This is a genomic window from Salibacter halophilus (assembly GCF_008806325.1).
In the GTDB taxonomy this organism is placed as follows: Bacteria; Bacteroidota; Bacteroidia; order Flavobacteriales_G; family Salibacteraceae; genus Salibacter; species Salibacter halophilus.
This window is the reverse complement of sequence record NZ_WACR01000002.1, coordinates 115,343-230,685: the sequence shown is the minus strand read 5'-3', so window position 1 is coordinate 230,685 and position 115,343 is coordinate 115,343. Positions and strand designations below refer to the sequence as shown.

Annotated in this window: 102 protein-coding genes (2 of these 102 running past the window's edge); 43 read left to right on the top strand and 59 right to left on the bottom strand. The window is 39.6% G+C overall.

All coding sequences use genetic code 11. The features are described from left to right. Positions 1-165 carry the end of a TonB-dependent receptor gene (locus tag F3059_RS03115; protein ID WP_151166484.1) on the top strand. The gene continues 2,169 nt to the left of window position 1, outside the view, so 165 of the gene's 2,334 nt are visible here — the last part of the coding sequence; its start codon lies beyond the left edge, outside the window; it ends in the stop codon at positions 163-165. Here F3059_RS03115 and F3059_RS03110 read toward each other — a convergent pair. Genes F3059_RS03110 through F3059_RS03095 form a run of 4 tightly spaced genes read right to left on the bottom strand, consistent with a single transcriptional unit; the run spans position 162 to position 6,454 of the window. Continuing rightward, complete coding sequence (locus tag F3059_RS03110; RefSeq protein ID WP_151166483.1) at positions 162-1,472, bottom strand: glycosyltransferase family 2 protein; 1,311 nt, start codon at positions 1,470-1,472, stop codon at positions 162-164. The two genes, F3059_RS03115 and F3059_RS03110, sit on opposite strands and share 4 nt — an antisense overlap. A 3-nt stretch (positions 1,473-1,475) precedes the next feature. Further along, on the bottom strand, positions 1,476-2,882 hold the full coding sequence (locus F3059_RS03105) for a TackOD1 domain-containing metal-binding protein (protein ID WP_151166482.1): 1,407 nt from the start codon (positions 2,880-2,882) through the stop codon (positions 1,476-1,478). Between the two features lie 3 nt (positions 2,883-2,885). Then, on the bottom strand, positions 2,886-3,977 hold the full coding sequence (locus F3059_RS03100; protein WP_151166481.1) for an HlyD family secretion protein: 1,092 nt from the start codon (positions 3,975-3,977) through the stop codon (positions 2,886-2,888). Further along, complete coding sequence (locus tag F3059_RS03095) at positions 3,974-6,454, bottom strand: hypothetical protein (protein WP_151166480.1); 2,481 nt, start codon at positions 6,452-6,454, stop codon at positions 3,974-3,976. Before F3059_RS03095 ends, F3059_RS03100 begins: the two co-directional genes overlap by 4 nt. Positions 6,455-6,705: 251 nt before the next feature. On the opposite strand from F3059_RS03095, the gene F3059_RS03090 reads away from it, so the two are divergent. The 4 genes from F3059_RS03090 (at position 6,706) to F3059_RS03075 (ending at position 10,003) form a co-directional block, all read left to right on the top strand. Next, entirely contained in the window at positions 6,706-7,416 is a 711-nt protein-coding gene (locus tag F3059_RS03090) for a Crp/Fnr family transcriptional regulator (protein ID WP_151166479.1), read from the top strand. A 105-nt stretch (positions 7,417-7,521) separates the two neighbouring features. After that, positions 7,522-8,331, top strand: a complete 810-nt coding sequence (locus tag F3059_RS03085; RefSeq protein WP_151166478.1) for a universal stress protein — start codon at positions 7,522-7,524, stop codon at positions 8,329-8,331. 9 nt (positions 8,332-8,340) lie between these two features. Continuing rightward, a complete protein-coding gene (locus F3059_RS03080; RefSeq protein WP_151166477.1) occupies positions 8,341-9,123 on the top strand; it encodes a hypothetical protein in 783 nt (260 codons plus the stop codon). Between the two features lie 55 nt (positions 9,124-9,178). Continuing rightward, positions 9,179-10,003 (top strand): universal stress protein, encoded by an 825-nt coding sequence (locus tag F3059_RS03075; RefSeq protein ID WP_151166476.1) that lies wholly within the window; start codon positions 9,179-9,181, stop codon positions 10,001-10,003. Here F3059_RS03075 and F3059_RS03070 read toward each other — a convergent pair. Together F3059_RS03070 and F3059_RS03065 are read right to left on the bottom strand one after the other, a co-directional pair. Next, positions 10,000-11,034 carry an AMP-binding protein gene (locus F3059_RS03070; protein ID WP_151166475.1) on the bottom strand — a complete coding sequence of 345 codons (1,035 nt, stop codon included), beginning with the start codon at positions 11,032-11,034 and terminating at the stop codon, positions 10,000-10,002. The two genes, F3059_RS03075 and F3059_RS03070, sit on opposite strands and share 4 nt — an antisense overlap. Then, the gene (locus F3059_RS03065) at positions 11,031-12,092 is read right to left on the bottom strand and encodes an o-succinylbenzoate synthase (protein WP_151166474.1); all 1,062 of its coding nucleotides are present in this window, start codon (positions 12,090-12,092) and stop codon (positions 11,031-11,033) included. The genes F3059_RS03070 and F3059_RS03065 overlap by 4 nt, the downstream gene beginning before the upstream one ends. A gap of 101 nt (positions 12,093-12,193) precedes the next feature. Here F3059_RS03065 and F3059_RS03060 point away from each other — a divergent pair, with 101 nt between their 5' ends. Both F3059_RS03060 and F3059_RS03055 read left to right on the top strand, forming a co-directional pair. After that, positions 12,194-12,739, top strand: coding sequence for a DinB family protein (locus F3059_RS03060; protein WP_170265013.1), 546 nt, complete (start codon positions 12,194-12,196; stop codon positions 12,737-12,739). Positions 12,740-12,858: 119 nt separating this feature from the next. After that, positions 12,859-19,707 (top strand): T9SS type A sorting domain-containing protein, encoded by a 6,849-nt coding sequence (locus F3059_RS03055; protein ID WP_151166472.1) that lies wholly within the window; start codon positions 12,859-12,861, stop codon positions 19,705-19,707. Between the two features lie 62 nt (positions 19,708-19,769). On the opposite strand, the gene F3059_RS03050 is transcribed toward F3059_RS03055, so the two are convergent. Both F3059_RS03050 and F3059_RS03045 read right to left on the bottom strand, forming a co-directional pair. Beyond that, complete coding sequence (locus tag F3059_RS03050) at positions 19,770-20,519, bottom strand: TerC family protein (protein WP_151166471.1); 750 nt, start codon at positions 20,517-20,519, stop codon at positions 19,770-19,772. Positions 20,520-20,539: 20 nt separating this feature from the next. After that, the gene (locus F3059_RS03045) at positions 20,540-21,133 is read right to left on the bottom strand and encodes a pseudouridine synthase (protein ID WP_151166470.1); all 594 of its coding nucleotides are present in this window, start codon (positions 21,131-21,133) and stop codon (positions 20,540-20,542) included. Between the two features lie 26 nt (positions 21,134-21,159). Between F3059_RS03045 and F3059_RS03040 the strand changes: the two genes are divergently transcribed. Both F3059_RS03040 and F3059_RS03035 read left to right on the top strand, forming a co-directional pair. Continuing rightward, complete coding sequence (locus tag F3059_RS03040; RefSeq protein ID WP_151166469.1) at positions 21,160-21,648, top strand: YkgJ family cysteine cluster protein; 489 nt, start codon at positions 21,160-21,162, stop codon at positions 21,646-21,648. Between the two features lie 72 nt (positions 21,649-21,720). Continuing rightward, entirely contained in the window at positions 21,721-22,308 is a 588-nt protein-coding gene (locus tag F3059_RS03035) for a DUF4294 domain-containing protein (protein ID WP_151166468.1), read from the top strand. Here F3059_RS03035 and F3059_RS03030 read toward each other — a convergent pair. Continuing rightward, positions 22,305-23,012, bottom strand: coding sequence for a uridine kinase family protein (locus F3059_RS03030; RefSeq protein WP_223274528.1), 708 nt, complete (start codon positions 23,010-23,012; stop codon positions 22,305-22,307). The two genes, F3059_RS03035 and F3059_RS03030, sit on opposite strands and share 4 nt — an antisense overlap. Before the next feature lie 60 nt (positions 23,013-23,072). Here F3059_RS03030 and F3059_RS03025 point away from each other — a divergent pair, with 60 nt between their 5' ends. After that, on the top strand, positions 23,073-23,957 hold the full coding sequence (locus tag F3059_RS03025) for a ChaN family lipoprotein (RefSeq protein WP_151166467.1): 885 nt from the start codon (positions 23,073-23,075) through the stop codon (positions 23,955-23,957). 54 nt (positions 23,958-24,011) lie between these two features. On the opposite strand, the gene F3059_RS03020 is transcribed toward F3059_RS03025, so the two are convergent. Continuing rightward, on the bottom strand, positions 24,012-24,569 hold the full coding sequence (locus F3059_RS03020) for a 5-formyltetrahydrofolate cyclo-ligase (RefSeq protein ID WP_170265009.1): 558 nt from the start codon (positions 24,567-24,569) through the stop codon (positions 24,012-24,014). Then, entirely contained in the window at positions 24,569-25,489 is a 921-nt protein-coding gene (locus tag F3059_RS03015; protein ID WP_151166465.1) for a tryptophan 2,3-dioxygenase family protein, read from the bottom strand. Before F3059_RS03015 ends, F3059_RS03020 begins: the two co-directional genes overlap by 1 nt. A 106-nt stretch (positions 25,490-25,595) precedes the next feature. Here F3059_RS03015 and F3059_RS03010 point away from each other — a divergent pair, with 106 nt between their 5' ends. Continuing rightward, positions 25,596-26,690, top strand: a complete 1,095-nt coding sequence (locus F3059_RS03010; protein ID WP_151166464.1) for an FAD:protein FMN transferase — start codon at positions 25,596-25,598, stop codon at positions 26,688-26,690. Here F3059_RS03010 and F3059_RS03005 read toward each other — a convergent pair. Then, positions 26,687-26,896 (bottom strand): membrane or secreted protein, encoded by a 210-nt coding sequence (locus F3059_RS03005; protein WP_151166463.1) that lies wholly within the window; start codon positions 26,894-26,896, stop codon positions 26,687-26,689. The genes F3059_RS03010 and F3059_RS03005 overlap by 4 nt on opposite strands. A gap of 143 nt (positions 26,897-27,039) precedes the next feature. On the opposite strand from F3059_RS03005, the gene mazG reads away from it, so the two are divergent. Next, the gene (gene mazG, locus F3059_RS03000) at positions 27,040-27,813 is read left to right on the top strand and encodes a nucleoside triphosphate pyrophosphohydrolase (protein ID WP_151166462.1); all 774 of its coding nucleotides are present in this window, start codon (positions 27,040-27,042) and stop codon (positions 27,811-27,813) included. A 75-nt stretch (positions 27,814-27,888) separates the two neighbouring features. Here mazG and F3059_RS02995 read toward each other — a convergent pair whose 3' ends face one another. From F3059_RS02995 to F3059_RS02975, 5 genes are all read right to left on the bottom strand, one after another. After that, positions 27,889-28,215: a type II toxin-antitoxin system RelE/ParE family toxin gene (locus F3059_RS02995; RefSeq protein WP_151166461.1), complete on the bottom strand. Its 327-nt coding sequence runs from the start codon at positions 28,213-28,215 to the stop codon at positions 27,889-27,891. Further along, positions 28,205-28,411, bottom strand: coding sequence for a hypothetical protein (locus F3059_RS02990; RefSeq protein ID WP_151166460.1), 207 nt, complete (start codon positions 28,409-28,411; stop codon positions 28,205-28,207). The genes F3059_RS02995 and F3059_RS02990 overlap by 11 nt, the downstream gene beginning before the upstream one ends. A gap of 264 nt (positions 28,412-28,675) precedes the next feature. Further along, complete coding sequence (locus tag F3059_RS02985) at positions 28,676-29,716, bottom strand: hypothetical protein (protein WP_151166459.1); 1,041 nt, start codon at positions 29,714-29,716, stop codon at positions 28,676-28,678. A 77-nt stretch (positions 29,717-29,793) separates the two neighbouring features. Further along, positions 29,794-30,585, bottom strand: coding sequence for a tryptophan-rich sensory protein (locus tag F3059_RS02980; protein ID WP_151166458.1), 792 nt, complete (start codon positions 30,583-30,585; stop codon positions 29,794-29,796). A 97-nt stretch (positions 30,586-30,682) separates the two neighbouring features. After that, the gene (locus F3059_RS02975; protein WP_151166457.1) at positions 30,683-31,354 is read right to left on the bottom strand and encodes a YceI family protein; all 672 of its coding nucleotides are present in this window, start codon (positions 31,352-31,354) and stop codon (positions 30,683-30,685) included. 247 nt (positions 31,355-31,601) lie between these two features. Between F3059_RS02975 and F3059_RS02970 the strand changes: the two genes are divergently transcribed. Together F3059_RS02970 and F3059_RS02965 are read left to right on the top strand one after the other, a co-directional pair. Further along, a complete protein-coding gene (locus F3059_RS02970) occupies positions 31,602-32,291 on the top strand; it encodes an outer membrane beta-barrel protein (RefSeq protein ID WP_151166456.1) in 690 nt (229 codons plus the stop codon). A gap of 58 nt (positions 32,292-32,349) precedes the next feature. Further along, positions 32,350-33,060: an outer membrane beta-barrel protein gene (locus tag F3059_RS02965; protein ID WP_151166455.1), complete on the top strand. Its 711-nt coding sequence runs from the start codon at positions 32,350-32,352 to the stop codon at positions 33,058-33,060. A gap of 67 nt (positions 33,061-33,127) precedes the next feature. On the opposite strand, the gene F3059_RS02960 is transcribed toward F3059_RS02965, so the two are convergent. Beyond that, complete coding sequence (locus F3059_RS02960; RefSeq protein ID WP_151166454.1) at positions 33,128-33,520, bottom strand: hypothetical protein; 393 nt, start codon at positions 33,518-33,520, stop codon at positions 33,128-33,130. Positions 33,521-33,614: 94 nt separating this feature from the next. On the opposite strand from F3059_RS02960, the gene F3059_RS02955 reads away from it, so the two are divergent. From F3059_RS02955 to F3059_RS02935, 5 genes are all read left to right on the top strand, one after another. Beyond that, a complete protein-coding gene (locus F3059_RS02955; protein WP_151166453.1) occupies positions 33,615-35,798 on the top strand; it encodes a WG repeat-containing protein in 2,184 nt (727 codons plus the stop codon). Beyond that, complete coding sequence (locus F3059_RS02950; protein WP_151166452.1) at positions 35,795-36,568, top strand: energy transducer TonB family protein; 774 nt, start codon at positions 35,795-35,797, stop codon at positions 36,566-36,568. The genes F3059_RS02955 and F3059_RS02950 overlap by 4 nt, the downstream gene beginning before the upstream one ends. A gap of 45 nt (positions 36,569-36,613) precedes the next feature. Then, positions 36,614-37,126 (top strand): GbsR/MarR family transcriptional regulator, encoded by a 513-nt coding sequence (locus tag F3059_RS02945; RefSeq protein ID WP_151166451.1) that lies wholly within the window; start codon positions 36,614-36,616, stop codon positions 37,124-37,126. Then, positions 37,123-37,506: a hypothetical protein gene (locus tag F3059_RS02940; protein ID WP_151166450.1), complete on the top strand. Its 384-nt coding sequence runs from the start codon at positions 37,123-37,125 to the stop codon at positions 37,504-37,506. The genes F3059_RS02945 and F3059_RS02940 overlap by 4 nt, the downstream gene beginning before the upstream one ends. Before the next feature lie 87 nt (positions 37,507-37,593). Next, complete coding sequence (locus tag F3059_RS02935) at positions 37,594-39,081, top strand: DUF4301 family protein (protein WP_151166449.1); 1,488 nt, start codon at positions 37,594-37,596, stop codon at positions 39,079-39,081. 50 nt (positions 39,082-39,131) lie between these two features. On the opposite strand, the gene F3059_RS02930 is transcribed toward F3059_RS02935, so the two are convergent. After that, complete coding sequence (locus tag F3059_RS02930) at positions 39,132-39,887, bottom strand: hypothetical protein (RefSeq protein ID WP_151166448.1); 756 nt, start codon at positions 39,885-39,887, stop codon at positions 39,132-39,134. Positions 39,888-40,012: 125 nt separating this feature from the next. Here F3059_RS02930 and F3059_RS02925 point away from each other — a divergent pair, with 125 nt between their 5' ends. Further along, the gene (locus tag F3059_RS02925) at positions 40,013-40,567 is read left to right on the top strand and encodes a hypothetical protein (protein WP_151166447.1); all 555 of its coding nucleotides are present in this window, start codon (positions 40,013-40,015) and stop codon (positions 40,565-40,567) included. On the opposite strand, the gene F3059_RS02920 is transcribed toward F3059_RS02925, so the two are convergent. From F3059_RS02920 to cls, 3 genes are read right to left on the bottom strand one after another with little or no spacing between them, the layout of a single operon-like run. Further along, positions 40,551-41,609 carry a CaiB/BaiF CoA transferase family protein gene (locus F3059_RS02920; RefSeq protein ID WP_223274527.1) on the bottom strand — a complete coding sequence of 353 codons (1,059 nt, stop codon included), beginning with the start codon at positions 41,607-41,609 and terminating at the stop codon, positions 40,551-40,553. The genes F3059_RS02925 and F3059_RS02920 overlap by 17 nt on opposite strands. Next, positions 41,599-42,420, bottom strand: a complete 822-nt coding sequence (locus tag F3059_RS02915) for a DUF2189 domain-containing protein (protein ID WP_151166445.1) — start codon at positions 42,418-42,420, stop codon at positions 41,599-41,601. Before F3059_RS02915 ends, F3059_RS02920 begins: the two co-directional genes overlap by 11 nt. Before the next feature lie 30 nt (positions 42,421-42,450). After that, positions 42,451-43,929, bottom strand: coding sequence for a cardiolipin synthase (gene cls, locus F3059_RS02910; RefSeq protein ID WP_170265007.1), 1,479 nt, complete (start codon positions 43,927-43,929; stop codon positions 42,451-42,453). Positions 43,930-44,083: 154 nt separating this feature from the next. Between cls and F3059_RS02905 the strand changes: the two genes are divergently transcribed. Continuing rightward, positions 44,084-44,611 carry a DUF4399 domain-containing protein gene (locus F3059_RS02905; RefSeq protein ID WP_223274526.1) on the top strand — a complete coding sequence of 176 codons (528 nt, stop codon included), beginning with the start codon at positions 44,084-44,086 and terminating at the stop codon, positions 44,609-44,611. 77 nt (positions 44,612-44,688) lie between these two features. On the opposite strand, the gene F3059_RS02900 is transcribed toward F3059_RS02905, so the two are convergent. After that, complete coding sequence (locus F3059_RS02900; RefSeq protein ID WP_151166443.1) at positions 44,689-45,297, bottom strand: hypothetical protein; 609 nt, start codon at positions 45,295-45,297, stop codon at positions 44,689-44,691. A 118-nt stretch (positions 45,298-45,415) separates the two neighbouring features. Between F3059_RS02900 and F3059_RS02895 the strand changes: the two genes are divergently transcribed. From F3059_RS02895 to F3059_RS02845, 11 genes are all read left to right on the top strand, one after another. Further along, complete coding sequence (locus F3059_RS02895) at positions 45,416-46,240, top strand: helix-turn-helix domain-containing protein (RefSeq protein WP_151166442.1); 825 nt, start codon at positions 45,416-45,418, stop codon at positions 46,238-46,240. Between the two features lie 99 nt (positions 46,241-46,339). Next, positions 46,340-48,757 (top strand): TonB-dependent receptor, encoded by a 2,418-nt coding sequence (locus tag F3059_RS02890; RefSeq protein WP_151166441.1) that lies wholly within the window; start codon positions 46,340-46,342, stop codon positions 48,755-48,757. A 27-nt stretch (positions 48,758-48,784) separates the two neighbouring features. Next, on the top strand, positions 48,785-49,693 hold the full coding sequence (locus F3059_RS02885) for a DUF2279 domain-containing protein (RefSeq protein ID WP_151166440.1): 909 nt from the start codon (positions 48,785-48,787) through the stop codon (positions 49,691-49,693). Between the two features lie 169 nt (positions 49,694-49,862). Next, positions 49,863-50,420, top strand: a complete 558-nt coding sequence (locus F3059_RS02880; protein WP_151166439.1) for a hypothetical protein — start codon at positions 49,863-49,865, stop codon at positions 50,418-50,420. A 13-nt stretch (positions 50,421-50,433) separates the two neighbouring features. After that, on the top strand, positions 50,434-50,901 hold the full coding sequence (locus F3059_RS02875) for a helix-turn-helix transcriptional regulator (RefSeq protein WP_170265006.1): 468 nt from the start codon (positions 50,434-50,436) through the stop codon (positions 50,899-50,901). Next, positions 50,898-51,344, top strand: coding sequence for a hypothetical protein (locus F3059_RS02870; RefSeq protein WP_151166437.1), 447 nt, complete (start codon positions 50,898-50,900; stop codon positions 51,342-51,344). Before F3059_RS02875 ends, F3059_RS02870 begins: the two co-directional genes overlap by 4 nt. A gap of 311 nt (positions 51,345-51,655) precedes the next feature. After that, positions 51,656-52,534, top strand: a complete 879-nt coding sequence (locus F3059_RS02865; protein WP_151166436.1) for a DUF4007 family protein — start codon at positions 51,656-51,658, stop codon at positions 52,532-52,534. Beyond that, positions 52,524-55,700: a hypothetical protein gene (locus F3059_RS02860; protein ID WP_151166435.1), complete on the top strand. Its 3,177-nt coding sequence runs from the start codon at positions 52,524-52,526 to the stop codon at positions 55,698-55,700. Before F3059_RS02865 ends, F3059_RS02860 begins: the two co-directional genes overlap by 11 nt. Next, a complete protein-coding gene (locus F3059_RS02855) occupies positions 55,687-56,826 on the top strand; it encodes a phosphoadenosine phosphosulfate reductase family protein (RefSeq protein ID WP_151166434.1) in 1,140 nt (379 codons plus the stop codon). Before F3059_RS02860 ends, F3059_RS02855 begins: the two co-directional genes overlap by 14 nt. Before the next feature lie 15 nt (positions 56,827-56,841). Next, on the top strand, positions 56,842-57,516 hold the full coding sequence (locus F3059_RS02850) for a hypothetical protein (RefSeq protein ID WP_151166433.1): 675 nt from the start codon (positions 56,842-56,844) through the stop codon (positions 57,514-57,516). Next, entirely contained in the window at positions 57,513-57,893 is a 381-nt protein-coding gene (locus tag F3059_RS02845; protein ID WP_151166432.1) for a nucleoside 2-deoxyribosyltransferase domain-containing protein, read from the top strand. The genes F3059_RS02850 and F3059_RS02845 overlap by 4 nt, the downstream gene beginning before the upstream one ends. Positions 57,894-57,912: 19 nt before the next feature. Here the strand turns inward: F3059_RS02845 and F3059_RS02840 are convergent, their stop codons facing one another. The 13 genes from F3059_RS02840 to F3059_RS02780 all read right to left on the bottom strand — a co-directional run bounded on the left by F3059_RS02840 (position 57,913) and on the right by F3059_RS02780 (position 76,670). Then, entirely contained in the window at positions 57,913-58,434 is a 522-nt protein-coding gene (locus F3059_RS02840) for a glycoside hydrolase family 15 (protein ID WP_151166431.1), read from the bottom strand. A gap of 1 nt (position 58,435) precedes the next feature. After that, entirely contained in the window at positions 58,436-60,553 is a 2,118-nt protein-coding gene (locus F3059_RS02835; RefSeq protein ID WP_223274530.1) for an AAA family ATPase, read from the bottom strand. 29 nt (positions 60,554-60,582) lie between these two features. Next, on the bottom strand, positions 60,583-60,813 hold the full coding sequence (locus tag F3059_RS02830; RefSeq protein WP_151166429.1) for a hypothetical protein: 231 nt from the start codon (positions 60,811-60,813) through the stop codon (positions 60,583-60,585). Further along, positions 60,814-63,033 (bottom strand): DEAD/DEAH box helicase family protein, encoded by a 2,220-nt coding sequence (locus F3059_RS02825; protein WP_151166428.1) that lies wholly within the window; start codon positions 63,031-63,033, stop codon positions 60,814-60,816. It lies immediately after the preceding gene. 223 nt (positions 63,034-63,256) lie between these two features. Then, positions 63,257-63,427, bottom strand: a complete 171-nt coding sequence (locus tag F3059_RS02820) for a KilA-N domain-containing protein (protein WP_151166573.1) — start codon at positions 63,425-63,427, stop codon at positions 63,257-63,259. Between the two features lie 333 nt (positions 63,428-63,760). Further along, positions 63,761-64,291: a DUF192 domain-containing protein gene (locus tag F3059_RS02815; RefSeq protein WP_151166427.1), complete on the bottom strand. Its 531-nt coding sequence runs from the start codon at positions 64,289-64,291 to the stop codon at positions 63,761-63,763. Beyond that, positions 64,288-66,111, bottom strand: coding sequence for a M1 family metallopeptidase (locus F3059_RS02810; protein ID WP_151166426.1), 1,824 nt, complete (start codon positions 66,109-66,111; stop codon positions 64,288-64,290). Before F3059_RS02810 ends, F3059_RS02815 begins: the two co-directional genes overlap by 4 nt. Positions 66,112-66,745: 634 nt before the next feature. Then, entirely contained in the window at positions 66,746-67,015 is a 270-nt protein-coding gene (gene yidD, locus F3059_RS02805; protein ID WP_151166425.1) for a membrane protein insertion efficiency factor YidD, read from the bottom strand. Between the two features lie 110 nt (positions 67,016-67,125). Then, positions 67,126-68,829: a T9SS type A sorting domain-containing protein gene (locus F3059_RS02800; RefSeq protein WP_170265004.1), complete on the bottom strand. Its 1,704-nt coding sequence runs from the start codon at positions 68,827-68,829 to the stop codon at positions 67,126-67,128. 272 nt (positions 68,830-69,101) lie between these two features. Next, positions 69,102-71,375 (bottom strand): T9SS type A sorting domain-containing protein, encoded by a 2,274-nt coding sequence (locus F3059_RS02795; protein ID WP_151166423.1) that lies wholly within the window; start codon positions 71,373-71,375, stop codon positions 69,102-69,104. 11 nt (positions 71,376-71,386) lie between these two features. After that, entirely contained in the window at positions 71,387-74,878 is a 3,492-nt protein-coding gene (locus tag F3059_RS02790; protein WP_151166422.1) for a T9SS type A sorting domain-containing protein, read from the bottom strand. Between the two features lie 167 nt (positions 74,879-75,045). Then, positions 75,046-75,576, bottom strand: coding sequence for a dCTP deaminase (dcd, locus tag F3059_RS02785; protein WP_151166421.1), 531 nt, complete (start codon positions 75,574-75,576; stop codon positions 75,046-75,048). Continuing rightward, entirely contained in the window at positions 75,573-76,670 is a 1,098-nt protein-coding gene (locus F3059_RS02780) for an endonuclease/exonuclease/phosphatase family protein (protein ID WP_151166420.1), read from the bottom strand. The genes dcd and F3059_RS02780 overlap by 4 nt, the downstream gene beginning before the upstream one ends. Positions 76,671-76,770: 100 nt before the next feature. On the opposite strand from F3059_RS02780, the gene F3059_RS02775 reads away from it, so the two are divergent. The 5 genes from F3059_RS02775 (at position 76,771) to F3059_RS02755 (ending at position 84,741) form a co-directional block, all read left to right on the top strand. After that, complete coding sequence (locus F3059_RS02775) at positions 76,771-78,381, top strand: endonuclease (protein ID WP_151166419.1); 1,611 nt, start codon at positions 76,771-76,773, stop codon at positions 78,379-78,381. A 13-nt stretch (positions 78,382-78,394) separates the two neighbouring features. Further along, positions 78,395-80,233, top strand: a complete 1,839-nt coding sequence (locus F3059_RS02770; protein WP_151166418.1) for a tetratricopeptide repeat protein — start codon at positions 78,395-78,397, stop codon at positions 80,231-80,233. A 156-nt stretch (positions 80,234-80,389) separates the two neighbouring features. Continuing rightward, complete coding sequence (locus tag F3059_RS02765) at positions 80,390-80,860, top strand: T9SS type A sorting domain-containing protein (RefSeq protein WP_151166417.1); 471 nt, start codon at positions 80,390-80,392, stop codon at positions 80,858-80,860. A gap of 7 nt (positions 80,861-80,867) precedes the next feature. Next, complete coding sequence (locus F3059_RS02760; protein ID WP_151166416.1) at positions 80,868-83,084, top strand: DUF1566 domain-containing protein; 2,217 nt, start codon at positions 80,868-80,870, stop codon at positions 83,082-83,084. 130 nt (positions 83,085-83,214) lie between these two features. Further along, positions 83,215-84,741 carry a DUF4153 domain-containing protein gene (locus tag F3059_RS02755; protein WP_151166415.1) on the top strand — a complete coding sequence of 509 codons (1,527 nt, stop codon included), beginning with the start codon at positions 83,215-83,217 and terminating at the stop codon, positions 84,739-84,741. On the opposite strand, the gene F3059_RS02750 is transcribed toward F3059_RS02755, so the two are convergent. Continuing rightward, positions 84,738-87,176 (bottom strand): outer membrane beta-barrel family protein, encoded by a 2,439-nt coding sequence (locus F3059_RS02750; protein ID WP_151166414.1) that lies wholly within the window; start codon positions 87,174-87,176, stop codon positions 84,738-84,740. The two genes, F3059_RS02755 and F3059_RS02750, sit on opposite strands and share 4 nt — an antisense overlap. Positions 87,177-87,377: 201 nt before the next feature. Between F3059_RS02750 and F3059_RS02745 the strand changes: the two genes are divergently transcribed. The 6 genes from F3059_RS02745 to F3059_RS02720 all read left to right on the top strand — a co-directional run bounded on the left by F3059_RS02745 (position 87,378) and on the right by F3059_RS02720 (position 96,793). Continuing rightward, positions 87,378-89,228: a DNA topoisomerase IV subunit B gene (locus tag F3059_RS02745; protein ID WP_151166413.1), complete on the top strand. Its 1,851-nt coding sequence runs from the start codon at positions 87,378-87,380 to the stop codon at positions 89,226-89,228. A 17-nt stretch (positions 89,229-89,245) separates the two neighbouring features. Then, on the top strand, positions 89,246-91,135 hold the full coding sequence (locus tag F3059_RS02740; protein WP_151166412.1) for an energy transducer TonB: 1,890 nt from the start codon (positions 89,246-89,248) through the stop codon (positions 91,133-91,135). Between the two features lie 37 nt (positions 91,136-91,172). Beyond that, positions 91,173-92,246, top strand: coding sequence for a hypothetical protein (locus F3059_RS02735; RefSeq protein ID WP_151166411.1), 1,074 nt, complete (start codon positions 91,173-91,175; stop codon positions 92,244-92,246). Between the two features lie 27 nt (positions 92,247-92,273). Continuing rightward, on the top strand, positions 92,274-94,931 hold the full coding sequence (locus F3059_RS02730) for a DNA gyrase/topoisomerase IV subunit A (RefSeq protein ID WP_151166410.1): 2,658 nt from the start codon (positions 92,274-92,276) through the stop codon (positions 94,929-94,931). Between the two features lie 687 nt (positions 94,932-95,618). After that, complete coding sequence (locus F3059_RS02725; protein WP_151166409.1) at positions 95,619-95,957, top strand: hypothetical protein; 339 nt, start codon at positions 95,619-95,621, stop codon at positions 95,955-95,957. 2 nt (positions 95,958-95,959) lie between these two features. Further along, complete coding sequence (locus tag F3059_RS02720; protein ID WP_151166408.1) at positions 95,960-96,793, top strand: tetratricopeptide repeat protein; 834 nt, start codon at positions 95,960-95,962, stop codon at positions 96,791-96,793. Here F3059_RS02720 and F3059_RS02715 read toward each other — a convergent pair. From F3059_RS02715 to F3059_RS02610, 22 genes are all read right to left on the bottom strand, one after another. Then, the gene (locus F3059_RS02715) at positions 96,775-97,830 is read right to left on the bottom strand and encodes a GNAT family N-acetyltransferase (protein ID WP_151166407.1); all 1,056 of its coding nucleotides are present in this window, start codon (positions 97,828-97,830) and stop codon (positions 96,775-96,777) included. The two genes, F3059_RS02720 and F3059_RS02715, sit on opposite strands and share 19 nt — an antisense overlap. Before the next feature lie 69 nt (positions 97,831-97,899). After that, on the bottom strand, positions 97,900-99,096 hold the full coding sequence (locus F3059_RS02710; RefSeq protein ID WP_151166406.1) for an AbiH family protein: 1,197 nt from the start codon (positions 99,094-99,096) through the stop codon (positions 97,900-97,902). Positions 99,097-99,248: 152 nt separating this feature from the next. Next, positions 99,249-99,527, bottom strand: a complete 279-nt coding sequence (locus F3059_RS02705) for a hypothetical protein (protein WP_151166405.1) — start codon at positions 99,525-99,527, stop codon at positions 99,249-99,251. Between the two features lie 5 nt (positions 99,528-99,532). Beyond that, complete coding sequence (locus tag F3059_RS02700) at positions 99,533-100,240, bottom strand: hypothetical protein (RefSeq protein WP_151166404.1); 708 nt, start codon at positions 100,238-100,240, stop codon at positions 99,533-99,535. Positions 100,241-100,646: 406 nt separating this feature from the next. After that, on the bottom strand, positions 100,647-100,964 hold the full coding sequence (locus tag F3059_RS02695) for an antibiotic biosynthesis monooxygenase family protein (RefSeq protein ID WP_151166403.1): 318 nt from the start codon (positions 100,962-100,964) through the stop codon (positions 100,647-100,649). Beyond that, complete coding sequence (locus F3059_RS02690; protein ID WP_151166402.1) at positions 100,961-101,545, bottom strand: NAD(P)H-dependent oxidoreductase; 585 nt, start codon at positions 101,543-101,545, stop codon at positions 100,961-100,963. Before F3059_RS02690 ends, F3059_RS02695 begins: the two co-directional genes overlap by 4 nt. Before the next feature lie 58 nt (positions 101,546-101,603). After that, on the bottom strand, positions 101,604-102,179 hold the full coding sequence (locus tag F3059_RS02685) for a Crp/Fnr family transcriptional regulator (protein ID WP_151166401.1): 576 nt from the start codon (positions 102,177-102,179) through the stop codon (positions 101,604-101,606). A 126-nt stretch (positions 102,180-102,305) separates the two neighbouring features. Then, the gene (locus F3059_RS02680; protein WP_170265002.1) at positions 102,306-102,791 is read right to left on the bottom strand and encodes a hypothetical protein; all 486 of its coding nucleotides are present in this window, start codon (positions 102,789-102,791) and stop codon (positions 102,306-102,308) included. Between the two features lie 66 nt (positions 102,792-102,857). Further along, entirely contained in the window at positions 102,858-103,487 is a 630-nt protein-coding gene (locus tag F3059_RS02675; protein ID WP_151166399.1) for a hypothetical protein, read from the bottom strand. Positions 103,488-103,492: 5 nt separating this feature from the next. Next, positions 103,493-104,230, bottom strand: a complete 738-nt coding sequence (locus F3059_RS02670; RefSeq protein WP_151166398.1) for a carboxypeptidase-like regulatory domain-containing protein — start codon at positions 104,228-104,230, stop codon at positions 103,493-103,495. 114 nt (positions 104,231-104,344) lie between these two features. Then, positions 104,345-106,633, bottom strand: coding sequence for a tetratricopeptide repeat protein (locus F3059_RS02665; protein WP_151166397.1), 2,289 nt, complete (start codon positions 106,631-106,633; stop codon positions 104,345-104,347). A 56-nt stretch (positions 106,634-106,689) separates the two neighbouring features. Continuing rightward, positions 106,690-107,025 (bottom strand): hypothetical protein, encoded by a 336-nt coding sequence (locus tag F3059_RS02660; protein WP_151166396.1) that lies wholly within the window; start codon positions 107,023-107,025, stop codon positions 106,690-106,692. A 4-nt stretch (positions 107,026-107,029) separates the two neighbouring features. After that, a complete protein-coding gene (locus F3059_RS02655) occupies positions 107,030-107,950 on the bottom strand; it encodes a hypothetical protein (protein ID WP_151166395.1) in 921 nt (306 codons plus the stop codon). 91 nt (positions 107,951-108,041) lie between these two features. Then, entirely contained in the window at positions 108,042-108,521 is a 480-nt protein-coding gene (locus tag F3059_RS02650) for a hypothetical protein (protein ID WP_151166394.1), read from the bottom strand. A gap of 39 nt (positions 108,522-108,560) precedes the next feature. Continuing rightward, complete coding sequence (locus F3059_RS02645) at positions 108,561-109,307, bottom strand: NYN domain-containing protein (protein WP_151166393.1); 747 nt, start codon at positions 109,305-109,307, stop codon at positions 108,561-108,563. 122 nt (positions 109,308-109,429) lie between these two features. After that, positions 109,430-110,341 carry a T9SS type A sorting domain-containing protein gene (locus tag F3059_RS02640; RefSeq protein ID WP_151166392.1) on the bottom strand — a complete coding sequence of 304 codons (912 nt, stop codon included), beginning with the start codon at positions 110,339-110,341 and terminating at the stop codon, positions 109,430-109,432. Between the two features lie 94 nt (positions 110,342-110,435). Beyond that, positions 110,436-111,536 carry a DUF6920 family protein gene (locus tag F3059_RS02635; protein WP_151166391.1) on the bottom strand — a complete coding sequence of 367 codons (1,101 nt, stop codon included), beginning with the start codon at positions 111,534-111,536 and terminating at the stop codon, positions 110,436-110,438. Between the two features lie 96 nt (positions 111,537-111,632). Beyond that, positions 111,633-112,163 carry a PEGA domain-containing protein gene (locus F3059_RS02630; RefSeq protein WP_151166390.1) on the bottom strand — a complete coding sequence of 177 codons (531 nt, stop codon included), beginning with the start codon at positions 112,161-112,163 and terminating at the stop codon, positions 111,633-111,635. Between the two features lie 161 nt (positions 112,164-112,324). Beyond that, the gene (locus tag F3059_RS02625) at positions 112,325-112,669 is read right to left on the bottom strand and encodes a single-stranded DNA-binding protein (protein WP_151166389.1); all 345 of its coding nucleotides are present in this window, start codon (positions 112,667-112,669) and stop codon (positions 112,325-112,327) included. Between the two features lie 205 nt (positions 112,670-112,874). Further along, the gene (locus F3059_RS02620; RefSeq protein ID WP_151166388.1) at positions 112,875-113,471 is read right to left on the bottom strand and encodes a class I SAM-dependent methyltransferase; all 597 of its coding nucleotides are present in this window, start codon (positions 113,469-113,471) and stop codon (positions 112,875-112,877) included. A gap of 122 nt (positions 113,472-113,593) precedes the next feature. Then, entirely contained in the window at positions 113,594-115,189 is a 1,596-nt protein-coding gene (locus tag F3059_RS02615) for a BCCT family transporter (protein WP_151166387.1), read from the bottom strand. Between the two features lie 144 nt (positions 115,190-115,333). Beyond that, positions 115,334-115,343 carry the 3' end of a T9SS type A sorting domain-containing protein gene (locus F3059_RS02610; RefSeq protein WP_151166386.1) on the bottom strand. Its footprint extends 1,481 nt past the window's final position, so the window shows 10 of its 1,491 coding nt (coding positions 1,482-1,491); the start codon falls outside the window, past its right edge — the gene reads right to left on this strand; it ends in the stop codon at positions 115,334-115,336.

Genomic DNA, 115,343 nt, shown 5'->3' with positions numbered 1-115,343 from the left:
GAAAATGGTGGTGATTTTCCTTTTACACTGCGGTTTGAAGTCCAAAACCTATTTGACCAACGTTATTTGAGCCATCTTAACCGATACAGATTGCTAAACCTGCCGGAGCCTGGTAGAAATTTGATCGTTAGGCTTATCGTTCCATTTGAAGTGAAAACAAACTAAAGCTTGTTTCTAAAGGCTTTGATAGATGTTTTGGCAGGGTTCCACGGATCTTTGTAAGAACTGAACCAAAAGATTTCCTTGAAGTAGGCCATTGTCCTTATGAAACGCATGTAATAACTGTTGTAGAATACCATTGCCGGAAGATACAGGTACAGTTTTAGTTCTTTTTTCCAGCGTTCGCTGATCATGAGGATAAGTGTAAACTGTACAAAATCCATGATCATGTACATGAATACTTTGAGCGGAATAATGATCGCAAGCATGCGCATATTGTTGATGACGATGTCCAGGATGTAAAACCACCACAGGAAGTTCAGAATTACATCATAAGTAACGTTTTCGATAAAGGAAATGAAATTGAGGAGGTTGAAATTTTTTCCGGGAATATAAATATCGCTGTGTTTGCGAATTCTAAAACGAATCAGTGATTTTGACCAACGTAATCTTTGCTTGCTCAAAGTGGGGAAGTTGGTAGGTGCATTTGTGAGACCTACAGCTTTTGGCTCAAAGTGAATTTTGTAACCCAGTTTTCTGAATTTCACGGTAATATCACCATCAAGACCCGGACCGATGTCCCAGCCACCTAAACGCTTGATTACATCGGTTCTGAAAGCGCCAAAAGCACCTGATATAATTCGGTAAATACCCAATTCAGTAGATACAATTCTACCCATGGAAATCGTATTCAGGTATTCGATAGCCTGTAAGGTTGAGCAAAAGCTATCTTCAGCGTTGCGGACTTTAATGTTGCCTCCTACAGCTCCAATGTTTTCACCAAAGTAAAAGGGGAGTAGTATGTTTTCAATTGAATCGCGATCAAATGAGGTATCAGCATCGAGGTGAACGATATATTTTCCGTTTGTATAGCGCAATGCCAGGTTTGCTGCACTCGCTTTTCCGCCCCTCACATCATTTCGTACAAACTTATCGATGTATCCGTTCTTTTCGAGATCACGCCCAATGAGTGGTGTTTCATCGTCTGATCCGTCATCGACAACAATGAGTTCGTAGTTGAAGTAGGTTTGTTCCTTTAATGAATTGACTAATTTATAGAGGTGTTTTCCCTCATTTTTACCGGGGACAATTACTGAGATGAGCGGCATTTCAGCCCATAGCAGTTTACGGGCTTTTTGATAGCGTCTTCTCAGGTTTTGCCTGTTGAGAATTACCGAAATAACTATGATGAAGTCGAAAAGTAAGAAACGGGGTAGTTCCAGGATGAAAAAGTACCAAAATGTTCTGATGATTTCGAGGTAACTTTTTTCAAACCAGTAATCTACGAAGTACTCCCAGTAATCGACAAACATGTACTAGTCGTTTAGGATGCTTGCTCTAAGGTCGTTTAAAACAGTTTGATACTCACTTGTTGGAGTGATTTCACGAACAGTAGAGTGAACATTAATATTTTGGTCTTTCACGTTATTTTTCAACAGTTCAATAACAGCCGATTTAATTTTTTCAATTTTCATTTGGCATTTCTCAAGCGGTGTGTCTGGGAAAAGTATGAAAAATGAATGCATCGATCTAGACAAGATACAAGAACTGTCTGTGTTATTCGAAATAAACGATGAAATTTCCTCAATGATTTTACCGTAACGAGTTCCTAACTCAGACTCCATTTTGGATGTTATATTCAGCCTGATGAGTCCGATAGAACTGTTTCTTGTTGATGTTTTTACTCGCTCAATTTCGTAACGCAGGAAGGTTCCAAATGTGCTGTAAGTAATGAAGCCACTGTAAACAACATCCTGAACGCTTTGCGAGCCTTTAGGTTGTATTGCCTCTTCTTTTCCTTCCTCAGTTAAAGCAAGATTGTAAACATCGTATTGTTGCAATCCTTCAACCTCGTTTTGGCGTCCGCAACTCATACATTCAGCCTTCATAACAGGTTCCTGAAAGTATCGGTCAGATCCAACAACGTGGTACATCACACTCGGTTTGTCGTAATCCACACCGATGTGTCTCAGCGTTTTGTTACACTTGGGACAAATATATTGATCGCCTCTAACAAAGTCACTTTCCGGACCTATGTAAGCACAGGTAAAGTGGTGGATGAGGTTTTCAGTCTCAAGGTGAGATGAATTCGTTTCAGGATCGAGTTCTTTGTAATTCAAAAACCCTGAACTACAATTACCACAAAGGTGAAGGCGATCTACGTATTCAGCTTTAAAAAACTCCTTTTCAACTGCTTCGTGAACAGTTTGAATTTGCATCCTGGCATTATCATCACCAAGGCTCAAACTCAAAATAGGATATTTAAAACCAATAATGTGGTGGCGATCTTTAACGGGTTTTAATTCTTTATCACGGCTGAATGAAAAACGCAACATTTTAATGAGATTCTTATTAATCTCAGCATTCATATTAAATGGCTTGAGTTGTCTTCTCTTGCTTTTTACGTTTTCAACAAACGTGTTAATTGTATCAGTTTGAATATTGTTGATGATACCGTCAGCCAATTCAACAATTTCCTGGTTCTTGATCTCAGCAATGCTAAGTACGAAAAGAGGGATGAGATAAATACTTTCAATACCTGAACCCCTCACATCACGAAGAGCCTTTAAACACTTGTCTCTTTCTGTGTAGTCCAGAATAAGCGCATCGTATAACGGGACTTTCTTTATATCGAAATTCTCGTAATCACTTACTAAAACGATCTCCTTATCGTAGTCGTTTTCAATGCGCTTTATGGTAACATTGTCTTGTACCTGATCCATTTACTAAAAGTATTTAGACTTAGAAACGATCACGTTGATCTTGTAAAAGCCATACCATTTAGATGCTTCTTCAACATTTAGTGGTACAACAACCGCTCTAATTCTTCGTTCAACTTTACTTCCCGAGTCGTACAATCTATCCGGCATTGTAGCTGTTTTAGGATACAACTTATCAATGATACCGGCACTTTTTGTACCATCAGGGAATGTTACTTCCACTTTATCTCCTGCATCAATGTACTTGAGATCTTCCTGTCTAAAGTAGGCGAGGATGTGCAATCCCTGATATTCTATAATATCCAAAACAAGAGTTGACTTGTAGCGAACTTCATCACTTCTTGCGTAAACCTGAGAGATCATTCCCGATTTGGGAGAGATATAAGTGTATTCTTCAGGTCGATTAACTTCGCCACTTAAAATACCCTGTAACTCCCCTATATTTACCTGCGGAATTTGAGACCTGAGGTTTTCTAGTTTTTTATTGGTTATGGCCAGGTAGTTTTTCAAGTAATCAATTTCGTCTTCTTGCTGACTCATTTCCATTTCAGCGTCACTAATATCTTTCTTGAGACTAGTAATAGCTGATGGAGGCTCTACATCCAGGAATACTTTCTTCTCAGTTCTATCGATTTCCTTCTTTAATGCTTCAACTTCTCGTTCAAGAGATTTGATTTCCATTCTGGCTTTTTGAAGATCACGTTCAGTTTGAAGTTTTTCCCTAACAAGATAGTTCTCAGTTTCTTTAGAGTATCCTCGATCGTTTTTGTTAGACATGAACATATTATCATCATCAGCTTCTCTTGAGAGGATATAGTTAAACAAACTATCTCCTTTTCTTACTGAATCGCCTTCTTCAACGTAAAATTCGGTAACGATAACATCGTTAGTAAAAGTTACGTTGAACTTGTCCATTATTACTTCAGACTCAGCAGTAACTTTAATACTCTTGCTGATGAAGTATGAACCGAAGCTCACTACAATAATTAAGAGTGTAACGAGGTAGATCACGCGATCCCAGTTAAAGCCTTTTTTAACCGGCTTTTCCTCGATCCCCTTAATAATGCTTTCTTGTGTTTTAAAATGAAATTTTTTCATTCTTCAAATGAGGTTGCGTAGTCCATCTCAAACAATGTGCCCAAGTCGTGAATTGCCATTTCTTCAAATTGTATTTCTGCATCTAATGCTTCAATAAATTTTTCCATGACTAAACGATTATTAAAATCTTTAGTGCGCAAAGAAAGAACAGTTTTCTCTTTATTTAGCGCGAACTCTTCACTTGTTTTACGAGCAATGAACTCTATGTCAGGCCGCTCATAGGCCATTAAATATACTTTGTCGAGCAAGCTGTAAATTTCAGGTAGTTGCTCTTCAGGGTAATAGGTAGGTATAGATGCACTTAATTTCATGCCGCGATCGTTGCATAGCTTTCGTGCAATTCTAAAAGTTTCTTTTAAATTATTTAAGTACATTTCTTTGTTTCCGTCCCAGTCTGGGAATGTTTGTGGCTCAATATCAAAATGAATTCCCTTAAAACCCATTTGATGAAAACGCTCTACATACTCTAAAATAGCATCGGGTTGAACATCGAGTGCAAGGCCGTTATTACCAATCATACCGTGCATGTTAACATCATAGCGGTTTGCCAGTTGCACGAAGTCTTCTACTTTGTTGCGGTTTATCTCGGTTCCGACCGAAAGGATAAAGTTGCGAACTTCATTGACCTTTAGATAATGTATGAGGAATAGGTTGTTTTGATTGTAGAAAAAATCGGACCAACAGTACATGTCGCGTTTGTTCTTGTACTTCCTTGTTTTTTCGTTCAGATCCAGTACATCAGAAAACTGAAGTGGGGAGTAGCTTTGCATGTATTCCATTATTTTGATGATCTTGAGATAGAGCATTTGTTTGGTGTCTATCATTTCAATACGTGTGGAAAGCATTTCATCGAGGTACTGTACGGCTACTAATGGACTAAATTTTGGATCTTTGAATTGATACAGTATGATTTGTTTGCGTAGGCGTTCTTCTATTTTTCCATAGTTGTATTGTAGTGTAATGAGTTGTTCTAGTTTGTATTCGTATTCATAATAGTAGTTCAACAACTCGTGATTGTCATTTTTCTCTTTGACGTAGTCGACATTTGTAATGGCATTGATTTGTGCCTGAGTTAGGGAATTGCGGCCCTTCCAGTTAATTGGAATATCGAGGCTGATTCCACCGGATGAAAAGGAACGATCCACAGCATTCCCGTTATCTCCAATGAGGGTGTAACGCAAGAATGGCCTCAATCCAACGTCTTTCCATCTGTTTTGGTCAATTTCAATGATTTCTCTTCTCAGTCTTTGCATTTGTTCACGCAATGTGTCGGTGTTGGCATTTTGGCTCTGACTGAAAAGGGAATCTGGACTAAGCTGAAGAACGGGTAGTTTTGATGCTGTAAGGCCTTTTTCCACAGGGAAATCTTCCATGACTTTGTCCTTGAGAATGGTGTTGTATTGCTGCCATTTATTGTACATGTTTTGAGCGCGTGTTATTTGCCCACGAAGCTCGAGTACATCTTCCCAGGTTTTATCCTTGCTCGTGTAGAGCATTTCCAGGATTTGCTTTTTACGGTTTAGTAGTTTTACACGTTCGTCAATGAAGTTGAGTTTTTCGAGGTTGAAAAGGTAAATTGTGTAGTTGTAAAGGTCTTCATACCGATCTCGTTCACTTTCTTCTTTGTGACGGAGATCCATGAGTTCAATTTCTCTTTCGAGTTGTTTTGCTTTGTTTCGGTTGTTGTAGAGCCCGCCTTTGAGTAGGTTCATTTCGAGCGTGAAGTTTGCCCGTTGCCTGTAAAATACGTCTTCAACCGGACCGAGGCCTGGCTCAAAGTTGTAAATGTACCAGGTGTTGAAATCGAGCCCCCAGTCGTTGCGTAGTCTTTCGATTTCTTCTCTCAATAATGCGCTGTCTAGCTCAACCTGACTGATTGTATCAAACTTAATGGTGAACAGGTCTTCAGCTGTTAAAGGGTCAACATCAGGTCTCATTTCACGGTAATCGAGAATTTGATTCTCAAATAGATCTGACACCTCACGTGTGGCTTCTGAGAGAACATTACCATTTGTTATTTCGAAGTTGAATTTTGCGTCTGGGTCATTTTGGGTTTCAGTAGGTGTTTCTTTGAAAACGGGGAGTTTGGTATCCTGTAAGCTCTCGTCTTCCTGAACCATTCTTTCTCTCAAAACACGTAAACTTATCCTGTCACCATTTTCATAAGCGATGACAAATGCACCTTTAAAGCCTTCATTGATGAGCTCTTCCTGTTTTGTTCTGGCAAATTCCATCTCGCGAAACACACCAACCAAATAGCGGTATCTGGTATCATCAATTTTTTCAAAATAGACATCGCTTAACTCAACAATTGATTCGGGAGTTTCAGGGGAAGAAAATGTTCCAATTTGAACAGTGTAGAACAAACCATCAACTTCTTCAACAGGAGTTGCTTCCTGACCATATATAAAAGCCGGGATGCTAGCGAAGAAGAATAGTGTGAGTATTTTATTGAGCTTACCCAAAAAGTTATTCATCAAATTTTATTTTGCTGAGTTTTACAGAAATTGTGCAGATAGTGTATGAAGTCGAGTGAAAATTGGTTAATCTTTTGTAAACTAATGGTTTGACCGATTGAGTTTTTGTTTTAGCATGAATAAATTTAATTTCTTTTCGGGATTAATTCCAAAAATAGGAAAATATTAAAGCCTGCTTAAACCTCTATGCATCTTTTATTCGTACCTAAGTTTGTATATTTACCAACCATTAAAGAAATCAAAAGTAACACATGCGTAAGCAAGTTTATGTAGGTTGCGAGGAGTGCAGGGTGAAAAATGACTCACTCTTTAAAGGGCTTCCAGATGAGGAAATAGAAAACATCAATTATCACAAATCTTGTGCGTTCTATAAAAAAGGTCAAATTCTCTTTCACGAAGGAACACGTCCGCTGGGAGTTTACTGTGTAAATCAGGGAAAGATCAAGGTTTACAGAACTGGTGATGACGGTAAAGATCAAATAATAAAAATTGCAACTGGCGGTGATTTGCTGGGTTATAAAGCACTGGTGAGCGATGAATTGTATCCGGTTTCAGGAGAAACACTCGAGAACACTAAAGTTTGTTTCATCCCAAAATCGGAGTTTTTAGGAATGCTCACGAGAGTGCCTTCTTTTGGTCAGCAACTTCTACAGGCAGCTTGTCACGAGTTGGGCGCTATGACGCAAAACATTACAAGCTTAGCTCAAAAATCGGTTCGTGAGCGATTAGCCGTTACCTTATTAATGTTGAAAGACACTTACGATGTTGACCCGGCTGCAGGAGATGATACGGAAGTTGAGATCAATCTTACTCGCGAAGACCTGGCGAATATTGTGGGAACAGCAACTGAAACCATCATCAGACTTTTACACGACTTTAAAGATGAGAAACTCATCGAAACCAAAGGGCGTAAAATCAAGGTCTTAGAACCTGAAAAATTAATTAGAGTAGGTAATATTTAATGCACATCATTCAATTCTAAAATTATGATAATTATCATTTTTGGGATTGATTGCAATCATTTTAATACTTTTCAGCCTAAATCAACTTTGTAAAAGATTTTAGGCATGAAAAATATTTTAATACCAACAGACTTTTCAGAACTTGCAACTAACGCTGTTGATATTGGCGCTCAGTTAGCTCGTACAACAAATTCAACGCTTCATATTCTGCATGTTGCTCCTAAAAAGGACAAAGCAGAAGAGTCGCAAAAAAAGATGGACGAGTTGCTGAACAGTGATATGCTCAAAGGAATAAATGTAAAGTCAGTATTCCTTCAGGAAAAGCTCGAAGGAGCTATCGTGAAAACTGCCCGTGATATAGATGTTGATATCATTGTGATGGGTGCAAGAGGTGAAAAACTTTCCAGCAGAATTGTTGGTTCTAATACAGAGCGTGTTGTGCGACTTGCACAGAGACCTGTTCTCGTGATCAAGAATAAAATTGAGCATTTTAAAATTGAGAATATCGTCTTCGCATCCAGTTTCTACACTGAAATTAGACCCGTATTTCCAAAAATCCAGGAGTTTGCTGAGTTCAATGATGCCAAACTTCATCTGCTCAAAGTCATTACACCAAAGAACTTTGAAACCACAACCTACACGCGCAAGTTGATGACAGATTTTGCTGATCGCAACGATCTTAAAAATTATACGATCAACATTTACAACGAAGAATCAAAAGATGCCGGAATCAACAAATTTGCACAGGAAGTAAATGCTGATTTAATCGCTATGACAACTCATGGCCGAAAAGGATTGTCGCAAGTATTGCTCGGTAGTCTTACTGAAACGGTTGCCAGCGAGTCCCAAATTCCGGTTCTGAGTGTGAAATTACCAGAAAAGAAATCTAATAACAGGATACTATTTCCAGAATAACTAAAACACATGGCTGCTAAACAAATTATAGTGTTGCTCGACTCAACGCTTGAGTCCCTTGAAGCTCTCAATTTTGCTCTCGAGTACTTCAGGGACTCAGAGCACACTGTTAAAATTGTTTTCAGCAATAACGAGCTATCAGCCGGTTCACGGTCAGAACCGATAAACATTCTACCCCTTATCAAATCAGGTAGATGGCCGCAGAATTCAGTTGATGAATCGTTGATTAAACATATCATCGATCAAAATGAATTGGAAAAATCCAATTTCTCGATCGATAAAATTCATCATCAGGATTTTTGCCTTACGGAATACTGTCAATTTGCCGATTTAGTTATCGCTCAAAATGAAACAGTGAAGCGCTTTGCTCAAAACTGTTCAGATAAAGCATGCAAGGGAAATGTGCCGGTTCTGATCCTGCCAAATTCACTGAGGAAAATTCACAGGATTATCCTCATTGACGATGGAACACCATCGTCATTGTACGCGATAAAACAATTCTGCCAGGTTTTTGATGACTATTGCATGAGGTGGGAGGTGAGTTTACTCGATTACGTTACGCAGTATTCGAATAAACATATGGCGCAGCAAAAAATGATGGTTGATTATCTCAAAACACATTGTAGTAGCATTGCTGTGCATCCATTCACTGGCGAACAGCCCGATAAATTACGCACTTATCTCAATGTAGATCAAAATACTATAGTTGTAACAGGATCTAATCCTGATGCAGAATTGATAGAGAAATATTTCCTCAACGTTAAAATTGCAACGATAGCTGCTGTTATTTAAGGTTCTTTGTATCTTTGAAACGACCTAATTCAATCGTAAAGACAAATCATTTAAGATGAAAAGTATCCTAGTTCCTACTGATTTTTCTGAAAATGCCCGCAACGCATTTGATTATGCTGTAAAGCTATTTGGTTTAGATGGTGTTCGTTATACATTAATCAACTCTTTTGAAACACCAAATGCCGGTACTAGTGGCATGCTCGTTTCTATTGACGAAATGCTGGAGAAAGAGAGTATTGCCGATTTAGAAAAAGAACTCGAATACCTTAATAACAAGTATAAAGGGATTACAGTTGATATTGAATCGAGACACGGTTCTGTTGATGATGTAGTAGCTCACTGGTCAAATCAAAATGATGTTGACGCTGTTGTGATGGGAACAACGGGAGCTAGCGGACTCAAAAAGACATTCCTGGGAAGCAATGCTCAAAAAGTAATTGCTGATTCTGAATACCCAGTATTCTCAGTACCTGAAGGGTTTTTGTTCAGCCCGATAAAGAAAATTGTTTTTGCTGCAGATTTACAGGACATCAGCGATAATGCCGTTTTTGATACTGTAAAATCGCTGGCTAAGAATTACAATGCTCACTTGTATATCACTCATGTTGTGAAATCAGGTGATCTCGGTGAAACACTGGAAGAAGAGAAAAACAGACTCAAAATCAATCAAACATTAGATGGCGTTGATTTTGGATTTCACAGCTTACATGACGACAACATTGTGGAAGCAATTGACGAGTTTATCGAAGAAGTAAATGCTGATCTACTCGTTGTGGTTCCGCGTAAAGTTACATTTTGGAATAAACTGTTCAAGAAAAGTATATCAAAGGAAATTTCTTACCACACGAAAGTTCCTCTTTTGGCAGTGAAAGATCACTAAACGATTCGTTTGATCTTTCCCGATTCTGTCCTCTCGAGACTTTCACGATAGAAAACTTCCTTTGGAATTTCATATTGATCAAGGGTTTGAAAAGCTTTTTCAAGCCCTTTTTTTATTGCTGAACTTTCCTGAGATTCGATATACATAATCAACTTTTCTCCCAGCTTTTCATCAGGAGTTCCGGTCAGGTAAAACGGGACATTTATGAATTTTTCTATCTTCTTCTCAATCGACTCAGGCTGTAATTTCACTCCGCCAGAATTCACTGTAAAATCACTTCTGCCCAGCCATTTAAATGAATTGTTTTGAAGCTCCACAACATCGTTTGTTTCCAAACGCTTCACATTCAGGTGAGGTGCATCAATTACAAGAGTATTCTTATCTGAAAGCGAAAAGTTTACGCCTGGCATTGCTCTGTACCACGAACTTCGGTCAGAGCCATTTATAGCACGCATGGCTACGTGACTCGTAGTTTCAGTCATTCCGTAAGTCGAGTAGCATTTTGTTGAAATTTCCCGGAGTTTACTGTCAAGGTCAGTATCAACAGGTCCTCCGCCAATAATCAGCGTTTTGACCGATTCCAGAGCATGAAGTGATTCCCTAACCTGTAAAGGAACCATAGCTGAGAAATCGTACTTTGTTTGTAGTGAATCTGACAGATCAGATTGAGGTTCAACAATTGTGAGGTTCATTCCGGTTGCCAGAGATCTCACTATCATCATTTTGCCCGCTATAAAACGCGCATCCATGCACAACAATGCGTTCTGACCATTACCTAAATCAAAGAATTCATTTGTCATCTTTGCGCTATTGCGCATACTCTCCTTCGAAAGTTTTATTGTTTTGGGTTTTCCTGTTGAGCCTGATGTTTGCGCTTCGATGTAATCCTTTTCATCAAACCAACTTTTGAGGAAAACAAAAATGTTTTGCTTCCACTGAGGCATTATTGAAAGCTGCTGAGCTGATAGCTGACTGATAGATTCTTCCAGTAAGTCGCTGTGAATTGTGAGCTCACCAACTTTTAAGATCATGGAAGGAAAGTTTGAAATTCAAAATTAGTGTCGTAGTGCAATGATCCGTTTTCAACGTAAGTAGGACCATCTAAATTGTTCGTGTAAAGCGAGCCCGTTCCCAATCCCTGAGGCATTTTATTCCCGGTAGTGGCACTCCATTGAGCAATGGCATTTAACCCGATGTTCGATTCCAGTGCTGAAGTTGCCCACCAACCTATATTGCGCTTTTCTGCGAGTTTTACATATTCTGATGCCGACTCAAAACCACCGATCAACGAAGGTTTGAGAATGATGTAATGTGGTTGAATAACATCGAGTAGACTCTTTTTGAGATCAGATTGAAAAATCCCTATCAACTCTTCATCCAGGGCAATTGGAATAGGAGAGTAGCGGCAGAGCTCAGCCATTTCATCCCACTGTTGTGGTCTAATGGGTTGCTCGATTGAGTGAATATCATATTGAGCAAGATCCTCTAGTTTGTAATCTGCATCATCAGGGTCGAAAGCGCCATTGGCATCAACCCGAAGCTCGATTTTATTGCTGTCGTAATGGTCACGAATAAACTTGAGACATTCGAGTTCCTCTTTAAAGTTTATGGCGCCAATTTTCATTTTAATACATGAAAAACCATCATTTATCTTCTGTTCAATTTGACTGAGCATATCGTCTTTAGAACCCATCCAAATGAGGCCATTAATAGAAATCGGCTTTTTTCCTTTGGTAAAATCACTGTCAAAATAAATGTGTTTGCCACCATTATCAAAATCGAGGAAAGCCATTTCAAGTCCCATTTTAATGGAGGGCCACTCAGCCAGTTGACTCATCAATTTAGCTCTGTCATCGTTGATGTGTTCAACAAGCCATTGAAGCTTTTCTTCATATCCCGGTCTGTCGTCAAAACTGAGTCCGCGAAGCAATCCACATTCTCCCCAACCCTGAACGTTTGATTTTTCATCGGTCAGAACCAAAAAATACGTTTCCTTTTCGGTCATTACCCCACGAGAAGTGCCGCTGGGTTTCTTGAAGTTGAGAATATATTTTGAAAAACGAAGAGTGAACTTTTTGTCATTTGTCATGCCGCAAAGATATGTATTGTTGAATTGGTGATACTTCCAAAAAAATCTATCAATAAGTTTTAATGGTCACAGCCGTTAATAAAAAAGTTGAAATTTGCAGTATGAAAATGGATCGGGCAATTTTACTCAACGAATTGGCACAACAAACGAGAAATGTCATTGGGGATGTCAAGGAATTCAAACTCATGGAAGATGAAAAGCTGAATTTCAAAGAAAACCCCGATTCCTGGAGCGTGTTGGAATGTATCGCACACCTTGTGAAATTTGGTGAGTTGTACATTAGAGAGTTTGAGAAAAGCATTTCCAAAGCTGATGATGCTCCCGGTTCTGACCAATTTAAAAGTGGATTCTTCGGTGATCTTTTTGCAAAGAAAATGCAACCTGGTGAAACAAAGATGAAAGCTCCTAAGAGCATGCAGCCTGCTGAGAGTAACGTGAACCGAGATGTGCTTGATAAATTTCTTGTTCAGCAGGAAAAATGGTTATCCCTCATCGATGCTGCCCGTTCAAAAGATCTCAACAAAATTAAAGTTCGCCTTTCGATAGCTCAGTTTGTAAAGTTCAAACTGGGAGACATGTTCAGAGTAATCGTCAATCACAATCGCAGGCATGTGGAGCAGGGTAAGAGGGCTTTGAACGCTGCTTGATGTGGTGTAATTTTTTCACTGTCAGAAAAATACAGTTAAAATTAATTTGAATTTAATGTTGAATATGGAATAGTAGGTTTACTTTTGGCGAAATTTATTAACCTATTCATAAACATTAGATGAAAAAAATTGCACTCTTAACCCTATTGTCAATATTTTGTTTTTGTTTTAGTTCCACAGCACAAAATACAATTGGTTTTGGTAGCCAGGGCTGGACAAATGCTCAAGATCTTAATAACTTTTTGATAACCAACAATGGCCAAGAATTCAGGTTTACTTCTACCTCTAACAGTCCAGGTTTTGAACATAGGGCTAGTTCAAGCTTTTGTGGTTACAGCGATAACTTCGTGTTATTTACAGGAGGAAGTGTAACTTCGGCTACAATTGCTACTACTGATGGAACCGAATTCGATTTAATCTCATTAGATTTTATCAATGATTTTATTTGCTTTAACTGTTGTACACTTAATGTGACAATTACAGGTTACAGAAATGGAGCACCCGTTTCAGGAGCATCATACAATAAAACGAATACAGGTCTTTCAACTACGATGGATGTATCTGGAGATAGTGATTTTGACGCTGTCGATTCTATTAGAATTACTGCAAACGCTAATATGGATTCTCATGGCTTAGATAATTTTGTTTGGAATACTGCTTCAGCTCCATGTACCATGACAGCCTCGATAACTTCTCAAACGAATGTTGCTTGTAATGGCGGGAGTACGGGTTCACTAACTGTTACACAGAGTAGTGGGACATCCAATTTTCAATATTCTTGGTCTAATGGTGCAAGTACTTCAAATACTTCTTCCTCTACCAATACTATATCTTCACTAGCTGCAGGTACTTACACTGTTACAGTTACAGATGGAAACAGTTGTATAGCAACAGCTTCTGCAACTATTACACAACCTTCTTCAGCACTTGTTTCATCAGCCAATGTTTCCTCTGCAATAGATTGTAATGGAGATTCAGATGGTCAGGCGACTGCTTCAGCTACTGGAGGTATAGCTCCTTACACATACTCGTGGAATACGGGTGGAACTTCGGCTACACAGACATGGTTGGGAGCAGGAACTTATTCTGTAACAGTAACTGATCAAAACGGTTGTACCGACTCTTCTTCAACCACTCTTACGCAGCCTAATTCTCTGGTTTCATCAGCCAATGTATCCTCAACAATAGATTGTAATGGAAATACAAATGGTCAGGTTACTGCCTCAGCAACTGGTGGTACAGGTTCTTACACATATTCTTGGAATACTGGTGGAACAAGCGCTACTGAGACAGGGTTAGGGGCAGGAACTTATTCAGTGACAATAACTGATCAAAATGGATGTTTTGATTCAGCCTCGACTACATTATCTCAGCCAGCATCTTTAGTAGCTAGCTCAGTAGTAGACAGCAATATCTCATGTAACGGAGCAACCGATGGCGGAGCAACAGCTTCAGCAACTGGCGGAACAATGCCTTATACATATTCATGGAGTAACTCAGCAACAACAGCATCAATTACAGGAGTAGGAGCAGGGACTTACAGTGTAACAATAACAGACAATAATGGCTGTTTTGATTCTGCTTCAATCAATATTACAGAACCAGTATCGCTAACTGCAGGAGCCTCTGTAAATAGCAACTTGTCTTGTAATGGAGGTAATGATGGGCAGGCTCTTGCCTCAGCAACTGGTGGTACAGGGAGTTATACTTATTCATGGAACAACGGAGCTACTTCTGCCTTGAATACTGGGCTATCAGCAGGAACATACTCGGTTACGATAACCGATCAAAATGGATGTTTTGACTCAGCATCGACTATTCTCACGCAGCCTACTTCTTTGGTTTCATCTGCATCTGTTTCTTCAGCATTAGACTGTAATGGAGATGCAAATGGTCAGGTTACTGCCTCTGCAACTGGTGGTACAGGTTCTTACACATATTCTTGGAATACTGGTGGAACAAGCGCTACTGAGACAGGGTTAGGGGCAGGAACTTATTCAGTGACAATAACCGATCAAAATGGATGTTTTGATTCAGCCTCGACTACATTATCTCAGCCAGCATCTTTAGTAGCTAGCTCAGTAGTAGACAGCAATATCTCATGTAACGGAGCAACCGATGGAGGAGCAACAGCTTCAGCAACTGGCGGAACAATGCCTTATACTTATTCATGGAGTAACTCAGCAACAACAGCATCAATTACAGGAGTAGGAGCAGGGACTTACAGTGTAACAATAACAGACAATAATGGCTGTTTCGACTCAACTTCATTGACAATTACTGAGCCTGCATCTTTAGTAGCTAGCTCAGTAGCAGACAGCAATATCTCATGTAACGGAGCAAGTGATGGTGGAGCAACTGCTTTAGCGACAGGTGGAACAGCACCTTATAACTACATGTGGAGCAATTCAGCAACTACAGCTTCAATTACAGGTGTATTAGCCGGAACTTACAGTGTAACGATAACAGACAATAATGGCTGTTTCGACTCAACCTCATTGACGATTACAGAACCGGCAATGCTTACAGCAGCATCAGTTGTTGATAGTAATGTGTCATGTAACGGAGCTAGCGGTGGCGGAGCAACCGCTTCAGCAACTGGCGGAACAATGCCATACACATATAGCTGGAGTAATGCTGCAACAACAGCCTCGATTACAGGAGTAGCAGCAGGAACTTACAGCGTAACGATAACAGACAATAATGGCTGTTTCGACTCAACTTCATTGACAATTACAGAGTCAGCATCACTTGTAGCAAGTTCGATAGCAGATAGCAACATATCTTGCAACGGAGGAAGTAATGGCGGAGCAACCGCTTTAGCAACAGGTGGAACAATGCCATACACATATAGCTGGAGTAATGCTGCAACAACAGCCTCGATTACAGGAGTAGCATCAGGAACTTACAGCGTAACGATAACAGACAATAATGGCTGTTTCGACTCAACCTCATTGACGATTACAGAGCCAGCCTCATTAGTAGCGAGCTCAGTGGCAGATAGCAATGTGTCATGTAACGGAGCAAACGATGGAGGAGCAACAGCTTCAGCGACAGGCGGAACAGCACCTTACAACTACATGTGGAGTAACGCAGCAACTACAGCTTCTATTACAGGCGTACCTGCGGGCACTTATAGCGTCACAGTAACGGATAATAATGGATGTTTCGATTCAACTTCATTGACAATTACTGAGCCTGCATCTCTTGTAGCTAGTTCGATAGCAGATAGCAATGTGTCATGTAACGGAGCTAGCGATGGCGGAGCAACCGCTTCAGCAACTGGCGGAACAATGTCATACACATATAGCTGGAGTAATGCTGCAACAACAGCCTCGATTACAGGAGTAGCAGCAGGAACTTACAGCGTAACGATAACAGACAATAATGGCTGTTTCGACTCAACTTCAGTAACTATTACAGAACCGGCAATACTTGCAGCAGCATCAGTTGTTGATAGCAATGTGTCATGTAACGGTGCAAGTGATGGCGGAGCAACCGCTTCAGCGACAGGTGGAACAGCACCTTACAACTACATGTGGAGCAATTCAGCGACTACTGCTTCTATTACTGGTGTATCAGCAGGAACTTACAGTGTAACGATAACAGACAATAATGGCTGTTTCGACTCAACCTCATTGACGATTACAGAGCCAGCCTCATTAGTAGCGAGCTCAGTAGCAGATAGCAATGTGTCATGTAACGGAGCTAGCGATGGCGGAGCAACTGCTTCAGCGACAGGCGGAACTGCACCTTACAACTACATGTGGAGTAACGCAGCAACTACAGCTTCAATTACAGGAGTACCTGCAGGCACTTATAGCGTCACAGTAACGGATAATAACGGTTGCTTTGATTCAGTTTCATTGACAATTACTGAGCCTGCAATGCTTACAGCAGCATCAGTTGTTGACAGCAACATATCTTGCAACGGAGGAAGTAATGGCGGAGCAACAGCTTCAGCAACTGGCGGAACTGCACCTTACAATTATATGTGGAGTAATGCTGCTACAACTGCTTCAATTTCAGGTATTGCAGCCGGAACCTATTCAGTAACTATTACTGATGATAATGGCTGTTTCGATTCAACTTCAGTAACTATTACAGAGCCAACTGCATTGGGTCTGACAGTGAGCGTGAACGATTCAGTTTCTTGTCCTGGCGGATCTGACGGAGAAATCACATCAGTTGTAACAGGTGGAACAGCTCCTTACTCATACTTGTGGAGCAATTCAGCCACAACTTCAACTGTTAGTAATCTTTCGGTCGGAACCTATGTGTTGACGGTAACCGATGGTAATGGATGTACGATTGTAGATTCAGTGTCACTCGAAGTAGGAGATGATGTGAACCCTGTTGTTCAGACCCAAAACATCACTGTGTACTTGGACAACAGCGGCTCAGCACCGATCTCGACTACAGATATTGACAACGGAAGCAGTGATAACTGCTCGATTGATAACCTGTCACTTGATGTTATGAGCTTTACTTGTGCTGACACAGGATCAAACACAGTAACATTGACTGCAACCGATGTAAGCGGAAACATGAGTTCAGCAACAGCAACGGTAACAGTAGAAGATACTACGAGTCCGGTTGTGGCGACACAAAACATCACTGTTTACCTCGATAACACAGGTTCAGCATCGATTGCGACAACCGATATCGACAATGGAAGTAGCGACAACTGCTCAATCGATAACTTGAGCCTCGATGTAACGAGCTTCACTTGTGCTGATACAGGATCAAACACAGTAACACTCACAGCAACCGATGTAAGCGGAAACATGAGTTTAGCAACTGCTACGGTAACCGTGGAGGATACTACGAGTCCAGTTGTTCAGACCCAAAACATCACTGTGTACTTGGACAACAGCGGCTCAGCATCAATAGCAACAACAGATATCGACAACGGAAGCAGCGATAACTGCTCGATCGATAACCTGTCGCTTGATGTAACAAACTTCACTTGTGCTGATACAGGTGCTAACACAGTAACACTCACAGCAACCGATGTAAGCGGAAACATGAGTTCAGCAACAGCAACGGTAACTGTAGAAGACACTACGAGTCCGGTTGTGGCAACGCAAAACGTAACTGTTTATCTGGACAACAGCGGTTCAGCATCGATTTCAACAACAGACATCGATAACGGAAGTAACGATAACTGCTCGATCGATAACTTAAGTCTCGATGTAATGAACTTCACTTGTGCTGATACAGGTGCTAACACAGTAACACTCACCGCAACCGATGTAAGCGGAAACATGAGTTCAGCAACAGCAACGGTAACTGTAGAAGACACTACGAGTCCGGTTGTGGCAAAGCAAAACGTAACTGTTTACCTAGACAACGCAGGTTCAGCATCGATTGCAACAACTGACGTTGACAATGGAAGTAACGATAACTGCTCGATCGATAACTTAAGTCTCGATGTAACAAACTTCACTTGTGCTGATACTGGCTCAAACACCGTATCACTCACAGCAACCGATGTAAGCGGAAACATGAGTTCAGCAACAGCTACGGTAACCGTAGAAGATACTACGAGTCCGGTTGTGGCAACGCAAAACGTAACTGTTTATCTGGACAACAGCGGTTCAGCATCGATTTCAACAACAGACATCGATAACGGAAGTAACGATAACTGCTCGATCGATAACCTGTCGCTTGATGTTACGAGCTTTACTTGTGCTGACACAGGAGCGAATTCAGTAACACTCACAGCAACCGATGTAAGCGGAAACACGAGCTCAGCAACCGCAACGGTAACAGTAGAAGATACTACGAGTCCGGTTGTGGCGACACAAAACGTAACTGTTTACCTCGATAATGCTGGTTCAGCATCGATCTCGACTACAGATATTGACAACGGAAGCAGTGACAACTGTTCGATCGATAACTTAAGTCTCGATGTGACGAACTTCACTTGCGCAGATACAGGTTCAAACACCGTAACACTCACCGCAACTGATGTAAGCGGAAACATGAGTTCAGCAACCGCAACGGTAACCGTAGAAGATACTACAAGTCCGGTTGTTCAGACACAAAACATCACTGTTTACCTCGATAACGCAGGTACAGCATCGATTGCAACAACCGACATCGACAACGGAAGTAGCGACAACTGCTCGATCGATACAATGAGTCTGGATATTACAACTTTCAGTTGTGCGGATACCGGCTCACAAAATGTGGTTCTGACTGTAGTTGACGAAAAAGGAAACACTTCTTCAAATACTGCAACAGTAACTGTTTTGGATACAATTGCTCCGGTAATAACATGTCCGGCTGATATTGAAATCTGTGAAGGAGAAATCCAGTTCACTGATGCAACGAGTACTGATAACTGTGTTAGTACTGTAATAAGCACAGGATCTATTTTCACTGGTGATTCGCTTTCAGCAGGAAGTTACCAGTTGACATTTGAAGCAGTTGACCTGAGCGGAAACACTGCAACTTGTGCAACAGATGTAACAGTAAACCCATTGCCGATGGTAAATCTGGGAGCTGATACAGGAGTTGGTCCACAACATATCGTAAGCTTCTCAACCGGATATCCGAATGCGACAAATGTTTGGAGCACAGGAGAGACGACAGAAAACATCTCTGTACAGGTTGAAATGGACACAACGATTTGGGTCTCAGTAACCGATAGCAATAGTTGCGCAGCTACTGATACAGTTGAAGTTACTATTTTGACAGGATCTGAAGAGCACACTTTCACAGCAGAAGTAAAACTCTATCCAAACCCGACACGCGGAAACGTAAATCTGCAGGTAAGCGGAATGGAAGAGAACATGCTCTACAGTGTGCTCGATCAAACAGGTCGTGAATTGCAGAGAGGTCGCATCGTGAACGGTCAGAACCGAATCGAAATGAGCGACTACGCAAATGCGCTTTACTTCATCAAGCTTTCAGATAAGCAAGGTGAAATGATCAAGGTGTACAGGATCGTGAAACACTAAAACGAAACAACTCAACAACAAAAAACCAGCTCGAAAGGGCTGGTTTTTTTGTTTTATAAAGTCTACGATTTTGATTTATCCCGAGCCTTTCTCATTTTGATATTGAGTAACTCAACAGCTAGAGAGAATCCAACCGCAAAATAGATGTACCCTTTTGGCATGTGAACGCTCAATTCTCCGGGTAATCCTTCAGTAATCAGGACAAAACCTATCAGAATTAAGAAACTCAAGGCCAACATTTGTAGTGATGGATGCTTCTCAATAATCGAGGAGATTTTACCTGCAAAAATGAGCATGATAACGAGCGATATAATCACTGCCAGAATCATAATTGTAATTTGCTCAGTCATCCCAATTGCAGTTAAGATTGAGTCAAAGCTGAAGACGATATCCAGCAGACCAATCTGCACGATAATACCAATCATGTTTTTAGCTGCCGTTTGTTTGGCATCTTCTTCAATCGATTCAACCTCTTCTGTTTTGTGGTAAATCTCTCTGGTACTTTTTGTGAGAAGGAAAAGTCCGCCAAGCATGAGGATCAAGTCGCGACCGGTCACTTCATAGCTAAAAATGGCAAAAAGTGGTTCCGTAAAGCCTATGATCCACGTAATTCCGAGAAGCATAATAATCCTGAAAAGCAATGCTAAACCAATACCTGCCGTGCGAGCTTTTGGTCGAACTTTTTCAGGAAGTTTATTGGTTAATATGGAGATGAAAATAATGTTATCAATCCCTAAAACGATTTCCAAAAATGTTAGAGTTAAAAAAGCAATCCAGCCATCTGGAGTCGAGAGCCATTCAAAGTTGAACATGTGTAATTTTTTTGTGCAAATTAATGTAGATTGAGCTTATCGTAAAATGTTGGTCTGTCCAGTTTTTGTAATTCACCGGGATTTAGCGGACCCAGGTCGAGGTTTTCAATTCCGGTTCTGACCAACCTTACAGTTGGGAAACCAACTGCTGCGGTCATTCTTCGTACCTGTCGGTTTTTTCCTTCGGTCAGAACCAACTTGAGCCACGAAACACCTTTACTCTTGTCAAAGGAGACAGGAGGTTCACGATCGGGGAGTTTTGGATTTCCTGTTTTTTGAGCCTTTGCTGGTTTGGTTGTGTACTGGCCATCGGGCAGAGTGATTTCAACACCTTCTTTGAGTTGCTTAACGGCTTTTTTGTTGAGCTGACCTTCAACCTGCACGAGGTAAGAACGCTCGTGCTTGTTTGTTGGATCGAGTAGTTGCTGATTGACGTTTTTATCGTTGGTGAGCAACAACATACCCTCACTCATTTCATCGAGTCTGCCAACCGGGTAAACATCTTTTGGCACATCAACTAAATCGCTGAGGCATTTCTTACCGTGTTCCGGTGAGAATTGAGAAAGGTAACCTGCCGGTTTATAAAGGACGTAGTATTTTTTCGGTTTAGCCATTTATGCTGCAATTTTGCATTATGGAAATGGTTGAGCCTTCGAAATTAAAAGACCTTGCAGCATCCAAAAAGAAAGTTTTCAAAAAGCTTGCCCAAAGGTTGAAAAAAATTCCCCCGCGTGAGCTGGATTATACATTTCACGAGCTGCATGAAGAGGCTTTTGAAAATATTGAATGCCTGGAGTGTGCTAATTGCTGTAAAACAACCAGCCCGATTTTTATCGAGCGCGATATCCAGCGTATTTCAAAACATCTGGGATTAAAACCGGGAGATTTTGTTGAGAAATACCTCAGGGAAGATGAGGATGGTGACTTTGTTCTAAAAAAATCTCCCTGTGCTTTTTTGGGAGATGATAACTATTGTAGCATCTATGAGGTTCGCCCGAGAGCTTGCCGGGAATATCCACACACGAATCGCAAAAACATGCAGCAAATCATGGATCTGACCGTGAAAAATACGCGCATTTGCCCGGCTGTTTACCGAATTATGGAAAGGTTAAGTGACAGTCAGAGGTGATAAATGTTGATTTAATTCATTGAATTTGTGTAATTTTAAGCCTGTTGGTACGTTTATTGAACTAGGTAAGTTATGCGCAAATTGCTCATCATATCGTTTCTTTTGAGTTTGGTTTTGACAGGTTTCGGTCAGAGCCAGCCCAGCCGTGAGGTGGTAACGCGATCTGCCATTCACAATGGCGATACCATTCCGCTAATCGTACTCAAACCGACTTATGTTTGGGAAAAGAGAACGTGGAAGAGTAGGAGACAGCAGAAAAAATACGAGAAGCTCAAAAAGAAAGTGGTAAAGGTTTATCCCTATGCAAAATTGGCGGGGAAAAAACTTCGCGAATATGCTTCAATTCTGGATACTGTTCAGAGTGAAAGACAAAAGAAAAAATTCTACAAGCAAATTGAAGAAGAGCTTAAAGAAGAGTACGGTGCTGATCTCAAAAAATTGACAATGAGTGAAGGACGTATTCTCATCAAACTCATTGATAGGGAAACTGGAGATACATCTTACGAGTTGGTTGAAGACCTTAGAGGTCAATTCACCGCATTTTTTTGGCAGAGTTTTGCCAGGTTATTCGGACACAATCTCAAAACAAACTACGATCCTGATGGAGCCGACAGAGAAATCGAGTTTATCGTTCAGCAAATAGAAGCAGGGTATATTTAGTTCTCTTTTGTAGCCGGAATTTTGGCTTTGATAAAGCGATTGCTGAAATGTTCAGGTAAGTGAATCTTCATGTGGTTGACGAGCACTTCAAGACCTTTTCTGTAATGACTGTTGTTGGTGATGATGATGTGGCTGTCATCTCGATACGGTTCCAGGTACTTTTTATAAGATGGAACAACGTGGTTATTCCACTGGTAACGCACATCTTTTTCGGGGTAGCCTCTTTCCTCAATATCGCGCTTGATTCTTCTCTCCAATTTAACGTGTTCGCGAGCATCAATGAAAACGCGTAAATCCAAAGCTTTTCTTATCTCCTCGTAGTGGAAAATAAACAATCCCTCCATGATGATAATTGGAGCAGGCTGAACCCTGATCAAACCGGGAGTTTTCTTCTTATTGTTAAACGTGTACTCCTTAATCGTGATTTCTTCACCTTTCCTGATGCTGATCAAATCACGGTAAAACTGAATACGGTTGATGCTATCGGGCAAGTCGAAATTGACCTGTCCGTTTTCATCGATCTTTTGTTCTTCAATCGGTTTGTAGTAGTTGTCCTGTGAAATGATGCACACTGAGCCCTTTGGCATATTGCGCTTGAGGTCCTTTAAAAATGAGGTCTTTCCGGATGCACTTCCTCCGGCAATGCCAATGATGTACGGCTCGTAATCCATGCGGCAAAAGTAGTAATCGAATTTTTTTGTCAATTCGTTTCTCGCAAATTTCCTTCATCTTTGTAAGCCAAATTTTCAACAGAACTTACAATTATGAAAGGTAGAGTACTTCTATTAGTTTCCATTTTGCTGAATATTAGTTTGATAGGTCAGGACTTAGCAGCTTACAAGATCTACAACTCAAAAGGAAAAGAAGTAACCTTCACTGATTTAATCAAATCATTTAGCAAAAAGGATGTCATTTTGGTAGGCGAGCAACACAATGATCCTATCGCTCATTGGATGCAGCTCGAAATAACGAAAGCAATTCACGATCAGAACCAAAACCTCGTCCTCGGAGCTGAAATGTTTGAAGCCGATGACCAGGTTATTATGGACGAATACCTGAGCGGAATTATCCGTCACAAGGATTTTCAAAAAGAAGCGAAAGTTTGGCCTAATTACGAAACAGATTATAAACCACTGGTTGAATTTGCGAATGAGAACAAGTTACCTTTCATCGCCACTAATATTCCCAGAAGATACGCATCGATGATCGTAAGAACCGGATTTGAAGGAATAGATAGCTTAAACGAACATCAAAAATCACTTTTACCGGAATTTCCAATTCCGTTTGATACAGCAGCTCCCGGGTACAGCGAAATGATGAGCATGATGGGCGGAGCTCATGGCCACGGTGGAGGTGACAGAATGCTGAACATGGTAAAAGCCCAGGCCAGCAAAGACGCGACAATGGCACATCGCATAGCTCAGGCTCTGACCGAAAAAGACAAAAAAGCGCAGTTCATCCACTATCAGGGTGATTATCACAGCGCGAATAAAGGCGGAATTTATTGGTACCTGAATGAGTACGCGCCCAAGTTGAAAGTTGGTGTGATGTCAACGGTTATTGGAAAGGATGCAGAATGGAAAAGTGAATTTGAAAATCGGGCAGATTTCATCCTTGTTGTTGATGAAGATATGACGAAGACACACTAGCTGCCTATCTTAATTTTCCAATATCTTCGTTATAGTTGTTCTGGAATTCATAAATCAACATGCTATAAGTTCATTCTCAGTAATGATTTTTTGGATTTTCACATCCCACTCATCAATTCTGAAATCATCAACGATTTGTAAATCGTAACAAATGGCGATAATATCACCGTTGAATTTGGAGAGGAAGCGGTCGTAATAACCGCCTCCGTAACCTATTCTCTTTCCTTTTCTTGTGAAAACTGCTCCCGGAGCAATGATAAGATCAATCTCTTTTTGGTTCGCTTTTTCAGCTGAAGCAGGAGGTTCCATGATATTGTACAACCCCATTTTCAAATCAGATATCTGCTCGATGTAGCGAGCTTCCATAGGGTCGTTTTTTCGAGGTATAACCGGAACACAAACACGCTTTCCATCTTTCAGCATTTTTTCAATTGCTGCGTGGGTAAAGACTTCACTCTTAAAGCTGATAAAAACGAAAATGGTTGTTGACTTTTGATACTCCTCAGTATTGAAAAGCCGATTCCAAATCTGTTTGTCTTTTGCTTCTCGTTCAGCTTTTGATTGAGCATCCCGCTCGGCTAAAATCTTTTTCCGGAGCGTCTTCTTTTCCACTATAAGAAATCTTTAGCCCAATTGTCTAACTCATCTTTAGACCAAACATTGGGGAAGAACTTTCTGCGTTGAAAAGCCGGGTGAAGATATTTTTGCCAGTCGCTGGAACCAGTAGCCTGTTTCGCTTCACCTTTTCTGGCTAAATAACTATTAGCCGTTTGCAAATGAACGATAGGCCACTCAATGTTATAAGCCCTGTCAAATGTGCGAAGCGCATTCCTGAGCGGTTCCACATCTTTTCCTTCATCTTTCATCTGCTCGAGTCTTACCTGGAGGTTTTTATCCTTCATATCACGGGCAAGCGCTTTGAATTCATCGAGGTATTTTTCTTCAAACTCGCGCAGAGTGAGCGATTTTTTCCCCGTTTTGTGATCGAGTCCGGCTTCCTGCCAGTAAACATAATCAAAGAGATCATCGGTTGTTGCATCTTTTGGAACATCCTTCATTCGTTTTTCGTGAATGAGGTTTTCCATTTTAGTGCAGTAAAGTTCTATCAACCTAAATTGTGCAGATTGAAATCCGCTCGCGGGTGCCAAACTCAACCTGAACTGGTTGTAAGCATCGTAATCCATTCCCTTCGTCATAACACCAAAAGAATTGATTAGCATTGAAGTGTAACGGTTGAGGCGATAGACTTTCTCAGCCATTTCCTCAACAGACAGTCCTCTTTGTTTGGTCAGAACCTTGAGTTCGTGAATCATCAACTTTAAAACGAGCTCTGTGATTTGGTGATAGACGATGAAAACTGTTTCATCATGGAAGTTAGTGCGTGTTTTTTGAAGCGTTAAAAGTGTGTCTACTTCAACATATTCCCAGTAATTTACAGGTTTTTGGTGGAGTAGACCGTGCAAATACATTTCAGGGTTTTCATCCTGTGCTTTGTATTTATTTTGAATTCTTTTTAGAATTTCTTCATCCATGATTTTATCGTTTTGACGCAAAACAAAGCAGATTTTGCGAGTTAAAAAATGATTTTCTTCAGGTTCGTTTCCGTTGCAGTTAGCATCTTTGCAACAAATTCAAATTATGAGATTCATTTACGCGACCATAGCATTGGCTTTTCTCTTTTCCTGTAATTCCAACAACGGTCAGAACCAGACCAAAGATACGGCTACGGAGCAAACTAATGGCTCTGACCAAAAATCTATTGCAGGCGAGGCGCAGGGAACAACTTATCACATTTCGTACTACGGTAAAGCTGCTGAAAATTCGCTCAAAAGCGATGTTGACTCGCTGCTCAAGCAGATTGACTTTTCGCTTTCCGGCTGGAATGAAGGATCTGTAATTACAGCCATGAATACAAAAGATACAAATGAGGTTGTGGTACATGACACGTTTAATTATGTCACTGATAATTTCAAAATGGCTCGTAAGGTTTATGTAAAGACTGATGGAGCTTTTGATCCAACTATCGGTCCGCTTGTGAATTTATGGGGATTTGGATTGGAAAAAAGAGGAAACGTAACCGATGAATCTGTAAATGCTCTTTTGCCGCTTGTAGCTTTTGATTTTCAAAGTGTCCGCCTTACGCGTTTTGACTCGACAGAAAAAGCAGGGCCTGTAAGGATGTTTTACCGCAAAAATGCTGATATGCAACTCGACTTTAACGGAATTGCTCAGGGCTACTCGGTTGAAAAACTAGCTAGTTTATTCAATGATCAAAATATCGATTCTTACATGATCGAGCTGGGAGGTGAAATCAAAACGAAGGGAAAGAAAAATGATGGAACATACTGGAAAATAGGAGTTGATAAACCGGTTTCACCTGATGAGGAACGTCAACTACAAGCTGTTCTGACTTTGAAAAATCAATCTGTTGCTACATCGGGATCTTACCGAAAGTTCTACGAACAGGATGGTGAACGTTTTTCTCATACGATTGATCCAAAAACGGGCAAACCTGTTACACACAATCTTTTGAGTACGACCGTTGTCATGGAAGATTGCACGTTAGCAGATGCTTACGCAACAGCTTTCATGGTAATGGGAACTGAGAAAACAAAAGAATTTCTACAGTCTAATACTGATGTAAAAATGGATGTTTACCTCATTTACGATGAGGGTGGAGAATTTAAAACGTGGATGAGTGAAGGAATGAAAAAAATGACAGAAGAAATTTAAGCTTCCTTCTTATCGTCATTTTGACACTGTTGATTTGGCTCAGCTCCACACATGCTGCATGTAACACCTTCTTCGTTGAGCATAGGGTTGTTACCTGCACAGGTTCCGGCAAATTCACCGTCTTTCTTCACGAGAATCTTGATAGCGATTCCGGCAAATGCAAGTGCGAGCATTCCAATAGCAACTAAAATAACTGTCCAATCCATAATCTTTTCTTTTACATCACAAAAGTACGATAACTGATAATTTACGTTCGGGATTTGTTGAAATTTTTGATTGAACTCGCGATCTGACCAAAAATTGATGGATTCCAAGTACCTTTGAACTGCATTATTGAACACAATTATTTATGGCGACAATCGAAGAAAAAAAAGAAGCATTTGAGAGGTTATTGAACATTATGGATGACTTGAGAGAAGGTTGTCCGTGGGATAGAAAGCAAACGCTCGACAGCTTGCGCTACCTAACAATTGAGGAGACGTACGAGTTGAGTGATGCCATTTTGAGCAAGGATTATGAAGAGCTCAAAGGTGAGATTGGCGACATTATGCTACACATGGTTTTTTATTCGAAAATTGCCAGTGAAAAGAATGAATTCGATGTGGCTGATGTGTTGAATGCAATTTGTGATAAACTCGTTCACAGGCATCCGCACATTTACGGTGATGTAGAGGCCAAAACGGAGGAAGAAGTAAAAGCGAACTGGGAAGAACTAAAACTCAAAGAGGGGAAGAAGTCTGTTTTGCAGGGAGTTCCCAAATCATTACCGGCTGTCGTGAAAGCGAGCCGAATCCAGGAAAAGGTTAAAGGAGTTGGGTTTGATTGGGACAATAAAGACCAGGTTTGGGATAAAGTGCAGGAAGAGATTCAGGAATTTCGTGAAGAAGAGAAAAACGGAAACAAAGAACGCATGGAGGAGGAGTTTGGCGACTTGATGTTCTCACTCATCAACTACGCTAGATTTATTGGCGTCAATCCTGAAGATGCACTTGAGAAAACAAACAGAAAATTTATCAAACGCTTTCAATACCTCGAGGAAAAAACGAATAGTCAGAACCAGAGCCTCAAAGAGATGTCGCTCGAAGAAATGGAAGCTATTTGGCAGGAGGCGAAGAAGAGTTAAGCTGTAAAATGGAAAACGATAGAGGTTGAGTGTGACCTGAGTTCATATATTAATACTGAAATGCTTATTGTATAACTATTTAATAGCTTTCAAGAGTTCTATTAATTCTTTATTTGTCAAATTTTCTTTGTCTGCTTTATCATAAATGGAAAGTAAATAAACAATATTGTTGGAGATAGCAATATTAGTAATCACTCTAGCACCTCCGCTTTTCCCTTTACCTTTAGATTTAATGGCAAGGCGAATTTTATAGCAGTTCTTACCAAGTTCTTTACCTTGTTTTGGTTCAATTTCTAAACTTCTAATTAATGAAGCAAATTCAGCTTTGAGAGAGGGATACTTTTTAGCTAGTTTCTTGAGTTCCTTTTTGAATTTTGGAACCGCAATAACATTATAACTCATCAAGTAAATCTTTTGCAGGAATCCCTTTTAATTTACCTTCTTTGATTGAATTAAGTTCATCAACAGCTTCTTTAATATTGCTCATAAGCTCCGCTTTATCATCAGAAAGCGGTTTAACTTTGACAAAATTCAAACTGTTAAGTAGTTCCATTACAAACGAAACCTTGTTGTCTTTTATGTCCAATAATACTTTCATAATACAATTTGTAATTAAGATTAAATAATGATCATTCACCAAATTCTTATCAGTGTTTTAGAGTTCATTAATTAAACTATTTCAAATTTTGATAATTGACTAAACGCCATAACCAAAGATACTCAATATTAACGCAGAATAAAAAGTTTAAATACTCTGAAGTATGAAACATCTATTACTCTAAACTACTGGAATTAAACTATACTGAAGTAGAAAACTTGAAAATAAGGACAGAGTATCACTGAAGAGACAACTAAAAAGTAACTAAAAATTCAACTTCGCTACGTGTCCCGAAAGCATGAATCGCAACTGAACCTTGAGGATGTCGCCCATATTGGTACATTCGTTAAAGACTGTCGTGTCAGACATTTGGTTGAGATCCTGTTTCAGTTGTTCAACCTTTTCGGGAACTGAAATGGTATCTTCACGCATACACTCGATTAACTCATCAACCCGGTCATATTCCAGTTTTAGTCGCCTGGCTATAAGTGTCCGTTCCTCGAATTGATACTGACGGGTTGTGGCAACCGAAACAAAGTCCATTCCCATTTCAATGATCGGGTTGTTTTCCTTGAAGTACTGCGGTAGATAAACACTCTTGTTTCCCTCGTAACTCTGTTGGTCAAAGTCGATTGCCCGAATTCTGTACTGTTCATCTTCAAAGTCGGGCGTGATGTCAATAACGTAGTTGTACGATCTCATGTCTCCCAACAACCTGATGAAACAGCGTTCGTTGAACTTGATAAACTCTTTCACAAAACGCACACGATTGAAGTTGGGTCGTTCCAGTTCGGTTTTCAAAAACTCATCTCCCGGAATTCCGGCTATGTGTTCCTCAACTAGCGTATCATCATGAACCAGGTATGAGATGAAGTTAGGAGAGAGCAGGTGTTCAAGTTCCAAACCGTAAACACGTGAAGAATCAGCTTTTTTGACGTACATGTAATCGTAGTTGTCATTCAGCAGGTTTACGATTTTCACCCTAAAAGGCTTCGAGTTACCAAAATGACAAAAGTCTATTCGCTCAACACGCAGGTGATTCGTTATTTCTTTATCTCCGTCTGTTTTGAGCAGCGAGTACGTCATCAATAAGTTTTCATGCAACTCCTCGTAAAACGACTCATCGTAAATGAGGCAATCCCAAAGCGTGTTGTTATCGTGCTTATCGAATAGCGGAAAACTCTCTCTGTACTGAGCCAGCTCATCGTATTTAACTGGTAGTTCCAGATGTCTGCTGTATTGATCGAGGTAGGAGGTAAGCGGTTCTCTTATTGCGAAAAATGGTTTTTTCTTGGATATTTCCATGCGTCAAATAAACGTTTGAATGCAAAGTTAGCTAACAGAACGGGATTGAGCGGTTTCAGGTTCTGACCGTGAAAAAACTAATGGTCAGATCTGGCTCTAACCGAAGCTTTGTTTTTATTGATCTTATAGCGGTGCACAGCGATGTTGACGAACAGAATAATGGCGCAGGCAAAGGCAAACCACGAAATTTCATCAACCTGATGATATCGAGCAACACCAATAGCCACGAGCGCCCAAATCCCAACCAGAGCCAACACATCAGTATTTCTTTTCCATAGCATAAACAAATACACGATCAGAGCCACAGCAATCATAACATACGTCCATATGGTCATGGAAAGTGGCGCACCGCTGTACCCTATTTTGATCAAATAAGCAGCAGTATTGGCGATTGAGGCGGCAATAATCCACCCGAGGTAGAGACTAAAAGGCCATCTGACAAAGATGTATTGTTTTAGAGGAGCTTTTGAAGTGTTGATTTGTTCAATGAACAGAATTGCCAGCAGGCAAATGAGTAATAAAAACATCACAATTACTGAAAGTCCGGTGTAATGATTGAGCCACATAAAAACCCATATCGTGTTGAGCAGGTTGATGGCAATAAAGTAAAACCCGAATTTTTGAGGCAATTCATTTTCATCGTTTGTTTTGAAGATATCTGCACACATTTTGATCAGGAAAAGAGCTTGCCCCAGGTAGATCATCCCCCAAATTGAAAATGCATAACCGGCCGGAGTGAAAAGCGTGAAATACTGCCTGGAAACACTCGCCATTGTTTCATTATTGATTTCACCGGTATTTGAAAGGTAGTTGACATACAGTGTTCCGATGAATGTAATGAGCGCTAATACCTGTGTGATTCGTTTCAAGTGACTGGATTTATGAGTTTGCGACTAAAATTACAGAATTTCAAGCAAAAAAAAGCCGACCCAAATGAGTCGGCTTCAAAAATACAATTGTGATGAATTATGATTTTGGATTGAGTTTTAGGTCAACCATCACTTCAATTTCATCAGTGATCGTCATGTCTTTCATGCTCATTGTGTAAGCAACATCGTACTCGTGACGATCAAATACTAATTTACCTTTAGCAGTTCCTTCTTTAGGGTTGAATGCTACATCAGTAATTTTTTCTTCTTGAGTTTTGCCTCTAACTGTTAAATCACCAGTGATTGTGTTAGATGCTTCATCGTAAGATTTGATTTTAAATGAAGCAGTTGGGTGTTTCTTAACAGCAAAGAAATCGTCAGCTTTAAGGTGACCGATTAATTTCTCAGGAGTTTTGTCTTTTTCTGGATCGTAGTTGTCATCAGTAGCAACCATTGTGTTCATATCGATAACAAACTCACCACCTGTGATTTTATCACCTTTTGCTGTAAGCATGCCTTTTTCAAACATTACGTTTCCAGAGTGTGTGTAAACTCCAACGAGTGTTCCAGCCCACTTTGCTTTACTTTTTGAAGTGTCTACCATCATTGTCATTTCTTTGGCAGACTTTTCATCCTTCATTTCAGTCTTTTCTTTTTTGTCAGCTTTTTTCTCTTTTTCTCCGCCTTTTTCAGCAGAACCTCCACCACCACAAGCGGTTAAGAATGCTGAACCTGCTAAAAACAATGCTAAAAATGTGTTCTTTTTCATAATAAATTGATTTTGTTAGCGCAATTACTAATTTGAATAAATGTATATACACCAAAACTATAAAATTGTTTTTGCACCCGTTAAAAATATTTCAATAATAAATTAACATTCAACTCTTAACAAAGCTTTTCTAAATGGATAGTTAAATGGATTTATTGAATAGTAGATCTATTAAATTTCATTGTTAAATGGAGAATTTGTAATCATCAAATTATTTCTGAATTTTAGTCCTGAAAAAATTTAAACCATGGCCTACAGAAAACTCGCTTTACTGATAACTGCACCACTATTTATTTTTATTGCTTCACTAGCTCATGCTCAAAAAGGGCTTTTTCTGAGCCTGAAAGGTATGCCACAGGCTTCAGCGATGCTTGTCAAAGACTCCTATCAATACGATGAGCATACTGTAGATTACTATTTTGGAAATGCATCGGGCTTTGAAGTTGGTTACAACTTCAATGATACAATTGGTGTTAGTTTAGAATTCTTGTTTTCGAAAGAAGGTAATAGGTACCGTTATCGTTTTGATAGTTTGCGTTACGATATAAGAGAACGTTATGAATATCTAAGGATTCCGATACAGTTTGTATTCAACGGAGATCCTACAAATGTTGTAAGCTTTAGAGCTAAAATGGGACCTTCTATCAATATATTGAGGAATGCTAATGTAGTCTACTATTCAAACCTTTTACCCACCATGACGAAGAAAGAAACATACTTTAAAGATATTACCATCAGTTGGGCAATGAATGTTGGCTTAGCTTTTAATGTAACAGATTACTTCTCTATTGATGCAGGTATACGTTCTGATTACAGTTTGACTAATGCAAGAAGAAAGTATTTGGTTTTAAATACTTTATACAGCGATGGCGATAATGAAAAAAGTTATAGACCTTTTATCCTCGCTTTTGAAATAGGAGCAAGATTCAAGCTTTAAAAAAACACACAGTGCCTTAAATAATATTTACCTTTACGCTAAACCAAAACATAACTACATGAACAAGTTTAAATTATTGACCACAGTGATTCTTTTCTTTGTTGGATCGCTAAGCTACGCTCAAAAAGGACTGAACTTTAGTGTTAAAGGAATGCCGCAAGCCTCATTAATGATTAGTAAAACTGACTTTGATAATCCAGATCATGAAAGCAATGTTTATTACGGGAGTGCTTTTGGAGTTGGTATCGGTTATAACTTTACTAGTAAGTTAGGGGTTAGTATGGATTTCCTCTTTTCATCAGAAGGTAATAAATACGCCTACGATACATTAAATACTAAGTTTGAGTACATCGAACAATATAAATACTTTAAGATTCCACTCCAGATCGTCTTTAGTGGTGAAACTTCTAACACAGTATGTTTTAGAGGAAAGTTTGGCCCATATATGGGGCTTTTTAGAAAAGGTGATGTTGAACAGTGGGATGGTAAGGGTGCCGCATTTTTTGATGAACAAAACTTAACCTTTAGAAGTGCCTCAGATGTAATGGAGGACGAATACCAAAGTTTTGTTTTTGGTTTGGCTTTGAATTTAGGTATGGCAATTAACATTACTGATCAAATTGCTATTGATACAGGGTTTAGAACTGATTATGGTTTGACAGATGCTCGAGATAGAAGACTTTTACCTCATGACCCAGATAATGACTATCCGTCAAACCCATTGACTGTAGCCTGGGAATTTGGAGTAAGATATACTTTATCAGATTAAACTAAACGGTAAAGAAAAAAGGGTGTATCAAGAGCGCAGTTTTTCACTTTTGATACACCCACTTATTTTACTTGTCAAAATGCTCTTTAACTCTTGCCACAACTTGATTATCCGTCATGCTGTCGGCAGTTTCCATTTTGATACTTGAAGGTTTTTTAGGAGAGTCTTCAATCGCTTTCTTCAATTCTTTTTTGGCACTGGCCGGACCAAAAACATAGAGCTCGTCATTGTTTTCTATACTTTCCAAAATGTCGTCATAGAAGTTTTTCAGAACCTTTTCTTTCTTCGCCTGTAGCTTTTTCTCATGACGAATTGCCTGATCGCCAAACTTAGATGGGCTATCAATTCTCGTGCTATCATCATCGAGTTCTGAATATATAGTTCTGAGTTTTTCTGTTCCGTTGAGGTCGACAACCAATGCTTTGCGGTGATCGATCCATATACCTTTTTGCTGTTCCATAAGCGTTATTATTAATGAGTTGTTAAGTAATGTTTGAGACCTCTGGCCTCCTTTGTTTTGCTAATGTTATTTTTGGCTAAAATTTAAAGAATTTATGGCAAATAGCTTTTTGAAAATAGGCTATTACTTTACATTTTTCACTCTTTTAACAATTTGGTGTAAGCCGGTAGAAGCTAGTAAGTTGGAGAGAGGGTTTGAAGAACTCAAAGTGTACAACTTTCACGATGCTGAAAGGCTTTTTCGCAAAGCGTTAAAACGGGATTGTGTTGGCGGTTCATACGGACTGGCGTACATGTACGCGATGCCCAATACTCCATTGATAAATAAAGACAGTGCCTATAAATTCATTCGGATTGCTGATACGCTGTTTCTAAAGCTCGAAGAAAAAGACAGAGAAGATCTGGCAGAAGTAAATATCAACCGATCTTCGATAGACTCAGTAAAGCAGGTCGTTTCACACTATTACTTTGAGGATCTGACCGATACAACTGATGTTCAACTTTACAACAACTTTATAGCTAAGCATCACTGGTATAACCAGCTCGATAGCGCTATTTCTCTGCGCAATCAATACGCTTTTCAAAATGCGCTCGACACGAACACTTTTACGGCTTACAAGCATTTCATGGATTGCTATCCAAATGCACCGCAGTTTGAACAGGCAAAAGAAAAATACGAGATACGTTTTTTTGAGACCAAAACTCAGGACGGTACGCTCGAAGATTATCAGGCTTTTGTGAAAGACTATCCCGATAGCCCTTTTCTTCCTCAGGCTCAGCGGAAAGTTTACCAACTATCAACGCGTGATGGTTCGCTGAGCTCTTTTATCAACTTTATTCTTGAAAATCAGGATAATCCGTATGTTGGTGAGGCGTGGGAAAACATTTTTTATCGCTCGGTAAAAACGTTTGCTACTGAAGAGTTGATAGATTTCAGGGATAAGTTTTCAAACTACCCCAAAAAAGAAAAACTGGAAGCCTATATCGGTCAGAGCCGTAAGCGCCTTATCCCAATGATAAAAAACGGAAAATGGGGTTTTATCGATACGTTGGGCAATTGGGCGATAGAACCAGAATTCCAAAAAGTTGATCAGTTTCACGAAGGAAAAGCGCTTGCCGGAAACGGTAATAAACTCGGTTACATCGATCTGTTGGGTGAGTGGTATATCGAGCCTCAATATGATGATGGCTTCGCTTTTCAAAATCATGTGGCAACAGTCGAGAAAAACGGTAAGTTGGGAATGATCAACTATTACGGTGAAATGATGTTGTTGCCAAATTACACTGATTTAGGTGAAATGCTATACGGCCGCATATTTTTTGAAAGCGACAGCGGACGCTATGGCTATTTTGATAAAAAGGGAAACGTGGCCATTGAACCGCAATTTTCATCGGCTTATGATTTTGAGAAAGGTTTAGCCCGCGTGAAAGTCGATACAGCATGGTCTGTTATTGATACAGCGGGGCAGCTTTTGTTTCCTCCTCGTTTTGATCAGGTGAGTCTTTTTCAGGATAGCACGATAAGAGCCAAACTCAACAATAAATACGGTTTGCTTAAAGCATCGGGCGATACACTTCTCCCGTTTGAATACGATTTCATTGGTCCTTTCTCTAACAACCTCACCATTGTAGCAAAAGATGGTAAATACCATTACATTAACTCAAAAGGAGAAAAAGCCTTTAAAAAAGAATACGATTATTCTTCCATCGTCATCAATTACGGTCAGTTTGAAGATGGCTACGCAAAATACCGGAATGACCGAAAATTCGGGGTGATAGATACTGCCGGGAATCGTGTTTTTCCCGCAATATTTGAGGAAATAGGCACGTTTAAACCACCGTTGATTCCCGTTAAAAAGTACGGGAAATGGGGATTTGCCAATATGAATGTCGATTTGGAAATCCGTTACCGGTTTGATTATGCCTGGCCATTTATCGACTCGCTGGCTCGCGTTGAGGTGAGTGATAGCGTTGGTGTTATCGACAGGGAAGGAGAGTATGTTTTGCCAACAAATTTTGAAGAAATTAAACCTGTTAAACAAGGATACATTTCAAAACGTAAAGGGAATTACGGCATTCTGGATAACAAAGCCAACTTTCTGTTGCCCGAGATATTTCACGATGTTCAGGCAATCGATGACCGCTATTTTATCGTTAGAATAGAGAGTTATTTGGCCATTTTTGACATGCAACGAAACAGGTTTATCTACGCTCAGGAAGGATTTTCAGAGTTGATGATTGATAACTCGATGCCGGCCGGATCTGACCAGGAAGAATGAGTTTAAAAGACTACATAGCAAAACACCGCACAGCTATTGCTCTCACAGCATTAGTGCACATTTTGGCGTTTGTGATTTTCGATATTGCGACACTCAAAGATGCCGAAACGAAAGACTCCACGATAACCATGCAATTTTCAGAACCAGAAGTAGCAGATCCGGAACAAATACCTGAGGAGCAGGAATTGACTGAGACTGAACAGTCAGAGCCTTCATCGAACAAAGCTGTGAATAAAAGTGCTCCTGAGATGCTCGACAAAGCCGATTACAATAAGATTGAAGAAAACGTTCCAAATGAATCTAAAAGCCAGGTTGAGAAAGAAATCAACGAGCGACTCAAGAAACTGGAACAGGAGGTGATTCAGGAACAACGCGATGCTGGATACGGATACACGAAAGAAGAGGCTGAGGCACTGATCAACAGTAAAAAACAGCCGCAGTTAGAAGAGGTAAAAGAAAAGAAAGCCGTTTCTGAAGGAGCCGTAAAAGGAAATACCAACATCTCTTACAAACTCGAAAACCGTTACGATACTTACATGGATGTTCCGGTTTATATGTGTCAGTACGGAGGTGAAGTAACAGTCAATATCGTGGTTGACAGATCAGGAAGGGTACTGGCAGCAAAGGTTGACGAGGAAACATCTAAATCTGACGATGGCTGTTTACAACGAGCTGCGATTCAGGCTGCTCAAAATACTCGTTTCAATAATTCGCAACAAGCCCCTGAAGCTCAAAAGGGGAGCATCACTTTTCGATTCGTTTCTCAATAGTTTCAGAAACTTTTGAAAGTTCGTAAACTTTTATATCTTTGAAGTATGGATTTCGAAGATAAAAAGAAAGAATTCCTACAAACGTGGGGAACTTTCGGCTCAAAATGGGGGATCAACAAAGCAATGGCGCAAATCCATGCGCTTTTGCTCATCGCACCTGAACCTTTGTGCACTGATGATATCATGGAAGAGCTTCACATTTCACGTGGAAACGTGAATATGAATGTTCGAAATCTGCTCGATTGGGGCCTTGTTTCAAAAATTCACAAAGAAGGAGAGCGCAAGGAGTTTTTTATAGCCGAGAAAGAGATTTGGAAAGTGATTTCAATAGTCACTGCCGAGAGAAGGAAACGCGAAATAGAGCCGGTGATCAATTTATTGCAGGAAGCTCAACATGTTGATAAGAAGGATAAAGAACAGGCGGAATTCAGAAAAGTAACCGGTGAACTCCTGCACTACACGGAATTGGCTGACAATTTGCTCGAAACACTGAGTAGGAGTGAGCAAAATTGGTTTGTAAACGGGATTAGAAAATTATTTTACAGGAAGAAATCATGAGATACAGGCAAACGTTGATTGAATTGATGCTAATGGTGATTTCATTTGTGGTTCTCATTGCATCATGTAGTATCGATTATTTTTGGTTGGCTATGACTGCTTTGGGCCTGGTACAATTAGGAGGTGCTTACTATCATATCCGCAAACACGAGTATTACTACCCGATGAATATTTTGATTAATTATTACGTCATTGGAATTGTTGTGTACACGATTGTCACATTATCGCTTTATTACACATTGCCCAATTCCATGATATTTAATGCTGTTTTTTACAGCGGTTCATGGGGATTGGCAATCTATAAACTCTCAATAGCTTACAGGCGAGAACGCAAGAAGAGTAGAAACTCCAGATTTTTGACCAATTTAGAGTTTGAATAAAGGCTATTAGATTGTCATTATTTTTTTAATTTGCCCACAACAAACAACCATTTTCTGAATTAATAACCCTATTTCATAAAGTCTTACATGATCGAAATTACAGATCAGTTCTTGAAAGAGCTGGATAAATATGATATGAACATAGATGAGGTTGAAGAGCAACTCATCTACTTTCAAAAAGGAACACAAAAGCTGGATATTCAGCGACCAGCTGTGATCGGTGACGGTATATTACTGATTGGAGAAGAATCTGCTGAATATTACAAATCCCTTTACGAAGAGACGCTCAATAATTTACAGGTTGGGAAATTTGTGCCGGCCTCTGGTGCAGCGAGCAGAATGTTCAAGTTGTTGTTCAATTATTTGGAAAATGATGAAGTAACTCCTGAGATAGAAAAATTTGCTGAGAATTTTGAGAAATTCGCTTTCAGCAAGCCGGTTGAGGATTACCTTCAACTGCACGGGATACAGCTCAATGGATCTGACCGTGAAAATTTGAAAACTATTGTTGAGATTCTTCTCGACAACCAGGGGATAGGTTACGGGGCTACGCCAAAAGCGCTGATCGATTTTCACCTCTATGCCAATGAAATTAGAAAAGCAGTAGATGAGCAACTCGCTGAGGCGGCTTCTTACGCGGTAAATGATGATGGCACATGCCACATTCATTTCACCATCTCTGAAGCCCACGAAACGCGTTTCAGAACCTATCTCAATGCAGTTATCAGTAAGTATGAGCAACGCTATGGAGTTCGCTACAGAATATCGTGGTCTTTCCAGCGCAGAAAAACCGATACACTTGCGGTGGATAAAGAATTTAGACCGGTGAAAACGAATAGAGGAAAACTCCTGTTCAGACCCGGAGGGCACGGTGCGCTTTTGTCAAACCTGCAGGATTTGAACGATGACATTGTTTTCATAAAAAACATCGATAACGTTCAGGTTGAAAGCATTCAAAAACGAGCATCAGAGTACAAGAAATTATTGGGCGGAAAGCTGATTGAACTCAAAAAGGCGAGTAACGCTTACTTGCGAGCTCTTGATGAAGGCGTTGATTCAGATTTGAAAAATGAGATCATCGATTTCGCTAAAGAACAATTGAACCTGGATATTTCAAATGATATTGATGAGAAGAAATTACATTCTCTGCTCAACAGGCCACTCCGCGTTTGCGGAATGGTGAAAAACGAAGGTGAGCCGGGCGGAGGTCCATTTTGGGTGAAGCAAAACGGACAGGTTTCTCTCCAAATCGTTGAAAAAGCACAGATCGACTTTTCAGATCCGGAGCAGAAAAAAGCTGTGGAGCAATCCACCCATTTCAATCCGGTTGATATCGTTTGTTCACTGAAGAACTACAAAGGAGAGTCTTTTAATCTCAACGATTACATTGAGCGTAACTGGTCGTTTGTATCTGAAAAGAGTTATAACGGTCAGTCGATATTAGCTCTTGAACACCCAGGATTGTGGAATGGGAGTATGGCTTACTGGAATACAGTTTTTATTGAAGTTCCGCTAGAGACTTTTAGTCCGGTTAAAACGGTGTTAGACCTCATTAAACCGGCACATCAGGCATAAAAAAAACTCCATCGATTTCGATGGAGTTTTTTTTAATTCTTAAATCCTAATTATCCATTGAGGTTAGATTCTAAACGCTCAAACTTAGAGTTATCAGGAGCAAGTTTACGAGCCAATGAAGCAGCTTCTCTGGCTTTTTCCAATTCATCTTCTTCCTTGAGGTATTCAACATATTCGATGAATCCATCTTCAAAAGCAGTAACATTGTATTCTGTTGGTTCGTAACCACCTTCTTTAGCAAGCTCTTTAAACTTCTTGATTGCACTTTCAGAATGTTTATCACCGTTGTAGCGGTTACGAGACTTGTAATCTGCAACAGCTTTAAAAAGTTCAACAGCCGGATCGCTAGGATCAATTCTCAATCCGTACTTCAAATAATATGAAGCTTTTCTCCAGTCTTGCTGAACATAAAAACTCTTCGCTTCATTGATCGCCATGCGTTTAAACATGCCAATTGTTTCTCTATTTTCTTCAAATAGTGTTTCCTCGTCTTTTTCTCCTTTACGGATGTCACGCTTTGTAAACTTAGCTGCGAGCTTGATCGCATCTTTTGTAGCGTCTTCGTAGTACTGTCTCAGCTCAGGATCTTCAGAGATCTTCTTGAGCGATAGAGCAGCGTATAAGTACGGTTCTGACTCGTATTTTGTATCGTCATCTTCAGTAGCTTTGATCGCTTTGTCATAGCACTTTTCGTAATCACCCATCACGTAGAGGTCGAATAATTTTGTCATGCTACCTCCGGCTACCTGTGCAAAAGCAGACCCTGTAAATAAAGCTAACCCAATGGTCAAAATCGATAATTTCATTGCTCGTAGTTTCATATTTTCCTTTCGTTTTTAGTGCTTCAAAGTTTATAAAATTCTTGAACTCTTAAAATGTGCCTTTGTTTAAACAAGAACAATACCAAAAATTTGTTCTTTTGCACAGCGCCATGAAAAAAGAAATAGGAGACAACATATCAATCAGCAAACAAGACGATGAGGTGCTGATCAAAATTATCAATCCGCTAGAAGGGTGGCAGGAAATGGCTTTACTGGGCTGGTTAGTTCTGTGGACAAGTCTCGGGATTTACGTCACATTTTATCTTTTCAATGCCGGTCTCGAGCGCGATGCCTACATCTTTTTCATCGTCTATCTTTCATTTTGGGGGTATTTCGAATACAAAGCGCTCCACGGTTACCTCTTTAAAAAGTTCGGTTACGAGCTCATCAAAATCAATAAAGAAAAACTGTTGTACAAGCGCTCGCTCTTTAAGCGCGGAAAAATCAAAAACTACCTGCGCAAGAATATCAAAGGATTCAGATTATTTGAGCCGTCCAAAAAATCATTTGCAGCAGCTTACAACAAAACATTTTGGACAGTTGGAAACGAGCAGATAGAGTTCGACTATTTGGGCGGGAAGGTAAGTTTTGGAATGCACCTCGAAGAAAAAGATGCTCGCCAGCTAACAGTGTTCCTCAATCGTCAACTCAAGACGATACGCTAAAAATATTTCCTTTTACGCGTTTGGTTTTTGTTCCGTCAATCGTTTCGGTCAGAACCAGCTTTTGAGCCTGCTCATCGGCAAAAACCTCTTCAAGTGTTTTCACAGCTCCGGCCGGGATACCGCGGTCTAGCAGATTTTTCATCAATGTTTCTCTGTCAATTTGGCTAATCACTTTTGTCAGAATATCGATTAATGCTTTTCTGTTTTTTACTCTTGAGGCGTTGTCGCAGAATCGTTGATCTGTTTTTAGTTCATTCATATCCAGATACTCGCAGAGTTGAGCAAATTGGCTTTGCGTGCCCACAGCCAGTACAACTTTCCTGTTGTCTGATGTCGTGAAAATATCACCGTATGGAGCGATGTTAGGATGTTTAGTTCCAATAGGTTCCGGTGAAACACCCGTCATTAAATAATTACTTCCCTGATTGATCAGCGAAGCCAGAGCCGCTTCGTAAAGTGTGACATTGACCCGGTAAGCCTTCGGTTCTGACTGTCGCTTCAATAATGCTATCAGCAATCCTTCCTTTAATTGGTGAGCAGCTAAAACATCAACCATAGCAACCGGCATTTTGGCCAGGTGCTCATGATCAGAACCGGTCATGCTCAAAAATCCTGTTTCAGCTTGTAGTACAACATCAAAAGCCGGGCGAGATGTGTGCGGGAAACCTGTAATGGTACCTAAAATAACATTCGGATTGACTTTCTTCAGCGACTCAAAATCCACTCTGAATTTTTTAGCTGTGCTCTCCTTGAAATTTGAGAGGACGATATCAGCATCTTTAATCAGATCGTGAATTTCATCCTGGTGTTCTTTTTTGTTGAGGTCGCGTTGCTGGTATTCTTTTTTGTAGTTGACGCTGGAGAAGTAAGCTGAAGTGCCTGAGTTCGGCTCTGACCGTGAAAACCAATGGCGCGTCATATCGCCACCGGTTGTCGCGTTTTCCACTTTGATGACACGAGCACCCAACTCGGCAAAAAAAGTGCCCACAGATGGTCCTGCGAGCACACTTGCTAATTCGATGACGGTAAGTTTATTGAACATGTACATCTAATTCTTCATCTGGGCTGGACTCGCCTCCGTAAAGGTCTTCGTAAATGGCGTAAGTTGCCAGTATACTGAATGGAATAGTAACTAACAATCCAATCCCCAGGAATATAGCACCAGCAAAGTTGATTAACCCAAGTACAATGAGAAATAGTAAAAAGCTGAAAAACTTTTTGTTAACTACTTTACGGCTCGTTTCCATAGCTTGCCAAAAACCGTACTTTTTCAATACAATTAACGGAGTTGTAATGGTGTAAATGAGGCCTACGTAAATGGATATTATCAAGATTAATAAAATTGGGATGATAATGCTGGTAAGGTTTTCAGCAAATTCACCGCCCATAAAATAATCTTTTAAAAATGCTTCTAGTTCATCTTCAGATTGTGCCAGTTGAATGATTTCTTCAAATGGTACAACTGCCCACAAAAGATAGAGTATTGGCAGTATGAGAGCAATGAACATGATGAGCATATATACTATCTGGTAGAGTGCAATGGGACCAAAGAAGTTGAAACCGCCAAAGAAGTCTTTAAATTCAGGTTCCTGGCCTCGACTAATTTTATCGGCTGCAATGAAGTAACCGGCATACAAAAGTACGGTGAGTATGTTAGCTAATACATTCCCAACAACAGGAATAAATCCAAGGATAAACCCGGCAATTACTGAAATGATGAAAAACACTACGAGTGTTCCTATGTGCAAAAGGGCCTGACTTTTAAAAAGTTCCCAACCTCTGTTTAGGTATTGATTGAACTTGAATTGGTAGCCGTTTTCTAATGGGTCGTTTGTGCCTGAAAGAGTTTCCATTTTGTTTGATTTTAGGTTAGGTTTTCGAATTTAAAGCAAAGGAGAGAATAATCGTGCGAAAGATTCCAATATTTTATACAGCAATTTTCTGTTTTTCCATCTTTCCGGATTCATCATTTCGCTGTGTTTTAAATCATCCTCAAAGATTTCACGAGCTTTTTTTGCTGTTTCAATATCGTAAATGAAAGCATTGATTTCAAAATTCGTGTAAAAACTCCTAATATCCATATTGGCTGTGCCAACGGAGGTGAATTGATCATCAACGACTACAGTTTTGGCGTGAAGGAAGCCTTTCGTGTAAAGATAGATTTTGACATCAGCTTCCAGGAGAGGACGCAGATAAGAGAATCCGGCAAGCTGTGTTATTTTAGTGTCACTGCTGCTCGGGATCATCAGTCTTACATCAACACCGCCCTGTGCTGCAGCGATAAGCGCATTGACCATACTCGAGTTAGGAATAAAATAGGGCGATTGAATGTAAACGTATTTTGAACTGCTGGCGATAGCTGTGAACAATGCCAACATGATCGATTCCCAGTCGCTGTCAGGACCGCTTGCAGCTATTTGAACCAGTTTGGGTGTTTCGAGCTGTGGCTGATCTGGAAAGTACTCGTTTGTGTGGCCAAGTTGTTCGGTTGATGCGAAGTTCCAGTTCAGGATAAACTGGATTTGAAGTTGGACAACTGCTTCACCTTCAATACGGAAATGGGAGTCGCGCCAGTAAGTTTTTGCTTTTTCGCCCGGCACATTCAGGTAGCGATCGCTGAGGTTGATTCCGCCCACATATCCGGTTTTTCCGTCAATTACGACAATCTTCCGGTGATTCCTGTAATTGATTTTACTCGTGAATTGCGGAAAGAAAACGGGCATAAAGGATTCAACTTTAACAACATGTTTTCTCAACTCCCTAACCGTACTGCTCTTAAGGCTTGAACTACCAACCGAATCGAACAGCATCCTCACTTCAACTCCTTCTTTGGCTTTATCGGTCAGAGCCGAAAACAGCTCACCCGTATGTTCTCCATCTTCAATGATGTAGTATTCGAGGTGGATGTGGTTTTCAGCATTTTTGATGTCTTCCAGAAGCGCCTCGTACTTGCGTTCTCCGTTGATGAGGAAGTCGACTTTGTTGTTGGTAGTCAAAACGGCTCTGCTATTGAAAAAGAGTTGGCGAGCGATTTTTTGACTTTGCGGTAGCAGCTTTTCCTGAATCAGCTCGCTTTCAAAAAAGGCATTGGAGTGTTTGCGTTGCCATTCTTTGATCTTTTTGTCATCGAACAACTCTTTGCGCGAGAAAATTTTATCCTTCCTGAAATTGCGGCCAAACAAGAAGTAGATGATCAACCCCACAAAAGGCAACGCGATAATCGCCACGATATAGCTCACCGTTTTAGCCGGGTTTTTGTTGTCGAGCAGAATAAAGAATATTGTGAAAATACTCACAACGTAATAGATGGCTGTGAGCACTTTAAAGGAAATATCAAATATGTCAGTAAGGTTATCTAGCAAATCAGTTCTTTGATGGTGTTGCCAAATTTAGTGTAGTTGATCCACAATTACAGCATTTGAATGCGATGTTTAAATCCTTCACATTCTATATTCATGGCAGGTTCGATAAGTTCAATAACTTTACACCGCTAATTCAAATTTAAAAGCAAGAATTATGAAAAAATTGTACATCGCTGCTATAGCGTTTGGCTTTATGGCAGCATCATGCGGTTCTCCATCTGGATCTGACCAAAAAGAGAACACGAAAGAGGAAACGAAAAAGGAACAAACCGACAAAAAAGCTGAAAAGAAGGCTGATAAAAAGGAAAAGAAAGCTGAAGCTCCTGAATTGCCGGCTGTTCCTAAAGGTGCTAAAGTATTCTTTGCAAACTTAGAAGACGGTGCTGAAGTTAAGTCTCCGTTAGCAGTTGAGTTTGGTATTGAAGGAATGAAAGTGAAGCCAGCGGGTGAAGTTGTAGAAGGTACTGGTCACCATCACATTGTAATCGATGGAAAATTCATCGAAATGGGTGGTACTGTTCCGGCTGATGATACGCATATTCACTATGGTGGCGGTCAGGTAAAAGATACGCTCGATTTAGAGCCGGGTAAGCACACGCTTACGCTTCAGTTTGCTGATGGTCTTCACCGTTCTTACGGAAAGCAAATGAGTAATTCAATTACTGTTAAAGTGACTGAATAAGTTATTTATCAATAAAGTAAAAGGCCATGAAACCGAGTTTCATGGCCTTTTTTGTTTTGAGCAAGTAGTGTAGAGATTTAGTTTTTTGTCGCCTTAAATGCTCCGTTGACATCGATATGCTCATCTTGGCTTCCAATTCCATCCAACTCGAGCTGATTAGCATTGAGTACAATTTCCAATACATTTCCGTTATCGCTTTGCTCTATTGTGAAAGAGCCTGTGGAAGATAAATCTGAGCTGTAAGATTTGTCTTTAGTATAAACTGAAATGCTGTTATCAGTCATTCCAGAACCAATTTCATAAGTTCCGTCATCAGGACCGGCCATTGTTGAGTTGTCAACTTCTTCCATAATGCGAAGTGTCAATTCCTCATCCTGGTTTTGCCCTTCCAATGTGAGCAGCCAAACGTCATAAGATTTTCCATTTGAGTTTACAGAGCCGTTTTCTTTCCATGTTGCTGATCCTTCCATCGTGAAGGCGGTGTCACCAAACATTGAAGCTTTGCCCATTCCGTTTGTTACATCATCGAGTACAACAGTTGTATCTGAGCTGTTGTTATTGTTGTTGGAATTGTTGTTATTGTTTGATGTTGGAGTGGGATCGTCATTGTCATCTTTATCGCAGCTAACTGATGCCACAACAAGAAATGTGATAAATAACATTGAAATGAGGTTTACTTTTTTCATTTTGTTTAAGTTTATGTTTTGGTATAAGATTGATTGAACCGGAGTTGTCTTTGGTCTGGTTGATCACAAACCTAATGTGAGAAGTCAAGAGGAGCCTTGTATAAATCGGACATTGATAATGAGAGTTCTGGAACAAAAGCCTGATCAGGCGGTCAGTAGGTACATCAATCGATATTTACTCGTGGAAGCTGATAAGAGTGAAATGCCTGAGGTGAAAATTCTTCCCACAGGTTATTCGTATTTGTCTAAAGTGTTTGGAGAACTCAGCAGAGTTGAGAGTCCCACAAAAAGCGGCTACATTCCACGTTTTTTTCTTGGCGGTCAAATCACCAGGCAGGATATTTCATTGTTTCCTGTTCATGAATTCATTCACTTTGGTATTGAATTCAAACCAACCGGAATTCACCATTTCTTCAATATAGATATGTCTGAAACAGTGAATGGATTTGAAGATGGTAATGTTTTGTTGGAAGAGCAGGTAAGTGAAGAATTGTTGAGTCTAATTGATAGTAACTCTTTTGAAGACAGTTGTAATAAATTGGATGACTACTTCATTCAACTTTTGCGGAGAAGCTCAAAGCAAGAAAAAGACCAGCAAATTGAAAAGGCTGTGGATCTGATCATTGAAAATGCAAACTCAATATCAATAAATGATTTGGCGCAAAAAGTGTTTTTGTCTCCCCGACAATTGAGAAGAAAGTTCAAGGAAATATGCGGTATTCCTCCCGGAGCTTACCGAAATATCATTCAAATCAATAACGTGTATTCCAGTATCGCGAAGAATGATGAAAAACGTCTCAGCGAGCTCGCTTATCACTGTGGTTTTTACGATACTTCACATTTTGTGAAAACATTTGAAAAGCTGATGAATGAAAAGCCTTTAGATTTTATCAATAGGGATGATTCCTTTTTGCAGACTTACATCAAATATGCCCGTGATTGATCAATTAAAAATCGACTGATGCAATCTTTAATTTTCATATTTGTTGAAAACAATTAAACTGCTCACAGGTTTAAAAACCTGGAACCATATTATTCAATCATGTTGAAGTTTAGATTAGTACTGGTATTCAGCTTTATAGCTCTTTTCTCATTTGCGCAAAAAGGGAAAATTGACGGAATTGTTTTAGACGCTGTAAGCAAAGAACCGGTTCCATTTGCCAATGTTGTGGTGGCAGGAACACAAATTGGAGCCAGTACCGATATCGATGGAAAGTTCACGATTAAAGAAGTGCCATTCGGTTATCAAAAACTGGAGGTTTCAGTAGTGGGCTACGAGCGCAAAATAACCAACGATGTTTATGTGACCCAAAACCAATCGCCATACATTGAGATCAACCTCAATAAAACCAGCACACAACTCAAAGAAGTGACCATCACCTCTTCAGCATTTGACAAGCCGGCTGAGAGTCCTGTTTCGTTGCAAACAATTGGTGTGGAGGAAATAGAACGAAATCCAGGATCTAACCGTGATGTTTCGCGTGTTATTCAATCTTTGCCGGGCGTTACATCAACGCCTAGCTTCAGGAATGATATCCTTATTCGTGGTGGTGCTCCAAACGAAAACCAGTTTTACATTGATGGTGTGGAAACACCTGTTATCAATCACTTTCAGACCCAGGGTTCGAGCGGTGGCCCGGTTGGAATCCTCAACGCCAATTTGCTCCAAAAAGTGAATCTCTACACCGGTGCATTTCCAAGTAATAGAGGAGGAGCGCTTAGCTCAGTACTGGAAATTGAGCAGAAAGAAGGAAATAAAGAAGCGCTGCACTTGCGTGGAAACATTGGAGCATCAGAAGTTGGACTTGCCGTGGACGGACCAATAGGCGAAAAGACGACTTACAATATCTCGGCTCGTCAATCGTATTTGCAGTTTCTCTTCCAGGCTTTGCGGTTGCCGTTTTTGCCCACTTTTAATGACGGGCAATTCAAGATCAAGCACAAGTTCAATGAGAAGAATCAAATCACATTTGTCGGACTGGGAGCTATCGATCAATTCAGGTTGAATGAATCGGTGAATGACGGACTCGATCCCAACGATCCCGATGATGCCGAAACGATTGAGGAGAATAACTACACACTGGGCAACATCCCGATCAACGAGCAATACAACTACACGATTGGAGCCGTTTACAAGCACTTTGAGGAAAATAGCTTCCAAACCGTTGTGGTATCGCGAAATGCGTTGAACAACTCGGCTTACAAGTACCAGGATAATGATGAGAGCGATCCTTCCAAGAAAATTCTCGATTACAACTCAACTGAGTCTGAAAATAAGATGCGGTTCGAGAATACTATCAGGAAGAATAGTTGGAAAGTGAACATGGGCGTGAATCTTGAAAATGCCCGCTACACAAACTCCACTTTTGATAGGATTGCGACTCCGCAAGGCTCCATCACACGGAATTTCGAATCGGATCTGACCGTGAACAAATACGGAATCTTTGGTCAGATCTCTCGTCCCGTGCTCAACGCCCGACTCGATCTCTCTTTTGGGTTCCGATTGGATGGAAACGACTACAACAGCGAAATGCAGAATCCGCTCAATCAATTCTCGCCTCGCTTTAGCGCTTCCTATTCGCTTACTGATCGCTGGAGTATCAACTTCAACACAGGGCGCTACCACCAGTTGCCGGCTTATACAGCTCTTGGTTTTTCTAACTCTGATGGGACATTGATCAACAAGGAAAGATTGAAGTACATTCAATCTGACCACGTTGTGGCGGGCGTGCAGTACAACCCCGATAGCAAAACCAAAATTACGGTTGAAGGATTTTATAAGTTTTACCGCCAATACCCGTTTTCATTGTCTGACAGCATTAGCCTGGCCAATTTGGGAGCTGATTTTGGCGTAATTGGGAACGGACCTATTGCCAGTACGAACAAAGGCAGAGCTTATGGAGCAGAATTTCTCATCCAGCGAAAAGCCAAAAAGGGGCTTTTCGGAATCTTGAGTTACACCTATGTGCGCAGTGAGTTCCAGGATGTAAATGGCGATTACGTTCCGTCATCGTGGGATGCCAAACATATTTTGACATTGACGGCCGGAAAGAAGTTCAAAAACAACTGGCAGGTTGGGCTCAAATGGCGCTTTGTTGGCGGATTGCCTTACACACCTTATGACGTACAGGCCTCGGCTCTGAAAGAGAACTGGAACGTGAGAGGTGCGGGACTACCCGATTATTCTCGCCTGAACGAACGCAGATTGAGCAATTTTCAGCAATTAGACTTGCGAGTTGACAAAACCTGGTACTTCAAAAAGTGGTCGCTCAACCTGTATTTTGATATTCAAAACGCTTACAATTTTAAAGCTGAGCAGCAGGACAACTTCAATGTAGAGCAAAATGCTAATGGAGAACCCGTTACAGATCCTAATGATCCGTCAAGATATGAGTTGTACAGAATTGATAATGAAGCTGGAACAGTACTCCCAACCCTCGGGGTCATTTTTGATATTTAATCTCGGCTTAAATACTACATTCGCAACGTGAAAAGAGGGATTACGCTACTAGTATTTTTTATCCTTTGTTCAACCGGTTTTTCTCAGCTCGATGTAGAAGGATTTTACCCCGATTCACTGCGCAAAGATCGTTTGAAGTTATCGGTCGGAACCATGGGTGCCGCCTACGGAGTTACCATGTACAGCCTGTACAATTTGTGGTATAAAAACTACGACCAGTCCAGCTTTCATTTCTTCAACGACAACGACCAGTGGTTACAGATGGACAAAGCGGGTCACATCTACAGCACTTATAGACTCGGCTCCATTGCATTTGAAGCATTGCGTTGGAGTGGAGTAGAATACAAGAAATCACTTTGGTACGGATCTGCAGCGGCATTTGTCTCCGTTTCCAGCATTGAGATTTTTGATGCATACTCGGCAAAGTGGGGTTTTTCGTGGGGCGATATGGCAGCTAACACAGCCGGGACAGCACTTTTTATCGCTCAGGAATACGCCTGGCAAGATCAGCGCGTAAGGATCAAAATCTCGTATCATCCTACAACTTATGCTCAGTATCGCCCCGATGCGTTGGGGAGCAACTGGCGCTCCAGACTCACAAAAGATTACAACGGGCAGAGCTACTGGGCGAGCTTCAACATCAATTCATTCGCCAAGACAGATTGGATTCCGCAGTGGTTAAACATAGCCGTGGGCTATAGCGGAGCCGGAATGCTGGGAGGAACAGAAAACCCCGAGATGTACGATGGACAACAATTACCCAATTTCTCGCGCCAGCGTCAGTTTTACCTCAGCTTTGATGTGGACTTAGACCGCATCCCCGTTCAAAACCATTTGCTCAAAGGCGTCCTCAAGATCGTCAACCTCATCAAAATCCCCGGTCCGGCCCTCCGCCTCCAGGACGGCAGGTTTATCGTTGATGGGTTTTATTATTGAGGGTTTGTTTTTTCTTTGTCTTCTTATACCTTTATAAAAGTTTATGTTTCCTTTAATTAATCAGGTATTTACCTTAACAGTTTTAAGTGAACTAGAATGAGCTTAGTTTTAGTTATAAGGGAGATAGCTTGTTAAAGAAATGCAATTTGTAAACCTGTGAGTTGACAAAATGAAAGTTGTTGATATATTTGCAGTATCAGATTCTGAGTCTTTGCTGTCTGTAAAATGGGATATTGAAGATGAAGAAAGTGATGAGTTTAACCGGGTATTTGATTTTTTGACCGATGCTGAAATGCTCTACACTTTTTTTAAAGAGCATAAAGACGATTTAGAGTCTGGATTTTATGGTAATACAACAATAAGGCAGGCGGTAATAAATACAAGGAGAGAAGCACTTGAATTGAAAAGAGACCTAATAGATTTAAGTGAGAATAAGAGTTCTGGAAATTACAGTTCGTTAAAAGAAATATTTACCGAGTTGTCTCCTGTAGATTTTGATAAAGAGTTTCATGCCAGGTTAAAGGCATATGGAGCGATACGAAAAAGTATGATACGAATCTATGCTGTTCGGCTGACAGATAAAAATGCTCAAGATCATCAGTATTTAGTAACTGGAGGAACAATAAAACTTACTCCTAAAATGCAGGATCGAGATCATACAAGAATGGAGCTAAAAAAACTGGAAAAGACTGTTGAATACCTTAGAGATGAAGGCATTTTCGGTTAATAAACAAACTATTATGAAAGTCAATAAAGAAAAACTGGATCAGTTAATAAAAAAGAGTAAAAAGAATACTCAATGGAAAGATTTAGCTGAGAAAGAACTCAATAGTGGAGGCTGGATTGATCGTTCTTTTGAAATAGCGTTGACAGTACTTGAAAAGCTTGATGAAGATGGGATTACCCCATCAACTTTAGCTAAGCGGATGAATTGCTCGAGGCAGTATTTAAATAAATTGTTGAAGGGAAGAGAGAACTTAACCCTCGAAACAATTGATAAGCTCGAGAATGCTTTAAATACCAGGATTATAGCAGTATGTGGATTTGTGGATAGTGAATGGCATAGAATTGACAAGAAAATAAGGACGTCAAGCTTCAATCAAGTCAGTTTCAAATATGAACAGGTAGAAAAAGAAATGAAGTACAGTGAAACGCGGACTCACGATTTAAAGACATCCAATAAAAGTTATGATTTTAAAGCAGCATGAGTTCAAAAAAAAATAAGAATATCCATTTTAAACTTGTTGGTATTAAAACCTCTCAATTTGCAATTATAGAGGACAACTTTAAAAAAGAAGAAGATACCGATTTAAATGTTAAAGTAAATTATGGCGTTGATCCTGATAATCATGGGGTTGCTGTAGTTTTTAATGTGCGTTTTGATTGTAATAAAAAGCCTTTTCTCATACTTGAGGTTGAACACCATTACAGTATTAAGCAAGAAGACTGGAACTCACTCCTCAGTGAAGATGGCAAAACATTGAATTTAAGTTTGGACCTTGCCAGACACCTCACTGTACTTACAGTTGGAACTACAAGAGGTGTACTTCATTCAAAAGTAGAAAATACGCCTTATCATCAATTGATACTACCTACTATCGATTTGACTCAGTTTATCAAAAAACCAATTGATATTACACTCAAAGCTTAAGGTTTTTAATTCTGAAGTAATTTATCCGGCCCTCCGCCTCCAGGAGCGCAGGTTTGTGGTTGATGGGGTTTGTTATTAGGGGAAATGTACCTTTTGGTTTTATACTTGAGGGTGTAACAAAATTCTATTTTTTATTGGCTCATGAAGCATTTTTGTGTAGATGTGAGAAGGTCTTATTTTTCTAGTTATCAGCTTATTGTAAAGAAATATTGAAGGTTGTGTGAAAGATGCTTTTTCAAATAATCATTATGTTGAAAAATGATTGAAAATTTGACTTGAGTATTTTACTAACTATCATATTTTTGATAATCATGACAAAATTATTGTTTTCTGGACACGACTCTTTTCACTGTCGACAATTCTGGTTGAAGAAAGGCTATGACTTCGTAAATCAGGGAAATAAATTTCCCGATCAAGAAGCGCCAATCCATCTCGGAGTTGGTAAAAACATGGTTACAGCGATTCGTCATTGGTTAAAATCATTTGGACTAGCCAATTCTGATGATGAGTTGACCGAGATCGCACATAAGCTTTTGGGTGACAATGGATGGGACCCTTATCTCGAAGACCAAGGGTCACTTTGGCTGCTTCACTATCTTTTGGTGAGAGAGAATTACGCTTCACTTTACCCTATCGTATTCAGTGAACTCGCAAATGAACGTCCCGAATTTACACAGGAGCATTTCATTTCTTTTGTCGGAGAGAATAAAGAAGGCGACTACAATGAAAACACTCTAAAACGCGACTTCACAGCTTTCTATCGAAATTATTTCGGAAGGATGAACCGAAGTGATGTGGAGGAAAGCTTTACGGGAATTCTGACGGAACTTCATCTTCTGAAAGAGAAGAGAAAGAAACATTTGAACAGCAAAGGAAAAGAGGAGGAGCGACCTTTTTGGGTTCTGGAGAAAAGCTCCAGAAATGACATCCCTCTGCACATCCTCCTTTTTGCAATTTTGGATAATCCAGACTACGGTACATCTGTCAGCTTCAAAAACTTGTATGAAGACAAGTTCGGTTTGGGAAACATTTTTCTACTTAATCGAGAAGGGTTGACAATTGCGTTGGAAAGAATGCAGAGTGAACTGAATTATGGGATTGTTTTCAGTAACGAAGCTGGGATAAGGGAATTGCAATTCAAGAAGAAATTGGAACCCGCTAAAATATTGGAGGATTACTATGGCAACTAAATTTTCTCAGTCGGTAAACATCATCCGTGACGAGAGTAAGTCGCTGGATTATGTGAGCACTCCAAATGCTGAAAAAGTAGCACTGCAGATTGCTGATGAATTTAAGAAGGGAATTCATTCTTTTACTTTGATTGGTTCCTACGGCACAGGTAAATCTTCTTTTCTCTGGGCATTTGAAAAATCCTTGAAAAACGAAGCCGACTTTCTGCCGGCAAACACTGGTTTAGATCCGTCTAAAACGAATTTTCTAAAAATTGTAGGCGCCTACCAGTCGATCACTGAGCACTTTCGTGAAGTTCTGGGATTGAAAAAAGAAGACCCCGCAAACCGAAACATTCTAGATACACTTAATCAAGAGTATGAAAAGACAAGCTCACTGGTTCTGTACATTGATGAGTTTGGGAAGTTCCTTGAGTACGCTGCAAAAAACAATCCCGACAAGGAGCTGTATTTTCTTCAGCAACTCGCAGAGTTAGTTAATGATCAAAGCAAAGACATTCTTTTCCTTACCACTCTTCATCAAAACTTTGAAGCTTATGGAAATAAGCTAAAGGATCAAGAGCGACTTGAATGGAAAAAAATTAAAGGGAGATTCAAAGAAATAACCTTTAATGAACCGGTTGAGCAATTACTTTGGCTAGCAGCCAAAAAGCTCGCATCGGGAAAAACACCAAAGAGTTTTTCAGGATCTTTTTACAGTGACCTGGCAGCAAAGCATAACATCAAAGATTTTTCGGAAGAGTTTAGGTCAGTCATTGAAAATGAAATCTACCCTTTAGATGTGATTTCTGGGATGGTGCTTACTTTAGCTCTTCAACGCTACGGGCAGAATGAGCGTTCCCTATTCGGATTTTTGGAGTTGGAAGCTGCCGAATCTCAAAGAATGGCACTGCCAGCGGTTTTCGATTACCTCTTTAAGAATTTTTATTCCTCGCTGCAATCGAACACCAATCCGCACTACGGTAGTTGGCGCATGATGGAACGTGGGATTGAAAGAGCCGAATTTGAGCTGGATGATCCTGCGACCGCAATAGATCTAATTAAAGCAACTGGATTACTTCAGGTTTTTGTGCCTACGGCAAAAATTGATGAGAAATTCCTGAAAGGATACTTCAAAGAATCTCTGTCGGCAAAAAAGATTATTCAGGCAATTGATCAATTGTCAAAGAGAAAGATAATTGTCTATACTCGTTACAATCAATCTTTCAAATTGATTGAAGGGACAGATCTGGATTTCGATCAGGCGATCTTAAAAGCAGGTGAAGCGGTTGATGAAATCAGAAACCTGGTTCCACTACTCGAAGAGTATTTTGAGTTTCCAGTAATGCAGGCCAAAGAGGTCAGCTACAAAACGGGGACACCGAGGCTATTCGATTTTCAAATCACGGAGAAACCACTTGTAAATTACACTCCAGAAGGACCTTTTGACGGAGCAGTGAATTTGATATTCAGTGAATCTTTAAAGGAAGTAGAAATTGAATCAGCTTCTACTGAACAAGAAGAGCCGATTGTTTACGGGTTTTTCAAGAATACTTCGGAGATAAAAGACAGTCTTTTTGAATTGCTGAAAACCAGGAAGGTGCTGGCTGAAAATAGCGATGACATTGTTGCTCGAAGAGAATTGGAAGTGATAATCAAATCCCGTCAGTCTTTACTTCAGCATCAAGTAATGGATGCCATGTACTCGGGTAAGGTTTCATGGATTTACAATGGCAAGAAAAGAAATGAAGTTAAAAGCTCGAGAAGCTTTAATAAGCTACTTTCTGAAGTTTGTGAAGAAGCTTACAGCAAAAGTCCTCGATTCATAAATGAGTTGGTGAACAAAGACAAAATTTCTTCGTCAATCCACACTGCTCGAAAGAACTATTTCAAACAGATTGTCAATCACTGGCGTGAGAAAGATCTAGGGTTTGAAGAGGATAAGTTTCCACCCGAAAAGACAATTTATTTTACGCTGTTAAAAGAAAATGGAATGCACTTCAAGGCCAAGAGCGGTTTTGAATTGCAAGCTCCAAATGACAAGAATGGATTCAATCATCTTTGGAATGCCTCAGACGAATTTCTGAAGTCTACAGTAGATCAGAAAATGAGCATCACAAAGCTTGCTGAACTACTTTCGACTAGGCCATATAAAATCAAGCAAGGGTTAATCGATTTCTGGATTCCGACTTTTCTCTTTGTGAAACGTGCGGAGTTTGCTCTGTATAATAAGGATCGTTTTGTACCGCATTTGAACGATGCAGTTTTGTACATGATGACAAGGAATCCACAGGATTATTCTATTAAGGCGTTTCAGATTCAGGGCATCAGGCTTACAGTTTTCAATAAGTACCGAGAGCTATTAGAGCAGGCTGAAAAGCCTAAGCTCAGCAATGGGGCCTTCATTGAGAGCATCCGACCATTTCTGGTGTTTTACAAAGAACTCACGGAATACTCCAAGAACACTAATCGCTTAGATTCAACAACCATTGAGTTGCGCAAAGCAATAACTAATGCAAGCGATCCTGAAAAGACCTTTTTCGAGGACTTCCCAGCAGCGTTAGGGATGAGCATTGAGCAAATGGATGACAATGAAAAGCTTGTTCAGGAGTTTTTCACTAAGGTCAATGATTCAATAGATGAACTTAAGGATGCCTATTCTAACCTCGTGGAAAGAATTGATCTTTATCTGAGAAACGAGATAATAGGAACAACCAAGGTGTTTCCTGGCTATAAAAAAGAACTTCAGAAAAGGTTCAAAAATGTCAAAGAACACAGACTTCTTCCAAAGCAAAAGGTCTTCCTTCAAAGGCTTCAGTCAACGCTTGATGATCGCGATAGTTGGATAGCTAGCATTGCACATGCTGTTTTGGGAAAACCACTGGATCGCATAAAAGATGAAGAAGAGGAATTGCTGAAAGATCAATTGAGCAGAATGATCCAGGAGTTGCAAAATCTCAGTTCTATTCATCACAGTCAAAAAGCAGATGACGAAGAATTCGTTAAGCTGGATATCACAACTACTTCAGAGGGGCTAACAGAAAATAATATCCGAATTCCTAAGGGTAAGAAAAAAGAAATTGATAGTTTGGTTGAAGAATTAAGAGGGAAGCTTGACAATAATAAGCAACTTAAATTGGCTGTTTTAGCCAGATTGCTAAAAGACGAACTACATGGGAAAGGTTAAACATTTACTAGGAATTTCTGGAGGTAAGGATAGTGCTGCTTTGGCTATTTATCTGAATGATAAACATCCAGAACTCGACTTGACATACTACTTCTGCGATACCGGTAAAGAGCTCGATGAAACTTATCAATTGATAGAGAATATAGAGATCTATCTGGGTAAGAAAATAGCTAAGTTAGAACCGGCTGACGCTGTGAAATCAGACGAAAATCCATTCGATCACTACTACAAAGCTTATCGTGGTTACTTGCCTTCTTCAGTGGCTCGCTGGTGCACTAAGAAAATGAAACTCGAACCTTTTGAAAGATTCGTTGGAGATGATCCGGTGGTTTCCTATGTAGGGATTAGAGGAGATGAAGATCGCGAAGGTTACATTTCTAAGAAGCAGAACATTCAATCGATCTTTCCATTTCGAAGAAACATCTGGTCTGAAGATGTGATTCGCAAAGTTCTATCGAACACCAATCGAGAGCACCTCATGGATCTATATTCATCTTACTTAAGTGGCTCTGAGCTTGATTCCGTTTCGGAACTCGTAAGTGAAAAGCTGATTCTTGAACTGAAAAATCCACTGCAAAACAAAAAGGTGATTCACAACAAGCTAAATTCTATTTTGGATAAAGGAATTGCTCAGTTTAATCGAGTAACATTCGACTACTTGAAAGATACTGAATATCCACTGGCTCAGGAGTCTGATTTTCCTCTTTTAGAAAATGAAGAAGTGTTAGTTAAGAAAGATATTTTTAGAACACTTGAGGAGTCAGGGGTTGGTGTTCCAGAATATTATCATGAAGTTGAGTACGAAGTTGATGGTGAAAAAGGAACATATGCGAGAAGTCGTTCCGGTTGCTTCTTTTGCTTTTTCCAACAGAAAATAGAGTGGGTATGGCTTCATGAGCAACATCCAAAACGCTTCAAAGAAGCGATGGAATACGAAAACGAGAAAGAAGGCTTCACCTGGAATCAAAACGAGTCTTTGAAAGAAATTATAGATCCTAAGAGAGTAGAACAGATCAAACGCGATCACCTCAATAAATTAAAAGCAAATTCAAATAATAAGGACTCCAACAAACTCATGGACATTTTGGACGATGGGGATGCTGGATGTACCGCTTGTTTTGTTTAAAATTATCTACTATTTATGAATGCTCAGATGCTAATCGGTTCTTTGAAGCAGTTTTTTTGGGATATCATAGGGTATTTACTTCCGGGTTTTATTTTTTTAATAGGTCTAATGTTCTTCTTGGCTGATTCTTATTTTGTTCCTCCATTGTCGATTGGCTCCAATAAAGATCTCCTGCCATTTATTGTCATTGCTATGTCTTACATTCTAGGTTATTTTATCTATTCTGTATCTTTACTCAAAGATAGAGTCCTCTTCAAAGTAAAATCTAAATGGCACATTAGTAGAAGCTATGAAAGCTTTAAGAAGAATAGCGTCTACTTAAAAAGTTTAGATAAAGTAGAGGAAGAATATGGTGTTAAAAAAAATGATCTCGACCTGAGAGGTTATAGAAGCCTTATTATGAGTGCTCATCCTAAAATTGATCATTTAACTTACACGTTTATGTTTCGGTCCGATATCTTCAATCATCTTAACACGATAAGCTTGATGTTTCTTTTTAGCAGTGCTTTTGGTGTTTTATTGAATTTGTGTGGAATAAAGTTTTTCCAATATAGTGAGGTGCACATTGTTCTTTTATTAGTTATGTTATTAGCATTGTACCCTCTAAAACTTGGAAGGTGGAGATTTTACTCTATGTCTATGAGAATTCCATTTTCTGTTTACATTGCTAAATCAAAAGGAAAAGAATGAAGCAGACAATCTATCTAGCTGGAGGTTTCCGAAGTAATTGGCAAAATCAAGTGATAGAAAAACTTGGTGAAAAATTCGTTTTTTATGATCCTCGTAAGCATGGGCTTGCAGATGAAGTGTCTTATACTGTATGGGATCTTCATCATATAAAGCATAGCTCTATTCTTCTGGCTTATATGGAGGCAACCAACCCTTCAGGGTACGGACTATCTTTAGAAGTAGGCTATGCAAAGGCTCTTTTTAAAACAGTTATTTTGGTGGATGAAAGATCAATAACAGATAAAAAATTTTCTCGGTATTTTGGAATGATAAGGGTAACTGCAGATATTACCTTCAACTCTCTAAATGAAGCATTAGAATATTTGGAGAGTTTTTAGTTTAGGTTACGCTTATTAGTCATTCATGGTTTTCAGTAATAAAATCTAAAAAAGCGGTAGGCTGCAAAAAGAAATTAGGGTTATCCTCTATCTTCTCCTGAATAAGTGTAAGCCCTCCATTTGTGAAAGATTCCATTGTGTTTATTAGGTCTTTCACAACTTCTTTCTCTGATATTTCTCCTTTATCCAAGGCAATAAAATCAACATCAGTTTTGGCAACGAGAGCCATAAACATGAAGTCTTGAAGTTTTGTGAAATCTTTGCGATAAAGCCTGTTGCCTTTGCTGCCCCAATATTGGATGTGGTGACTAAAGTCCACTTTTTTCTGTCCGCTAGGGATTGCAATGTTTTCATTGCGATATAGGCCAAGGAAGAAAGCATACATATACAATTCATAGTTGTTGGTAAAGTGCTTTCCCAAGTCTACTCTAGATTTCTCTGAGCCGCCTCCTTTTTTAGTCATTAACTGAAAAAGCTTATCACTAAATTCAGAGCTGTATTTTGGGATACGGCTACTCCAAATATCAAAAATATTTTCCATTTCAAACAGTAATTACTTCAGTATTAATAGTTGTAAGATCATTCGGGTCAAAAGGTCGCTTCAGTCGAACCCAAAAAGCTTTAGATCGTTGTACCTTATTAAATTCATTATCGATTTTGATTGTGTCACTTGTTGCATCAGTCGATAGAAAATCCTTTAGTAAAAGAATAATTTGGTTCTCCGAATTCGAAATGATGTTCAAGAACTCTTTTGTTTTGGTTTCTCCGAATGAGGATGTAGGAGCGTCAAAAATAAGTGGGTAAGCCTCTTCTCTACTTTGCTTTGCAAGCTCTGAAATTGCAAATAGAATCGAAATATACATGGAGGTCAATAGAGACTGGTTAGGTTCATAGAATCTTCTTTCCCCTTCGTAAAGGTCAACGTCAATTTTAACTCGATTTTCTGAGAGTTTTCTTTTTGTGAACCTGATTTTACCGGTGAAAGCACCTTTGTTAATCTCCTCAAAAAAGCTGTTCGATTGCTCTTCTAGATGAGAAATGAACAAGTTAAATTTCTCTTCTTTGGTATCCTTGAAGATTTTTTCAATATCTCGAATAATTGCCCTTGTCTTCACTAGGAAAGAGTTTGCTGACTCAAGATCAATACGGTCCTTTTCTTTCCCCTTCTCCTCCAGTTCCTTGGCAATTCTATCAAGTTCCGATTCGTATGCTACAATAGTTTTCCTTGATCGAACTTTATCAGATTGCCATCCATTATAATTTTTTAGGACATTCCCAAGTTTCTCTTCACCCTTAGTTGAAGATCCAAGTATCTTTATCCTTTCTTCGTGTGCCTCTTCTAGATGGCTCTGGAGTTCTTGAACTTTGCTTTTTCGGGCACTATTGAATTCAAACAGTTCCGTTATTTCATTTCCGATGTTCCTTATATCTGTAAGTTTGTTGTTATGCAAGTTCAGCATATTCACTAATTCCGAGGTGTAGTCATTCTCATATAAGGCTTCTTCTTGTTCCTTTTCCTTTGGAACTTGAGAATCCAAGTAAGCCTGCAATCTTTCAACCATGTAATTGTATGCTTCTGAACCCTTTGGAGCCGGGCGGTTACAAACTTTACAGTGCTCATCAGCGATTAACTCCTGCATTATATTTTTATTGGGAATGTCATTCGGCAGGGGTAGCTTTTCATCTCCCAATAATTTCAGAGCAGCATTCTTTTCTCCCTCTTGACGGCCTTTTTCTTTATCAAACTCTGACTGAAGCTCGCGTCTCTTTTTATTCAGAGCCGTCACCTTTTTCTCAAATTCAATGAAAATGGGCTCGTAATGACAAAGAAGCCAGTTTTCGTCAAAGAGGTATGTAGTATAGTTTTCCCGTATCACACCGTATTCATCCCGAATCTCTTTTTTAATGTTTTCAATTTTTTCATTGATGATCTCAAGTGCTTCAGCATTATTTACAAATTTCTCAGCCTTTTGAAGGTTTGCTTCTAGTTTACCCAAATCTTCCTGTGCAGTTTCCAATAGTGTTTCTTGTCGTCCCTTTTCACGTTTAAGATGGGCTATCTCGTGCTCGAGGCGATCATATTTTTTCTTGTTTTCGGTGCTCTTTTTCGAAGCTTCAGCAACAGCTTTATCGGCAGCTTGAGTGAGAGAAGCCCCACTTGTTGCATACTTGTCATAATGCTTTGCTTCCGCGAATAGATTTATTAGGTTCACGAGAGCATCTTCGTTATCAAAAATATTTAATTCAGATTCCCCTTTAAACATCGAGTATTTCCGAATTTCTGAAGGGAAAACTTGCTGTAGTAGTCGATCGGCATCCACTTTAGATCTTTCACCAGAACGATTTTCTTCAATACCCTCAAAAGAATGATTGTCTACTGAGCAGTCGCCACCTTCTTCCTTTCTCGCAATGAATGACCGTTTTAAGTATCTAACTTCTCCATATTGCTCCACAACTAAAGAAACACTCACAGGAAAATCATCTCCTACTTCAACTTCTGCTAATTTTTTTGCAGAAACCACAATTTCTAAGCTGTGATCATGTCCTCTGAAAAGCCAAACAAGTGCTTCAAAGAATTTCGTCTTACCCTCACCATTTTCTCCTAGAATTACATTCAAACCACTGGCAAATTCAAAGTTGTTCATGCCATAGTAGCACATATAATTTTCAACACATATGCTTTTGATAATCATATTGCTGCGGTATTTAAGTATTGAGTAACTTTGTTGCGAAGGGCGTTATCTGAAATGGGCTTGCCTTCTAGTGCGTCCACAATTATTGCAATTGATCTTATAATCGGTATGTTAGATTGCAAACCCTGAGCAATGTTTATTTCTAATTCTTGAGGTTCAACATCATACTTCTCAGTCAGGATCGGGTGCTGAATGAAGCTGCTAAAAATATCGTCTCGTCTAGCCATCTATTTTAGGTTATTGTGAATATCAAACAAATTCAAGTTGTAATAATCCGATACCTCCTCAAGCTCAGAGAAGGCAGTCATTTTGTTTTGAGATAAAAAAGCAAAGTCTACAACTCTTTCAAGCTCCTTTCTAACAAGACTTCTCTCCATGGAATAATGATCTTCGGCTTTGTCAATTTTAGGAACCACAACTAAGTCATGAATTACGGCAAGATCTTTATCTTCATGTAATCGCAAAACGCGTCCTCTTCTTTGTATGAACTGTCGTGGATTTCCAGTACTTGCACAAAATATTGCCAACTCGGATCGGGGAACATCTACGCCTTCATCTAAACATTTCATCGAAGTAAGTACATGAAGATTTCCTCTTTCAAAATCCTTTAGAAGTTCATCTCTCCCTGATGAATTAGATGTGTATTGTTTAACCATTACAGAAAAATCTATATCCGAAACCGCTCGAGTGTAGGCATGAATAAGCTTGTCATCATCTTCGTCTAGATCATGTTCATCCTTTTTATCGTATTCTGGGTCTCTGCCCTCAGGAACGTAAATAAGGGAGTACTTTAAATGGCCTTTTTTGGTGTACTCATTTTGAAGAATTTCTTTAAAGACAGAAAGTTTATTCTTGGCTTTGTGAATAATCCTCTTTCGAGCTAGTAACAAGGCTTCTACTTCAGGACCTTTCTTATATCTTCCTGTATTGTTATCGAAGAAGTTCATGAGTTTACGAGAGAGTATTGCATAATCCTGAAATTCTTCAGAGTCCAATTCTACAAGGTGGGGGTGGTAGGTGTATTTACATAGCCACTTCTTATTTAGAGCCATTTGCATGCTGTAGGTGATCACAAATGGAGGGCTATCGTTAAAAAATTGCTGTATGACCTCATTTCCCTCATCATCGTACTGTCTATGAATGGTAGCTGACAAACCAACTCTCTTTTTGAGGTGGATTTTGGGTAGAACTTTTGCCACCTTACCTGCCCCAAGGTTGTGAGCTTCGTCAGCAATAAAGAGAGTATCGGTGTCTAAATTTTTGAAATGATCCTGAAACTTCTTTCTATGAAAAGAAGCATAAGTAGTAATGACAATAAAAGAGGTTTTGGTGAATTTGCTTGCCGAATTGAAAAAGGAAAGCTCATCACCCCATTTGTTCTTTGAACTTACAGTTACGATGTTTTGAAAGTTGAATTTTTGACATTCCTTTTTCCATTGAGCAACGAGAGCTATCGTTGGAACTACAATGACAGCCTTGTATGTTCCTGATTTTTCAGACTCCTTTAGCAGACAATTGAGAGAAGTCAGGGTCTTACCTGTCCCAGTTGCCATGGCAAAAATCCCCTGTTTCTCATTTTTTACCCAATTCTCATAAGCTTGAACCTGGTACTTTCTCGGCCCATCAGGGTAAGGGAACCTTGGTTTTCTACTAATTTCATCTACTTCGTCTTCAAGTTTTTTTAAAACCCTTTGGATTTTAGGATTTCTTGAACTTTCAGATTTCAACCGTATTAACTCAGCTTCTTCTACTATTAGCTCCTGTACCTCCTTATCTCCGAACTTATCCCTTATCGCTACCTCTATCTTGTCCGCAGGTAAATACTCCACATAGTCTGCTTTACCTGAAAAGATTTCCTCGAAATACTTGTTTTGTTCGGATATCCTTGCTTTAGCTTGTTGATCCTCCCATTCAAGATCTACATCTAATTCTTCAAGATTCTCCATTAGGCCATAAGTAGTGAAATTGCAAGAAGCTTTGAACTTCACGCGGTGGAAACCATCTGAAAAAATTCCTGATTTATAGTGGGCTATACCTTTCTTACCTTTTGGTTTTACAATTACTATTTCAATTCTATCATTGGCTATCAGCCAAGCTAGGCATTCGAAAAAGTGTTTGCCATAACTGTCCAATGAGTATTTGAGCTGATCAATATTGGATAGATCGATTAATCCCTCCAATTTAGGATCAGGATCCATGGCATTTAGAATTGTAGCCTTATCCTCAGCAGAAAAAATTTGGTTCGCCACAACTCTAAGTCGTCCACCGTTGAATAGGAATCGAGCAAAACCTAGAGATAGAACATTAATTGTAGTAAAGCTGAAATAGCCTAGTAACAAATCAAGTCTGTTGCTATTGGAAAGAGCATCAAGATAAAACTCTAAAGGCTCCCTGTTGGAGCCACTCCGATAAAGTCTTTCTTTTGGCCAGGCGATGTCTTTCAACATGAGTATTATACTATTAGTGGCTTCTTACAATATTAAAAAATTTTTTGTGGTCTATAAGTTATAGTTGTTAATATTCGAAATTAAGATGTCTTAAGAATTACAACTTTTAAGTTAACATTAATTGAGTTGTAATAATAGGTGTTTTTAGATGTAACCTTTCTGAATATCTTCAACTCACTTCACCTCAAAAACGACTTTTGAGTCCTTGTCAATTTTGAGGAGATTAGTATGCACGATTTCTAAACCCCTCGAATTCGATGGGATTAAAATTAGAGTTGTTGAGTTTCTCCCATATTCCGAGAAATTCGATGGTATTTCGGTTGCGCAACCAGTTTTGGATAATGTAATCTGTACGTTCCGGATCCCTGTGACGAGCAATATCTGTGAGGCTAATGTACTCTCACTGTTCATTGACTGAAATAGTGATCTCAGTTCCCTGAACTTCTATTTTAGCCATTTAGGATGAGTTGTTCAGTTTTTGAGTTGTAAATTATAGGACTTTTTATCACAGAGATATTCACTCCCTAAAACTAAACAAACTCAAACAAAGCATACTATCCCACGTCAAAAAAAGTTTAATTGCACTGGTTTTTAGAAAAAAACAAACAGAAAGTCAGTTCAAAAAAGGAATTAAACGAGGTGAGTATTTTAAATACAGCGATCTTTCACTTTACGAAACACAAAAGATTCGATTAATGAATAATTGTTCAAAAAGTGAAAAAGCAACTCACTCCACCTCAAAAACCACTTTTGAGTCTTTGTCAATTTTGAGGAGATCGGTGAGGCCGGCATTGACTTCAACCACATATTTGGCGGGGCCTTCAGAGGGGAGTGATTCCTCGCTCTTTGGAACTGCGTTCTTTTGAATGCTCACGACTTCGTACTGGTCGTCAATGTAGATGATGTCGAGGGGAATGCGCGTGTTTTTCATCCAAAAGCTTCGCGGGCGCATGTCTTTGAAAATGAATAGCATCGCCTGGTTGTCTTCCATGGAGTTGCGGTCCATGAGTCCGCGCATTGATTCGTAAGGGTTGTCGGCTACCTCAATGTCAAAATGTTTGATGGTGTCTCCTTCAGCGGTTAAAAACCAGAGTTGGCCTTCTTTGGTGAAGGGCACTTCAGTGAAATCATCGGTAGGGTTTTTGGTTTTGATTCGGCCTGATGAGGGCTCTGACCGAAACAGATCACTGAAGGTCCAAAACAGCAGGCCAAATAGCATGATGCCTGCCACGATAATGAGTATGCGCTTGTTTCTCATTTTTCATCCTCGTTTTTAGGGTAACGGTATTCCTGGTTTTTCTTTTGATCCATGAACCACTTGTTGTTGGTCAGATCCACATCTGCCAAACGCAGTGACGGGTCAATCTCGATCTTTTCAATTTTGTTGGCTGGCATAGGGATCTCTAAACCGTTTTCTGGATGTGTCCAGTGCCAGTCGCCCAGGTACTTGTAGTCTTTGGCGGTAGATTTTTTGCCGCGCATGATGCCGAGCGGATAATAATACATTTCGGTTGAGCCGTCTTTGTAAGTGACTTTCACATCAATGGGCATCGGCATGGTGCCTTCGCGCTTGAGTTTTACTATTACGTTGTGGAGATCCTTCTCAACGGTGTCGATCGCGTAATCGATGTAGTGTGTGGTGTTGATGAATTGCTCGAAGTACCAGTCGAGTTCGAGTCCGCTTTCGCGTTCCATCACCCGTTTAAAGTCTTCCGGAGTAGGGTGTTTAAATTTCCACTCGTCAAAATAGGTTTTCATACCGCGGTCGAAGTCTGTTTGACCGATTACATAGCTCAACTGATGGAGGAAGACAGAGCCTTTTGAATAACTGCTGATTCCGTACGCGATGTTGGTGTTGAAGAAATCGGCCGGAGTGCTCATCGGTTCCTCAAATGGCTGTTGCGAGTAGTAACGGACATTGCGGTAAGAACGGGCCAATGGGTTCTGAGCGTCATTTTCCATCAAGCTATCCATGACGATGTCCTCAGCGTAAGAGGTAAAGCCTTCATCCATCCACGGATATTTGAATTCGTTGGTCGCTAGAACTCCGTAATACCAGTTGTGAAACGACTCATGTGCGATGAGTCCGATCTTGCCTTCTTTGCTTCCGTGACCTAAAATCATGGTACACATGGGGTATTCCATTCCGCCATCGCCACCCTGAATCACAGAAAATTGTTTGTAAGGGTACTTGCCGAATTTGGCGTTCATGATCTCAAAGAGGCGAACGACTTCGGGCTGAATCTCTTTCCACTGTTGCGCGAGTGTATCGGTCTGGTAGTAGAAGTGGAGCATAGGTCCGTTTTCCACTTTCATGGAGTCGTGTTTGAAATCGGGATCGGCTGCCCAGGCAAAGTCGTGCACGTTTTCGGCTTTGAAATGCCATGTTTTGGTTCCGTTTTCCACTTCAGAACCGATGAGGTTTCCGGTTCCGCCCACAACATAGTCTTTGTCGAGCTCAAGTGTGATATCAAATGTTCCAAAGACTCCGTGAAACTCACGACCCACGTACGGATTGGCGTGCCAGCCTTCTTTGTCGTATTCGGCCATTTTGGGATACCACTGCGTCATTGTGTAGCGGATGCCTTCTTTGTTGTCGCGACCGCTTCTTCTGATTTGTAACGGCACCTGACCTGAGAATTTCATGTCGAATGTCACTGATGAGTTTGGCGGTATGGGAGCAGGTAATTTCACTTCCAGTACAGTTCCCTCGATGTGGAACGTACATTCTTTGCCGTTCATGTTGAGCTTGTGGATATTTTGAAATCCGATCTCGGTGCTCTTTAAGTGGTAGATACGGTCTTCTACGCGTCCGTCAGGGTCTTTGATATTGCGTGAGCGGACGTCCATCATACTGCCCGGCTGAAATGCATTGAAGTAGAGGTGATAGAAAACCTCGTTGAGTGTATCGGGCGAGTTGTTGGTGTAAACGAGTTTTTGAGTTCCATCAAAGGTATTGTCGCTAACATCTAGCGATACGTCCATTGTGTACTCGGCTTTTTGCTGCCAGTAGCAACTTTGGGCGTTAGCGCCTAAAAAGAAAAAAACGGAGAGAAGTGAAAACCAAAATTTGCGCATAGTGAAATCTTTTCCTGCAAATAAACGATTTTCCGTTAAAAATGGTAGTGGATTTTGTGGAAAGGGTTTAGGTCGAGGTCGAGAGGATTCTAATTTTGATTTGGCTGTATTGTGAGGTTTGTCTTTAAGGGTTTGGAGTTGGGAGGTTTGGGAGTTTGTTTTTAGTCAGTCAGGCCCGGACGCTGAGCGAAGCTATTGCGGAGTCGAAGTAGGAGGGAGTTTGGAGGTCAAGGTCGAGGTAGAGTGAGAATGAGAACGAGAGAAGAGGAGCAATCAAAACGAGATATGTTCTTTCACAAGTTCAAGAACGAAATTAGGAAATATGTTTTTCGCGGGGCTCAAAACGAGAAAGGAGGTCCTGACCGAGAGCGTCAGTAGCCAAGGTCGGGAAAGTTCTAATAATGGATTTTGGGGTAACGCAGCGAGCGCAGAGCAAGTTTGATGTTAGCTCTGCTGAAATACGCAGCGTTCGCAGCGTGTTCGCTACTGCTCACATTTTTTAACCATGAAGAAGTTAAGGTGCGTTAAGGTTTGAAGGATTATGAATTATGGATTATGAGTGATGAATGATTGTAAGTCTCTGATATAGGTTGACCACTTTAAAGTGAGTCAATATGAACTTTGTCTCGATCTTTTAGGTTGCTGATTTATTTTTCGGTTTTCTTTTAGGGTTTTTAGGAACTGGATCATGTCCGTGTCCGCCCCAGGGATGGCAGGATGAAATGCGTTTTATGGCGAGCCAACCGCCTTTGAGAGGACCCCATTCTTCAATTGCTTTGATGGAGTAGGAGCTGCATGTTGGCGTGTAGCGACAGGTTGATGGAAAAAACGGGGAAATGGCGTACTGGTAAAACTTCACCAGCAGAATGAGAAATTTGGAGAATATGTTTTTGAGGAAACCCATAGCAAACGAGCGGTAAAGCTACAATTTACGACAGAATACAACTGCGGGTTCTATCTAAATAAAAACCGCCCTGACACTTGAGTCAGGACGGTTGGGGGTATCGAGTGATTCTACTCGACTATCAATTTTTGTGCAGACTGCTCATCACCTTCTACCAGGATAAAGTACATTCCGGGTGTGAGGTCGTTGATGTCAACTTTCGACTTTTTGCTATTGCTTTTTTCAGTCCAGACCACTTGTCCCTGCACATTTAGGATCTGAATGTGAGAGTCAGTTTTGTCTTTCTCAATATTGACAAATGATTCAGCCGGATTAGGATAAACGTTCAATCGGTTTTCGGTCAGATCCCGGCCTTTTCCAACAAACGTGTCATTGCTGCACTCCACAGGTTCACCGCTGTAGTTGTCGTCACGCCAAATACTCAAAACCAGTTTTGCAGTTGCCTGAATCGGAGCTCCACTCAGCATTTTAGATCCGTGGATCTTCAATGTCCAGGAAACGTTGTTGTCGTCCATCACATCGAGATCTCTGAGATTGATTGAGCCAGATCCTGTAGAGTGAGACTGCCAAACAAAATTACCGGTAGTGTCCAGCTTAAACAGAGCGACATCTTGTCCCTGCGGTGTGTAAGTATTGTTTCCGTAATCGTACTCTCCCCAATACTGCATTCCAAAGAAAATTTCATTTTGATCGTTCACATCCAGGCCTACCGCATCATCAGCTTCGGTAGAACCAAAATTTTTCAACCACTGGATCTGATTGTTGTGATTGACCTTTGCGACAAACACATCAGTTTTGCCTTTTGTGGATGAAAGTGACTCATTTCCAATTGTGATGTTTTCTGAGAACTCTCCCAAAACAATGGGCTCGCCACATTTATTAAGGATGAAATCCCTTACTCGAAACTGAAAATCGTTGGTTGATGTCATGGTCAGAACCTGAGGGTTTTGAAAGTTCTGATCTGTTTTGAGGATTGCTTTTGTGAATTTGTTGGTATCTGCAACCGGGTTGATCGTGTCGTCATATAGCACGACCGCATCTGCTAGATCGAGATAGGTGTAAATAGATCCGTCCTTAGCTTGATGAGCATCTTGCACACCGTGATACCCCGATACAGATTCAAAGTTCACCAGATTAAAAGACTGTGCCCAAATTCCGTTTCCGTCATTATCGAGCTTGAGGACGAAGTTCATCGGGTAGTCGAATTTTGAGTCTGCACTGTCACTTTGAACACCTGTTACATCAGCTCCACCAACTGAGAAATTTACGTGATGGCTTCCAGTAATGATTAGCTTATTTTCTTCGTTTATAGAAAGACTTTTTGCTTTTCTATCCTTATGGTCTAGGAATTGGTCAGATTCGGGACCGGTAATCCATAAAACAGAACCAAGCGGACCTATTTTAGCGAGGAAAAAATCATCCTCATTATCCGGACTGCCCGGAAAAGTTGCATTTGCCAGTTCTGCCTGTGCTGACCTGTAATTGATCAGTACAAATACATTGTTGTTTGTGTCGATAGCTAAATCTGCAAGAGTAGCACTTGAACTTCCCTGATAGAGCGTAGAGATACCAAATATCATATTGCCGTTGGCATTGTATTTTTCGATGAATACATTTGATGAAGACTGACCCTGTCCGGTTCCGTTTGTCCATTGCGATGCAATTATTCTGTTACCACTGGAGTCACTAACCGATTTTGTTTCAAAGATATTTTCATTGAAAGATCTTATTGAAATTGAGTTTGCATGTTGGGCATTGAGTGTGAATCCCCAAAGCACCAAACAGACTGCTGAGAAAAGTTTGAAATAATTCATGATTCCTTCGTTTTTAGATTTTTGGCAATCTAGGGTTATCATGAATACGGTGCTAATTTGCCGGGTAGACATAAGGGTGACAGGAGAAAATCTACCAGACATTAAGAATTAAAAAGATAGAGTAAGCTGTTCTTAATTAACTTGTTTCGTAGAGTTTAGAAAGGGTGAAACGACTTAGCTCGTTAATCGAAGATTTTAGAAAAGGGGACAGCGGTTAGGAATTAATGAAGAAAAGCCAATCAGATCATGATCTGATTGGCTTGTTTCAAAATCTATTTCAAAACCAGTTTCATAATAGCATCTTCAACTCTCAGAAGGTAGATCCCTGTTGCGAAGTTTGATAGATCGACTTTAGTTTGCTTTTGAGTTAGTGTTCCGCTGTAAAGGACTTTCCCATTGACGTTTGTGACTTCAAAGGGTTTTCTTTCTGTGAAGGAGTGTTCAATAGTGAAAAGACCATCGTTAGGGTTTGGGTAAACGATAATGTTATTTTCACCGGAAATTGCAGTTTCAAATCCACTCGGAATGACATTGTAACAAGCTGATGTATCAATGCAACCGTGCTTTGTCAGACTAACAGCATAATCACCGCTTACTGCTACTTCAAGGATCTGATCGGTTTCCCCCGGAATAGGAGTGGAGTTGTTATCACAATAAACCCATTGGTAAGTAGCTCCAGTGTCCTGAGCAATTAGTGAATCACCACTATTTTGAACATCACTGTTAATCGAGTCTACGTTTAAGTCAATGGTAATGACACTATCACAACCTGCAATATTTGAAATTGTGTCCTGATACGTTCCGCTTGTTGTCCATGTATAATTTTCACTCGGTGAAGTGTAATTGTCACAAACGATTGGTGAGATGCTTGAAATTGTGCTCTGATTGACAGTTAAATTCACCGTAATCAGGCTATCACATCCCTCAGCATTTTGAATGGTGTCCATGTAAGTACCGCTCGATGTCCAGTTGTAATTGCCACTTGGTGAAGTGTAATTATCACAGACAACCGTAGAAATAGTGGATGAGGAACTATCGTTTACTGTTAGGTTTAGTGTGACTACAGAATCACAACCATCGGAATTAGTTAGAGTAGTAGTATAGTTTCCACTTGAAGTATAAGATTGGTTGTTTGCAGGCCAAGTGAAGCTGTTGCAAACCATTTTTGATTGACTACCAGCATTACTATTGTTCACCGTTAAGTTAATAGTTAGAATACTGTCACAGCCAAGAGAGTTGACTATTGTATCCTGGTATGTTCCGCTTGTGGTCCATGTATAGTTACCGCTCGGTGGTGTGTAGTTATCACAGGTTGTTTGTGTAATTGTTTGTGTAGTTGGAATACAATATACTCTAACATGTCCAATATCGGGATCAAGATTATTAACACCATCATTAAGGGGCGCACCTACAGCAAATACGGAAGAGTTAGGTGAACTTACTGTTTGCCCAAAGAAATCGTAGTTGTTTTCGCCATTTACATCTTGACCAATCTGTAACCAAGAGTTCCCATTCCAAGAATATAATCTTGCTTGTCCAGAATTGTTTCCATTATCGTCATTTCCTTTAGCCCCGATTATTATAGTGTTGGAATCAGCCATACTTATGGATGAACCAGCATAACTCTCAGAGCTTTCACCATAGATGTCGTTACCTTTTTGAGTCCAGCTTACTCCATTCCACTTATATATTTTTATCTGTCCAGAATTTGATCCATTTACATTACTTCTAGGTGCAGCTACTGCCAAAGTATTGGAATCTGGCATACTAACTGAAGCACCTAACCTATCATAAGCGGTGTCGCCTTCTATCTCATTACCTTTTTGCATCCATGAATTTCCATTCCAGTAAAATACTCTGACGTGACCAGATTCAGTCCCATTACCATAGTTATCGTAAGCACCTAAGGCTAAAGTATTCGAGTCTGGCATGCTTATAGTTTTACCAAGGTTGTCTAAAGGAGCTTCTCCATAAATACTGTTACCTTTCTGAATCCAGTTATTACCATTCCAAACTAAAACTCTTACTTGACCTGAATTAACTCCGTTCACATCATTTTTTGGAGCTCCAATTGCTAGAGTGTTAGAGTCTGACATACTAACAGCGTAGCCCGAATAATCACCTCCAAAAGAGCCGTCTATGTCATTTCCTTTCTGGACCCATGTGTTCCCATCCCATTTGTAAACTCTAACATGTCCAGATACACTTGAATTACCATCATTAAAAGGTGCTCCAATCGCTACTATGTTTGAATTTGGCATACTTACAGAGTAACCCGAGTTATCATGTGAGTTTTCTCCATCAATATCTGAACCCTTTTGAATCCATGAATTTCCGTTCCATAAAAAAACACGAACATGACCGGACTCCCATGGGGTTTGGTCATTGTAAGGAGCACCTATAGCTATCGTATAACTATTAGGCATACTTATTGAAAAGCCTGACTCATCATGTTCATCTTCACCATTTATATCGTTGCCTTTTTGTATTTGTGCGTAGGAGATAGTATTTATTATAATAAAGAGTATAGTGAATGTATTCTTCATGATTTAAAATTTTATTTCAGAACCAATTTCACAACAGCACCTTCAACTCTCAGAAGGTAGATGCCTGTAGCCAGGTTTGATAGATCGACTTTAGTTTGTTTTTGAGTTAGAGTTCCACGGTAAAGAACTTTCCCATTGATGTTTGTGACTTCAAATGGCTTGTTTTCTGTAAAAGAGTGTTCAATGGTGAATAAGCCTTCGTTGGGATTTGGGTAAACGATAATGTTATTTTCACCGGATATTGCGGTTTCAAATCCACTAGGAATCACATTGTAACAAGCTGATGTATCAATGCAACCGTGCTTTGTCAGACTAACAGCATAATCACCACTAACAGCCACTTCAAGGATCTGACCAGTTTCTCCCGGAATAGGAGTGGAGTTGTTATCACAATAAACCCATTGGTAAGTAGCCCCTGTGTCCTGAGCGATTAAAGAGTCACCACTATTCTGAACAACAGTGTTAATTGAGTCAACATTTAAGTCAATGGTAATGACACTATCACAACCGGTATTGTTTGAAATCGTGTCCTGATAAGTTCCACTCGTTGTCCAGTTGTAATTTCCACTAGGTGAAGTGTAATTGTCACAAACGTCTGGTGAAATAGTGGATGAGGAACTATCGTTAATTGACAAATTTAAAGTAACAATCGAATCACAACCAGCAGAGTTTGTGAGAGTAGTGGAGTAGTTTCCGCTTGAAGTGTAAGTTTGGTTGTTTGCCGGCCAGGTGTAGCTGTTGCAAACTGTTTCATTTTGTGAACCGGTATTGTTGTTAACTGTTAAGTTAACTGTAATGATACTGTCACAGCCAAGTGTGTTAGGAATAGTATCCATGTAAGTTCCGCTTGTCGTCCAGGTATAATTTCCACTTGGTGAATTGTAATTATTACATACAACTGGCGAAATGCTTGCTGATGTGCTATCGTTTACCGTTAGGTTCAGTGTTGCGACAGAATCACAACCATTTGAGTTTGTCAGAGTAGTTGTGTAGTTACCACTAGAGTTATAAGTTTGATTGTTTGCGGGCCAGGTGTAGCTGTTGCAAACTGTTTCTGTTTGAGACCCTGTATTATTGTTTACAGTTAGATTCACTGTTATTATACTGTCACAACCCACAGAATTAGAAATAGTATCTTGATAGGTACCACTTGAAGTCCATGTGTAGTTTCCACTTGGGGAAGTGAAGCTGCTACAAACTATAGGGAAAATGCTCGCTGATGTACTATTGTTGACAGTTAGATTTAGTGTAACAACTGAATCACAACCATTGGAGTTTGTTAGTGTAGTGGTGTAATTACCACTCGAAGTATAAGTTTGATTGCTAGCTGGCCAGGTGTAACTGTCACAAGCTATTTCTGATTGACTACCAGCATTACTATTATTTACCGTTAAGTTTATAGTGATAATACTGTCACATCCAGCAGTATTAGAAATGGTATCCATGTATGTCCCACTCGTTGTCCAGGTATGGTTTTCACTAGGTGAATTGTAGTTATTACATACAACTGGCGAAATGTTTGCTGTAGTGCTGTTGTTAATTTCCAGGTTCAAAGTTATAATAGAATCACATCCTGCAACATTTGATAATGTTGTAGTATATGTTCCGCTTAAGGGGTATGTTTGAAGGTTAACTGGCCATGTGTAGCTATTTGTATCGCAGACCACTATATTTTGTGTACTTCCGTTGCTTTGTACTGTTAGGTTTACAGTTATAATACTGTCGCATCCTACAGAGTTTGGAATAGTATCTATATACGTTCCAGATGTTGTCCATGTATAGTTTCCGCTTGGAGATGTGTAACTGTCACAGACTACAGGAGAGATGCTAGCAGATGAACTATTGTTTACTGTTAAGTTAATTGTAATAATACTATCGCACCCTGTAGAATTAAAGATTGTATCCATGTAGGTTCCACTAGAATACCATGTATGATTTCCACTTGGGGAAATATAGCTATCACAAACAACAGGCGAGATGGTTGCAAAAGAGTTTTGATTGACTGTTAAATTTACAGTAATAATACTGTCGCAACCAGTGGCATTAGGGATTGTGTCCATATGAGTTCCACTTGTTGTCCATGTGTAATTTCCGCTTGGGGAAGTAAAACTGTTACAAGCAACTGGTGAGATACTTGCAAAAGAATTTTGATTTATAGTTAAATTTACTGTTATAATACTATCAAGTCCTGCAGCATTGAGAAGTGTATCATAATAAGTACCACTTGTTGTCCAAGTGTGGTTTCCACTTGGAGAAGTGAAGCTGTTACAAACAACGGGTGAAATTGTGTTATATGTTGATTGCAAAGAATACACTCGCACATGGCCGGCATAAGCCCCATTTCCATTATTGAGACGCGCTCCAATCGATACAGTATTATTATCAGGCATGCTCACGGAAAAGCCTGACCTGTCATGTGCTGTTTCTCCATCAATGTCATTACCAACTTGCATCCAACTATTTGCATTCCAGTAATATATTCGTACATGTCCAGATAAAGATCCATTCCCACTATTAAATTTCGCTCCAATCACTAAGGTATTGGAGTCTGACATACTTACTGACCATCCTGAATGGTCATAAAAAGCTTCACCATCTATGTCATTCCCTTTTTGTATCCAGCTATTCCCGTTCCATGAGTAAATTCGCACATGACCTGCATTAGAAGCTGTTCCGTCATTTTTCGGAGCTCCAATGGCTACTGTATTGCTATCTGGCATGCTCACTGCATGTCCTGATTCGTCATCGGCTGCTTCCCCATCAATATCGATACCTTTTTGTACCCATGTCGTCCCGTTCCAGGAATATATCCTTACATGCCCAGAGTGTGTTCCGTTTCCATCATTGTTGTATGCTCCAATCGCTACAGTATTTGAGTCAGGCATACTTACGGAATTACCAGAGAGATCACCAGCTGCTTCTCCATCAATATCATTCCCTTTTTGTATCCAGTTAGTACCATTCCAGATGTAAATCCTGACGTGACCAGCATCTGTTCCGTTACCATCATTAGTTGTCGCTCCAATTGCTACTGTATTTTTATCAGGCATACTCACTGAGACACCCGACCTATCAAAAAAAGCTTCTCCATCAATGTCATTCCCTTTTTGATTCCAGTTATTACCATTCCAGGTGTACACTCGCACATGACCAGATGTAGGTGCTGTTCCATTATTCCAGTGAGCACCAATCGCTAAGGTGTTGCTATCCGGCATACTCACTGATTTTCCCGACCTGTCATAGTTTGCTTCTCCATCAATGTCATTCCCTTTTTGATTCCAGCTATTTCCATTCCAAGTGTACACTCTAACATGCCCAGAGTTTACACCGTTATCATCATTATATATAGCGCCAATAGCTAAAGTATTTGCATCCGGCATGCTGACTGATTCTCCAGAGTTGTCGTTTACAGCCTCCCCATCTATATCATTTCCTATTTGAGTTTGTGAATAGGATTGTGTGGTCAATAGAACGAATAGTAATGTAGGGAGAAGATGCTTCATGATTAAAAGTTGTTTTGGAAAAGACTGACTTGAGAGGGATGCCTTTCTTTGAAGTGTTTTTCGATTTAGAGTGTAGTATTTTATTTGGGTTTCGCTTGATTCCCAACAAATATACACTAATCAAAAAGGTAAACAACTTTTATCTGATACTCCTTGTATTGAGCTACTTACTTTGGCAGTTTATCAAAATCACGGTACAACATGCTGGCCTGGATGCCTTCGTTGTTTTGGTATTTTCCGCTGGTGTAAAGGTCGTAGTCGCCTTCGATGGTGTGGTAGAATATCTGGCAGATTTCTACACTTGGGTAAATGCGGATGGGCTGAACGCAAAAGATCTCAAGTGTCCAGTAGCCGTTGAACCCGATGTCGCCAAACCCTGCTGTTACGTGAATGAATAGTCCGAGCCGGCCGATTGACGAACGACCTTCGAGCATGGGAACGAATTTATCGGTTGAGGTCTTTTCGAGTGTACGCCCCAGGTAGAGTTTGTTGGGTTCCAGTAACAGACCTTCCTCGGGAATGGTAATCCTGGATGTAGGGTTTGGACTGCGCATGTCGAGCTCTTTGTTGTCGTAAGTGAGGAGCTCGTTGAAGAGGCGAAGGTTGTAGCTGTTTGGGTTGAGCTGTTCTTCGCTAAAAGGTTCAATCGTAATGCCTTTTCCAATTTCGCGCTTTATTTCTTTTCCTGATAATATCATTTAACGGCCTGTTTTTCGAGGAATTGCAAATCTAATAAAATTGGCAGGTGATCACTGTACCCACCGTTGTATCGCATCCCGATGTATGTTCGGTTGAGTTTTTTGCCCAGGTGGGTGCGGTCTTCCTCCAGCAAAAACGGGGCTTTAAAGATTACGGCATTTTTGGGAGAGGTTTTGAATCCGTTTGTTCCGTGGAGTAGATTTCCCGAAATTACTATTTGATCTAAAATTCCCCAGTGCCCCTGGTATTTGTGGGTTCCTTCAGATCCCATCTTAGGCCACATCATGTTGTACAGCGCAGTGTCGGGGAGGTTTGCCGTATCGGTTTTGGCGCGCAGATGCTCGAGCATGCTTTCGTCATTTGGGTGATCGTTGAAGTCGCCCAGAATGGCGATGTTGGCATTCGGTTCTGACCGAAAAATGGAGTCTACATGTGTCCTGAGGATATCGGCAGCTCTATTGCGTTTTGGAACTGTCACGAGGTGACCCCCATACCGCGATGGCCAATGGTTGATGAAGATGTGGATTTTCTTTTTGCGGAAAAGTGCTTCTACGTGTAAAATGTCGCGAGTGGGGCGGCTATCAGGCTCCAGGAAATCGACAGTTATAGCTTTAAAGGTGTCGATCTTTATTTTGTCGCGGTTGTAGATGAGCGCCACGTCAATTCCGCGGTTATCGGGCGATTCAACGTGAATGATTTCGTAATTGGTTTCTTTGAGCGGAGTGTTGTAGATCAAATCTTCAACTACCTGTTTGTTTTCAACCTCGCAAAACCCCATGATCTCTATCGGTTCCCAACCGCCCACTGCTGTAACGACTTTGCTGAGGTTTTTGAGCTTTTCGTTGTACTTGTACCAGTTGAAATGGTTGTTTCCACTGGGTGTAAATGAATCGTCATTTTTCAGTGAATCATCAGATGGGTGAAAGAGGTTTTCGAGGTTCCAAAACCCGATTCTGATTTCGTTTTCTCCGCGATAGCTGTCGTCAAAGTTGTTGACTGTCAGCCATGCATCGGTTGTGTCGGTGGCTTTTTGGTTCTGACCGAAACAAAGGGTAAACGCAAATGCGAATAGTATTGTCCACAAAAATCTCATGTTGCAAAAGTAAAACTGAATTTGCTGGGACACAGCAAAACAACGTTTATTTAATGTTATCTCGTTTTTGGGTTTGGCTGAAAAAGGTCAATTTTGCGGCATGAAATTGAAGAAACTCACTTTAGCGATTGCAGCCGGATTGGCGCTGCCTATTTTGACTAATGCTCAAATTACTTTTGATCAGAACCTCATTCAAATGAACACTCAAGTGCCTGGTTCATCGGTCTCGGCACAGGTAGAGCTCACGAATGAATACTCACAGGAAGTCACTATTGACAGCATTACATTGGGGAAACATTTTGGAACATCGGCTTTCACAATTTCACCTGCTGTGTCAACGATTTCAGGGAATTCCTCTGTAACGATTGATGTTGATTTTTCTCCTGTTCATAATATCACGCATTATTCGCAGTTGATGGTTTACACTCAGGATAGGGGAACTTTTTCAATTCCGGTTGAAGCAGATGCTGAAGCTTCAATGGGTGTTTATACGGGAACTGACAACCGTTCTGGTCAGAACCTGAAGAATGTTTTGGAGTCTATCGTAACCAATAACCACACGAACCAACTCGGGTATTCACCCGCTCGCGATGTGATGTTCATGACATCAGACAATCAAAAAGTGAATGGTAATGAGTCTGTCAACACGTTGGAATGCGTTTACACAGGAACTCAGGTGACGAATTACAGTGACAGGCAGGATGCTCAGAACCAGGGCTTCAATACAGAACATACTTTTCCGCAAAGTTTGTTCAACAGCAACTTCCCGATGAAAGGCGATATTCATCATCTTTTCCCTACAACCCAGCAGAGTAACAGTGCCAGAGCGAATTATCCGTTTGGTCATGTCAACAATGCCAACTGGAGCAACGGTGGGTCAAAAGGAAATAACAGCAAGTTTGAACCACGCGACAGCCAAAAGGGCAGAAGTGCAAGAGCAATGATGTATTTCGTTTTGCGCTATGGTGATTACAACAACTTTTATCAAAATCAGGAACACATTTTACTCGACTGGCACAGGACTTATGATCCTATACAGTTTGATCATAACCGAAATGATGCAGTAGAGAACGCACAAGGTAACCGCAACCCATTTGTCGATTATCCACAATTCATGGACAGAATGAAAAGTCTGGTGGGTAATGCAGATATGGATGAAGTGAATAATCTTATTGTTTCAAATGATACAATTGATAATGGAGGTAGAGTTTCAAATACCCAATATGCTGTTTCAGTTCGTAATGATGGAAATAGAGATGTAGAAATAACCGGACTCAGCGTAACAGATACAACTTATGTGAATTACCGAAATGTAAGTGGTTTACCTATCACACTTAAGCCTGGTGAAGGGTTGGAAATTGATGTTGAGTTTAACCCAGTATTTCTAGCTACAGGTGAAGTTTTAGTAGATGAAAATCTCAACATTGAAACAAATAAGGGAGATCATTCTGTAAACCTCAAGGCTAAATGGGTTGGAACATCAGTTGATGAATTGGCTAAAAATAAAGTTTCAATATACCCCAATCCGGTTAGAAACACTTTGTGGTTTACTGAGCAGGTTGAATCTGCCAGACTCTACGATGCAACAGGCAAACTTTTACTCGAACAACAAAATACAAACAACCTCGATTTGAGTAATTTACCAAAAGGTCTTTTCTTTGTGAAGTTCAGTTTTAACGGAGTTGAACAGGTAGAGAAAATTGTACACTGATAAATGATATAACATGATTGCGAGAATACTGCTGATAGTTTTCCTGGTTTTACCGATCAGTAATTTAATGGCAGTATCTCCTGAATTATCAAGGGCTGAAAAAATCCTCGCTTCTAAGCCGGATTCAGCCCTTTTTTATATTCAAAAAGTTCTCAAAGATTGCCAAAGTGACGAGCAATCCAATGAGTCGTGCTATCAGGCAAATTTATTATTAGGCAACTACCATTATCTAAAAGGAAATTTAGATGAGTCTATAAGCGCTTTTAAAAGGAGTTCTTCTATAGCAATTAAACTTTCAGATTCGCTGCGTATTGCAATGGCTCTGAACAATACCGGTTCAATATTCAATCAAAAAAGCGAGTTTGATTCGGCCAGGAAATATTTCAATCAGGCACTCACTATCAAGCAGAGCCACAACGCTGATACAATCAGTTTATTGAAGTCCATCATCAACATAGGAAATACCTGGAACAACGAATCCAAATTTCATACAGCTGCACAGTATTACCTGAGAGCTTTGAGGTTGTTGGGAGATGGAAGTAGAATGGCTACGGTCAGAGCCACACTTTTTTCAAATCTGGGAACGATCTATAAACAGTTGAATGAACCAGAAAAAGCTTCACATTATTACCGTCAGGCTTTGGGTGGGTTTAGAGAAATTGATGACTATACAGGGGTGTCATCAGTACTCAACAATCTTGGAAGTCTTTACCTCAATAAAAGCCAATCTGATAGTTCAGATTATTACCTTCAAAAAGCTAAGTCAGTTGCTGTTGATCACAATGATTCAGTTTCTTTGGCTTATGCGTTGTTGAATCTAGGGCAGCTCAATAATCTAGAAAGTCACTACGCAATTGCTGAAGATCAGTTGCGAGCAGCTAGTTCAATATTTGAGAAAAAGCGCTACACAGAAAAACAAGCTGAGTCTGAGTACAACCTTACTCAATCATTAATTAGCCAGGGCAAATTGAAAGCAGCTGAGAAAAGATTAAGGCCGGCAATTCAAATCATAAGAGATTACAATATTGAGACGAGTCATGTAGAAGCATTTAAGGTTCTGAAAGAATTACTCAAAGCTTACGGCAAAACTGATGAAGCACTTTCTCTTTCAGATTCTATTCTAATTTGGGAAACTGACCGCATAGCGATTGAAAAACAAAGACTTGTTGAGGATTTATCTGCACGTTATGAGTTGGAGCAAAAAGAACGAAAAATCGAACTACAGGAGTTGAAAATTCAGACTGCTGAGAATGAAGCTCAAACTCAACGGATTCTCAAAAAACGCTGGATTTATTTATCTGTAGGAGGTGGAGTCGTTGTACTTTTTTTAGTTATCTCCATTATACAATTCAGAAAGAGAAGCTCTCTCAATAAGCGCCTTCAGGAAGCTCAACTGAAGAACGAAAAACTCATAAATAATGAGTTGAAAACGAACATCAAAGCTAAAAATGAAGAACTTGCCAGGTTGGGTATTTATTTATCAGAGCGAAACGAGTTGTTGAAAGATATTTTGGAGTCTATTAAAAAGATCAATGATCCTAAAGCTAAGTCTGTTGGGTTGAAGATCAAGCAGTACCTAAACTCTGAAGTTGAAATGCACAGCTTTTTTGAAGAGGTAAAAAAGCAGATGAAGACTTTCTACAATAATCTTTCATCAAAATATCCCGACTTCACTCAAAAAGACCTCAGGCTTTGTGCTTTGATAAAGCTTGGACTCTCTTCAAAAGAAATTGCTTCAATTTTCAATATATCGACCAAGAGCGTTGATATGCATCGTTACAGAGTTCGTAAAAAAATGGACTTGCAACAGGAAAGCTCTTTGCGAGATGTTTTAAATGAAGTGAAAATGTAGAGATTTACAGTCTTGTAAATCAGTCACTTGTTAATGTTGTGTAGATGTATTTCATGACGTAAAAAGAGGTTTGTAGAGTTGAAATTGAAGTATTTACATGTATTATTATTTCTCTTATCTATTCTTTTGCCCTAGTAATTTGAAAATCAAATAAAAATGAAACTCTTGACTATTACCATTTCAATGTTGGCTTTGTCCTTTTCGGTCAGAGCGCAACAAGCTGTAGTCACAGCAGGAGGATCTGATTCTGCCTCAGGCGGGTCGGTATCTTACACTATTGGTCAGGTTGGGTATGAATCTTACACAACCAGTAATGGACAGGTTAGTGAAGGTGTTCAACAACCTTACGAAATTTATGATGTCACCGCGGTGAGAGATGTTATCGCGATGAAAGGTGTTGAGCTCTATCCTAATCCAGCTCGTGATAATCTCACGATTGAGATCGATCACAAAACAGCTTCATATACTGTAGTTGGAATGAACGGAAACTCACTTCGCGAATCAGTTCAATTAAATAAGGGCAAGAATAATATCGACCTATCAGGTTTTGCTCAGGGAATCTATTTCGTTCAGGTTCAATCTACAGATCAATCAGCAATGAAAATTTTTAAAGTCATTAAAAACTAATCGAACTATGAAAAGACTAACTAAAATAATTGGATCACTAGTTTTTGTTGTGTTTAGCGTTTTGCAACTCAACGCCCAATCCCCAAATAAATTCACATACCAGGCAGTTGTACGTAATGCTGATGGAGAACTCGTGAAAAACAGCACAGTTGGTTTACGCATCAGTATTTTACAGGGAAGTGCTACAGGAAATCTGGAATATGAAGAAACACATTCAGTACAATCAAATGCTAATGGCCTAGTCTCTTTGCAAATTGGAGATGGCAACACTGTTGATGATTTAAACGCAATCGACTGGTCTGCGGGGCCATTCTACCTTCAGACTGAAGTTGATTTTGAAGGAGGATCAAACTACGAATTGCTGGGAGTTACTCAACTAGTAAGTGTTCCTTATTCGCTCCATGCCGGAACTGCTGATAGCGTCATCAACGGTTTTGACGGCCAATATTCGAGCTTATCAGGGACACCGACAAATGTGAGCTCATTTACGAATGACGCTGGATATCTCACATCTGAGCAAGATGGTGACGCTACAAATGAACTTCAGGTTTTGACAATCAGCAACGACACCATTTACCTGAGCAATGGCGGTTTTGTGGAATTACCTGCTGGCTTTGACGGCCAATATTCGAGCTTATCAGGAACACCGACAAATGTGAGCTCATTTACGAATGATGCAGGATATCTAACATCAGAGCAAGATGGTGACGCTACTAACGAGTTACAGGTTTTGACAATCAGCAATGATACCATTTACCTGAGCAATGGTGGATTTGTAGAATTACCGGCAGGCTTTGACGGCCAATATTCGAGCTTATCAGGTACACCGACAAATGTGAGTGTATTTACCAATGATGCGGGTTATCTCACATCAGAGCAAGATGGTGACGCTACAAATGAATTACAAGTTTTGACAATCAGCAACGATACCATTTACCTTAGCAATGGCGGATTTGTAGCATTACCTGCAGGCTTTGACGGCCAATATTCGAGTTTATCAGGAACCCCAACAAATGTGAGCTCATTTACAAATGATGCAGGATATCTCACATCAGAGCAAGATGGTGACGATACAAACGAATTACAGGTTTTGACAATCAGCAACGACACCATTTACTTGAGCAATGGCGGATTTGTGGAATTACCTGCTGGCTTTGACGGCCAATATTCGAGTTTATCAGGAACCCCAACAAATGTGAGCTCATTTACAAATGATGCAGGTTATCTTACCTCAGAGCAAGATGCGGATAGCACGAATGAGCTTCAGGTTCTGACCATTAGTAATGACACTGTTTTTCTCAGTAACGGGGGCTTTGCTGAATTACCGGGAATGCCGGCTGGCTCAAATGTTGGTGATATGCGTTACTGGGATGGATCTGAATGGGTTGAAATCCCAATTGGTCAGCCGGGTCAGGTGCTTCAGGTAAATTCAAACGGAGTGCCAGCCTGGTTGGGAGCAGGTTACGCGAGTGTTAGTACAATATCGGCTACGAGCACGAGTCCGATTGACGCTACTTTCAACGGTGATGTAACGTCAAATAATGGTTCGCCCGTTACCGATTACGGTTTTTGCTGGAGCGTAAATCCTCAACCAACATTATCAGATAGTTTTCAAAGTGTGGGATCGGGAACTGGGAATTTTTCTCTCAACCTCTCTAATCTGAATGGTGGTCAAACATATTATGTTCGCGCTTATGCAACTAATGGTGCCGGAACGAACTACGGAAATGAGGTTTCCTTTACAATGGCATCAGCCTACAGTATAGGAAGCACTGGCCCTGCGGGCGGAATTGTATTTTACGATAAAGGATCATACAGCAATGGCTGGCGTTATTTGGAGTCATCAACAACTGATCAATCCACAAACTCTCAATGGGGTTGTAGTGGCACGAATCTCCCTGGAGCATCAGGATCAGGTTATGGAGATGGATATCAAAATACACAGGATATTGTAGCCGGTTGCGGAGGAACAATTGCTGCATCAATTGCTAATAATCTAAATTTAAATGGATACAGTGATTGGTTTTTACCCAGTAGAAATTCTTTAGACCTGATGTATCAAAACCTCTTTCAAAGTGGATTGGGCAACTTTGCAGTTGACACTTACTGGAGTTCTACTGAAGCATCCAGTATAAGTGGTTATGCTTACAATTTTTACAGTGGAGGAGTTGTTGTGAACAATAAAGTAGTTAACTACAGAGTAAGAGCAATTAGAAGATTCTAATACTCTCTTGACCTAATAAACTAAACTGGCCAGTCATCTCCGACTGGCCTTTTTTTTCATTTCTCAAAAAAAGTTAAGCGTCAACAATTTATACGGACTTTGTGCGTATTGATTAAAAATCAAACTGCACATGAGTTCATTCAAAAAAATCCTCTCGACACTTCTTTTAACAGTACTATTTGTTGTTCTCTTTTACGACCGCGACTGGGGCTTCAACATGTACATTTTTCAATTGATGTTGATTTCCTTACCACTATTAACCGGAGGAATCAACTGGAGCAATAACAACCAAAAAACACTCCTCATCACTTCGTTTTTGATGAGCACAGCGGCATTTGTCAATCACTCAGTAATTGCATTTCTTGTAAGTTGGTTGAGTGTGGGCCTTTTCGCTGTATCACTCTCAACAGCAAAGTCAGTCAGCATGTATTTCATGATTCCGCCTGCGATATTTGCTCCGTTTGAAGGCATTTATCGTTTTGTCATTTCGGTCAGAGCCGAACTGGCCGGCCGGGGTTTTCCAGTCAAAAAGATATGGCGGATGGCCATTTATGCTGGTCCGGCAGCGATAATTGTTTTATTTCTCGCTATGTACTCCAATGCTAATCCGGCATTTGGAAAGTACACAGCATCCATGTTTTCGTCAATTCTCAATTTCATCGAGTTGTCGTTAGATTTACTCGATTGGTTGATCATCGGCTTGTCGATTCTCGGCTTTTTGCTTTCAGTTGCGTTTTTGTATTCCCGAATTCCGAATAAATTCATTGAACTCAGCACTTCCAATAACGGTTTGCTGAACAGGCAAAAGTCTTCATCTACCTCAAAAAAACATCTTTCTGCCGCGGTAAGACAAGAAAATAAAACGGGAGTCTTTTTGCTGGTGGTTCTGAACGTGATGCTATTGATTCTTTTGACGTTAGAGGTAAAAGACGTTTGGTTTGGGTTCGATTACAACGGAGCTTTTCTCAAAGAATTTGTCCATGAAGGAATGTACATTCTCATCCTTTCGATTTTCATCTCGATGGGAATTGTATTGTTCTATTTCAGGGGGAATCAAAATTTCTTTAGCGGCTCCAAATGGCTCAAGAGACTCACTTATTTGTGGATCGGGCTGAATGCCGTTTTGGTACTTTCTGTCGCGATCAGGAACTTTTGGTACATTGAATATTTTGCTCTGGCTTACAAACGAATAGGGCTGATGTTTTTCCTTGTGGCAACGCTAATCGGGTTGTGGAGTATTTACAAAAAGGTGGAAGGTGTTAAGAATACGCATTATCTGTTGACAGTGAATAGCTTATCGGTTTACATGGTGCTTTGCCTGATGGCTGTTTTCAATTGGGATGTGATCATTGCAAAATACAATTTCGGTCAGAGCCGTGCGATGGTCGAGCTGTCGTATATGAGCCAGCTCAGCGACAAATCGCTGCCTTATTTGGTTCAGACCGAAGAGCGACTTGAAAAAATGCAGGATATTCAAAAAGAACAACTGAGTTTGTCGTCCTCATCTTTTGAACGTCACTATGAAACTCCGGCTGATTACAATACTGAGATTGACGAGCGTGTGAGCTGGTTTAAAAACGACTGGGAAAACAAAGATTGGCTGGAGTGGAATCCTGCTCAATACAGGGCTTTCAACAAGTTAGGGGAGATGGATTAAAAGTCATCTCCTCCAAAATCTCCGTCACCATCTTTTCCTTTGTCGAGATCCTCATTTTTGAGTCGGTAAGTGAATGAGAGAGTGAAAGTTCGTGGTCTCCACTGTCCTTCACTTTCGATCACAAAACCATCTCCAATTGTTGTTCCGCGGTATTTGCGCGAGTTGAACACATCGCGAACGTTGAAGTTCACCGCAAATTTATCATCCATAAACGAGCGACTAACTCCGGCCGTGAGGTAAGTGATGTTTTTTCTAATTCCCTGAGCAGTGACTGTAGCAGCGCGGTGGTTGGCTCTTAGTTGAATCTTGAAATCTCCCGGAGTTGTAATTTGAGTATTCAACTGAGATTGCCAGGTTGTAAATTGCCTGTTTGAGTTTTCAACCACATTTGAAGCATCGAGACGACTTCCGTAATAGTTTACTGAACCGCCAAGACGCCACCAGTCGAATGGTCTGTACATTCCGGTCAACTCAATACCGTAATATTCCTGTTCGTTCACGTTTTGAGGTCGGGAGATTGTTACTCCATCTTCAATTGTTGAAACACGCTGAATCACACCGGTTGAATGACGGTAATAAGTTGAAATATTCAAGTTTCCTTTTTGCTTGAAGAAGAGGTAAGAGGCTTCGAGAGAGTTTGTGTACTCCGGGTTGAGTTGCGGGTTACCGCTTCTGAAGTTGAGTGGGTTGGTGTAACTGAAAAACGGATTCAAATCCCAAAAGCCGGGTCGGTTAATTCTGCGGCTGTAGCTCAACTGAACAGAGTTTGTCTTATTGACCTCATACGACATGGAAAGAGTAGGGAACGGGTTGATGTAATCGCGGGTGATATCATCGTTTGTTTGTTCCTGAACCACATTGATAATGGACCACTCTGCACGCAACCCTGCTGCAACACCAAATTTACCCCATTTGTTGGTATACATTCCGTAAGCAGCGTGAATTTGCTCATCGTAGAGAAAATCATTTGTAAAGCGTGGGAGTGTTAAGTAGGCGTCAGAATCCCGATCGTAATCTTCCACGTAATAATCAGTATTGATAACTCTCCAACTACTTTTTACACCAAACTCGAGTTTTCCGTTTTCGCTGAAAGGGTGAACATAATCTGATTGAAATACGAGATTGTCTTGTTCTTCGCGGTTGTAAGTGTTTTGCAGTGCAAAAAGGCTGTCGATTTCATTTCCTGAGGGACCGTAGAATCGTTGCTCGGCTTCGGTATCCTCAACTTCATCGCCTGTGTTGTAATCAAGGCTGGTTACCCATTCGCGTTTTTCTTCAGGGTATGTACGTCTGTATTCAAAAGTGATGTCGTAGTTTTCTTCGTCTTCAATTTCGTCATTTTCACGCAAACTTGTCGATCTCAACCTGTAAGGATCAAAAGTTCTAAAGTCAACATCACTGGTATTATTCCCGCGAGAAGTACTGTAAACTCCGTCAAAACTGAATTCGTTGTATTCTCCCGGACTCCATTGTACGCCTCCCATGATGTTGTGGCTCTGACCACTGCGCATTCCCTGATCATCTTGCAAAACCGTAACGGCTGTATCGTTTTCCAGAGTTTGGCGTTTTTGCTCAGAGTATCTCGGTCTGGATCGGTCTCTAAAACTGTAATTCCCTGAAAAACTCCAGTCGCCACGTTTGTGCGACAAACTAGCCGATGCGTTGTAACCCCACGGATAACGAGCTCCGGCACTAAACACAGCATTTGTACCCAGTTCTTTATCTTCTTTTAGAATAATATTGATGATGCCGGCCATTCCCTCTGCATCGTAACGAGCACTTGGGTTTGTAATAACTTCAACGCGTTCAACCATGTCGCTTGCGAGCATTCTCAAAGCATCCTGGCTACTCACACCAACGAGGCCACTTTGTTTACCATTGATCAAAATGCGTACATTGCTGTTTCCGCGCAAACTCACTGATCCGTCATTGTCGACAGTAACACTGGGTACATTTTCCAAAATATCAGATGCTGAACCGCCCTGTGAGGTGATATCCTGACTCACTTCAAATGTCTTTTTCTCCATGGTCAGAGCCATTTCACTCCGCTCGGCCTCTACAACAGCTTCCTTGAGTGTTTCGGCTTTTTGACTGATCTCGATCGGATCCATTTTTACGACATTCCCGCTGACTGTAAATGGTTCTGAATATGTTTTTCCATAACCCATGAACTCTACGAGTACTACAAATTTTCCATCACTCAGCTCGATCTTGTACTCACCGTTTTTATCCGTTATAGTTCCGTCCTGGAAAACTGAATCGGGGAGGGAAATAACAGATACTGATGCAAACTGAACAGCTTTTTTGGATTTTCCTTCGACAATTGAACCCTGAACTCCGTTATCGATCGATTTCTTCTGGTTCTGACCAAAAGAATAAAAAGGAACAGTGAATAATAAAAGACTGAAAAATGTGGATAAAATGTGTTTTGTCATATCAATTACTCAGGGCCAATGTAACGGCCCAGTCTTTACAATGGTTCAAATTTTTACAAAAATAGTGTCTATACATCTATTCTTTGTTTATTTTGAAAACTTTAACGTTTTGTGAAAAACTGGACATGCCTCCTTTGCACAAAAACGGACAGATTGACTACTTTTACGGAATTTCCCAGAGATATTTAGTGATTAGTGGATATGGCAGAAGAAACGAGTTATACTGAAGATAACATACGCTCGCTCGATTGGAAAGAGCACATTAGGATGCGTCCCGGGATGTACATCGGGAAGTTGGGTGATGGTAATGCGAGTGATGATGGTATATACATTCTTTTAAAAGAGATTATCGACAACTCGATTGATGAATTTGTGATGGGCAATGGTAGAACGATTGACATCACGATCAAAGATGGAGTTGTGAAAATACGCGATTACGGACGTGGCATTCCGCTAACGAAAGTGATCGATTGTGTTTCCAAAATTAACACCGGTGGTAAATACGATACCCGCGCTTTTAAGAAGTCGGTTGGATTGAATGGTGTCGGTACCAAGGCGGTTAATGCTCTTTCTCAGTTTTTCAGAATTGAATCGATCAGGGAAGGGAAAATCAAGTTGGCTGAGTTTGAGCGAGGCGAGCTGAAAGTAGATGCTGAGATTGAGGAAAGTCCAAAGCGAAAAGGAACAAAAATCACTTTCGTTCCGGATGAAGAGGTTTTTAAGAACTTCCGCTACAAGATGCAGCATGTTGAAGAGCTGTTGTGGCATTACGCATATCTCAACCGCGGACTCACAATCAACTTCAACGGAAACAAGATCAAAAGCGATAACGGATTGCGCGATCTGTTAGAGCAAAAACTCTCTGACGAACCACTATACCCGATTATTCACCTCGAAGATGACGATGTGGAAATTGCGATCACGCACACACAGGCTTATGGTGAAGATTACTACTCATTCGTGAACGGACAGTACACGCCACAGGGTGGAACACATCAAAATGCCTTCAAGGAAGCGTATGTGAAAACCATTCGTGATCACTTCAATAAGAATTTTGAAACAGTCGATATCAGATCCGGAATTGTAGCGGCTGTAAGTGTGAAAGTACTGGAGCCCGTTTTTGAATCGCAAACCAAAACAAAATTAGGTTCTAATGATGTGGGACCTGAAGGGCCAACCATGCGTTCGTTCCTCAATGAATTTATAGGAACTCAGCTCGATAACTTCCTGCACCGCGAAACAGAAACGGAACAAGCTGTGCTAAAACGTATTCAGCAGGCAGAGCGCGAACGTAAAGATTTGGCCGGAATCAAAAAACTGGCAAAGGAAAGAGCTAAAAAGGCGAGTCTGCACAACAAGAAACTCCGCGATTGCAAAGTTCACTACAATACAAAGCATGAACTAAAGGATCAAACGACCTTATTTATAACGGAGGGTGATTCGGCATCCGGTTCCATTACCAAAGCGCGCCAGGTAAAAACTCAGGCTGTTTTCTCATTGAAAGGAAAGCCTTTGAACTCGTTTGGGCTCACCAAAAAAATCGTTTATGAAAACGAAGAGTTCAACCTTCTACAAGCGGCTCTGAATATTGAGGACGGAATTGAGAATTTGCGTTACAACAACATCGTTTTGGCCACTGATGCCGATGTCGATGGGATGCACATCCGCCTGTTGTTGATCACATTCTTCCTCCAGTTCTTCCCTGATGTAGTGAAGAATGGACACCTCTACGTGTTGGAGACTCCGCTCTTTAGGGTTCGGAACAAGCAAAAAACTTTTTATTGCTATTCTGACGAAGAGAAGAATGATGCAATCAAAGAACTTAGAGGCAAACCGGAAATCACTCGATTTAAAGGACTGGGTGAAATCAGTCCTGATGAGTTTGCCAATTTCATAAGAGAGGATATTCGCCTCGAGCCTGTGATCATAGGGAAAGATACTCCCGTTAGTAATCTTTTGCAGTTCTACATGGGCAAAAACACACCAGACAGACAGAAATTTATAATCGATAATCTAAGAGTAGAAGAAGTATTAGAAGAAAATCAAGTTTAACCTAAACCTAAATTTTTATGTTTCACAAACACCTTACACTATTGACATTTTTAGCGATTGGAGTCTCTGTATTTGGTCAGGGAACCAAGCAGATGAGAACCAATTACATGAAAATATCAAATGGTGCTATTGAAGAACATCTCGAAGACTACACATTTAGAGATGGCGACACACTAAAGTTTTATTTTAATTCAGACTGGGAGTTAATCGATAATCCCAACACGGCTACCTATTATCGCAAAGCCTGGATGAAATCGAGCGAAAGCGATATGTATGAAGTTAGGGACTACTACAAAAATGGAACAGTCCAAATGAAAGCGAAGTCACCAAAGCCATATCCGTTTAATGATTACGGCATTTATCACGGTGAAGTAGTTCGTTTTCATGAAAATGGAGATACTGCAAGCTATGAAGAATACGACATGGCAAGGCACACAATGTCAACATGGGGAACGCATGAAAACGGTAACTTAAGTCATAAAGGCCAGTTTGACAGAGCCGGTTTCAGAACCGGAAGCTGGGAGTTTTACTACGAAAACGGAAACCTTGAACACAAGGGAAGTTATGCTCATTACGGTAAAAAAGAAGGTGTTTGGAAATATTATCATGAAGATGGTTCATTGGCATCTGAAATGACTTACGATCAGGGAAACCTTGAAGACACTTACACTGCTTACTATGAAAGTGGTCAAATACAAAGACAGGGCGAGTACAAAAAAGGTGATCGCCATGGAGAGTACACTTATTACTATGAAAACGGAAATGTAGATCGCATACTCGAATATAAAAAAGGCGAATTTCACGGTGATGTCAAAGGCTATTATGAGACCGGAGAGTTGAAATATGAAGGCCAGTACAAAAGGGGTAATAGAAGAAAAGAAAGAATCTACTATCACGAAAATGGAACTGTTGAAGAAACATACGACTATGACCGAAAAGGAAATATAAAGGAAAAATCAAATGCTTTTTACAGCAATGGAAATGTCCATATCGAGCGTTCATACAATCGTGATGGCCATTTGACTGGAGATTACAAGCGCTATTTAAAAGACGGTACACTCAAAGAGGAAAAAGTTTATAATAACGGTCAGATCTCTGGGGATAGCAAACTCTATTACGATAATGGTAAAAAGCACAAAGTAATTACCTATGATCGTGGGATAAAGGCTGATATTAAATACTTTGACAGAGAAGGTAAGCAGGTGTCAGAAAGCGATTTCTTTAAGCATCCAGAATTTGAAGGCTACATGAAAGGTGTTTTCAACTCTAAAATGGAAATCCCTAAGAAATACAAAACAACTGCTAGAGCTGTAATCCACTACAGAGTCAATAAAGAAGGAAAAGTAGACAGTACTTCAGTAATAGTGAGTGGTAGCGATTATTCTGATACTCTTGCTCTAAAAATTATTGAGGAAATGGAGTTTGAACCAGGAATTTACAACTTTGAAAAAGCTTCATACTCTAATGAAATGATTCTGAACACCTATAAAGATGGAGATACTAAGGTCACTGTTGGAGAGTATTATTATTCAGGAGACAAAAACACAGTATTTTACGGTGTAGATAGAGAGATGGACTACAAAATTGCAGCTACTGCGAGTCACATAGTAGAAACCAAACCTTACTTCAAAGGCGGCAACGATGAATTAGGTCCTTACCTCGATGAAAATCTCACATATCCTGAGGTTTCAAAAGATCGTAGAAATGCAGGTGTAGTTTTTTCTCAATTTATTGTTGAGCCCAGCGGAGTAATTTCGCAATGTGAGATTTTGCAGGGTGTTGATCCATTGGTAGATTACGAATCATTGAGTTTCATTTATGAAATGCCAGTGTGGGAATCGGCAACTCAGTATGAAAAAAATATTCGTTATAAAATGAATTTCCCAATTCGTTATTCAGTAAATTAATCATGTAATCAAATACAAATTCAAAATATCTTTTTTTATGAAAAAACTAATCTTAACCCTTACGTTGATCTTTTCGCTATCCGCTGCTTACAGTCAGGATGCTAGACAATACCAACAAATCGTAAGAATGACCCCTACACTTAGTGAAGGAATAGACGACCAACTATTTGCACCAAATGCAAAGGTTGCTCTGGTTACAGTTATCCCATCAACTTTTTCAATGGAGCCTGAAAAAGGAAGTGAATCAGTTGCTAACATATTGATAGAGCAACTCAAAAATGATCTTCAATCAATGGGTGTAAATGTTGAATATACTCTTCATGAGCCAGTGCGAACAAGTTTTGGAAACGTTGAAGGAGTGAACAAGCTCACAAAGAGTCTCCACGAAAACGACATCAATTATCTTGTGCAGGTGGGGTATCCTGCGTGGGCTAAAAAGAGTAAAGCACTTAAAAAAGATGATTTCTTTGTCACAATGAGTGAATACAGAGGAATTCCTCTCGATGATAAATATATGGCTTATTATCCTATAAATGGCGATGAATATGACGCTGGAGCAAAAGCTATATTTGGAAGTCTTGATGATATTAAATCAAAACTAAAAGAAGCTAGTAATTCAGCACCTAAAGAAGAAGCAAACTTTAAAGGTTATATTGTGGATGAGCCAATCGAAATCAAAATTGAAAATGGTATACCTGAAAACCTGAGTTCAAGAACACTTCATCAAATTGATTATTCAGATTATACTAGTCGTTTAGGAGGAAAAAAATATGAAAAATTGATGGAGGCTTTTGATGAACTAGCTGAAGATGGATATGTTGCCGAAACAAAATCTTTTGATTTGAATGGGGATAGAAGTGATGTTGAACTAGCTACAGCTTTTGTCTCAGGTTTGAGCACGATAACCAAATTCTCGACTTCACATAAGACTTTTGGTAGAACAGATGTGTCAACTAAACTTACTTTTTATTTTTTCTTAATCGATTATAAAACCAATACTTACTACCTGGCTTTTTCTGATAAAAACAAACTCAATGAACCTGTTATGGCTGATATTAAAAAAGCCGGAGAAAACCTGGCAGAGCGAATTGAGCGTTTATCAGATAAATAAACAACTCTCAACTTTTTAAGATAAAAAATGAGCGAGGACATCGACAAAAACGAAGAGAACGAAGAAAGAGACGAAGAACTGGAACAGGAAGCGGCCGAAGCTGAAGAGCTGGATAAAGTCATTCAGGTCTCGGGGATGTATGAGGACTGGTTTTTAGATTACGCCTCGTATGTGATTCTCGAACGTGCCGTTCCGCATATCAATGACGGACTCAAACCCGTGCAGCGCAGGATTTTACACTCCATGCGCGAGATGGAGGATGGCCGTTACAACAAAGTAGCAAACATCGTGGGGAATACAATGAAGTATCATCCCCACGGTGATGCTTCTATTACCGATGCGCTCGTTGGGATGGGGCAAAAGAACCTCCTCATCGATACGCAGGGTAACTGGGGTAACGTCCTCACTGGCGACAGTGCAGCTGCCCCTCGTTATATCGAGGCCAGGCTCACAAAATTCGCGCTCGAAGTTGCGTTCAATCCCAAAACAACCAACTGGTCGAATTCCTATGACGGTCGGAACCGTGAGCCGGTTACCTTACCGATGAAATTTCCGCTACTCCTCGCACAGGGCGTGGAAGGGATCGCAGTTGGGATGTCTTGTCGAATTCTACCGCATAATTTTATCGAACTCATCGATTGCTCAGTGAAATACCTGCAAGGCAAACGATTCACGCTCTATCCTGATTTCCCTCAGGGCGGAATGGCAGATTTCACAAATTACAATGACGGTCTGCGTGGTGGTCGTGTAAGGGTCAGAGCCAAAATAGAGATCGAGGATAAAAAGACGCTCAAGATTACAGAAATCCCATTCGGAACCACAACAGGATCATTGATCGACAACATCCTAAAAGCAAACGATAAAGGGAAAATCAAGATCAAGCGAATAGAGGACAACACGGCTGAGGAAGTCGATATTCTCATTCATTTGCCGTCAGGTGCGTCACCGGATAAGATGGTAGATGCGCTTTACGCGTTTACAGATTGTGAAATGAGCATCGCGCCAAATACATCGGTTATTCAGGATGATAAACCGCGATTTGTAGGTGTTACTGATGTACTCAAAGAATCGACTGATGCAACGGTTGAACTCCTCAAGCGAGAACTCGAAATAGAGCTGGGAGAATTACAGGAAAAATGGCATTTCTCTTCTCTCGAAAAGATATTCATCGAAAACAAGATCTACGTAGAGTTTGACGGTAAAACTTATGAGGAAGCGATGGAACTCACTCATGAGTTACTCAAACCGCATGTCAAGCATCTCGTTCGCGAAGTGACTGATGAAGACGTGCAAAAGCTGATGGAAATCCGCATGCGCAGGATTACCAAGCACGACTCTGAAAAAGCCGATACATTCATTGCATCGTTGGAAGATGACATTGCACGTGTCAAAGATCATCTCGCCAATTTGATCGAGTTTGCGATCGATTACTTCAAAAATCTGAAGAAGAAGCACGGTAAAGGGATGGAACGCAAAACCGAAATCCGTGAATTTGAAAACATCGAGGCGAGCAAAGTAGCTGTTGCCAACGTAAAACTCTACGCGAATTACGAGGAAGGTTTTGTAGGTCACGGACTCAAACGCGGTGAGGGCGAATTCGTTGCCGAGTGTTCTGACATTGACGATATTATTGCCATTCGTGAAGATGGTAAAATGATGGTAGCTAAAATTGCCGATAAATTTTTCATGGGCAAAAACCTGCTTCACGTTGGAGTTTGGAAACGTGGCGACACGCGCACGACTTACAACATGATCTACAAAGATGGAGCTACCGGACCTTCTCGTGTGAAAAGATTCAATGTAAAATCGATCACGCGCGAACGCGAGTACGATCTCACAAAAGGTTCCCCTAAAAGCAAGATTCTGTATCTCACAGTGAACCCGAACGGAGAAGCTGAAACGGTTCAAATCGTGCATCGCAATACGGGGAAAATTCGCAAGCTCAAGTTTGACTTTGATTTTTCTGAACAGGATATCAAGGGTAGAGGAGCAGGCGGAAATATCCTCACCAAGCACCCGATCAACAAAATCGTTCTCAAAGAAGAAGGTGTTTCCACGCTGGCTGCCCGTAAAATCTGGTTTGACGAAACGGTGAAACGTCTCAATACTGATGGACGCGGAGAGTTGCTCGGTAAGTTCAAAGGAGATGATAAGATTCTGCAAATCACACAGAGCGGTCACTACAAACTCACGAGCTTTGATTTGAGTACCAAGTTTGAAGAGGACTTCATCATCCTGGAAAAATGGAATCCCGATAAGCCGGTAACAGCAATTTACTGGGATGGCGAAAAGGAACAGTTCAATGTGAAACGTTTCCAGGTTGAAGATACTGACAAGAAAACGCTTTTCATTACCGATCACCCCGATTCGTATCTCGAACTGGCAACTACAGATTGGCGTCCGCAGATCAACATTGCTTACGACCAACGCAGTGCTTCACGTGAAGACGAACAGGTTATTCTGGACGAGTTTATCGCAGTTAAAGGTCTCAAAGCAATGGGAAATAGACTCACACCTCACAAGGTAAAAACGATCGATCTATTAGATCCTTTACCTTATGAAGAGGAGGAAGAGTCAGAGCCGGAAATAGAATTGCCGTCACGCGAGAAAAAGGAGGAGGACGGAAGTGATTCCAATGACTCTGAAGGTGATGATGATGGTCCAAGCCAGGGAACTTTGTTTTAAAGGTGTTTAAAGGTCGAGCCCCGTTCCTTGCGTCACGAGGGTCTAAGTTCATCTATGTCTTTGACTGAGGTCAAAGAGCAAGATTCACTAAGAGTCAAGGTCGAGGTCAAGAGCATTCTAATCATGCTTTTGGTGTTAATGAATGTTTAAGTTGTTATTGGTCCTGATCCTAGTGGGGCTAGGATCTAAGTTCATCTAAGCCTTGACTTACATTAAGGACTAAGATTCGCTAAGATTTGAAGTTGGTGGGTTTGGTGTTTGTAAGTAAGTGTGGATTCTAACGAAATACCCGGCTGCCGAGCGAAGTCGAGGCATGAGGGAGTAAAAAATGCAAGATGGTAAGTGCCGTAGGCACGACTTAAAGCTAACTCTGGGCTTCAGCCCAGAGCAAAGTGCATGAGAGTCATCAGCGAGTGCTGTAAGCACGGCCCACAGAAAAAAATATCTAACATGTGAAACGTGAACCGTACCTACGGTACTCAAATCCTAACTATGAAACTTATGCTCCGGGTTAGCACCCGGAGATAAATGTCTATCGTGCCTAACGGCACATTATTCGTTTCCCTAGCTGTCGCGCGATTTCATCGCGTGGATGATTTTTACTGCTATTTCCCAAAAAATTTCACCACCGTAAAAAGATTACGGTGTGGGCCGGTACGTTTGTCTCAACTTCAAAATTAAAAGGAGATGAGACAAGTAAAAAGTACAATTCAAAATTGGTTTCGGTCAGAGCCGGTTCAGCAGGCTATCGTTTTCAATGGCGCACTCTGCGGCATCAAGCGTTACGATTTACCGGTTATTTATCACCACTTGCGTGAAGGTGTGGATCTCACATTGCGCGTGGAGCAAAACAACTCTATCGCGGCATATTTCAAAAACTTCAAGATCGGTTACATTCCGTTTAGTGAACACCGCACAATAAAAGCAATGCTGGAGCGCGGCTTTTCTGTATCGTGTCGTGTTTCTCGTGTAGTGCGCGAAAAGTATCTCCCAACTCAATCTTTAGAAATCCAAATAACAGCGTAATCATGAAACGTAACGAGATTAAAAAATACCTGAATAAATTCGATCGTCCGGTTCATGTTTCTATTGAGAACTGGCTCAATTTTAAGCTGTGGGCATTTGAGGCGTGGAAAAGTCACATGATGTGTCAGCACTGGATGTACAGAATCGAGATCGAAAGTTTTACGCAATACGAGATGTTATGCCAAAACGATGAGTTGATTATTCCGTCAAAATGGTTGAAGGTGAAACAGAACGATCAGCTCGAGAATGAACTCAACAGACTTCACCAGCATGCTTTGGAAGCTTACCGAAATGGTGATTTTGAAGTTTGTCAGACCCTCATTAGCAAAGGAAAGGTGATGTGCAATACCAATTTGCGATTTAGCGAATTGACGATGGATTGTGCTGCAGAACTTTCGGATTGGGAATTAGCGGCTACGGAGGCGAATTGGGCTCTGACCGTGAATCCTGCAAACGCAAGAATTTTTGGTAAACGTGGAAGGTATTACCGTGAGCTGGGAGATTTTGAACAATCGGCTCACGATTTTGAGGTTTCACTGGCGCTGAACCCAAATCAGGAGAAGATCAGGTTTGAGTTGGCTGAGATTTACTTCGCTCAAAAACGCTACTTTGAAGCATTTGAAGTGGTGAACGAGTGTTTGCGTTGTGGAGTTGAGACTGAGGCGGAGCTGGTTCTGACCGCGAGAATTGCAGAGAAACTAAAGAATTACAAAACAGCTAATGAACTGTATTTTAGAGCTTATCTGAAAAATTCATTCAATCCAAAAGTGGTAAAAGGACTCGCGAAAACGGCTAAGTTTTTACGTGATGCGCGCAATTACAGACGAGCTTCGTAGAGCATTTGCGCCATTTGTTCGGCATCTGGCGTTGTGCCGATGTGCTGTTCAAACTGGTAGAGTTGTGTGAGGTAGGTGTTTTCATCGAGCAAATCGGGTGTGATTTGCATATCGAGGAGTGAATCTTTGAGCGGACTCTCGCGCACGATGTGAGCGCTGAACTGACCTTTTTCAAAGTGGTACTCGGCAAGGAGAAAAAAACCGGGCATGGCTCCCGGGAGCAAAAACACAACGGTACTTTTGGTAAATGTTTTGGTGTAAGGCTCAATGTAGCCCAGCGTGTAAAACGGATTGAGTCGTTGAATGAAAGGTAATTGTTTATCGGTCAGAGCCCGTTCCAGTTCGCGCATTTTGGCGGTGATCCTGTTGGCGGGGAATTTCGATTTATCGATCTCTGACAGTGGACGCCACACATTTTGGCGGTTGAGATATTCCATCTCGCCCAGTCTCAATTTGTAATCAAATTCATTGGAGTGATCGAGGATGTATCCCGGGTAGTAGTAGCGGAAACCGTGTTTTTTGGCAAATTCTACTTCAGCCACCATCGTGAATGTTCCCAGGCTGTACTGACTATAATCCTTATCGTATATCCCAATAAGACTGGCAACGCTTTCTTCTCCCAAATCGAACAGGGAATAGGCGATGAGTTTTTCGCCATCGTACACTTCAACTTCCCAGGTATTGAAAATAGTATTGGTGTGGCTGGGCATGAGGAATTGATCGAGATCCTCGAACAGGAATCCTTTGAAACGCTTTTTGTGATGACGGTAGAGGTCTTCTTTTTCTTTGGTTAGACTAGCTCGCCTAATAACCACTTCAAAATCGCGTTCTACGCGGTTGCGGATTTTCCTGAAATTTCGCTTTGATTTGTATTCACTCAACGGCAGCCTGATATTGACAATAGACTGCACCTTCTCATCAAGGCATATCACCTCAGAGTGGTGGAGCAACAGGCTATTGCGAAACCAGCCACGCGAGAGATAGAAATCGAGATCACTCCCCGAAAGGGTTTTAGGAATATAAAACTGTACTAACACTACATCTCAAAAATAGTCTTTTTGACGGGGATTCAAAATTGAGAGCGGAGAATGAGTGTGAGAGTGAGATTAAATAAATTTATTTGATAAATTATCTCCATATACATTAAAGACATTAATTAATTCTTCTGAATCAATTGATATAAACTTTAAAGTTCCTTCTTTCATTAATCTTTGAATTTCTTTATGGTCTCTTACATCAATTAAATTAATTAGCATCTCAGCTTTTGCCAATTGATCGTGATAAAAGACATAGATATAATGTTTATTGTTTACTGATGCTTTATTTATGAATTCAAAAATCTCATTTATATAATCTGCATCAGATGAACTCAATGAATGACCAAAAAAGTAAAAAATGAAATCATCTATTTCATTATCTTTATATTTAGATAAAAATGTATAATCTGTGTCGCTATTAAGCTTTTGATAATATTTTGTAAATGGTATGTAATATTTGTAATCAATATTATCATCAGGAGTTTTCGGTACTCCCATTACAATGTTTTTATTTTTTATGTCACCATGAACAAAATCAGTTTCGATACCTTTTGTATAAATCTCACTAAACGATGGCGTGTAGTTGAAAGTAAAATGCTTGTCTACTTTATCAAATGGTAGTTTTTCTAAATCATTTTTTTTATGATCATAAAATGGATCAATAAAGGTTTCTATATATTCGCAAAATAACTCTTTGAATTTATTTAATTCTTCTAATAGATATAAAGTTAATTTTTGAATATTTACTCCTATGTATTGTGCGTGCCTTCGTCTTAAAAATTCAGAATTGAATTCAACATTTCTACCATAATCAAGTTCTATAATAAGATCGAAGCTCTTAAATGTATTTATATGCTCTATATTGTTAAGGTCTATTTCTTTTTTACTGAGAATTAACTTTTTATTAACTGATCCTCTTGCACTTATAACTTCTCTAACTTTTTGAATAAATTGAAAAATGTTATATAACGTATATTCCAATTTTTCTTCAAAGTCAATCCATGAATCAATCTCGTGTTCTCCTTTTAAGTAATTGAACCATTTATTTTTCGTTGCTTTTTCATTTATTGATTTGATTTTATCACTATTAATTTCAAACTCGTTAAAATTTTCTTTTAGCGTTTCGAATAAGCTACTTTTTTCATATATGTCATTAAAAGAATCATTTTCATCTATATTTTTAAGAATAGAGATGAAGTCTGTAAATGATGTGGGTAACCCAAGACTTAAATCAAAGCCATTTCCAGTAATAAGTATTTTTTGCATTCAGGATTATTTGTTCTAAGTGATTTTCAAAAAAAATGTAAACTATATATATCTTAGTATAATTATTTAAATATTTAATAAAAAATATGCTTAAGATTTGAACTTTTTAGGTGCTCAATATTGTGTTTATAATCTGATTGTAAATTATATTACTAAAATAAAGAAGCCAAGGATGGAACCTTTTTAGCAATTTTGACAGCAACATCTCCTAACTCTTTAATATCTTCTACTAATTGAGCTTTGGTAATATTTTCTTTAGAAGCTTTTTCCACAACTTTATTAAGAACTGAATATGTTCTGAGATCTTCTGTATCGGGTGTTACAGAATCTACTTCCTCTTTAGATAGTCCATTTAAATCGTTCAACTCTTCCTTGAACGCACCATCAAATGCTGCATCAGCTTCTTTGAATAACTCACTGAATTTTCCCATATTACTTAATTTTTATTTGTTATTGATTTAATTTTATCAGAGATATCTTTTATTTTTTGAATTGCATCATCACTTTTGACATCTATTTCTTTTGCTTTTTCAAGGCTTGTACTTAGAGTTTCAGAAGTCCTTAGAAGCATATTGTTTAAATCTTTATCTTTTCCTTCCAGGCCAATTATGCCTAATGCTTCTTTTTGACTTTCCTTGACTTTTCTTATAGATTGAAGGTATCCTGTTAGATTTGCATTAGCAAGAAGTGCGTTTTCATATGATTCATCAATTTTATTTAATAGCTCTCTTTTTTGTTTCATTACTGGGTTAAGTAATTCACTTCTTTTAGCTTCAATTTGTTTTTTTGCATCTTCAAAAAATTCAGTCATGTCATTGACAGCATTCTGGGTCTCAGCCTTACCGCCAGTTTTACCGGCTGTCTCAATAGTACTGTAAATAGAGCTTTTCCCATTTTTATATTTTTCCATTTGATCTTTGAGTACATAATGAATTACAAAAGGGGAGTAGACATCATTTATGAAAGAATTAATATCATTAGCTAATTTACCATAATATAACTCAACCATATTTCTATGAGATTTGTGTAAAATGGCTAAGTCATTCCCAAGTACTTTAGACAGCTCTACAGTTTCTTTTGGGATTGTAGCACACGAGCTTATCATTGTTAACGTTATAATTATTTGTATTAGCCTAACCCTCATATCACTGACTTTTACATATTTGAAATAATATTTGTCTTAACTATGTTTCTCAAACATAACTAGTTTAAATAAACATTACAATTTGTTAGCTATGGAGTTATAAACACTTATTCAACATTTCTATATTGCGAAAAGCTAGAAAGTATTTTTTTTAACAGTGACAGATTGGGGGCGTCCAACTTTAAACACATCAATAATGTGACAGAGATGAAACTGTATGCTTTATTTATCACAAGATAGTTTAGTAAGATGAAAATATCACCATTCACCTTTCAGGTGTATTTTTTTACTCTTGTTTGCATACTGATGTTGAGGACAAGCTTTAGTATTCAAGTTAGCTTTGGGATCTGAAGATGAGGGAAGACTACCTAAGTGGATTTGTTTCAAAATAGGATTAAACTTGGCATTATTTTTCAAAACCGTAATCTCTTTCCACTTTTGAAATGCGGGTTTTGTAATGCTTGTACCAATCAGATTTCCCTTTTTGTTGAGCAAATAAGTGTTCAGAATTTAGTTTCCATTTCTTGATAGATTTGAGGTCTTTCCAGTATGAAACTGTTATACCTAGCTCATCTCTTGCGTTTTCAACTCCAAGAAACCCCTCTTGCTGAGACGCTAACTCAACCATTTGTTTGGATATTTCAGCGTATCCATTGTCACCTTCGGTTCTGACCGAAGTAAATATAACTGCATAGTATGGAGGATTAGGCGTTTTTGCTATCATTTTAGTTTGTTTCCGAGTTTTTCAACTTTTGTTAACCAACTATTTCTGAACTCATCATTAGAGTTTTTGATAGTTGATATGTAAGTGACTTTAACAGGGTTTATTCCACAAAATTGTAAAGTTCCTTTTTTAAACTGGTTAATAGCTGGACTTTTCATAAACAGAATATTATACCATTTTGGTGTGTCTGCCGTGATGATGATTCTCCCAGTTTTTTCTTTTAGAAGCTTTCTAGGCAATGGTTTTCCTGGAACAAATTCAAAGAAGATTCCTGGTAGAAAGGTCCTGTCTATAAAGCCTTTCAAGATTGCGGGATATCCATACCACCACATGGGAAATACCCAAACGATGTGATCTGATTCTTTGATTTTATCAATAGATTTTTTGAGGTCTGGCTCTAGTTCAGTCCTTTTACGATATCCAAATTGTAAATTGGGGTTGAACTCAAGGTCTCTTACGTTGATTATGTCAACACTTGCATTTGTGCTTTCAGCACCTTTTCTATAAGCTTCAGCTAATCCAAAATTATAACTTTCTTTATCGGGATGACCGTTGATTATTAATATCTTATTTCCTTTCATTTTGAGTTCATTTTGTGCAAAAGTGATGCGTGGCAATGAATATGAAAAGGACAAATGTCTAATAAGCGATATTTTTTCTCAATCGGCTAAGGTGTCTTTGGGTTATTCCTAAATAAGAGGCAATGTATTTTAACGGTACATATTGCAAGTATTCAGGGTGGTTTGTAATCAATTCTTCATAGCGTTTTTCAGCAGATTCCCTTTGAAGTGTGAGTAGGCGGTGTTCCATAATAACATAAGCCTGTTCAGCAAAATGATTTGAAAATTCAAGCCATTTTTTGCTGGAATTAGTGAGTTTTAATAATTGCTCTTTTTTGATGAAAAGGGCTTCAGTTTCGCTTAATGCGTGAATGTTCTCAAATGTTTTTTCACCTGAAATAAATGAAGAATAAGCTGTGATAAAGTTGTTGGGAAAGGTCATACAGTATGTTACTTCTTCATTATTACTGGAAATGTAATAGTTTCTCACAATTCCGGAATTGATAAAGGCAATCCACTTGCAGGTTTTACCAGCTTCAAGGAGTATTTCATCCTTTTTAAAATGTTTTGAAACAAAGTTGCTTAGTCCGAACGAAATGTCTTCATCAGAAAAGCCACCAAATGATTTGAGTATGTTTTCTAAGTTGCTTTTCATGGTTTTGGAAGAAGCTTTTTCTCAATTTTTGTAACTACAAAGCAAGTTAGTTTTTTGTGTTGGGAAAAAGTAATTGTAATGTTTTTAATTCAATTAGTAACATTTGATATGTTTTAATTGAGTGGTCTACTTTTTAACAAGCTTAACAGTATTTAACTTCCAGAATTTTGGAAGATATGACTCAGCTGTAATTACTTCATCAATATGGATAGATTCCAATTCTTGTTTTGTGTAAAGGCCTAACGAACTCCTTGATGCGGCTCTCATTTCTGCGTGTTCAACACTTTGTAAAGTTGATTTAAAATCTGTATTGTAAGTGTTGATGAACCGGACTAGTTCTTCAAAATTCTCCTCAATAATTTGATAGTCAAATGCCAGGAGATAAGACATCTCTTTTCCATGTTTGGTTAGGAACTTGAGATCAACAGTGTCTTTTCTATTGAGATTGATTATCATGAGCTCATTCTCCTCATCAGTAGGAGAGAGGGTTACTCCGGCATGTTTAATCTCAAACGCTTTCTCATTCTTTTTAAAGATAATGCCAACATGATCTTTAGGTATCGAAGAGCAGGCGCTTAAAAATGCGACAGCTAAAAATGAGAAGCATATCAAGCGGCTGGATTTTATAATGTGCAACCTAGTTAAGATTCTATAAAAAAGCATATTGAGTTTTTTAAATCATACTTTCTTTATCTCGATGTATCCTAAAAAGCGCTTTACTTTTTTCTTTACATCCTTATCACTTTCAGACGTTTTCTCATTTATTAATCTTCTCAATTGGGCGAATTCTTGAATAGGGTTCTGACCCATCTCAATTTCATATTGAACAGAGGAAGCTACATTTAAAAGGTCGCCACACTCCTTTCCTTTATCGCATTTTATTCTTTCGAAAAATTCTACGGGATATTCTTTAATATACCTAAGACTGTAAGAACCGATAATTTGAGCAAGGGCTCCATCAGATTTTTTTACAATGGCTAAATATGCAGGGAAGTAATAATCTCTGGTGGCTTTGTTAGAATCAGAAATACTATTGAGAATTGAAAAAGTGACTTTGTTGTCAGCAGGTTCAATTGAGTCTGAAACAATCCATCTGGCGACTTTTTTCAAATCTTTATCTGCTAAATAATGATATGAAAGAGGATTGGAAGTCGAGTCAGAGTTACTGTTGGAGACATGTTCATTCAATTCACTCGCTAAATTCACTTGCTTGACAGGCTTGTCCTTCTTTTTCTCAGCTAGTTGTGAACAGCCTAAAAAAAAGATGGATAGGACTAAGATAGCGAACAGATTCAAATGATTTTTCATTGAGTTTATTTCCAAAACTTCCACCACGGTTTCTTTTCTATGATTTCGACTTCTCCCAATAGTTGTACTTGTGCTGTCATTTTTATTGTCAGGGCTGAGGTCAAAGGAAAATCGGAAGCCTGTAAAGTGATACTCTTAGGAGCATAACCAACGAACGCCAGTCTTATTGTTATTTGATCTGTAATTATACTATCGGGGATCATAATTTTATATTGGCCATCTATGTCTGAAGAGTTTCTAATATCAGTGTCTTTAACCCAAATATTAGCAAATCCAACAGGCTCTTGAGTTTCAGAGTCAATTATTTTACCCTCAATAATATATTTTGAAGTGTCTTGTGAAGGTTTGTCGGATTCAATTTTACTAGTGTCAGTTTTTGATTCTTTGAGATGGTTATAGACAGATTGAACAACTTCCTGATCTGTTGTTTTGGTTTCCTGTGCATTTAGTTCATTTGTTGCTCCTAAAAGGAGTAAGCCGGGAAGTACTTTTGAGAAAGCTGACGAGCTCAATTTATTATCCGGCCTTCGATAGACTCTGTTGAGTTGATTGTTTGACAACTTGCCACAGATATTTTTGGAACGCTCATCAGTGATCATTTTTATGATCTGCTGATCAGTCATTCCTGTAAAATCTGTAACACTCTTTGAGCACCTGGAGCAAAACCTTTCTAATTCTCCGCCTGTCATTTTCTCCCAGCTTTCGTTACATGGAGTTCCTATCTTGAGTCTATATTTTTTCATCAGTCATGAGAGTATTACCATCAAATCTAAGGCGTTTAAAAAGTAGATGCAATTATTTATGTCACAAGGATAATTCTGACAGATAAAAACTTCAGGAATTAGTAAAGCTACTTTTTACGAGTAAGATTTCAGTTTCTCTTTTACCAAATCTATTTTATAATGATCATCAAATTTATTGGAGTAGTTTTCAAGTGCTTTATTGTAGTAGTTTATTGCTTTGTTTTTGAGTTTTCTGCTTTGATATAATTTGCCAAAGGCAAAATAGATGTCACCAAACAAGTCATGACTTGGATTTAGATAGGCTTCACTTATTTCCAGGGCTTCACTTAGCATTCGTTCTGCCTCGATTAATTCTCTTGTATCAATTTTTAGACTAGCATGGTTTAAGAGTACAGTAGCCTTATTGGGATGTCCTTTCGTGAAAAGGTTTGAATACAGTTTATTAGATTCTGAGAAAAGAGAGTCTGCCTTGTCATATTTTTCAAGAGCTGTCATGGTTAGTCCCAGGCCATTCATGGCTTTTGCTCTTGAGAGAATTGAGCTTTTACCAAGATTATCGTTTAATTCAAGTACTTTACTATATAATGAGTCTGAAGACTTGTAGTCACTTAGGTGATAATGAACATTAGCAGAGTTATTTAGTAGGTATGATAATGTTGGCTTGTTCAGTTTACCGTAAATATTTTTAGCACTATTGATTGATTTTGCATTATAATTATAAGCTACATCAAATTTTGTAAGAGAAACTTGCAATTGGGATATATCAGATAGTATTTCTGGAAGCCTATAATTATTTTTACCATATGTTTTAATAATTGTACTTAAATTATCGAAATATAGCTTTTTAGCTTTTTGATAATTTCCAATTTCATAATTAATATGAGCCAACTGATTTGAATAATCGACTAAGTTTTGACCAAAGTTCTTTTCACTTATCCTTTTAGTGATCTTTATGCTTTCAAGAGCTTCTTGATATTTTCCTTGTTTTTTCTTTGAAAGAGATTTAATGTAATGAATTTTAGCAAAATTTTGGTGATCTGTATTTAGAAGTTTTTTGAAACATTCTTCACATACTGAAACCAATGAATCTCCTTTACTAAAATTATTGATAGTGTGTTCGTAATAGGCTTTGGATAGTATAGAGCTACAATAATATGTTGTATTATTTTCAACTTTTTTTGAAGCTTTATCAATATACTTTTTAGCGAGTATTAAACTATCCATATATAGATAGTTATGAGCTAATCTATGATAGTTATTTATTATGTTATTCTTTCTTTCTTCCTGAAGAGATAGAATTTTGAATATTTCATTACTTTTTTTTATCGCCTCATTTGAACGATTGTAGTCAGCTTGTTCATGTAATGACTCACCCAGGTTAAGTAGTATTAATGCAGATTGAGTATTTGGATTTTTGTGTATGCCAAGAGCTTTGTGAAATAATGAATCAGCCTTATCGTACCTTTTTAAGCCTTTGTTGCAAAGGGCTAAGTTGCTTAATGAATAGGCCTTTGCATAATTCCAACCCGAAAAATCACAAGAATTTAAATTTTTATTTGCCTTATCATAGTATTTAAGTGCTAACTCATAATTTCTCTCATTGAAGTATTTATCAGCTTTACATTTATATGCTTCATATAACCCTTCAAATGTCCCCTCTATTTTTTTAAGTTGGGATTTGTTAGGGGCCTCATTGACTATACTACTCTTTGATTTTTTGCTTTTGATATAACCAACGTTTGATTGTTGAATTATTTCTTTTTCACTATTTATATCATTATGCTTACCAAAAGCTATTTTGTCATCGAATTGTTCTAGCCATATCATACCAGCTTCATTTCCCATTTTAGCATAATACATGGCATCATCACAGTTTCCATTTTCTATTGCAGCATCATATTTCTGCATGTAGTTAAACATCACCATATTATTAACGAGGTGTTTATTCCCGTTATTTATGATCGATAACAATTTGCGAAAAGGTTTAAATGAAGGAGGGGTATAGGAGAATATGCCGACAATAAGGAGGATAATTGAAGACCTAACAAAAATTGGTTTGTAGCCTTGCCATACGTCCTTATTATTAATGATTAAATAAAATCCTAAAATGAGGAATAAAATAATGTTTGGGATTGGAAGGACTTTTTGTGCTACGTCTCTGTATATTCTAAATGTAAATGGAAGTACAATTATAGATGCACAAAAAGCCACTCCCGCAAGAATAGGGATAACAATCTTTTTAGTTTTAGTATTGAGTAGCCAGTATCCACCAAATAAATATGATATTCCAATCAATCCGCATAATAATGCAGTTAACATAGTTTTAGCCTTAAAATATGGAATTAATTGTATACCTAATGCAATTATAAAGAGAATGATAAGTGCTTTTTCGTACTTCTTCAATTGTTATGATTTTGTAATTTTGTAAGGATTATAAACAAAAAAGCCTAATTCTAAATTTAGAGTCCATATTTATTTACTTCCTTTTCTCCCCATATATTATCTTTAATGCAATAGATTACCTCGCAATTCTTTTTTTGACCACATACTGGGTCGATATTTCCCCAGGCGTAGTTGCACGTTCCAATTTCATTTCCTTTATTGTCATAAACTTTACTTCCGGCATCATATGCATTTAACTGGCCAACATAAATAAGTTTTCCATTATATTGGCATTCACTTATTTTTCCATTTTGATATTTTTTGAAAACATCATTAAGTGTGGTTTCTTTTTCTCTGCTACAACTGAGAGCTGATAGAGAGATTGTTATAAGTATTCCTACAGCAGCTTTCATATTCTTAAAACCTTCTCGATAAACTAAATCCAACACCAACCTGGTTTTGTCTTGTGGGGTAGCTGTAAACTCCCCACGAAGTTTTTTTGACTTTGGGTCTACGGTTAGAAATCAAATTGTAAGTACTCAAAAGCAAAGTTGTGGTTCCAATGCCAATATTGATCAGGCTAGTGGTCTTTAAACGGTTGTATTCATCGTGGATATAAGGGGATTCATATGCTTCAGGGATTTTGATTACTCCCAGCATAACTTGTCCGGCACCTGAGACTAGTCCGGCTATTGGCATTGCTTTAGATGATGGGGAATTACTAATTTGAGTCGCATTAATGGTTGCCAATGATACATTGACTCCGCTGAAAACTGTTGAGGATATCTCGTAATTTTTTGAAGGTTGGTAAGAGTAAGCAGGCTGAATCATAGCACATTCCTTTAGTGTTAAACCACTTTTTGCAACCCAGTTTGCTAGCTCAGGTAAATTGATATCCATCAAATAACTGTATTGGAATGAAGAATTGATCTTTTCTGCGAATTCTCGCCCAGTTGTTTGTTCTATGAGATAACCGACTGCGCAAATATTTCCATTCTTATCGATGAAACAGGGCCTCCTTTCATTTGGATAGTCATAATTGACAGGAAACTCTCCGGCAGACCTGTAATCTTGCAATAAATCGAGCATCTCCGCTCTTCTTTTTCTGAGTTCTGGAGATAGATCACTCACATCCTTTTTGCGGAGTTTTTCTTCAACGTATTTAAGATGTGTTTTAATTCGGATTTGTTCATCTGCATTTTTATCGGGTTCTGACCCAAACTTTTCTACATAACTGATGTCACCGATAACAGCATTGATAGAATCTTTATCTGGCTTTTGATTACAGCCCAAAAGAAAAAAGCACACTGTAAATGTGAGAAATATGGTTGTTTTCATAGCAGTGTTTTTTGATTCAAACTGATCAGGCAGGTTTTAACTGATTCTTGCTAATGTAATAAATATTGATAAACCTGTCCAGTAGCTAGACCTATTGACGGTGATATTTACTCTCAATAAGTTCTTTTACCTTGAGTAATTGATTTGTATCAGATTGTAAAACCGTTTCAATTTGGTCAGATCCATTCTGAATTCTAAGATGACCCAACCGTTTTTTTTCTGGATCATTATGAATGATTTCAACGTTGATGGATTCAGCTTTTAATTCTGACCCGGCACCTTTGAAATATTTGTAATTCGGTTCGTATCTGATAATCTCTTTTTCGAGGTAAATGAGCTCTTTACCATAAATATTCCAAAGTACTATTCTGGTCATAAATGCTCCAAGTGACCAGAATATCATGTAAGAAGCAAATATGCCAATATGAAGTTCTTTTCCTATTGAAAGAGCCAGGATAGTAGCAAGGAGAGGAATTAGACCGCATGTAACAACAAGGGAAATAAGTACGGTTCTGATTAGGAGAGGAGTTTTTCTGTGATTGATTGTTATTCTATCATCTTGTATTACCATTCTATAATTATGGAGTAGAGAAGTAACCTATTAATACAACTACTTATTCTTCAAATAAATATGCCTGATGTTATTTCTTCCGGTTTCCTGTTCCTGGATTTCAAATTCTCCGGTGCTTTTGATCAACGGATACAGCTTTTGGAAGCCGTAGTTACGCGGATCGAAATCGGGTTTTTTCTTGAGAATAAAACTACCCAGAGAGCCCAAAAAGGCCCAGCCGCTGTCATCTGATATTTCATCAATACTCTGCTTGATGAGTTTCACGAGTTTACGGTCTACTTTGCTCACCGATGAAGATCCGGACTTGCTTTTCTTTTGTTTAGTCGATTTTTCTGATGGTTCTGACTCTTGTTCTTTTTTCAGAATTTCGATGTAGATGAACTTGTCACACGCTGTTATGAATGGTTTTGGCGTTTTCTTTTCGCCAATTCCTATGACGAGCATAGCTGCTTCTCTGAGCCGGGTTGCGAGTCTTGTGAAGTCGCTGTCGCTCGATACAATGCAAAAGCCGTCTACTTTTTCAGAGTAGAGGAGGTCCATCGCATCGATAATTAGTGCGCTGTCACTGGAGTTTTTTCCGGTTGTGTAACTGTACTGCTGAACCGGTGTGATGGCATTTTCCAGAAGGACTTTTTTCCAACCTGAGACATGCGGCTTTGTCCAGTCTGCATAGATGCGTTTGATGATTGGACTACCATACCGTGCTATTTCGTCCAGCATTTCCTTGATGTTGGCATATGGGACATTATCTGCGTCAATTAATACTGCGAGTTTTTGATCTTTCATAATTGTGTTTTATCCTAATTGACGTTAATGCAGAGAAGTTCTAAATTCAAGACAGACTTCAATCAGTTACTGATTTTTCAAAGCTAAAGGATTTTAAGTTGATAGTTTTTAATTTATAAAATTTACTGTTTCACTAGTTTTTGATATCCTAATACTTGATTGTCTCTCTTTATCTGAATGAAATAAACGCCTTTATGAATTGATGATAGTTTTAACTTTTGGTCAGAACCATCAACATTCTTTGATTTGATCAGTCTTCCATTAAGATCGAACAAAGAAATATTGAATTCATTAAAGTCTGAAATACTTATTGAGACATACGTTTCAGCTGGGTTTGGGAATACATCAATTTGAATTGATGAGTTCACTTCATCAATTCCAGACCAGTCGTAAACAAGGTCACATGAGTCTGCAAGACCTGTTGAATAAAGACCCAAATCACCATCTTCGTAGCACCTCAAACCTTCTGATGAGTTCATGTCACAGATAATGTGACTCATAGGATTCCAATTAAACATGTATTTCACATCACCTATTTTCTCAATTATTGTTGATGAATGTGTTCGATTCCTGTTCTCATCAATTTTCTCATAGGTTACGTGAAGACGTCTAAGGCTCTGACCATTAATTTGAATATTTGAAACAGAGTCAACAGTAGTAATCAATGAATCGAGTTCGTCATCTTCGTCTGTGTATTCGAGAACCCAGCTATCTGAAGGCTGTGCATCGAAAACGTAAAGAGTTTGAAAGTTATTAAAGGTTGTGTCGTAATAGAAAACAGAGTCATTTGAGGAGTACATATACTCGGTAAAATCTCTCAAATTACATTCAACTTTGTGTCTTTTAGTTATTTTCCTACAACTCCTTCCATTTATAACAGTATCCTTTACTACTGTAAACTTAATGTAGTTTTTGTCGCCACTGAAGGCATATCCTTCACCGTAGTACCATTCAGCACCAATTGGCGCAAAATCCTGAGCGTAAAATGAACAAGTTGTAATAATCAAAAATATGGTAAGTAGTGTTCGGTTCATATAATTTCATATTAAGTTTGGTTGTAAAACTATTAGAATCACAACTGTATATCTTATACTCTCAAATCTAAAGATTTTAAAAAAACAGATGCAATTATTTATGCTTTTTGTTTGATTTCACGTTGTACTCCAAATGATCAATATCCAACTTCAACCATGTCCATTCATCATCATCTAGTAACCAGCTGGCTTCGAGTATATAGGGAAGGATGAACCCATTGAACTCTTTGTGGGCTAAAGCTTTTACAGTCCATCGTTTCTTTTCCGCATTTTCGCCAGACTCGTAGTAGCGCATTGCAGTGAATTTTTCAAAATTCCCTTCATTGTCAAAGTGGAAAGTTCCTGTTCCGGTAGTGCCATTGTAGGTCATGGTAGCTCGTGCACTGCGATCATCCAGTTTTTCCCAGTTGATGTACTCATTTCTCGCTGCAGATGGAAACCAGGAAATTTCTGCCAGGAATCGTTGAAGCGTTGCCTCATCTACTTTTGAGTTGTCCTGAACGTTGACAACCGGTATTGCAGAAAAAAGCTTAATCTGCATTTCTCCTTTTCCGTTTTCAAATTTATCTCTTCCGCGAACAGGCATAACCGGATTCATCTTCATCTCAATAGACCAGTGAAAGGAAGGAGGATAGCTGACGTAATATTGATCTGCTGTGGCGCTGTACCAATCATCCTGCTCAGGCTTCATTTTAATCTGAGCCGATTGTGTGAGGTAAACCGTTTGAATTTCAGTAGAGCTATCCACTCCGGTTTTCTCGAGCAATTTTTGAACAGGCTCGGGTAGTGTTGATATCGGGTTTTGTTTAGCTTTTTGGTCAGATCCTGATAGCATGCTAGCCCTTTCACTCCTCACCATATCAGTGAATTGTTGGTCAGAAAAAGCGAGTAGCCCAAAAATGAAAATAATGACATTCAGTATTGTTCCAAATTTTGCATCCTGCCATACAGAAATAATCAGAACCTGGGAAGTTATAATAGCAAGCAGAATAAAAATCCACCAGTATTTGAACTGGAGTTCAAACAGGATCAGAGAAATAACAAACAATACCGAACAAGTGAGCCAAAAGATTCCGCTTGTTTTAGAGATAGGCTGAGTTATAGCCTTGAATTCCAAAAAGTTAAAAGCCTTGAAGAATCCCATAAAATGGATCACTGAGTGTACTAAAATGAGCAAGTATGCAACAGTCTTCATTTTCTTGTTTCAATAATTTTTAGTCGAGAACTTGCTCAGTAGCATTTATTATCTGAGAATATTTGAAGCTATTTGCCATTAATTGCGATGCAAATTTTATTTTTCATTGAGTATTTTTTCTTTTTCTCTTTTAAATTCTTCTTCTGTTAGAATTCCTTCATCTAATAACTCCTTTAACTCTCTCAATCTGTCAGCTTTTGACTTTGATTGTTTTTCAGTCGGTTCTTCGCTTGATTTAGGTTCCTCAGGAGCTTCATCGACTTCTTTTTTCTCTTTCTCTTCTGTGATGGGTTCTAGCTCGTAAGCATGAATAGATTTATATTTCAATCCCCAAAGAGCAGGTATCAGAAAAAAGAATCCGGCAATGAGCGGACCCGGATTGGCTTCTTCATCACGGCAAAATCTCGTGTTCAAAGTTTTGTATCCTTCTTTCTCTATCCGAACAGATGTACAACTGCCAGCGATTCTTGTGTCGCTGTGTTCGTAAGGTGTTGTGCCAACCGGCATATCATCGAGGTAGAGTTTAGCTCCGCTGGGTTCTGATTTAATAAGTGTAGTACTTGCGCAACTTGAAAACAGTATAATAAATGCCAGAAAAAAGACACCTATTTTTAAGGTAGTATTCATAAATAGGTTAGATTTTAAATGTTCGATTGTTTCTATTTTTCAAATATAATCGATCAAATCAAAAAATATCTAAACAAGTTTTGATTTCCCAATCATTGTAAAAAATAAAACTCCTCGAAAAATGAATTCCGAAGGGTTACTTTGGAGGGATTGAGAGATCTTTATTGATCTTTCTTTTTGTCTAACAGTAAAACCTCATTTGCCACAACTTCAGTAGCATAGCGTTTATTGCCGTCTTTATCTTCCCAGGAACGGTTGTTGAGTTTTCCTTCAATAACTACTTCACTTCCTTTTTTGATGTATTTCTCAGCAATGTTTGCCAAACTTCCCCAGGCTACAACATTGTGCCATGTTGTGTTTGTTACCTTTTCATTGTTTCCGTTGCGGTAATGCTCATTTGTGGCTATGCTCATGCGCGCCATCTTGCGATCTTTTTCAAATTCCTTGATTTCTGGATCAGCACCCAGGTTCCCGATCAACTGTACTTTATTAACCATTCCGTTCATAATTGTAAGTTTTTAAAAGTTTGTTGATCACAAATTTGTGGCGATACCCTAAAACTTTCCGAATACGAAACGAATGAGTCCGTAAGGAAACGTGTTTAAACGGTTTTGTTGTTGGAAAACAGTTCGTTGTGTTTTTTTTGTGTGAAAATGTGAATGAGCCTAATTTATACGGCTAAGAACCCTGTTGCTAAGCAAATTAATCAACTCACTTACTGCCCAGCAATCTGATTACTCGAGCTTCTCCACTGTGACCTGGGCCTTCATTTAACTCGGTAGCTTCCTCGTAAATATTGATTCCCTCCAGTTCACCAAAGTCTTCTTCTAGCATCTCACGGGTGTAGAGCATTGACGGATCTTTAGGTCCGCCCGAAGTAAACCGCAATTGATCTGGTGTAAAAGCCTCGAGTATGAGTTTACCACCTGGTTTCAATGCACGCGAGAGCTTGCGGTGAATCTCGGCTCTGACCGATGGTGGAAAATGCGCATAAATAAGGGCAATAGCATCGTATTCTTCTTCGGGAATTTGAATTTCGGTCAGATCACCGTGAATGGTATCGATCTCAACGTTTTTACGATTGGCGAGCTCAGTCGCTTTTTGCAGTGCACGTTCACTAAAGTCAACGGCTGTAGCCTGCCAACCTTCACTTGCTGCAAATACTGCGTTTCTGCCTTCACCATCGGCAGGGAGAAGGATTTTGCCGGGTTTCAAAACAGCCAGTTGCTCTTCTAAAAATTCATTGGGCGACTCGCCATAACGGTACGACTCGTCTTTGTACATCTCGTTCCAAAAATCTGATTTCATGCCTGCAAAGGAAATATGTTTACACAACTAATTGTGTGACGAAAGTAACAGTGTGGGGTTAATGTTTAAAGTTTAACGTTTAATGATTAGAAATACATGTCCCAAATGTCAGGAGCAGGATTTCAATCGTCATCATCTTCGTTTTCCTCAATGATTTCTCTGTAGTTGTATTCCCACGTTGCCATTCCTCTGCGCTGTAACCTTCTAATTTTCATGCGCATGTTTTTGCGTTGCTCTCTCCGCAGTCCTACAACAAGTGAGTAACCCATTATCAACAAGAGCATGGCAAATGGGAGGGAAGCGAGCATTACGGCTGTTTGCAGCGTGACGAGTCCGCCACCTATCAACAAAGTAGCAGCCAGAGCACCTTCAGCGAGCGCCCAAAAAATGCGTTGTCCAACAGGAGCGTCTAGTTTACCGCCAGATGTGATGGAGTCGATGACAAGTGAACCACTGTCAGAACTCGTTACAAAGAACCCGATGATCAGTAGAACACCAACAAAACTCATGAGTTTGCTGAGTGGATAGTGACCGAGCATATCGAAAAGAGCTGTGGAAATATTTTCATCAACTGCTTCGCCTATTGGAGCTAGTCCGTTGAGCTCCAAATAAATGGCTGATGAACCAAAAACGCTAAACCAAAAGAACGAAAACGCTGTAGGCAATAGCACAACACTTACGAGGAACTCGCGAACGGTTCTACCTTTAGAGACCCTGGCGATGAAAATTCCCACGAACGGACTCCATGCGATCCACCAGGCCCAGTAGAAAATAGTCCAGTTATTTTGCCAGGCGGTTTCACTGTAAACCTCAGTGTAAGAGCTTATTTCAAGCAAGTTTTGAAAGTAGAGTCCCACATTCTCGATGAATGAATCGAGCAGGTAAACGGTTGGGCCGAGGATGAGCATACCAAAAAGGAAGATCACCGATATACGAATATTGGCTTCACTCAGAACCCGCACTCCTTTGTCTAGCCCAAGTATTACCGATGTAGTAGCAGCTAGCGTAACGAGCGTAATGATGATTACCTGGGCTCTGACCGTGTCCTCCGTTCCAAAGAGGAAGTGCATTCCTGAACTGAGCTGTTGCGCTCCAAATCCGAGCGTTGTTGCGAGTCCGAATATACAGGCGATAACTGCGAGGATATCCACAACATCACCAATTGGACCGTAAATTTTGCGTTTGAGTATGGGAGCAAAAAGTGATCTGACCGATAACGGAAGTTTTCTGTTGAAAGTAAAGAAGGCGAGTGAGAGCGCAACCATTCCGTAAACGCCCCACGGGTGTACTCCGTAGTGGAGGAATGTGAACTGAAAGGCTTGTTCAGCGGCTTTCACTTGAGAACCGACCGGCTTTGGTGGCGCGATGGTGTGTTGGATGGGCTCGGCAACTCCAAAATATACCAATCCGATTCCCATTCCGGCAGAAAAGAGCATCGAATACCACGAGAAATTGGAGAACTCCGGTGTGGCTGTTGGTCCGCCCAGCCTAATTTTCCCGAGTTTTCCAAGAGCTATGACCAGCGCCATTATGACCATTGTGTTCATCACGATAACGAAGAACCAGCCTACGTTGTCATACAATGCCATTTGCCACTCGTCAAAGAGTTTTTCAATAGGCTCGCCCACGTATAATGTGATGGAAACGAACAGTATAATGATCAGAGCCGAGGGTACAAAAACCGGTGTGTGAAAATCGAAATACTTCTTTTTTGCCATGAGGGCGAAAATAAGAAGAAGAGAGAGGTGCTGGTAATATTTCGTGCAGAAAGTTGTTCTTTGAAGCTTTCAGTTATTTGAATGGAATAAAACTTCTCCATGAAAATCGTCTAATCTATTAAATCACCTTACTATCAGTTTTCATTACTCTTTA

What these genes read in the sequence shown, in the direction of transcription:
- F3059_RS02720 (WP_151166408.1), top strand. Translation starts at nt 95,960, where the DNA reads ATGAAACGTAACGAGATTAAAAAATACCTGAATAAATTCGATCGTCCG.
- F3059_RS02755 (WP_151166415.1), top strand. Translation starts at nt 83,215, where the DNA reads ATGAGTTCATTCAAAAAAATCCTCTCGACACTTCTTTTAACAGTACTA.
- F3059_RS02735 (WP_151166411.1), top strand. Translation starts at nt 91,173, where the DNA reads ATGAAAAAACTAATCTTAACCCTTACGTTGATCTTTTCGCTATCCGCT.
- F3059_RS02890 (WP_151166441.1), top strand. Translation starts at nt 46,340, where the DNA reads ATGTTGAAGTTTAGATTAGTACTGGTATTCAGCTTTATAGCTCTTTTC.
- F3059_RS02745 (WP_151166413.1), top strand. Translation starts at nt 87,378, where the DNA reads ATGGCAGAAGAAACGAGTTATACTGAAGATAACATACGCTCGCTCGAT.
- F3059_RS02675 (WP_151166399.1), bottom strand. Translation starts at nt 103,487, where the DNA reads ATGAAAAATCATTTGAATCTGTTCGCTATCTTAGTCCTATCCATCTTT.
- F3059_RS02695 (WP_151166403.1), bottom strand. Translation starts at nt 100,964, where the DNA reads ATGATAGCAAAAACGCCTAATCCTCCATACTATGCAGTTATATTTACT.
- F3059_RS02825 (WP_151166428.1), bottom strand. Translation starts at nt 63,033, where the DNA reads ATGTTGAAAGACATCGCCTGGCCAAAAGAAAGACTTTATCGGAGTGGC.
- F3059_RS02860 (WP_151166435.1), top strand. Translation starts at nt 52,524, where the DNA reads ATGGCAACTAAATTTTCTCAGTCGGTAAACATCATCCGTGACGAGAGT.
- F3059_RS02950 (WP_151166452.1), top strand. Translation starts at nt 35,795, where the DNA reads ATGAGTTTAAAAGACTACATAGCAAAACACCGCACAGCTATTGCTCTC.
- F3059_RS03080 (WP_151166477.1), top strand. Translation starts at nt 8,341, where the DNA reads ATGGCTGCTAAACAAATTATAGTGTTGCTCGACTCAACGCTTGAGTCC.
- F3059_RS03075 (WP_151166476.1), top strand. Translation starts at nt 9,179, where the DNA reads ATGAAAAGTATCCTAGTTCCTACTGATTTTTCTGAAAATGCCCGCAAC.
- F3059_RS02940 (WP_151166450.1), top strand. Translation starts at nt 37,123, where the DNA reads ATGAGATACAGGCAAACGTTGATTGAATTGATGCTAATGGTGATTTCA.
- F3059_RS02620 (WP_151166388.1), bottom strand. Translation starts at nt 113,471, where the DNA reads ATGAAATCAGATTTTTGGAACGAGATGTACAAAGACGAGTCGTACCGT.
- F3059_RS03110 (WP_151166483.1), bottom strand. Translation starts at nt 1,472, where the DNA reads ATGTTTGTCGATTACTGGGAGTACTTCGTAGATTACTGGTTTGAAAAA.
- F3059_RS02870 (WP_151166437.1), top strand. Translation starts at nt 50,898, where the DNA reads ATGAGTTCAAAAAAAAATAAGAATATCCATTTTAAACTTGTTGGTATT.
- F3059_RS03050 (WP_151166471.1), bottom strand. Translation starts at nt 20,519, where the DNA reads ATGTTCAACTTTGAATGGCTCTCGACTCCAGATGGCTGGATTGCTTTT.
- F3059_RS02660 (WP_151166396.1), bottom strand. Translation starts at nt 107,025, where the DNA reads ATGAAAGCTGCTGTAGGAATACTTATAACAATCTCTCTATCAGCTCTC.
- F3059_RS02655 (WP_151166395.1), bottom strand. Translation starts at nt 107,950, where the DNA reads ATGAAAACAACCATATTTCTCACATTTACAGTGTGCTTTTTTCTTTTG.
- F3059_RS02630 (WP_151166390.1), bottom strand. Translation starts at nt 112,163, where the DNA reads ATGAATACTACCTTAAAAATAGGTGTCTTTTTTCTGGCATTTATTATA.
- F3059_RS02900 (WP_151166443.1), bottom strand. Translation starts at nt 45,297, where the DNA reads ATGAAAAAAGTAAACCTCATTTCAATGTTATTTATCACATTTCTTGTT.
- F3059_RS03090 (WP_151166479.1), top strand. Translation starts at nt 6,706, where the DNA reads ATGCGTAAGCAAGTTTATGTAGGTTGCGAGGAGTGCAGGGTGAAAAAT.
- F3059_RS02835 (WP_223274530.1), bottom strand. Translation starts at nt 60,553, where the DNA reads ATGTGCTACTATGGCATGAACAACTTTGAATTTGCCAGTGGTTTGAAT.
- F3059_RS02705 (WP_151166405.1), bottom strand. Translation starts at nt 99,527, where the DNA reads ATGGGAAAATTCAGTGAGTTATTCAAAGAAGCTGATGCAGCATTTGAT.
- F3059_RS02995 (WP_151166461.1), bottom strand. Translation starts at nt 28,215, where the DNA reads ATGAGTTATAATGTTATTGCGGTTCCAAAATTCAAAAAGGAACTCAAG.
- F3059_RS02960 (WP_151166454.1), bottom strand. Translation starts at nt 33,520, where the DNA reads ATGGAACAGCAAAAAGGTATATGGATCGATCACCGCAAAGCATTGGTT.
- F3059_RS02975 (WP_151166457.1), bottom strand. Translation starts at nt 31,354, where the DNA reads ATGAAAAAGAACACATTTTTAGCATTGTTTTTAGCAGGTTCAGCATTC.
- F3059_RS02770 (WP_151166418.1), top strand. Translation starts at nt 78,395, where the DNA reads ATGATTGCGAGAATACTGCTGATAGTTTTCCTGGTTTTACCGATCAGT.
- F3059_RS02955 (WP_151166453.1), top strand. Translation starts at nt 33,615, where the DNA reads ATGGCAAATAGCTTTTTGAAAATAGGCTATTACTTTACATTTTTCACT.
- F3059_RS02810 (WP_151166426.1), bottom strand. Translation starts at nt 66,111, where the DNA reads ATGCGCAAATTTTGGTTTTCACTTCTCTCCGTTTTTTTCTTTTTAGGC.
- F3059_RS03065 (WP_151166474.1), bottom strand. Translation starts at nt 12,092, where the DNA reads ATGACAAATGACAAAAAGTTCACTCTTCGTTTTTCAAAATATATTCTC.
- F3059_RS02710 (WP_151166406.1), bottom strand. Translation starts at nt 99,096, where the DNA reads ATGCAAAAAATACTTATTACTGGAAATGGCTTTGATTTAAGTCTTGGG.
- F3059_RS02925 (WP_151166447.1), top strand. Translation starts at nt 40,013, where the DNA reads ATGAAAAAAGAAATAGGAGACAACATATCAATCAGCAAACAAGACGAT.
- F3059_RS02840 (WP_151166431.1), bottom strand. Translation starts at nt 58,434, where the DNA reads ATGGAAAATATTTTTGATATTTGGAGTAGCCGTATCCCAAAATACAGC.
- F3059_RS02790 (WP_151166422.1), bottom strand. Translation starts at nt 74,878, where the DNA reads ATGAAGCATCTTCTCCCTACATTACTATTCGTTCTATTGACCACACAA.
- F3059_RS02625 (WP_151166389.1), bottom strand. Translation starts at nt 112,669, where the DNA reads ATGAACGGAATGGTTAATAAAGTACAGTTGATCGGGAACCTGGGTGCT.
- F3059_RS02685 (WP_151166401.1), bottom strand. Translation starts at nt 102,179, where the DNA reads ATGAAAAGCAACTTAGAAAACATACTCAAATCATTTGGTGGCTTTTCT.
- F3059_RS02730 (WP_151166410.1), top strand. Translation starts at nt 92,274, where the DNA reads ATGAGCGAGGACATCGACAAAAACGAAGAGAACGAAGAAAGAGACGAA.
- F3059_RS02895 (WP_151166442.1), top strand. Translation starts at nt 45,416, where the DNA reads ATGAGAGTTCTGGAACAAAAGCCTGATCAGGCGGTCAGTAGGTACATC.
- F3059_RS03055 (WP_151166472.1), top strand. Translation starts at nt 12,859, where the DNA reads ATGAAAAAAATTGCACTCTTAACCCTATTGTCAATATTTTGTTTTTGT.
- F3059_RS02830 (WP_151166429.1), bottom strand. Translation starts at nt 60,813, where the DNA reads ATGGCTAGACGAGACGATATTTTTAGCAGCTTCATTCAGCACCCGATC.
- F3059_RS02800 (WP_170265004.1), bottom strand. Translation starts at nt 68,829, where the DNA reads ATGAATTATTTCAAACTTTTCTCAGCAGTCTGTTTGGTGCTTTGGGGA.
- F3059_RS02645 (WP_151166393.1), bottom strand. Translation starts at nt 109,307, where the DNA reads ATGAAAGATCAAAAACTCGCAGTATTAATTGACGCAGATAATGTCCCA.
- F3059_RS02635 (WP_151166391.1), bottom strand. Translation starts at nt 111,536, where the DNA reads ATGAAGACTGTTGCATACTTGCTCATTTTAGTACACTCAGTGATCCAT.
- F3059_RS03010 (WP_151166464.1), top strand. Translation starts at nt 25,596, where the DNA reads ATGAGATTCATTTACGCGACCATAGCATTGGCTTTTCTCTTTTCCTGT.
- F3059_RS02780 (WP_151166420.1), bottom strand. Translation starts at nt 76,670, where the DNA reads ATGAGATTTTTGTGGACAATACTATTCGCATTTGCGTTTACCCTTTGT.
- F3059_RS02725 (WP_151166409.1), top strand. Translation starts at nt 95,619, where the DNA reads ATGAGACAAGTAAAAAGTACAATTCAAAATTGGTTTCGGTCAGAGCCG.
- F3059_RS03025 (WP_151166467.1), top strand. Translation starts at nt 23,073, where the DNA reads ATGAAAGGTAGAGTACTTCTATTAGTTTCCATTTTGCTGAATATTAGT.
- F3059_RS02700 (WP_151166404.1), bottom strand. Translation starts at nt 100,240, where the DNA reads ATGAGGGTTAGGCTAATACAAATAATTATAACGTTAACAATGATAAGC.
- F3059_RS03015 (WP_151166465.1), bottom strand. Translation starts at nt 25,489, where the DNA reads ATGGATGAAGAAATTCTAAAAAGAATTCAAAATAAATACAAAGCACAG.
- F3059_RS02670 (WP_151166398.1), bottom strand. Translation starts at nt 104,230, where the DNA reads ATGAAAAAATATAGACTCAAGATAGGAACTCCATGTAACGAAAGCTGG.
- F3059_RS03100 (WP_151166481.1), bottom strand. Translation starts at nt 3,977, where the DNA reads ATGAAAAAATTTCATTTTAAAACACAAGAAAGCATTATTAAGGGGATC.
- F3059_RS02750 (WP_151166414.1), bottom strand. Translation starts at nt 87,176, where the DNA reads ATGACAAAACACATTTTATCCACATTTTTCAGTCTTTTATTATTCACT.
- F3059_RS03095 (WP_151166480.1), bottom strand. Translation starts at nt 6,454, where the DNA reads ATGAATAACTTTTTGGGTAAGCTCAATAAAATACTCACACTATTCTTC.
- yidD (WP_151166425.1), bottom strand. Translation starts at nt 67,015, where the DNA reads ATGGGTTTCCTCAAAAACATATTCTCCAAATTTCTCATTCTGCTGGTG.
- F3059_RS03070 (WP_151166475.1), bottom strand. Translation starts at nt 11,034, where the DNA reads ATGATCTTAAAAGTTGGTGAGCTCACAATTCACAGCGACTTACTGGAA.
- F3059_RS02845 (WP_151166432.1), top strand. Translation starts at nt 57,513, where the DNA reads ATGAAGCAGACAATCTATCTAGCTGGAGGTTTCCGAAGTAATTGGCAA.
- F3059_RS02815 (WP_151166427.1), bottom strand. Translation starts at nt 64,291, where the DNA reads ATGAGAAACAAGCGCATACTCATTATCGTGGCAGGCATCATGCTATTT.
- F3059_RS03040 (WP_151166469.1), top strand. Translation starts at nt 21,160, where the DNA reads ATGGTTGAGCCTTCGAAATTAAAAGACCTTGCAGCATCCAAAAAGAAA.
- F3059_RS03085 (WP_151166478.1), top strand. Translation starts at nt 7,522, where the DNA reads ATGAAAAATATTTTAATACCAACAGACTTTTCAGAACTTGCAACTAAC.
- F3059_RS02875 (WP_170265006.1), top strand. Translation starts at nt 50,434, where the DNA reads ATGAAAGTCAATAAAGAAAAACTGGATCAGTTAATAAAAAAGAGTAAA.
- F3059_RS02945 (WP_151166451.1), top strand. Translation starts at nt 36,614, where the DNA reads ATGGATTTCGAAGATAAAAAGAAAGAATTCCTACAAACGTGGGGAACT.
- F3059_RS02855 (WP_151166434.1), top strand. Translation starts at nt 55,687, where the DNA reads ATGGGAAAGGTTAAACATTTACTAGGAATTTCTGGAGGTAAGGATAGT.
- F3059_RS03005 (WP_151166463.1), bottom strand. Translation starts at nt 26,896, where the DNA reads ATGGATTGGACAGTTATTTTAGTTGCTATTGGAATGCTCGCACTTGCA.
- F3059_RS02850 (WP_151166433.1), top strand. Translation starts at nt 56,842, where the DNA reads ATGAATGCTCAGATGCTAATCGGTTCTTTGAAGCAGTTTTTTTGGGAT.
- F3059_RS02990 (WP_151166460.1), bottom strand. Translation starts at nt 28,411, where the DNA reads ATGAAAGTATTATTGGACATAAAAGACAACAAGGTTTCGTTTGTAATG.
- F3059_RS02775 (WP_151166419.1), top strand. Translation starts at nt 76,771, where the DNA reads ATGAAATTGAAGAAACTCACTTTAGCGATTGCAGCCGGATTGGCGCTG.
- mazG (WP_151166462.1), top strand. Translation starts at nt 27,040, where the DNA reads ATGGCGACAATCGAAGAAAAAAAAGAAGCATTTGAGAGGTTATTGAAC.
- F3059_RS02640 (WP_151166392.1), bottom strand. Translation starts at nt 110,341, where the DNA reads ATGAACCGAACACTACTTACCATATTTTTGATTATTACAACTTGTTCA.
- F3059_RS03060 (WP_170265013.1), top strand. Translation starts at nt 12,194, where the DNA reads ATGAAAATGGATCGGGCAATTTTACTCAACGAATTGGCACAACAAACG.
- F3059_RS02650 (WP_151166394.1), bottom strand. Translation starts at nt 108,521, where the DNA reads ATGGTAATACAAGATGATAGAATAACAATCAATCACAGAAAAACTCCT.
- F3059_RS02915 (WP_151166445.1), bottom strand. Translation starts at nt 42,420, where the DNA reads ATGGAAACTCTTTCAGGCACAAACGACCCATTAGAAAACGGCTACCAA.
- F3059_RS02690 (WP_151166402.1), bottom strand. Translation starts at nt 101,545, where the DNA reads ATGAAAGGAAATAAGATATTAATAATCAACGGTCATCCCGATAAAGAA.
- F3059_RS02905 (WP_223274526.1), top strand. Translation starts at nt 44,084, where the DNA reads ATGAAAAAATTGTACATCGCTGCTATAGCGTTTGGCTTTATGGCAGCA.
- F3059_RS02880 (WP_151166439.1), top strand. Translation starts at nt 49,863, where the DNA reads ATGAAAGTTGTTGATATATTTGCAGTATCAGATTCTGAGTCTTTGCTG.
- F3059_RS02740 (WP_151166412.1), top strand. Translation starts at nt 89,246, where the DNA reads ATGTTTCACAAACACCTTACACTATTGACATTTTTAGCGATTGGAGTC.
- F3059_RS02935 (WP_151166449.1), top strand. Translation starts at nt 37,594, where the DNA reads ATGATCGAAATTACAGATCAGTTCTTGAAAGAGCTGGATAAATATGAT.
- F3059_RS03105 (WP_151166482.1), bottom strand. Translation starts at nt 2,882, where the DNA reads ATGGATCAGGTACAAGACAATGTTACCATAAAGCGCATTGAAAACGAC.
- F3059_RS02615 (WP_151166387.1), bottom strand. Translation starts at nt 115,189, where the DNA reads ATGGCAAAAAAGAAGTATTTCGATTTTCACACACCGGTTTTTGTACCC.
- F3059_RS02930 (WP_151166448.1), bottom strand. Translation starts at nt 39,887, where the DNA reads ATGAAATTATCGATTTTGACCATTGGGTTAGCTTTATTTACAGGGTCT.
- F3059_RS02765 (WP_151166417.1), top strand. Translation starts at nt 80,390, where the DNA reads ATGAAACTCTTGACTATTACCATTTCAATGTTGGCTTTGTCCTTTTCG.
- F3059_RS02920 (WP_223274527.1), bottom strand. Translation starts at nt 41,609, where the DNA reads ATGTTCAATAAACTTACCGTCATCGAATTAGCAAGTGTGCTCGCAGGA.
- F3059_RS02795 (WP_151166423.1), bottom strand. Translation starts at nt 71,375, where the DNA reads ATGAAGAATACATTCACTATACTCTTTATTATAATAAATACTATCTCC.
- F3059_RS03045 (WP_151166470.1), bottom strand. Translation starts at nt 21,133, where the DNA reads ATGGCTAAACCGAAAAAATACTACGTCCTTTATAAACCGGCAGGTTAC.
- F3059_RS02985 (WP_151166459.1), bottom strand. Translation starts at nt 29,716, where the DNA reads ATGGAAATATCCAAGAAAAAACCATTTTTCGCAATAAGAGAACCGCTT.
- dcd (WP_151166421.1), bottom strand. Translation starts at nt 75,576, where the DNA reads ATGATATTATCAGGAAAAGAAATAAAGCGCGAAATTGGAAAAGGCATT.
- F3059_RS02760 (WP_151166416.1), top strand. Translation starts at nt 80,868, where the DNA reads ATGAAAAGACTAACTAAAATAATTGGATCACTAGTTTTTGTTGTGTTT.
- F3059_RS02865 (WP_151166436.1), top strand. Translation starts at nt 51,656, where the DNA reads ATGACAAAATTATTGTTTTCTGGACACGACTCTTTTCACTGTCGACAA.
- F3059_RS03035 (WP_151166468.1), top strand. Translation starts at nt 21,721, where the DNA reads ATGCGCAAATTGCTCATCATATCGTTTCTTTTGAGTTTGGTTTTGACA.
- F3059_RS02965 (WP_151166455.1), top strand. Translation starts at nt 32,350, where the DNA reads ATGAACAAGTTTAAATTATTGACCACAGTGATTCTTTTCTTTGTTGGA.
- F3059_RS02970 (WP_151166456.1), top strand. Translation starts at nt 31,602, where the DNA reads ATGGCCTACAGAAAACTCGCTTTACTGATAACTGCACCACTATTTATT.